Source organism: Kitasatospora sp. NPDC058184 (genome assembly GCF_042883725.1).
GTDB lineage: Bacteria > Actinomycetota > Actinomycetes > Streptomycetales > Streptomycetaceae > Kitasatospora.
Window position 1 is genome coordinate 1 of the sequence record NZ_JBHVVE010000030.1, and the last position, 99,529, is coordinate 99,529.

The 99,529-nt window shown below is 72.8% G+C and carries 88 protein-coding genes and 4 tRNA genes; 75 read left to right on the forward strand and 17 right to left on the reverse strand.

Annotation, left to right across the window (positions count from 1 at the left end; genetic code table 11):
* Positions 1–50: 50 nt before the first annotated feature.
* The 3 genes from ACFVXH_RS36505 to ACFVXH_RS36515 form a co-directional block, all read right to left on the reverse strand.
* Positions 51–476 (reverse strand): DUF742 domain-containing protein, encoded by a 426-nt coding sequence (locus ACFVXH_RS36505; protein WP_049658630.1) that lies wholly within the window; start codon positions 474–476, stop codon positions 51–53.
* Between the two features lie 160 nt (positions 477–636).
* Positions 637–1,050, reverse strand: a complete 414-nt coding sequence (locus tag ACFVXH_RS36510; RefSeq protein WP_030248297.1) for a roadblock/LC7 domain-containing protein — start codon at positions 1,048–1,050, stop codon at positions 637–639.
* A 10-nt stretch (positions 1,051–1,060) separates the two neighbouring features.
* Positions 1,061–4,873: a nitrate- and nitrite sensing domain-containing protein gene (locus ACFVXH_RS36515; protein ID WP_387830457.1), complete on the reverse strand. Its 3,813-nt coding sequence runs from the start codon at positions 4,871–4,873 to the stop codon at positions 1,061–1,063.
* Positions 4,874–5,511: 638 nt separating this feature from the next.
* Here ACFVXH_RS36515 and ACFVXH_RS36520 point away from each other — a divergent pair.
* The 11 genes from ACFVXH_RS36520 to ACFVXH_RS36570 all read left to right on the forward strand — a co-directional run bounded on the left by ACFVXH_RS36520 (position 5,512) and on the right by ACFVXH_RS36570 (position 12,823).
* Positions 5,512–5,730: a hypothetical protein gene (locus tag ACFVXH_RS36520; protein ID WP_049658602.1), complete on the forward strand. Its 219-nt coding sequence runs from the start codon at positions 5,512–5,514 to the stop codon at positions 5,728–5,730.
* A 233-nt stretch (positions 5,731–5,963) separates the two neighbouring features.
* A complete protein-coding gene (locus tag ACFVXH_RS36525) occupies positions 5,964–6,764 on the forward strand; it encodes a fumarylacetoacetate hydrolase family protein (RefSeq protein ID WP_375877277.1) in 801 nt (266 codons plus the stop codon).
* Positions 6,757–8,256, forward strand: a complete 1,500-nt coding sequence (gltX, locus tag ACFVXH_RS36530; RefSeq protein WP_074001506.1) for a glutamate--tRNA ligase — start codon at positions 6,757–6,759, stop codon at positions 8,254–8,256. The genes ACFVXH_RS36525 and gltX overlap by 8 nt, the downstream gene beginning before the upstream one ends.
* Before the next feature lie 287 nt (positions 8,257–8,543).
* A tRNA-Gln gene (locus ACFVXH_RS36535) sits at positions 8,544–8,615 on the forward strand.
* 36 nt (positions 8,616–8,651) lie between these two features.
* Positions 8,652–8,724, forward strand: a tRNA-Glu gene (locus ACFVXH_RS36540).
* A gap of 27 nt (positions 8,725–8,751) precedes the next feature.
* Positions 8,752–8,824: transfer RNA gene (locus ACFVXH_RS36545), tRNA-Glu, on the forward strand.
* A 49-nt stretch (positions 8,825–8,873) separates the two neighbouring features.
* Positions 8,874–8,948: transfer RNA gene (locus ACFVXH_RS36550), tRNA-Gln, on the forward strand.
* 410 nt (positions 8,949–9,358) lie between these two features.
* Positions 9,359–10,783: a 3-isopropylmalate dehydratase large subunit gene (gene leuC, locus ACFVXH_RS36555; RefSeq protein ID WP_387830460.1), complete on the forward strand. Its 1,425-nt coding sequence runs from the start codon at positions 9,359–9,361 to the stop codon at positions 10,781–10,783.
* 3 nt (positions 10,784–10,786) lie between these two features.
* Positions 10,787–11,383, forward strand: a complete 597-nt coding sequence (gene leuD, locus ACFVXH_RS36560) for a 3-isopropylmalate dehydratase small subunit (RefSeq protein WP_049659169.1) — start codon at positions 10,787–10,789, stop codon at positions 11,381–11,383.
* A 182-nt stretch (positions 11,384–11,565) separates the two neighbouring features.
* Positions 11,566–11,913 carry a hypothetical protein gene (locus ACFVXH_RS36565; RefSeq protein WP_380744013.1) on the forward strand — a complete coding sequence of 116 codons (348 nt, stop codon included), beginning with the start codon at positions 11,566–11,568 and terminating at the stop codon, positions 11,911–11,913.
* A gap of 133 nt (positions 11,914–12,046) precedes the next feature.
* A complete protein-coding gene (locus tag ACFVXH_RS36570; protein ID WP_074001508.1) occupies positions 12,047–12,823 on the forward strand; it encodes an HU family DNA-binding protein in 777 nt (258 codons plus the stop codon).
* A gap of 236 nt (positions 12,824–13,059) precedes the next feature.
* Here ACFVXH_RS36570 and ACFVXH_RS36575 read toward each other — a convergent pair whose 3' ends face one another.
* Positions 13,060–13,281 carry a hypothetical protein gene (locus ACFVXH_RS36575; RefSeq protein ID WP_030257846.1) on the reverse strand — a complete coding sequence of 74 codons (222 nt, stop codon included), beginning with the start codon at positions 13,279–13,281 and terminating at the stop codon, positions 13,060–13,062.
* 97 nt (positions 13,282–13,378) lie between these two features.
* On the reverse strand, positions 13,379–14,071 hold the full coding sequence (gene cofC / locus ACFVXH_RS36580; RefSeq protein ID WP_387830463.1) for a 2-phospho-L-lactate guanylyltransferase: 693 nt from the start codon (positions 14,069–14,071) through the stop codon (positions 13,379–13,381).
* Positions 14,072–14,290: 219 nt separating this feature from the next.
* On the opposite strand from cofC, the gene ACFVXH_RS36585 reads away from it, so the two are divergent.
* From ACFVXH_RS36585 to ACFVXH_RS36595, 3 genes are all read left to right on the forward strand, one after another.
* A complete protein-coding gene (locus ACFVXH_RS36585; protein ID WP_049656319.1) occupies positions 14,291–15,121 on the forward strand; it encodes a 1-acyl-sn-glycerol-3-phosphate acyltransferase in 831 nt (276 codons plus the stop codon).
* Positions 15,118–16,119: an NAD(P)H-dependent glycerol-3-phosphate dehydrogenase gene (locus ACFVXH_RS36590; protein ID WP_074001509.1), complete on the forward strand. Its 1,002-nt coding sequence runs from the start codon at positions 15,118–15,120 to the stop codon at positions 16,117–16,119. Before ACFVXH_RS36585 ends, ACFVXH_RS36590 begins: the two co-directional genes overlap by 4 nt.
* Before the next feature lie 89 nt (positions 16,120–16,208).
* Complete coding sequence (locus ACFVXH_RS36595; protein ID WP_387830465.1) at positions 16,209–17,354, forward strand: D-alanine--D-alanine ligase family protein; 1,146 nt, start codon at positions 16,209–16,211, stop codon at positions 17,352–17,354.
* Positions 17,355–17,420: 66 nt separating this feature from the next.
* On the opposite strand, the gene ACFVXH_RS36600 is transcribed toward ACFVXH_RS36595, so the two are convergent.
* Together ACFVXH_RS36600 and ACFVXH_RS36605 are read right to left on the reverse strand one after the other, a co-directional pair.
* On the reverse strand, positions 17,421–17,939 hold the full coding sequence (locus ACFVXH_RS36600) for a DUF3515 family protein (protein ID WP_079271902.1): 519 nt from the start codon (positions 17,937–17,939) through the stop codon (positions 17,421–17,423).
* Positions 17,940–18,022: 83 nt separating this feature from the next.
* Positions 18,023–18,256, reverse strand: coding sequence for an Lrp/AsnC family transcriptional regulator (locus ACFVXH_RS36605; RefSeq protein ID WP_049656326.1), 234 nt, complete (start codon positions 18,254–18,256; stop codon positions 18,023–18,025).
* A 207-nt stretch (positions 18,257–18,463) separates the two neighbouring features.
* Between ACFVXH_RS36605 and ACFVXH_RS36610 the strand changes: the two genes are divergently transcribed.
* From ACFVXH_RS36610 to thiD, 3 genes are all read left to right on the forward strand, one after another.
* Complete coding sequence (locus ACFVXH_RS36610; RefSeq protein ID WP_049656327.1) at positions 18,464–19,429, forward strand: thiamine-phosphate kinase; 966 nt, start codon at positions 18,464–18,466, stop codon at positions 19,427–19,429.
* A gap of 159 nt (positions 19,430–19,588) precedes the next feature.
* A complete protein-coding gene (locus ACFVXH_RS36615; RefSeq protein WP_387830468.1) occupies positions 19,589–20,614 on the forward strand; it encodes an ATP-dependent 6-phosphofructokinase in 1,026 nt (341 codons plus the stop codon).
* Between the two features lie 23 nt (positions 20,615–20,637).
* Positions 20,638–21,435: a bifunctional hydroxymethylpyrimidine kinase/phosphomethylpyrimidine kinase gene (gene thiD / locus ACFVXH_RS36620; RefSeq protein ID WP_049656332.1), complete on the forward strand. Its 798-nt coding sequence runs from the start codon at positions 20,638–20,640 to the stop codon at positions 21,433–21,435.
* Between the two features lie 182 nt (positions 21,436–21,617).
* Here thiD and rpmB read toward each other — a convergent pair whose 3' ends face one another.
* The gene (gene rpmB, locus ACFVXH_RS36625; RefSeq protein ID WP_014138233.1) at positions 21,618–21,803 is read right to left on the reverse strand and encodes a 50S ribosomal protein L28; all 186 of its coding nucleotides are present in this window, start codon (positions 21,801–21,803) and stop codon (positions 21,618–21,620) included.
* A 298-nt stretch (positions 21,804–22,101) separates the two neighbouring features.
* Between rpmB and ACFVXH_RS36630 the strand changes: the two genes are divergently transcribed.
* The 10 genes from ACFVXH_RS36630 to mutM all read left to right on the forward strand — a co-directional run bounded on the left by ACFVXH_RS36630 (position 22,102) and on the right by mutM (position 32,099).
* Positions 22,102–23,733, forward strand: a complete 1,632-nt coding sequence (locus tag ACFVXH_RS36630; protein WP_117489652.1) for a DAK2 domain-containing protein — start codon at positions 22,102–22,104, stop codon at positions 23,731–23,733.
* 56 nt (positions 23,734–23,789) lie between these two features.
* Positions 23,790–26,009 (forward strand): ATP-dependent DNA helicase RecG, encoded by a 2,220-nt coding sequence (gene recG / locus ACFVXH_RS36635; protein ID WP_074001511.1) that lies wholly within the window; start codon positions 23,790–23,792, stop codon positions 26,007–26,009.
* Between the two features lie 115 nt (positions 26,010–26,124).
* On the forward strand, positions 26,125–26,658 hold the full coding sequence (locus ACFVXH_RS36640; protein ID WP_049653379.1) for a hypothetical protein: 534 nt from the start codon (positions 26,125–26,127) through the stop codon (positions 26,656–26,658).
* A 167-nt stretch (positions 26,659–26,825) separates the two neighbouring features.
* Positions 26,826–27,410 carry a 16S rRNA (guanine(966)-N(2))-methyltransferase RsmD gene (rsmD, locus tag ACFVXH_RS36645; protein WP_049653380.1) on the forward strand — a complete coding sequence of 195 codons (585 nt, stop codon included), beginning with the start codon at positions 26,826–26,828 and terminating at the stop codon, positions 27,408–27,410.
* Between the two features lie 49 nt (positions 27,411–27,459).
* Positions 27,460–27,951, forward strand: a complete 492-nt coding sequence (coaD, locus tag ACFVXH_RS36650) for a pantetheine-phosphate adenylyltransferase (protein WP_049653382.1) — start codon at positions 27,460–27,462, stop codon at positions 27,949–27,951.
* A 187-nt stretch (positions 27,952–28,138) separates the two neighbouring features.
* On the forward strand, positions 28,139–29,359 hold the full coding sequence (locus ACFVXH_RS36655) for an ATP synthase F0 subunit B (protein ID WP_049653383.1): 1,221 nt from the start codon (positions 28,139–28,141) through the stop codon (positions 29,357–29,359).
* A 174-nt stretch (positions 29,360–29,533) separates the two neighbouring features.
* Entirely contained in the window at positions 29,534–30,178 is a 645-nt protein-coding gene (locus ACFVXH_RS36660) for a DUF177 domain-containing protein (RefSeq protein WP_049653386.1), read from the forward strand.
* A gap of 2 nt (positions 30,179–30,180) precedes the next feature.
* The gene (gene rpmF, locus ACFVXH_RS36665) at positions 30,181–30,354 is read left to right on the forward strand and encodes a 50S ribosomal protein L32 (protein ID WP_030056747.1); all 174 of its coding nucleotides are present in this window, start codon (positions 30,181–30,183) and stop codon (positions 30,352–30,354) included.
* Between the two features lie 20 nt (positions 30,355–30,374).
* The gene (gene rnc, locus ACFVXH_RS36670) at positions 30,375–31,166 is read left to right on the forward strand and encodes a ribonuclease III (RefSeq protein WP_049653387.1); all 792 of its coding nucleotides are present in this window, start codon (positions 30,375–30,377) and stop codon (positions 31,164–31,166) included.
* A gap of 54 nt (positions 31,167–31,220) precedes the next feature.
* Positions 31,221–32,099 carry a bifunctional DNA-formamidopyrimidine glycosylase/DNA-(apurinic or apyrimidinic site) lyase gene (gene mutM / locus ACFVXH_RS36675; RefSeq protein ID WP_387830473.1) on the forward strand — a complete coding sequence of 293 codons (879 nt, stop codon included), beginning with the start codon at positions 31,221–31,223 and terminating at the stop codon, positions 32,097–32,099.
* A 6-nt stretch (positions 32,100–32,105) separates the two neighbouring features.
* Here mutM and ACFVXH_RS36680 read toward each other — a convergent pair whose 3' ends face one another.
* Complete coding sequence (locus tag ACFVXH_RS36680) at positions 32,106–33,026, reverse strand: hypothetical protein (protein WP_049653392.1); 921 nt, start codon at positions 33,024–33,026, stop codon at positions 32,106–32,108.
* A 319-nt stretch (positions 33,027–33,345) separates the two neighbouring features.
* On the opposite strand from ACFVXH_RS36680, the gene ACFVXH_RS36685 reads away from it, so the two are divergent.
* From ACFVXH_RS36685 to ftsY, 5 genes are all read left to right on the forward strand, one after another.
* The gene (locus tag ACFVXH_RS36685; RefSeq protein WP_387830475.1) at positions 33,346–34,698 is read left to right on the forward strand and encodes a hypothetical protein; all 1,353 of its coding nucleotides are present in this window, start codon (positions 33,346–33,348) and stop codon (positions 34,696–34,698) included.
* A 137-nt stretch (positions 34,699–34,835) separates the two neighbouring features.
* Complete coding sequence (locus tag ACFVXH_RS36690; protein ID WP_049653395.1) at positions 34,836–35,135, forward strand: acylphosphatase; 300 nt, start codon at positions 34,836–34,838, stop codon at positions 35,133–35,135.
* A gap of 424 nt (positions 35,136–35,559) precedes the next feature.
* The gene (locus tag ACFVXH_RS36695; RefSeq protein ID WP_045702518.1) at positions 35,560–35,763 is read left to right on the forward strand and encodes a hypothetical protein; all 204 of its coding nucleotides are present in this window, start codon (positions 35,560–35,562) and stop codon (positions 35,761–35,763) included.
* Positions 35,764–35,917: 154 nt separating this feature from the next.
* The gene (gene smc / locus ACFVXH_RS36700) at positions 35,918–39,517 is read left to right on the forward strand and encodes a chromosome segregation protein SMC (protein ID WP_387830477.1); all 3,600 of its coding nucleotides are present in this window, start codon (positions 35,918–35,920) and stop codon (positions 39,515–39,517) included.
* A 47-nt stretch (positions 39,518–39,564) separates the two neighbouring features.
* A complete protein-coding gene (gene ftsY / locus ACFVXH_RS36705; protein ID WP_380780062.1) occupies positions 39,565–40,791 on the forward strand; it encodes a signal recognition particle-docking protein FtsY in 1,227 nt (408 codons plus the stop codon).
* An 89-nt stretch (positions 40,792–40,880) separates the two neighbouring features.
* Here the strand turns inward: ftsY and ACFVXH_RS36710 are convergent, their stop codons facing one another.
* Entirely contained in the window at positions 40,881–41,570 is a 690-nt protein-coding gene (locus tag ACFVXH_RS36710) for a bifunctional DNA primase/polymerase (protein ID WP_074001515.1), read from the reverse strand.
* Positions 41,571–42,199: 629 nt separating this feature from the next.
* Here ACFVXH_RS36710 and ACFVXH_RS36715 point away from each other — a divergent pair.
* The 7 genes from ACFVXH_RS36715 to ftsH all read left to right on the forward strand — a co-directional run bounded on the left by ACFVXH_RS36715 (position 42,200) and on the right by ftsH (position 52,827).
* The gene (locus ACFVXH_RS36715; RefSeq protein WP_181970686.1) at positions 42,200–43,654 is read left to right on the forward strand and encodes a hypothetical protein; all 1,455 of its coding nucleotides are present in this window, start codon (positions 42,200–42,202) and stop codon (positions 43,652–43,654) included.
* A 288-nt stretch (positions 43,655–43,942) separates the two neighbouring features.
* Positions 43,943–45,382 carry an ammonium transporter gene (locus tag ACFVXH_RS36720; RefSeq protein ID WP_387830480.1) on the forward strand — a complete coding sequence of 480 codons (1,440 nt, stop codon included), beginning with the start codon at positions 43,943–43,945 and terminating at the stop codon, positions 45,380–45,382.
* Entirely contained in the window at positions 45,379–45,717 is a 339-nt protein-coding gene (locus tag ACFVXH_RS36725; RefSeq protein ID WP_049659191.1) for a P-II family nitrogen regulator, read from the forward strand. The genes ACFVXH_RS36720 and ACFVXH_RS36725 overlap by 4 nt, the downstream gene beginning before the upstream one ends.
* 206 nt (positions 45,718–45,923) lie before the next feature.
* Positions 45,924–48,377 carry a [protein-PII] uridylyltransferase gene (locus ACFVXH_RS36730; protein ID WP_387830482.1) on the forward strand — a complete coding sequence of 818 codons (2,454 nt, stop codon included), beginning with the start codon at positions 45,924–45,926 and terminating at the stop codon, positions 48,375–48,377.
* A gap of 180 nt (positions 48,378–48,557) precedes the next feature.
* The gene (ffh, locus tag ACFVXH_RS36735) at positions 48,558–50,123 is read left to right on the forward strand and encodes a signal recognition particle protein (protein ID WP_117491973.1); all 1,566 of its coding nucleotides are present in this window, start codon (positions 48,558–48,560) and stop codon (positions 50,121–50,123) included.
* Positions 50,124–50,200: 77 nt separating this feature from the next.
* Positions 50,201–50,725, forward strand: coding sequence for a GNAT family N-acetyltransferase (locus ACFVXH_RS36740; protein WP_079271904.1), 525 nt, complete (start codon positions 50,201–50,203; stop codon positions 50,723–50,725).
* A gap of 92 nt (positions 50,726–50,817) precedes the next feature.
* The gene (ftsH, locus tag ACFVXH_RS36745) at positions 50,818–52,827 is read left to right on the forward strand and encodes an ATP-dependent zinc metalloprotease FtsH (protein ID WP_387830485.1); all 2,010 of its coding nucleotides are present in this window, start codon (positions 50,818–50,820) and stop codon (positions 52,825–52,827) included.
* A gap of 96 nt (positions 52,828–52,923) precedes the next feature.
* On the opposite strand, the gene ACFVXH_RS36750 is transcribed toward ftsH, so the two are convergent.
* Positions 52,924–53,748 carry a class I SAM-dependent methyltransferase gene (locus ACFVXH_RS36750; protein WP_387830487.1) on the reverse strand — a complete coding sequence of 275 codons (825 nt, stop codon included), beginning with the start codon at positions 53,746–53,748 and terminating at the stop codon, positions 52,924–52,926.
* Positions 53,749–53,937: 189 nt separating this feature from the next.
* Between ACFVXH_RS36750 and proS the strand changes: the two genes are divergently transcribed.
* The 18 genes from proS to ACFVXH_RS36840 all read left to right on the forward strand — a co-directional run bounded on the left by proS (position 53,938) and on the right by ACFVXH_RS36840 (position 70,610).
* Complete coding sequence (proS, locus tag ACFVXH_RS36755) at positions 53,938–55,350, forward strand: proline--tRNA ligase (protein WP_049650399.1); 1,413 nt, start codon at positions 53,938–53,940, stop codon at positions 55,348–55,350.
* Between the two features lie 444 nt (positions 55,351–55,794).
* Positions 55,795–56,373, forward strand: coding sequence for a hypothetical protein (locus ACFVXH_RS36760; protein WP_049650398.1), 579 nt, complete (start codon positions 55,795–55,797; stop codon positions 56,371–56,373).
* 476 nt (positions 56,374–56,849) lie between these two features.
* Complete coding sequence (rpsP, locus tag ACFVXH_RS36765; protein ID WP_049650397.1) at positions 56,850–57,278, forward strand: 30S ribosomal protein S16; 429 nt, start codon at positions 56,850–56,852, stop codon at positions 57,276–57,278.
* 2 nt (positions 57,279–57,280) lie between these two features.
* Entirely contained in the window at positions 57,281–57,520 is a 240-nt protein-coding gene (locus ACFVXH_RS36770; protein WP_030056773.1) for an RNA-binding protein, read from the forward strand.
* 172 nt (positions 57,521–57,692) lie between these two features.
* On the forward strand, positions 57,693–58,265 hold the full coding sequence (rimM, locus tag ACFVXH_RS36775) for a ribosome maturation factor RimM (RefSeq protein ID WP_074001521.1): 573 nt from the start codon (positions 57,693–57,695) through the stop codon (positions 58,263–58,265).
* Positions 58,266–58,417: 152 nt separating this feature from the next.
* Positions 58,418–59,236, forward strand: coding sequence for a tRNA (guanosine(37)-N1)-methyltransferase TrmD (gene trmD, locus ACFVXH_RS36780; protein ID WP_375877492.1), 819 nt, complete (start codon positions 58,418–58,420; stop codon positions 59,234–59,236).
* Positions 59,237–59,390: 154 nt separating this feature from the next.
* Complete coding sequence (gene rplS / locus ACFVXH_RS36785; protein WP_030306736.1) at positions 59,391–59,741, forward strand: 50S ribosomal protein L19; 351 nt, start codon at positions 59,391–59,393, stop codon at positions 59,739–59,741.
* Positions 59,742–59,819: 78 nt separating this feature from the next.
* A complete protein-coding gene (gene lepB, locus ACFVXH_RS36790) occupies positions 59,820–60,737 on the forward strand; it encodes a signal peptidase I (RefSeq protein WP_387830490.1) in 918 nt (305 codons plus the stop codon).
* 232 nt (positions 60,738–60,969) lie between these two features.
* The gene (lepB, locus tag ACFVXH_RS36795) at positions 60,970–61,734 is read left to right on the forward strand and encodes a signal peptidase I (RefSeq protein ID WP_074001522.1); all 765 of its coding nucleotides are present in this window, start codon (positions 60,970–60,972) and stop codon (positions 61,732–61,734) included.
* Between the two features lie 242 nt (positions 61,735–61,976).
* On the forward strand, positions 61,977–62,984 hold the full coding sequence (lepB, locus tag ACFVXH_RS36800; RefSeq protein ID WP_387830492.1) for a signal peptidase I: 1,008 nt from the start codon (positions 61,977–61,979) through the stop codon (positions 62,982–62,984).
* 160 nt (positions 62,985–63,144) lie between these two features.
* Positions 63,145–63,897: a signal peptidase I gene (gene lepB / locus ACFVXH_RS36805; RefSeq protein WP_387830494.1), complete on the forward strand. Its 753-nt coding sequence runs from the start codon at positions 63,145–63,147 to the stop codon at positions 63,895–63,897.
* 112 nt (positions 63,898–64,009) lie between these two features.
* Positions 64,010–64,483, forward strand: a complete 474-nt coding sequence (locus ACFVXH_RS36810; RefSeq protein WP_049650392.1) for an NUDIX hydrolase — start codon at positions 64,010–64,012, stop codon at positions 64,481–64,483.
* A gap of 55 nt (positions 64,484–64,538) precedes the next feature.
* Positions 64,539–64,865, forward strand: a complete 327-nt coding sequence (locus tag ACFVXH_RS36815; protein WP_030056781.1) for a DUF2469 domain-containing protein — start codon at positions 64,539–64,541, stop codon at positions 64,863–64,865.
* A gap of 168 nt (positions 64,866–65,033) precedes the next feature.
* On the forward strand, positions 65,034–65,537 hold the full coding sequence (locus ACFVXH_RS36820) for a YraN family protein (RefSeq protein WP_079271927.1): 504 nt from the start codon (positions 65,034–65,036) through the stop codon (positions 65,535–65,537).
* A gap of 1 nt (position 65,538) precedes the next feature.
* Positions 65,539–67,254, forward strand: a complete 1,716-nt coding sequence (locus ACFVXH_RS36825; protein WP_387830496.1) for a YifB family Mg chelatase-like AAA ATPase — start codon at positions 65,539–65,541, stop codon at positions 67,252–67,254.
* Positions 67,251–68,447 carry a DNA-processing protein DprA gene (gene dprA / locus ACFVXH_RS36830; protein ID WP_117489675.1) on the forward strand — a complete coding sequence of 399 codons (1,197 nt, stop codon included), beginning with the start codon at positions 67,251–67,253 and terminating at the stop codon, positions 68,445–68,447. The genes ACFVXH_RS36825 and dprA overlap by 4 nt, the downstream gene beginning before the upstream one ends.
* Positions 68,448–69,007: 560 nt before the next feature.
* The gene (gene whiG / locus ACFVXH_RS36835) at positions 69,008–69,841 is read left to right on the forward strand and encodes an RNA polymerase sigma factor WhiG (protein WP_079271928.1); all 834 of its coding nucleotides are present in this window, start codon (positions 69,008–69,010) and stop codon (positions 69,839–69,841) included.
* A gap of 184 nt (positions 69,842–70,025) precedes the next feature.
* On the forward strand, positions 70,026–70,610 hold the full coding sequence (locus tag ACFVXH_RS36840; protein WP_117491975.1) for a TetR/AcrR family transcriptional regulator: 585 nt from the start codon (positions 70,026–70,028) through the stop codon (positions 70,608–70,610).
* A gap of 75 nt (positions 70,611–70,685) precedes the next feature.
* On the opposite strand, the gene ACFVXH_RS36845 is transcribed toward ACFVXH_RS36840, so the two are convergent.
* Positions 70,686–71,381: a murein hydrolase activator EnvC family protein gene (locus tag ACFVXH_RS36845; RefSeq protein ID WP_387830499.1), complete on the reverse strand. Its 696-nt coding sequence runs from the start codon at positions 71,379–71,381 to the stop codon at positions 70,686–70,688.
* 665 nt (positions 71,382–72,046) lie between these two features.
* Between ACFVXH_RS36845 and rpsB the strand changes: the two genes are divergently transcribed.
* The 6 genes from rpsB to rlmN all read left to right on the forward strand — a co-directional run bounded on the left by rpsB (position 72,047) and on the right by rlmN (position 78,247).
* A complete protein-coding gene (gene rpsB, locus ACFVXH_RS36850; protein WP_049657635.1) occupies positions 72,047–72,925 on the forward strand; it encodes a 30S ribosomal protein S2 in 879 nt (292 codons plus the stop codon).
* Between the two features lie 129 nt (positions 72,926–73,054).
* A complete protein-coding gene (gene tsf / locus ACFVXH_RS36855; protein ID WP_074001524.1) occupies positions 73,055–73,894 on the forward strand; it encodes a translation elongation factor Ts in 840 nt (279 codons plus the stop codon).
* 261 nt (positions 73,895–74,155) lie between these two features.
* Positions 74,156–74,920, forward strand: a complete 765-nt coding sequence (gene pyrH, locus ACFVXH_RS36860) for a UMP kinase (RefSeq protein ID WP_030056790.1) — start codon at positions 74,156–74,158, stop codon at positions 74,918–74,920.
* 98 nt (positions 74,921–75,018) lie between these two features.
* Positions 75,019–75,576, forward strand: a complete 558-nt coding sequence (frr, locus tag ACFVXH_RS36865) for a ribosome recycling factor (RefSeq protein WP_049657639.1) — start codon at positions 75,019–75,021, stop codon at positions 75,574–75,576.
* A gap of 263 nt (positions 75,577–75,839) precedes the next feature.
* Positions 75,840–77,063 (forward strand): phosphatidate cytidylyltransferase, encoded by a 1,224-nt coding sequence (locus tag ACFVXH_RS36870; RefSeq protein WP_387830502.1) that lies wholly within the window; start codon positions 75,840–75,842, stop codon positions 77,061–77,063.
* An 83-nt stretch (positions 77,064–77,146) separates the two neighbouring features.
* The gene (rlmN, locus tag ACFVXH_RS36875) at positions 77,147–78,247 is read left to right on the forward strand and encodes a 23S rRNA (adenine(2503)-C(2))-methyltransferase RlmN (protein ID WP_074001525.1); all 1,101 of its coding nucleotides are present in this window, start codon (positions 77,147–77,149) and stop codon (positions 78,245–78,247) included.
* 26 nt (positions 78,248–78,273) lie between these two features.
* Here rlmN and ACFVXH_RS36880 read toward each other — a convergent pair whose 3' ends face one another.
* The 4 genes from ACFVXH_RS36880 to ACFVXH_RS36895 all read right to left on the reverse strand — a co-directional run bounded on the left by ACFVXH_RS36880 (position 78,274) and on the right by ACFVXH_RS36895 (position 82,329).
* Complete coding sequence (locus tag ACFVXH_RS36880) at positions 78,274–79,425, reverse strand: hypothetical protein (RefSeq protein WP_380741074.1); 1,152 nt, start codon at positions 79,423–79,425, stop codon at positions 78,274–78,276.
* Between the two features lie 60 nt (positions 79,426–79,485).
* Entirely contained in the window at positions 79,486–80,241 is a 756-nt protein-coding gene (locus tag ACFVXH_RS36885) for an ABC transporter ATP-binding protein (RefSeq protein ID WP_049651896.1), read from the reverse strand.
* 223 nt (positions 80,242–80,464) lie between these two features.
* Positions 80,465–81,859 carry an aspartate aminotransferase family protein gene (locus tag ACFVXH_RS36890; protein WP_049651897.1) on the reverse strand — a complete coding sequence of 465 codons (1,395 nt, stop codon included), beginning with the start codon at positions 81,857–81,859 and terminating at the stop codon, positions 80,465–80,467.
* Positions 81,856–82,329, reverse strand: coding sequence for an Lrp/AsnC family transcriptional regulator (locus ACFVXH_RS36895; protein ID WP_030306695.1), 474 nt, complete (start codon positions 82,327–82,329; stop codon positions 81,856–81,858). Before ACFVXH_RS36895 ends, ACFVXH_RS36890 begins: the two co-directional genes overlap by 4 nt.
* Positions 82,330–82,579: 250 nt before the next feature.
* Here ACFVXH_RS36895 and ACFVXH_RS36900 point away from each other — a divergent pair, with 250 nt between their 5' ends.
* The 3 genes from ACFVXH_RS36900 (at position 82,580) to ACFVXH_RS36910 (ending at position 86,846) form a co-directional block, all read left to right on the forward strand.
* Positions 82,580–84,073, forward strand: coding sequence for a gamma-aminobutyraldehyde dehydrogenase (locus tag ACFVXH_RS36900; RefSeq protein ID WP_049651898.1), 1,494 nt, complete (start codon positions 82,580–82,582; stop codon positions 84,071–84,073).
* A gap of 144 nt (positions 84,074–84,217) precedes the next feature.
* The gene (locus tag ACFVXH_RS36905) at positions 84,218–85,576 is read left to right on the forward strand and encodes an aspartate aminotransferase family protein (RefSeq protein WP_049651899.1); all 1,359 of its coding nucleotides are present in this window, start codon (positions 84,218–84,220) and stop codon (positions 85,574–85,576) included.
* 67 nt (positions 85,577–85,643) lie between these two features.
* Positions 85,644–86,846, forward strand: a complete 1,203-nt coding sequence (locus ACFVXH_RS36910; protein WP_387830505.1) for a spermidine/putrescine ABC transporter substrate-binding protein — start codon at positions 85,644–85,646, stop codon at positions 86,844–86,846.
* Between the two features lie 3 nt (positions 86,847–86,849).
* On the opposite strand, the gene ACFVXH_RS36915 is transcribed toward ACFVXH_RS36910, so the two are convergent.
* Complete coding sequence (locus tag ACFVXH_RS36915) at positions 86,850–88,502, reverse strand: PucR family transcriptional regulator ligand-binding domain-containing protein (RefSeq protein ID WP_074001528.1); 1,653 nt, start codon at positions 88,500–88,502, stop codon at positions 86,850–86,852.
* A 312-nt stretch (positions 88,503–88,814) separates the two neighbouring features.
* On the opposite strand from ACFVXH_RS36915, the gene ACFVXH_RS36920 reads away from it, so the two are divergent.
* The 9 genes from ACFVXH_RS36920 (at position 88,815) to ACFVXH_RS36960 (ending at position 99,343) form a co-directional block, all read left to right on the forward strand.
* Positions 88,815–90,326: a gamma-aminobutyraldehyde dehydrogenase gene (locus tag ACFVXH_RS36920; RefSeq protein ID WP_380741077.1), complete on the forward strand. Its 1,512-nt coding sequence runs from the start codon at positions 88,815–88,817 to the stop codon at positions 90,324–90,326.
* 54 nt (positions 90,327–90,380) lie between these two features.
* Positions 90,381–91,631, forward strand: a complete 1,251-nt coding sequence (locus ACFVXH_RS36925; protein WP_387830508.1) for an extracellular solute-binding protein — start codon at positions 90,381–90,383, stop codon at positions 91,629–91,631.
* Between the two features lie 40 nt (positions 91,632–91,671).
* Entirely contained in the window at positions 91,672–92,814 is a 1,143-nt protein-coding gene (locus tag ACFVXH_RS36930) for an ABC transporter ATP-binding protein (protein ID WP_074001531.1), read from the forward strand.
* Entirely contained in the window at positions 92,811–93,740 is a 930-nt protein-coding gene (locus ACFVXH_RS36935; protein ID WP_049651905.1) for an ABC transporter permease, read from the forward strand. Before ACFVXH_RS36930 ends, ACFVXH_RS36935 begins: the two co-directional genes overlap by 4 nt.
* Positions 93,740–94,543, forward strand: a complete 804-nt coding sequence (locus ACFVXH_RS36940; protein WP_074001532.1) for an ABC transporter permease — start codon at positions 93,740–93,742, stop codon at positions 94,541–94,543. Before ACFVXH_RS36935 ends, ACFVXH_RS36940 begins: the two co-directional genes overlap by 1 nt.
* 63 nt (positions 94,544–94,606) lie before the next feature.
* Positions 94,607–96,001 carry an NAD(P)/FAD-dependent oxidoreductase gene (locus ACFVXH_RS36945; RefSeq protein ID WP_387830511.1) on the forward strand — a complete coding sequence of 465 codons (1,395 nt, stop codon included), beginning with the start codon at positions 94,607–94,609 and terminating at the stop codon, positions 95,999–96,001.
* A 217-nt stretch (positions 96,002–96,218) separates the two neighbouring features.
* On the forward strand, positions 96,219–96,650 hold the full coding sequence (locus tag ACFVXH_RS36950; RefSeq protein WP_375877702.1) for a hypothetical protein: 432 nt from the start codon (positions 96,219–96,221) through the stop codon (positions 96,648–96,650).
* Positions 96,651–96,773: 123 nt separating this feature from the next.
* Positions 96,774–97,547, forward strand: coding sequence for a nucleotidyl transferase AbiEii/AbiGii toxin family protein (locus tag ACFVXH_RS36955; protein ID WP_387830513.1), 774 nt, complete (start codon positions 96,774–96,776; stop codon positions 97,545–97,547).
* Positions 97,548–97,819: 272 nt separating this feature from the next.
* Entirely contained in the window at positions 97,820–99,343 is a 1,524-nt protein-coding gene (locus ACFVXH_RS36960; protein ID WP_049660358.1) for a CoA-acylating methylmalonate-semialdehyde dehydrogenase, read from the forward strand.
* Positions 99,344–99,529: the final 186 nt, after the last annotated feature.

Consider the following 99,529-nt stretch of genomic DNA (forward strand, 5'->3'; position numbering starts at 1 on the left):
CCGCGACGACGATCTTCGCGGAGGTGGTGGCGCGGGTGGGGGCGGCCGCGTTAGAGCTTGCGAAGTCCACTGAGGACCCTTTCGAGCAGCGTGACATCGGGCGTTCCGCCCGACTCGCCCGCGGCGGCGGGCTGGTGGATGGCGACGAGACCGGCCTCGGCAAGGTCGGCGACGAGGATGCGGGCGACACCGAGCGGGACGCCGGCCAGTGCGGAGATCTCCGCGATGGACTTGACCTCGCGGCAGAGGCTGACGATCCGGGCGTGCTCGGGCAGCAGCCCGCCGGCCCGGTCGGCCGAGCCGGTGGTGGAGATCAGGGCCTCGATGGCGAGCTGGTACCGGGGGCGGGTCCGTCCGCCGGTCATCGCGTACGGGCGGACCAGCGGCTGCTGCTCGTAGCCGTCGGACTGCTGCCCGCCGTAGCCGCTGCCGTACCCGTTGCCGTACGGGCCGGCGGGTGTCGAAGGCGGGGTCATGGGTCCTCCTAGTGCTGCAGCCTTGGGCAGCCGGTTCCAGCTGGGGCGGTGCCAGCTGAGGCGGGATCAGCTGCCTGAGGGTAGCTGAGGGTGTGGCGCCGGGTCCGGTCGGGTCGGACCCGGCGCGGTCGGGACGGTGGGTGAGCCGCGCGGGTCCCGGTCAGTGCAGGAGACTGCCCTGGAGTTCCGCGCGGAGTGCGGGGGTGAGGACGGCGCCGGCGCGGTCGACGAGCAGGGCCATCTCGTAGCCGACGAGGCCGATGTCGGAGTCCGGCGCGGCCAGGACGGCGAGTGCGGAGCCGTCGCTGACGGCCATCAGGAACAGGAAGCCCCGTTCCATCTCGACGACGGTCTGGTTGACCTCGCCGCCCTCGAAGATCCGGCTGGCGCCGGAGGTGAGGGAGGTGAGGCCGGAGGCGACGGCGGCGAGCTGGTCGGCGCGGTCCCGGGGGAAGCCCTCGGACATGCACAGCAGGAGGCCGTCCGCGGAGACCACCACGGTGTGGGACACCCCGGGGGTGTTGTCCACGAAATTGGTGATCAGCCAGTTCAGGTTCTGTGCGGCCTGGCTCATCTGGTTCAACTCAACGCTCCTGGTGATCTGCGCCGTTGCCGTCGCTCCGGCCACCGAAACTATCGAATCCGGGCTGCTGGGCACCATGCTGGTGGCCCGCCTGGTTGGCGGCCTGCTCGGCCCCGGCGCGGCGGCCCTGCTGGATGCCGCGGCGCAGGTTGGTCAGTCGGCCGCGGACCTCCTCGGGGGCCCGGGAGACCTGCGGGCCGGTCAGCGGCGAGGCCTCGGCGGTGCCGGAGACCAGGTTGGCCTGCGGGGTCCGCCGGGGCAGGCCCGACATGGTGACACCGCTGGTCGAGGGCTCGCGGATCTGCTCGGCGCGGCGCCAGCGCTCGTCGTTCGCGGACGGACGCCACGGCGCGTCGCCGGTGCCCGGCTGCGGCTGGCCCTGCGGCTGCTGCTGGTTCTGCTGCGGCTGGCCCTGCGACTGCTGCGGGGCCTGCTGCTGCGGAGCCGGCTGGGGAGCCCGCTGCTCGTCGGCCGACGGCTGGAACTCCGGTGCGGCGGTGCCGGGGCGGCGCGGCTGGTACGGCCGCGGCCGCGCCTGCTGCGAGCCGTCGGACTGCGGGAACCAGGGCTGCTCCTCGCCGCCCGGTCGGCCCGCGGCCTCGGACGGGCCGGTCGGCAGCGCCATCGGCTCCTGGTGCGGCAGCGGCAGCGGCTGCGGCTGCGGGGCCTGCTCCTGGCGCACCGGCTCCGGACGCGGCGGGTTCGGCACGTTCGGCAGCACCGGCTCGACCAGGCCGAGGCCCAGCGGGTCGCGCGGGTCGATCTGGCTGGCCTCGAAGCGCGGACGGGCGAACTGCTGGGTGCTCTCCACCGGCGCCGGCTCGGCCGACGGCAGCGGCTGGGGCTGCTGCTGGGCCTGCGGCGGCAGCTGCGGCTGGCGGTCGCGCTGCGGCGCGTCCGGGCCGGGGCGCTGCGGACCGCGCGGGCCCTGGGCGGCGGGCCGGCCGGGGGCGCCGGGGCCCTGCGGGGCCGGACGGCGCTGCGGCAGGCCGTCCTGCGGACGGTTGCCCGGACGGGCACCCTGCTGCGGCGCGCCGGGGCCACCGGGACCGCCGGGGCGGCCGTGCTGCGGCTGCTCGCCGGTCCGGGCACCCGGACCGCCGTCGAACCCGCCGGCGGGACGCGGACGTTCCTGGCCGGGCCGACCGGGCAGGCCGGGCTGGGACTGACCGGCCTGCGGCTGGCCCTGCTGCGGCTGACCGGGCTGACCCGGCTGACCCGGCTGGCCGGGCTGCTGCTGACGGCCGCGGCGGGGCAGGCCGTTCGGGCCGCTCTGCGGCGGGCCCTGGTGACCCGGGGCGCGCTGCGGCAGACCGCCCTGCTGGGCCTGCTGCGGAGCCTGCTGGTTCTGCTGCTTCTGCGGGGCCTGCTGCTTCTGCTGCGGCTGGGCGGGCCGCTGGCCCTGGCCCTGCTGACCGCCGCCTTGCGGGGCGGGGTTCTCCCGCAGCGACTGGCCGACCTTGCGGGTCGGCAGACCGCCGCCGGACGCACCCGGACCGCCCGGCGCACCGGGACCGCCCGGCGCACCCGGACCGCCCTGCGGACCGGGACCGGTCGGAGCGCCCGGACCGCCCTGGCCGAGCTGCGGACGGCCGCCCTGCGGGGCACCGGCGGCCGGACCGCCCTGGCCGAGCGCGGCCGGACCGTTCTGGCGGCCGGGCGGCACCTGGCGCTGCTGGCGCGGCGTCGGGGTGACCCCGCGCTGCTGCTTGCCCTGGCCGGAGCCGGGCCGGCCGGCGCCGCGGCGGTCGCCCGAATTGGTGACGTCCACCGGGAGCATGACCAGCGCGGTGGTGCCGCCGGAGTCGCTGGGGCGGAGCTGGATGCGGATGCCGTGTCGCAGGGACAGGCGGCCGACCACGAAGAGGCCCATGCGGCGGGAGACCGAGACGTCCACCGTCGGCGGGTTGGCGAGGCGCTCGTTGATCTCGGCGAGGTCGTCGGGGCTCAGGCCGATGCCGGTGTCGTGGATCTCGACCAGGACGCGGCCGTCCGGCAGCGCGTGGCCGGTGACCCGGACGCGGGTCTGCGGGCTGGAGAACGAGGTGGCGTTCTCCAGCAGCTCGGCGAGCAGGTGGACGAGGTCGTTGACGACGCGGCCGGCGACCTCGGCCGACGGCACGGCGGCGAGCTCGATGCGCTCGTACTGCTCCACCTCGGAGGCGGCGGCGCGGAGCACGTCGACCAGCGGGACGGGCCTGGTCCAGCGGCGGCCCGGGTCCTCACCGGCGAGGACGAGGAGGTTTTCGCCGTTGCGGCGCATGCGGGTCGCGAGGTGGTCCAGCTTGAAGAGGTTGGCCAGCTGGTCCGGGTCCGCCTCGCGGCTCTCCAGCTCGGAGATGAGCGACAGCTGGCGCTGGATGAGGCCCTGGCTGCGGCGCGAGAGGTTGGTGAACATCGCGTTGATGTTGCCGCGCAGGAGGGCCTGCTCGGCGGCGAGGCGGACGGCCTCGCTGTGCACCATGTCGAACGCGTGGGCCACGTGGCCGATCTCGTCGGTGGAGTCGACGGCGACCGGCTCGACCGTGGTGTCGACGTCGTGCGGGTCGGCCTCGGAGAGGGTCTTGACCAGCTCGGGCAGACGGCGCTCGGCGACGTCCTCGGCCGCGGCCTGGAGGCGGGTCAGCGAGCGCACCATCGAGCGGGCGATCAGACCGGCGCCACCGAGGGCGACGAGCAGCACCAGGGCGACCGCGACACCGATGATCAGGGCGTCGGCGTCGGCCTGGGACTGGAGGTCCTGGGCCTTTCCGTCCAGGTTCTCGATGAGCTTGGACTCGATCCGGCGCTCGGCGGTGATCTTGGAGCTGGCCTTCTCGTACCAGTCCTTGTAGCTGACCGCCTCGGTCTGGCGGATGCCGCTCTGGGTGAGGATCGTGGAGGCGTAGCGGTCGGCGTCGGCGACCACCGAGTTGTAGCTCAGCTGGCTGCGCAGGTTGTCCAGGTCGTGCGCGGTGTAGATGTTGTTGAAGCTCGCGATCGCGTTGTCGTACGAGCTGCGCAGACGGATACCGAAGGACTCGTCGCTGGGGCTGAGGTCCGGGGTCTTCGGGTTGGCGAGCGCGGCGCTGATCAGGGCCCGCTGCTGCGAGGTCGCGTTCTTCGCCAGCGAGAACTGCTGGAGCGCGCGGGTGGAGACGACCAGGTCCTTGTTGTTCGACGCGAGCGCGATGTCCTGGGTGATGGACAGCAGGTCTCGGATGATCACGTCGTAGGCGGTGATCGTCGACTGGATGTTCTGGTTGTTCTGGTACGGCAGGCTGCGGGTGTCCGCGATCGAGTTCAGGTCCTTGCGGATCTGGAGCAACAGCGCCTTGCCGCCGGACAGTTCGAGGTTCTCGAACTTGTCGGAGGACGCGGTGAAGGTGCGGCTCAGGTCGTCGGTGGACTTGCGGGCCGCGACGATGTCGTCGTCCAGCGGGGCGGTCGGGTCGTGGGTGATCGGGCCGGCGCTGATGTCGCGCTCGGTCTGCAGCGCGTCCGCGAGGTTGGTCGCCTTCTTGGCCAGGTCGGACAGGTTGGCCATCTGGGCGAGTTGCTGCGAGTTCTCCATCGAGGTCTGGATGCGCAGGCCACCGAGGACCAGCGAGACCATCACGGGGAGGGCGAGCAGCGCGATCAGTCGGGTGCGGATGCGCCAGTTGCGCATCGCGAGCCGGTTCAGACCGGTGGCGCGGCGCCTGGTCAGCGAGGTCCGGAGTTTGTCCCGGGCGGACTTCCGCTCCTGCCCGTCCTCCTCCGGTCGCCCGAGGGCCTCGGGTGTCACCGGCTCGGCCGGGCCGCCGGGGGCCGCCGCCTGTTGGGGGGCTGCCACAGGCTCGCGCGACTCCGGGTTCCCCGCGGCGCCGCTACCCCTTTTGAAACGTCCCTGCACTGGCGTCGCAACCTCTGGACCGGGCGTCCCGCCGCGTCGCCACGGCCTGGACGGTGTCGAGTTTCCATCCGCCCCCCGGCCGGTCCGGGAGAGCGGGCACCGGGGTGGACCACTCCCTACCCACGGTCCGTCGCATTCCAGCACAGCCGGGGAATCCCAACAAGGGCCGCAGGTACCGGGGGTCCGGCGCTACCGACCGCTTGTGCGATCTCACTGACTGTGCGGTAACAGGACCGGAATACCGCCTTTTTCGGACACTCGCCGGATACATGCCAAGCAGACCCGGGATCGGGAAGAGTCACAGACCTTCCGGAATGCCCCTTATCGGGTGGAATGTCGGAAAGTCCCGGAGCGACGATATGTCGGATATCTGTATTTTGCTCGTCAATTTGTGAGCAAAATCACAGTCTAATGTGTAGCTTTGGTCACGGTCTCTATGGAATGAGATCTCGTAACCTGGCTGTCTCCGGAGCACGGCCCCGATCAGCCTGCCCAGAACCCCTCCGAATCAATCGGAATCCATCAGGCCGGTGCCGATCCGCCGCGGTCGGCCAGGCCATGACCACGAGGTGCTCTCGATGTCCCAGGCGAAGAACGCCACCAAGTCCACGCTGTCCTGCCGCCCCACGGCGAACCCGCGCCGGACGACGCTGGCCTCGGTCGAGGACTTCAGCACGATCCCGGGTGCCCGCAAGCCCGAGGACGTCCTGACCTACGGCACCGAGCTGCCGGCCGCCACGGCCAACCCGCGCCGCACCCAGCTGATGGTCGCCCCGGTCGTCGTCCCGCAGGACTGACCCCGCACCGCACCGCGCCGAGGGCGCCGTCGTCACACCGGTGGCGGCGGCGCCCTCGGCGTCGCGCGGTGCGCGCTTCCGTCCCGACCGTCCTGAACAGGGGCAAAGCGGTCAGCCGGGGCCCCACGCGATAGCCTGGAGGCCGATTGACGGGGCCGCGCCCACTGCGGGCGGGAGCCCTCCAGCGCCCGGGCGCGCCCCGGGCGGCCGACGAAGCGAGGGGTAGCCCAGCCGTGCGCATTGCCAGGTTTTCCGTCCGGGAAGGGAGCCCTGCCGCCGGCAGCGTCTCCTTCGGCGTAGTGGAGGGCGACCCTTCCCGGCCCGAGTCGCTGGTCGTCCACGCGCTGGCCGGCCACCCGTTCGGCCAGCCCCAGCCCACCGGCGAGAGCTACCGCTTCCAGGACGTCCGGCTGCTCAGCCCGATGCTCCCGAACAAGATCGTGGCGGTCGGCCGCAACTACGCGGCGCACGCGGCGGAGCTGGGCAACGACGTCCCGGACGTCCCGCTCACCTTCTTCAAGCCGTCCACCTCGGTGATCGGCCCGACCGAGAGCATCGCCTACCCGCCGTTCTCCTCGGACGTCCACCACGAGGCCGAACTCGCCGTGGTGATCGGCCGGATGTGCCGCGAGGTGCCGCTGGACCGGGTGCCCGAGGTGATCCTCGGCTACACCTGCGCCAACGACGTCACCGCCCGGGACGTCCAGCAGCGCGAGGGCCAGTGGGCCCGGGCCAAGGGCTTCGACACGGCCTGCCCGCTGGGCCCGTGGATCGAGACCGACCTCGACCCGAGCGACCTCGCGATCACCTGCACGGTCAACGGCGAGCTCCGCCAGACCGGCCGCACCTCCCTGATGATCCGCTCGGTCGCCGAGTTGGTCGTCCACATCTCCGAGGCCATGACGCTGCTGCCCGGCGACGTCATCCTCACCGGCACGCCCGCAGGGGTGGGCCCCCTCAACGTCGGCGACGAGGTCGCCGTCTCCATCGAAGGCATCGGCACTCTCACCAACAAGGTGATCAAGCGTGGCTAACACTGACCCGGCCGTCCGGGTTCGCTTCTGTCCCTCCCCGACCGGCAACCCCCACGTGGGCATGGTCCGCACGGCCCTGTTCAACTGGGCCTACGCCCGCCACAACGGCGGCACGCTGGTCTTCCGGATCGAGGACACCGACTCCGCCCGCGACTCCGAGGAGTCGTACAACCAGCTGCTCGACGCGATGCGCTGGCTCGGCCTGGACTGGGACGAGGGCCCCGAGGTCGGCGGTCCGGACGCGCCGTACCGGCAGTCGCAGCGGATGGACATCTACGCCGATGTCGCCCGCCGCCTGCACGAGGCCGGCCACGCCTACCACTGCTACTGCTCCACCGAGGAGCTGGACGCCCGCCGCGAGGCCGCCCGCGCGGCCGGCAAGCCCTCCGGCTACGACGGCCACTGCCGCGAGCTGACGGAGGAGCAGGTCGCCGTCTACAAGCTGGAGAAGCGCGAGCCGATCCTGCGCTTCCGGATGCCCGACAAGACCCTCTCCTTCGACGACCTGGTGCGCGGCACGCTCACCTTCGAGCCGGAGAACGTCCCGGACTACGGCATCGTCCGGGCCAACGGCGCCCCGCTGTACACCCTGGTCAACCCGGTGGACGACGCCCTGATGGGCATCACCCACGTGCTGCGCGGCGAGGACCTGCTGTCCTCCACCCCGCGGCAGATCGCGCTGTACGCCGCGCTCGCCGAGATCGGTGTCGGCGACGGCACCACCCCGCGCTTCGGCCACCTGCCGTACGTGATGGGCGAGGGCAACAAGAAGCTCTCCAAGCGCGACCCGCAGTCCTCGCTCAACCTGTACCGCGAGCGCGGCTTCATCCGCGAGGGCCTGCTCAACTACCTGTCCCTGCTGGGCTGGTCGCTGGCCGAGGACCGCGACCTGTTCGACATGGACGAGATGGTCGCCGCCTTCGACGTCGCCAAGGTGAACGCCAACCCGGCCCGCTTCGACCTGAAGAAGTGCGAGGCGATCAACGCCGAGCACGTCCGCCGGCTGGCCCCGGAGGACTTCGTCCGCCGCCTGGTGCCGTTCCTCCAGGGCGCCGAGCTGCTGCCGGCCGAGCCCACCGCCGAGCAGCTGGACCTGCTCGCCAAGGTGGCGCCGCTCACCCAGGAGCGGATGGTCGTGCTGAGCGAGATCGTGAACATGGCCGGCTTCCTGTTCGTGGCGCCGGAGAAGTTCGCCCTCGACCCGGACGACGCCGCCAAGGTGCTGACCGCGGACTCCCGCCCGGTGCTGGAGGCCAGCATCAAGGCGCTGGAGGAGCTCGCGGACTTCACCCCGGAGCCGATCCAGGCCGCGCTGCGCGAGGCGCTGGTGGAGGGGCTGGGCATCAAGCCCAAGTTCGCCTTCACGCCGCTGCGGGTGGCCGTCACCGGCCGACGGGTCTCCCCGCCGCTGTTCGAGTCCATGGAGCTGCTGGGCCGCCCGGAGACGCTGCGACGGCTGCGTGCCGCCCTGGACGCCCTCCCGGCCGCCTGAGGCACCCTCCTGGGCGCTCGCTGACGGATCCCTGCCGGACCGGCCCTCCACGGGCCGCCGAGCAGGCCGCGGGCCCGGCCTCGTGCCGGGCCCGCGGCGTACCCGGAGGTCATCCGCAGGCCTCCCGCAGGCCGCCCGGGGTTATCGATTTTGGAGCCGGGGCCGACGTCGGGTAATGTTCTTTCTGCGCCGCCCGGGAGGGAACGGACGAGGGAACGAAAGCCCCTCGGAAGGGACCGACCGAGAGGCGTAACGCCTGAGAAGGGCCCGCAGGGGTTCAACTCTGGTGGGGTATGGTGTAATTGGCAGCACGAGTGATTCTGGTTCATTTAGTCTAGGTTCGAGTCCTGGTACCCCAGCGCAGTACGTGAGTACAGCACACAAAAGAAGATCAAGCCCCCGTTGTGTAGCGGCCTAGCACGCTGCCCTCTCACGGCAGTAGCGCCGGTTCGAATCCGGTCGGGGGTACGGATCCCGCAAGGGATCACCTGGAAAGCCCCCGTTGTGTAGCGGCCTAGCACGCTGCCCTCTCACGGCAGTAGCGCCGGTTCGAATCCGGTCGGGGGTACTTCAGAGCAGGAAGCCGGTGGGCTCGCCCATCGGCCCTTGCTTTGTGTTGGGGTATGGTGTAATTGGCAGCACGAGTGATTCTGGTTCATTTAGTCTAGGTTCGAGTCCTGGTACCCCAGCCAGAAATTGGAAAGGCCCCGGTTGCCCGGGGTCTTTTTCGTTGTGCGTCGAAGGCTTTCCGAAAGGGCCCCACCCGGTCACGGGTGGGGCCCTTTCGGCGTTCCGTGAGGCCTCCGCGCGGACTCTTCCCGGGGGTCTCCGCAGGCTCCTCCGGGCAGTCCTCGCGCAACCTCCGCCGAGCCTCCGCCGAGCCTTCGCGGGGCCCGGCCGGCCGGGGGCGGACGGGGGTGGACGGGTCGCCGCGCACTGTCCATGCGCTAAGACCGCGATCTCACTCCGCGAGACACAAGTTCAATCTCCGGCGAAAAGCGCCACTCTGGACGGGAGCGGCCCGGGAGTCTCAGGGCGGCGCACACGCTTTGACCTCGACGACACGAGAAGGCCGGCAACGCGGCCGGCTGGAGGGAATCCGATGGGACGGACACTCGCAGAGAAGGTCTGGGACGACCACGTCGTGCGGCGCGCGGAGGGCGAACCCGACCTCCTCTTCATCGACCTCCACCTGCTCCACGAGGTCACCAGCCCGCAGGCCTTCGACGGGCTGCGGCTGGCCGGCCGTACGGTCCGCCGCACCGATCTGACGATCGCCACCGAGGACCACAACACCCCCACCCTCGACATCGACAAGCCGATCGCCGACCCGGTCTCCAAGGTGCAGCTGGAGACCCTGCGCAGGAACGCCGCCGAGTTCGGCGTCCGGATCCACTCGCTCGGCGACGTCGAACAGGGCGTCGTGCACGTCGTCGGCCCGCAGCTCGGCCTGACCCAGCCCGGCATGACCGTGGTCTGCGGCGACTCCCACACCTCGACCCACGGCGCCTTCGGCGCGCTGGCGTTCGGCATCGGCACCAGCCAGGTCGAGCACGTGCTGGCCACCCAGACCCTGCCGCTGGCGCCGTTCCGGACCATGGCGGTCACCGTCGAGGGCGACCTGCCCGAGGGCGTCACCGCCAAGGACCTGATCCTGGCCGTCATCGCGAAGATCGGCACCGGCGGCGGCCAGGGCTACGTCCTGGAGTACCGCGGTTCGGCGATCCGGAGCCTCTCCATGGAGGCCCGGATGACCGTCTGCAACATGTCGATCGAGGCCGGCGCCCGGGCCGGCATGATCGCCCCGGACGAGACGACCTTCGCGTACCTCCAGGGCCGCCCGCACGCCCCGCGGGGCGAGGACTGGGACGCCGCCGTCGCGTACTGGCGGACCCTGGGCACCGACGAGGACGCGGTCTTCGACCACGAGATCTTCATCGACGCGAGCGAGCTGACCCCCTTCGTCACCTGGGGCACCAACCCGGGCCAGGGCGCCCCGCTGGGCTCGAACGTGCCGGACCCGGCCTCCTTCGCCGACCCGCAGGAGCGCCTGGCCGCCGAGAACGCCCTGACGTACATGGGCCTGGAGGCCGGCACCCCGCTGCGCGAGGTCAAGGTCGACGCCGTCTTCGTCGGCTCCTGCACCAACGGCCGGATCGAGGACCTGCGGGCCGCCGCGGCCGTCGTCGAGGGCCGCCGGATCGCCGACGGCGTACGGATGCTGGTCGTCCCCGGGTCCGTCCGGGTCGCGCTCCAGGCCGTCGAGGAGGGGCTGGACAAGGTGTTCACCGCGGCCGGCGCCGAGTGGCGCCACGCGGGCTGCTCGATGTGCCTGGGCATGAACCCCGACCAGCTCGCCCCGGGGGAGCGCTGCGCCTCCACCTCGAACCGCAACTTCGAGGGCCGGCAGGGCAAGGGCGGCCGCACCCACCTGGTCTCCCCGCAGGTCGCCGCCGCGACCGCCGTGCTGGGCCGCCTCGCGGCCCCCTCCGACCTGACCGCCGACGTCGCTCCCGTGGAGGCCTGAGCCATGGAGAAGTTCACCACCCACACCGGCCGGGCCGTCCCGCTGCGCCGCAGCAACGTGGACACCGACCAGATCATCCCCGCCCACTGGCTCAAGAAGGTCACCCGATCCGGTTTCGAGGGCGGCCTGTTCGAAGCCTGGCGCAAGGACGAGTCGTTCATCCTCAACCGGCCCGAGCGGCAGGGCGCCACGGTCCTGGTGGCCGGTCCCGAGTTCGGCACCGGCTCCTCCCGGGAGCACGCCGTCTGGGCGCTCCAGAACTACGGCTTCCACGCGGTCATCTCCTCGCGCTTCGCCGACATCTTCCGGGGCAACTCCCTGAAGAACGGCCTGCTGACGGTCGTCCTGCCGCAGGAGACCGTGGAACGGCTCTGGGCGCTCACGGAGAGTGACCCTTCGGCCGAGATCACCGTCGACCTGGAGGCGCGCGAAGTACGGGCCGAAGGCGTCACGGCGGCCTTCGAACTGGACGACAACGTCCGGTGGCGGCTGCTCAACGGGCTGGACGACATCAGCATCACGCTGCGGAACGAGGCCGACATCGCGGCCTTCGAGGAGACCCGTCCGGCCTTCAAGCCCCGTACTCTGCCGGTCGCCTGAGTTCCCCTCAGAACAAGCATTCTGACGATCCACCGCGTGGCCCGTGCCCCCCTCGGGGGGGCCGGGCCATCCGTCGTTCCGGAGCACGAGTTAGCGCCGGGGCCCGCCCCGGATTGCCCATTTGGCTTTGCGGAAGAGGGGCCCGCGCAAGTACAACTGCGGGTAGATGGCACAATCAGTACATGCACCGGCACCATGAACCTCCGTACGCGGGCGGCGAACCCGCGACTGAGGACTCCATGGGCCGGCCATCCGAACGCCGAATTGACGACCGGCCGGACGTCACCTCCGCACCAGCTGAGGGGCCGGACGACCAGGAAGTCGTAGCGCTCTACGCGCTTGTGGCCGAGCGGTTGAAGCAAGCTCACGCCCGCGTGCATGCGCTGAACGTGTCTGCCGATGCAAAGACCGCTCTCACCCGTCAACTCCTCATCGTCACCGAGACCGCCAAGCGCGATCTTCCGGAGGCGGCAAGGCGGTTGAGTCGCTTTGTACATGACCTCGACGAGCGGCCCCCGCCGCTCGACTGAGGTCGCCGACGCGCAAATCCATTGCGACACTAGGGTGATTCGCGCGTTTGGTAATTGAAAGTCCGCAGATACATACCTAACGTGCGAAAAGAACGGATGGAATCATCCGGCGCCCGTTTCCGAAGGGGAAGACGTGAACAAGGCTCAGCTTGTCGAAGCGGTGGCCGAGCAGCTGGGCGGTCGCAAGGCTGCCGCAGAGGCCGTCGACGCAGTGCTCGACACCATGGTCCGTGCCGTTGTGGCCGGTGACCGGGTCTCGGTGACCGGGTTCGGCACCTTCGAGAAGGTGGAGCGCTCCGCGCGCTTCGCCCGCAACCCGCAGACCGGCGAGCGCGTCAAGGTCAAGAAGACCTCGGTCCCGCGCTTCCGTCCGGGCCAGGGCTTCAAGGACCTGGTCAGCGGCAGCAAGAAGCTGCCGAAGGAAGGCCCCTCGGTGAAGAAGGCCCCCAAGGGCTCCCTCACCCCGGGCAAGAGCGGCGTGGCCGCCACCCCGGCCGCCAAGCGTGCCGCCACCAAGCGCGCCGCCGCCGCTGCCGCCGCCCCGGCCGCCAAGAAGGCCGCCGCCAAGAAGACGGCGACCACGGCCGCCGCCAAGAAGGCGACCACCACGGCCGCCGCCAAGAAGACCACGGCGACCGCCAAGAAGTCCGCCGCGAAGACCACCGCCGCGAAGACCACCGCCGCGAAGACGACGGCCGCGAAGACCACCGCCGCCAAGAAGGCGACGGCGACCGCGACCAAGGCCGCCGCCACCAAGAAGACGGCCGCCGCGAAGAAGGCGACCACCACGGCCGCCGCCAAGAAGACCACGGCCACCGCCAAGAAGGCGGCCGCCACCGCCAAGAAGACGGCGCCGGCGAAGAAGACCGCCACCCGCAAGACCACCGCGCGCAAGACCTCTGCCAAGTAAGTCCCGCGCGACCGTCTTCGGACGGCCTTCGGCCCAGAGCCGCGGCACCCCCCCTCCCGTGAATTCGCGGAGACCGGTCGCCGCGGCTCTTTCGATTTCCGGGCGCTTAGTCAGGAATCCGCGGTGTGCGTCGGCAGGGGGCGGTTCCGAGCGGGGTGGCGGGGTGCGGGCCGGTCCCCGGCGGGGCCGGTCGGGCCCGAAGGTTCCGCGGGCCTCGGCGGAGCCCGACGGGGCCGTCAGCCCTCGGCGGGGTCGGGGAAGGTCTGGAGCGTCACGAAGACCACCCGGCGGGCCTCGCCGGTGCCCTCGGTGCGGATCCGCACCCGCTGTCCGGGGCGCAGCAGCCGCAGGCCGCCGGCGTCGAAGGCGGCCGCGTCGAACGGCACCGGGGTCCCGTCGTCGAGCAGCACGGAGCCGGCCCGGGTGGCGGGGTCGAAGGTGAACGCGGTGGCCTGCATGCGTGCAGCATAGCGAGCGGCCCCGCCCGGGCCGGGGAGCAGGTCGGCGCCGGGCCGGGCGGGCTCCGGAGGGTGTCGCGGAGGGGCCGGGGCGGGTTCAGCGCAGGCTCAGGCGGGCGAACAGCGCGCTGGTGTGCGGGCCGAGGCCGAGCGCCGCGGCCTCGCCGAGGTCCGTCCCGGTGTCCACGTCCCGGCGCACCGACTCCACGTCCGGCAGGCGCAGTTCGAGCGCGCCGCCGGCCGCGTGCCGGGCCCGTGAGCCGTCCCCGAAGGCGGGGGAGAGCGGACGGCCGGGGGTGCAGGCGAGCAGGGTGGTGCCGAGGCCGGGGGAGTCCGGCAGGAAGGCCCGGCCGTCCGGCGGCACCGTGCCCAGCACCCGGGCCAGTTCGGCCGGGCGCAGCGCGGGGAGGTCCGCCGAGAGCGCCGCCAGCGGGGCCCGCGGGGCCAGGGCCAGGGCGGCCGCGGCGCCGTGCGCCAGGGCCCGGTTGAGGCCGCCGCCGGGCTCGTCGGCGACCACCAGGGCGCCGAGCGCGGCCAGCCGGGCGCCGGCCTCGGCGTCGCGGGTGACCACCAGGACCCGGTCGACGTCCGGGGTGGCCAGGGCGGCGGCGACGGTGTCCAGGGCGAAGGACAGCGCCAGGTCGGCCCGGTGCGGCCCGGCGTACGGGGCCAGTCTGCTCTTCGCCAGGGCGAGCGGCTTGAGCGGGAGCACCAGCGACCAGCCGGCCGTGGGTGCGGGGGGCGCGACGGGCTCACTGGGGCGTACGGTGTCCTGGGTCACCGGCGTCATTCTGGCGCCGGTCCCGGAGCCCTCGCCAGGCCGTTCGAGCTGTGCGGACGTGCGTTTGATCACGCCCGCCGGGCGGGTTGGCGCGGTTGCTCGACAGCCGGTGAGCGGGCGGGCGACACTGTTCCGCGCCCGTGGCCCGGGCACCGGCGGAAGCGGTGCGCGGCACCGGGACACCATGACCGCGGTAATCCGTGCCGCATCGGATGAGAAGGAGCTGGGGTGGCCCGCCGCTCGTACGCCAAGTTCGGCAACGCCGACTACGGCATCTGGTACCGCTTCGCGGCCGTGCTGGTGAAGCCGGTGACGACCGCCCTGGTGAAGCCCGACTGGCGGGGCTGGGAGCACGTTCCGAGGAACGGCGGCTTCATCGCCGCGGTGAACCACAACTCGATCATCGACCCGGTGATCTACGCGCACTGGCAGTACAACAGCGGGCGTCCGCCGCGCATTCTCGGCAAGTCCTCGCTGTTCTCCGTCCCCTTCATCGGGTTCATGCTGCGCAAGACCGGCCAGATCCCGGTGTTCCGCGAGTCCACCGACGCCGCGCAGGCGTTCCGGGCCGCGATCGATGCGGTCAACGGCGGCCAGTGCGTGCAGTTCTACCCGGAGGGAACGCTCACCCGGGACCCCGACCTGTGGCCGATGACCGGCAAGAGCGGGGTCGCCCGGGTCGCGCTGATGACCGGTGCGCCGGTCATCCCGGTCGCGCACTGGGGCGCCCACGAGATCATCCCGCCGTACGGCCGGCCCGGTTTCGGGAAGGGCCGGTTCAACCTGTTCCCGCGGCACCGGGTCACCGTCGCGGCCGGGCCGCCGGTGGACCTGAGCCGGTACCAGGGGCAGGAGCTCACCGCCCAGGTGCTCGCCGACGCGACCGAGGACATCATGACGGCGATCACCGCCGTGCTGGCCGAAGTCCGGGGCGAGGAGCCGCCGGCCGAGCGCTACGACATGCGCAAGGCCGCCCGGGAGCGCGCCGCGGCCGCGCTGGCCGAGCGCCGGCGCGCCAAGGGCGAGCCGGGCAAGGGCACCGAGGAGGCCGGCAAGTGACCCGTTGCGCCGTGATGGGAACCGGCTCCTGGGGCACCGCGTTCGCGATGGTGCTCGCCGACGCGGGCTGCGAGGTCGTGCTCTGGGCCCGCCGCCAGGAGCTGGTGGACGCCGTCAACTCCACCCACGAGAACCCGGACTACCTGCCGGGCGTCCGGCTGCCCGACACCGTCCGGGCCACCACCGACGCCGCCGAGGCGCTGGCCGGCGCCGACTTCGCGGTGCTCGTGGTGCCCTCGCAGACGCTGCGCGACAACCTGGCCGCCTGGACGCCGCTGATCGAGCCGCAGACCGTGCTGGTGAGCCTGATGAAGGGCATCGAACTCGGCACCGCCAAGCGGATGAGCGAGGTGATCGACGAGGTCACCGGGGTCGGTCAGGAGCGCGTCGCGGTGGTCAGCGGGCCCAACCTGGCCAAGGAGATCGCCAACCGGCAGCCCGCGGCCAGCGTGGTCGCCTGCTCCGACGAGGCGGTCGCCAAGCGGCTCCAGGCGGCCTGCCACACGCCGTACTTCCGGCCGTACACCAACACCGACGTGGTGGGCTGCGAACTCGGCGGCGCGGTCAAGAACGTGATCGGCCTGGCGGTCGGCATGGCGGCCGGCATGGGGCTGGGCGACAACACCAAGGCGACGCTGATCACCCGCGGGCTGGCCGAGACCACCCGGCTCGGCGAGGTGCTGGGCGCGGACCCGCACACCTTCGCGGGGCTCGCCGGGATGGGCGACCTGGTGGCCACCTGCTCCTCGCCGCTGTCCCGCAACAACACCTTCGGCATGAACCTGGGCCGGGGCATGACGCTGGAGGAGGCCCGCGCGGCCACCCGGCAGACCGCCGAGGGCGTCAAGTCCTGCGAGTCGGTGCTGGACCTGGCCCGGCGCAACGGGGTCGACATGCCGATCGTCGAGGCCGTGGTGGACGTGGTGCACAACGGGCGGCCGACCCAGGAGGCGCTGCAGGCGCTGATGTCGCGTTCGGCCAAGCCGGAGCGGCGCTGACCCGAGCGGCGCTGACCGGAGCGGCGGCGCCGAGGGTGCGGCGCCGCTGACTTCCCGGAAGGGCCTCGCACGGTAGTCTCAAACCCGATATGAGCATCGAACAGTCCTCCCCGAACCGGTCCGACCGGAAGCCGCGCGTCGCGCTGGTCTTCGGCGGGCGCAGCTCCGAGCACGCGATCTCGGTCTCCACCGCGGGCAGTGTGCTCAGGGCGATCGACCGCGACAAGTACGACGTGCTGCCGATCGGCATCACGCACGAGGGCCGCTGGGCGCTGACCAGCGACGAGCCGGCCCGGATGGCCATCACCGACGGGAAGCTGCCGGACGTGGCGCACGTCGCCGAGGGCGTCGACGGCCAGGTCGCGCTGCCGGTCGCCCCGGGCGACCGCGAGGTGGTCCTGACCGAGCCGGGCAGCGCCCCCAAGGCCCTCGGCGAGGTCGACGTGGTCTTCCCGCTGCTGCACGGCCCGTGGGGCGAGGACGGCACGCTCCAGGGCCTGCTGGAGCTCTCCGGCGTCCCGTACGTCGGCAACGGCGTGCTGGCCAGCGCGGCCGGCATGGACAAGGAGTTCGCCAAGCGGATCCTCGCCTCGCACGGTCTGGACGTCGGCCGCTACACCATCGTGCGGCCGCGCGACTGGGAGACCGAGGCGGGCCGCGCGGCGGTGCGCGAGCGGGCCGCCGAGCTGGGCCTGCCGCTGTTCGTGAAGCCCTGCCGGGCCGGCTCCAGCATCGGCATCACCAAGGTGAAGGACCTGGCCGACCTCGACGCGGCGATCGAGGAGGCCCGCCGGCACGACCCCAAGCTGATCATCGAGGCGGGCGTGACCGGCCGCGAGATCGAGTGCGGCGTGCTGGAGTTCGAGGACGGCCCGCGGGCCAGCGTGGCCGGCGAGATCCTGGTCGGCGAGGGCTTCGACTTCTACGACTTCGAGGCCAAGTACATCGACTCCTCGGACGTGAAGATCCCGGCGGACCTCACCGCCGCGGAGCTCGCCGAGATCCGGCGCCAGGCGGTCGAGGCCTTCGAGGCGCTCGGCTGCGAGGGCCTGGCCCGGGTGGACTTCTTCCTGCTGGAGGACGGCACCTGGATGATCAACGAGATCAACACCATGCCCGGCTTCACCCCGATCTCGGCCTTCCCGAAGATGTGGGAGGCCAGCGGGGTCTCGTACCCGGAGCTGATCGACCGGCTGCTCGCGACGGCGCTGCGGCGCTCGACCGGGCTCCGCTAGCGGACGCGCGGAGGGCGGGCCGGGAGCTTCCCGGCCCGCCCTCGGTGCGTCGGGGACCCGTTCGGCTCAGCCCGGGACGTTGGCCTTGACCGCGCCGCTCAGGGCGGCCGCCGGGTCGAAGGGGTTCTTCGCGGCCCCGGCCGGGACGGTCACCTCGACGTAGGCGGCGCGCATGGTCGTCACGAAGCGGTAGCCGCCGTCGGCGAGCTTCTGCGACCACCAGGTGACGTCGTCGACGCTCGGGGACCAGTCCGAGGCGTGGTCGCCGTCCAGCTCCTCCGGCCGGTCGATGCCGCAGCGCAGCACCGTCCGGGGCGAATCGCCCCAGCCGGCCACGTACGGCGAGGCGGGCGACGGGTCCCGGCGGGCGTGGCCGAGCAGGTCGGCGGGCAGCGCGGCGGCGAGCGCCCGGCAGTACCCGGCCGCCCGGCCGGTCGGCTGCGGGACCTCGACCGCCGGATCGGCCGGGCTCCAGCTGCCGACCAGCGCGACGACGGCGCAGGTCAGGGCGACGGGCAGGGCCAGCCAGCGGACCGGGGCCGGCAGGGCGGTCAGCGCCTCGGGGACGCGCAGTTCTCTGGCCACCCGCCGATGGTAGCCGGGGCCCGGACGGCCGGTACGGGCCGGTGCGCCGGCTCACGGGCACACCGGCTCACGGGTGCACCGGCCTACAGGTGCACCACGGGACAGGTGAGCGTGCGGGTGATGCCGTCGACCTTCTGGACCTGGGCCACCACCATGCGGCCCAGCTCGTCCACCGTCTCGGCCTCGGCCTTGACGATCACGTCGTAGGGGCCGGTGACGTCCTCGGCGCTCAGGACGCCGGGGACCCCGGCGATGGTCCGGGCCACGGCGGTGGCCTTGCCAACCTCGGTCTGGATCAGGATGTATGCCTGTACCACGGGGACCTCCCGGCGGCCGGTTAGGGGGGATAGCCGCCGTGATCGCCCGGTCAGGTGTGTGGGTGGGTGGGCTCACCGGCAGTCTGATCACCACGCTACCGCGCTGCGGGCCGGGGAGGGGAGACCTCGATGCTCCCGAAGGGCGTACGCTGCGCGCGGGGGAGCGCGACGGGGACCGAATCGGATGGAAACGCGAGAGGACGGCAGATGCAGGGGACCGTGGGCGAGCTCGGCGAGTTCGGCCTCATCAGGGAGCTGACCGCCCGGGTACCGCTCACCGATGCCGTCGACCTCGGCCCGGGTGACGACGCCGCGGTGGTACGGGCTCCGGACGGCCGGGTGGTGGCGACCACGGACGTCCTGATCGAGAACCGGCACTTCCGCCGGGACTGGTCCACCGCCTACGACGTGGGCCGCAAGGCCGCCGCCCAGAACCTCGCCGACGTGGCCGCGATGGGGGCGGTGCCGACCGCCATCCTGCTCGGCCTGGTCGCCCCCGCGGACCTGCCGACCACCTGGGCCACCGAGTTGATGGACGGGCTGCGCGACGAGTGCCAGGTGGCCGGGGCGACGGTGGTCGGCGGCGACGTGGTGCGCGGCGACACCGTCACGCTGGCCATCACGGCGCTCGGGGACCTCCAGGGGCGGGCGCCGGTGACGCGCTCCGGCGCGCAGGTCGGCGACGTGGTCGCGGTGACCGGCTGGCTCGGCTGGTCGGCCGCCGGCCTGACCGTGCTCCAGCGCGGCTTCCGCTCCCCGCGCGCCTTCGTCGAGGCGCACCGCCGGCCCGAACCGCCGTACCACGCGGGCCCGGCGGCGGCCGACCTGGGCGCGACCTCGATGGTCGACGTGAGCGACGGGCTGGTCGCCGACCTCGGCCACGTCGCCCGGGCCAGCGAGGTGGACATCGACCTCAAGGCCGCCGACTTCGACGTCCCGGCGCAGATGGCCGACATCGGCCAGGCGGTCGGGGTGGACCCGCTGGTCTGGGTGCTCTCCGGCGGCGAGGACCACGCGATCGTCGCCACCTTCCCGCGCGGGATCCAACTCCCGGCCCGCTGGCGGGTGGTGGGCGAGGTGACCGGCCGCCCGACGGGCAGCCGCAGCGGCCGGGTGACGGTCGACGGCGCGCCCTGGGACCGGGTCGGCGGCTGGGACCACTTCGCCGAGTAGCGCGCGGCCGCGCGCCGATCCCCGTACGGCGGGCGGCGCGTGACGCTCCGGTGCGCGGGGGACGGGCTTCGCGGGTGCGTTGTGCGTAGGCTTGCGACACCCCGGCCCGCCCGTCCGGCGCGGGCGGCCCGAACCACTGCGAGCGGGAGCACACCACAGATGCGCATCGGTGTACTGACCAGCGGCGGCGACTGCCCCGGCCTCAACGCGGTGATCCGCTCGGTGGTGCACCGGGGCACCGACGTCCACGGGGACGAGATCGTCGGCATCCTGGACGGCTTCCTCGGACTGATCGAGGGCCGCACCCGGACGGTCACGCACGACGACGTCACCGGCCTGCTCACCCTCGGCGGCACCATCCTGGGCTCGGCCCGGGTGCGGCGGGACCGGATCGCCTGGGCGGTGGAGAACGCCAGGACGCTCGCCCGGGAGATCGGCATCGACGCGCTGATCGCGATCGGCGGTGAGGGGACGCTGACCGCCGCCAAGCTGTTCAGCGACGCCGGACTGCCCGTCGTCGGGGTGCCGAAGACCATCGACAACGACATCGACGCCACCGACGTGACCTTCGGCTTCGACACCGCCGTGCACGTCGCGACCGAGGCGATCGACCGGCTGAAGACCACCGCCGAGTCCCACCAGCGCGTCATGGTGGTCGAGTTGATGGGACGGCACACCGGCTGGATCACCCTCACCGCGGGCATGGCGGGCGGCGCGCACGGCATCCTGATCCCGGAGAAGCCCTTCGACATCGAGGCGGTGGCCCGGATAATCGAGGACCGCTTCGCGCGCGGCAAGAAGTTCGCCATCATCGCCGTCGCCGAGGGCGCCTCCCCGGTGCCCGGCACCATGCGCTTCGACCACGGCGAGGTCGACCAGTACGGCCACCGGACCTTCGGCGGGATCGGCAACCGGCTCGCCCACGAGCTGGAGGACCTGCTCGGCAAGGAGGCCCGCCCCGTCATCCTCGGCCACGTCCAGCGCGGCGGCACCCCGACCGCCCGGGACCGGGTGCTCGCCACCCGGTTCGGCTGGCACGCGGTGGAGGCCGTCCACCAGGGGGCGTTCGGGTACTTCACCGCGCTGCGCCGGACCGGCATCGAACTGCTGCCGATCGGCGACGCGGTGACCCGGCTGAAGACGGTGCCGGAGGACCGCTGGGCGGAGTCCGAAGCGGTGCTGTGAAACGGCGCGGGTAGGTTGGGGCCATGGCTTCGACTGCTCCCCCCCGCGTGCTCACCGTCGCCGGCTCCGACTCCGGCGGCGGCGCCGGCATCCAGGCCGACCTCAAGGCGATGCTCGCCCTCGGCGTCCACGGCATGAGCGTGATCACCGCCGTCACCGCGCAGAACTCGCTCGGCGTCCAGGGCTACTGGGAACTGCCCGCCGAAGCCGTCCGGGCGCAGTTCCGCAGCGTGGTGGACGACATCGGGGTGCAGGCCGTGAAGACCGGGATGCTCGCCTCGGTCGAACTCGTCGAGACCGTCGCCGAGCTGCTGGCCGGGGTGGACGCCCCGGTGGTGGTCGATCCGGTCGGGGTCTCCAAGCACGGGGACGCGCTGCTGGTCGCCGAGGCCGTCGCCACCGTCCGCGAGAAGCTGCTGCCGGTCGCCACCCTGGCCACCCCCAACCTGCACGAGGTGACCCAGCTCACCGGGCTGGCCGTCGAGGACGAGTCGCAGATGCTGGACGCCGCCAAGGCGCTGGTCGACCTCGGGCCGCGCTGGGCGCTGGTCAAGGGCGGCCACCTGCCGGGCGAGGCCGCCGACCTGCTGTACGGCGGACCGGACGAGGTGCACTGGTTCCGGGCACCGCGCTACGACAACCGCCACACCCACGGCACCGGCTGCACGCTGGCCAGCGCGATCGCGGCCGGCCTGGCCAAGGGCGAGCCGCTGCCGCTGGCGGTGGCCTCGGCCAAGGAGTACATCACCGGCGCGATCGCCGGGGGCTTCGCCCTGGGCGCCGGCATCGGCCCGGTCGACCACGCCTGGCGCTGGCGCTAGCGGAGGCCCGGAACGTCCGGAACATCCGGAACGTCCGGAAAACAGCGGTGGGCGGACTCCTCAGAGGAGCCCGCCCACCACGGTCACGTCCGGAAATCGGCGCAACCGGCCACGGAAACAGTGGAGCCGGCCCATCCGAGGATGAACCGGCTCACTGGAGGACCGGCATGCCGGTCTGCGCGTCAGCGCGAGACCTTACCGGCCTTGATGCACGAGGTGCAGACGTTGAGCCGCTTCGGCGTCCGCCCAATCACAGCGCGCACCGTCTGAATGTTGGGGTTCCAACGACGGGGGGTACGGCGGTGAGAGTGGGAGATGCTGTTGCCGAAGCCCGGCCCCTTGCCGCAGACGTCGCAGTTGGCAGCCACAGGAGTCACTCCAAGACTTCAGATCAGATACTTTCGAAAACCCCACTCAGCCACCAGAACACTCGCGTGAACCAGACCGGACAAGGGGGTGAGCCTGGACGGTTCCAGGCAACCGGAAGAGCATACAACGCTTGCTTCCGTCCCACGAAACTACCATGACCGGCCGAGTGATCGCTCCTGCCCGCCGGACCGGACGGCCCTCCCCGCCCCCCGATAACCTGCCGGTATCACCCCTTGCCGCCGCCCGGCCCGCGTCACCGCCCCGGGCCGCCGCGGCGTCCCGTCCGGAGGAGACCTGGTGCTGCACACGCTCGACGCCCCGGCCGTGCGCACCTGGTGCCAGCTCGCCCTGCGCGCGCTCGGCCAGGCCCGCGAGGAGATCGACGCGCTCAACGTCTACCCCGTCCCGGACGGCGACACCGGCACCAACCTCTACCTGACCGTCGAGTCCGCCGCCGCCGAGGTGGAGAGCCGCTTCGCCGACCCCGCCGCCGACCCGGCCCCCGGGCTGGCCGAGACGGTCCGGGCGATGGCCCGCGGCGCGCTGGTCGGCGCCCGGGGCAACTCCGGGGTGATCCTCGCCCAGTGGCTGCGCGGCACCGCCGAGACGCTCGCCGAGGGCGGCGGCGCCGAACAGCTGCGGGCCGCCCTGCAGCGGGCCGCCGACTCCGCCTACCAGGCCGTCGCGGAGCCCGTCGAGGGCACCCTGCTGACCGTCGCCCGGGTCGCCGCCCGGGAGGCCCACCGGGCCGGGGGCGGGCTCGCCCAGGTCGCCGACACCGCCTACCGGGCCGCCCGGGACGCGCTGCGGCACACCCCCGAGCAGCTCGCCGTCCTGGCCGAGAACGGGGTGGTGGACGCCGGCGGGCGCGGCCTGGTGGCCGTCCTCGGCGCGCTCGCCGACGCCGTCGCCGGGCAGCAGCCGATGGGGCCGGTCGCGCTGCGCGGGGACGTCCGGGCCGTGGAGAGCTGCGAGACGCACCTGCGGCCGCCCGGCCCCGGCCACCCCGCCTTCGAGGTCATCTACCTGCTGGACGCCCCCGACGAGGCGCTGCCCGCGCTGCGCGAGCGGCTCGGCGGGCTCGGCGACTCGCTGGTGATCGGCGGCGGCGACGGCCTGTGGAACGTGCACGTCCACGTGGACGACGCGGGCGCCGCCGTGGAGGCCGGGGTCGGCGCCGGGCGCCCGCACCAGATCCGGATCACCCACTTCGCCGAGGCCGCCGCCCGCTCCGGCACCGCCGCCGAGCGCGGCGAACGCGAGGAACGGGCCCGCGCGGTGCTCTCGGTGGTCTCCGGCGGGGGCCTGGCCGAGCTCTGCGAGCAGGCCGGAGCCGTCGTCCTGCACGCCGACCCGGACCGCCCGCCGGCCAGCGCCGAGCTCGCCGACGCGGTGCGCCGCTCGGCCGCCCGCGAGGTCGTCCTGCTGCTCAACGACCCCGAGCTGCGCGCCGCCGCCGGGGCCGCCGCCGACCAGCTGCGCGAGGAGGGGGTGCGGATCGCCGTCCTGCCCACCCGCTCGCCGGTGCAGGGGCTGGCCGCGCTCGCGGTGCACGAGGGCGGCCGCCGCTTCGACGAGGACGTCGTCGCCATGACCTCCGCCGCCGGCGCCACCCGCTACGCGGAGCTGGCCGTCGCCGAGGGGGAGTCCTGGACGATGGCGGGGGTCTGCCAGGCCGGGGACGTGCTCGGGCTGATCGACGGCGACGTCGCGGTGATCGGCGCCGGGCTGGCCGAGGTCGGCGAGAGCGTGCTGGACCGGATGCTCGGGGCCGGCGGCGAACTCGTCACCCTGGTCCTCGGCGGCGGCACCGACGAGGCGCTCGCCCACCGGCTGGTCGCCCACGTCCGGCACCGCCGGCCCGAGGTGGACGCGGTGGTCTTCCACGGCGGGCAGGAACCGGCACCGCTGCTCATCGGGGTGGAGTAGGGGCGGGGGCCGCCCTTGGCCCGGTTTGTCGGCCCGGTGGTGTAAACAAGGCGCTGATGGGCGCTCTCGATGAACCACTGACCAAGCTCGTCGGCGACCGCACCGCGAAGGTGCTCGCCGACAGCCTCAAGCTGCGCACGGTCGGGGACCTGCTGCACCACTACCCGCGCCGCTACGTCGAGCGCGGCCAGCTCACCAGCCTGGACGAGCTGGAGGTCGACGAGCACGTCACCGTGCTGGCCCGGATCGAGAAGGTCACCCTGATCCCGTTCCGCGGCCGCAAGGGCGACCGGCTGGAGGTGGTCGTCACCGACGGCCGCAGCCGGCTCTCGCTGGTCTTCTTCAACCAGGGCTGGCGGCAGAAGGAGCTCAGGGCCGGCGCCCAGGGCCTGTTCGCGGGCAAGGTCGGGGTCTTCAACCGGACCCGCCAGCTGGTCTCGCCGGACTACCAGCTGCTCGACGAGGACGCCGGCTCCGACGCCGCGCGGCAGTTCGCCGGCCGGCTCATCCCGGTGTACGGCGCCAGCGCGCAGATGCCCAGCTGGAAGCTGTCGATCTGCGTCGAGACGGCACTCACCAAGCACCTCGGCGACGTCGGCGAGCCGCTGCCCGCCGAACTGCGCGAGCGGCACGACCTGATCCCGCTGCCCGAGGCGCTGGAGCTGATCCACCGTCCGCGCGGCCACGCCGACCGCGAGCGCGCCCAGAGCCGGCTGCGCTGGGACGAGGCCTTCGTGCTCCAGGTCGCCCTCGCGCAGCGCCGGGCCGCCGACTCCGCCCTGCCCGCCAAGCCGCGCGCGGCCCGCGAGGGCGGCCTGCTGGACGCCTTCGACGCCCGGCTGCCGTTCACCCTCACCGAGGGGCAGCGGAAGGTCTCCGCCGAGATCGCCGCCGACCTCGCCACCGACCACCCGATGCACCGCCTCCTCCAGGGCGAGGTCGGCTCCGGCAAGACCCTGGTCGCGCTGCGCGCCATGCTCGCCGTGGTGGACGCGGGCGGCCAGGCGGTGCTGCTGGCGCCCACCGAGGTGCTCGCCCAGCAGCACCACCGCTCGGTCGTCGAGATGATGGGGGACCTCGCCGAGGGCGGCATGCTCGGCGGCTCCGACCTCGGCACCCGGGTGGTGCTGCTGACCGGCTCGATGGGCGTCCCGGCCCGCCGCCAGGCGCTGCTCGACATGGCCTGCGGGGACGCCGGGATCGCCATCGGCACCCATGCGCTGATCGAGGACAAGGTGCAGTTCCAGGACCTCGGCCTGGTCGTGGTGGACGAGCAGCACCGCTTCGGCGTCGAGCAGCGGGACGCGCTGCGGGCCAAGGGCGAGCAGCCGCCGCACCTGCTGGTGATGACCGCCACCCCGATCCCTCGCACCGTCGCGATGACGGTCTTCGGGGACCTGGAGACCTCCGTCCTGGACCAGCTGCCGGCCGGCCGCTCGCCGATCTCCACCCACGTCGTCCCGGCGCTGGAGAAGCCCAACTTCCTCACCCGGGCCTGGGAGCGGGTCCGCGAGGAGGTCGCCAAGGGCCACCAGGCGTACGTGGTCTGCCCCCGGATCGGGGACGAGGAGCCGGCGGCCGACCCGAAGAGGAAGAAGCGCAAGGCCGCCGAGGACGGCTTCGAGGAGGTCGCCGACGCGGGCGCGGAGAGCGACGAACGGCGGCCGCCGCTCTCGGTGGTGGAGACGGCCGAGAAGCTGGCGAAGGGCCCGCTGAGCGGCCTGCGGGTGGAGATCCTGCACGGCCGGCTCGCGCCGGAGGCCAAGGACGAGGTGATGCGCCGCTTCACGGCCGGCGAGGTGGACGTGCTGGTCGCCACCACGGTGATCGAGGTCGGCGTCAACGTCCCCAACTCCACCGCGATGGTCATCATGGACGCCGACCGCTTCGGCGTCTCCCAGCTGCACCAGCTGCGCGGCCGGGTCGGCCGCGGCAGCGCGCCGGGCCTGTGCCTGCTGGTCAGCGAGATGCCCGCGGGCAGCGCCGCGCGGGCCCGGCTGGACGCGGTGGCGGGCACCCTGGACGGCTTCGAGCTGTCCCGGATCGACCTCGAACAGCGCCGCGAGGGCGACGTGCTGGGCCAGGCCCAGTCCGGGGTGAAGTCCTCGCTCAAGGTGCTCTCGGTGCTGGAGGACGAGGAGGTCATCCTCACCGCCCGCACCGAGGCCACCCGGCTGGTCGCCGAGGACCCGGACCTGGCCGCCCACCCGGAGCTGCGCACCGCGCTGGAGAGCCTGCTCGACGAGGACCGCGCGGCCTACATGGAGAAGGGCTGAGCCGCCTCCGGACGGGCCGCGCGGCCCCGGAATTGTCAGACCCCCGGGAGAGAATGAAGGTGTTCAGGGCGCACCCCCAAGGTGCGTTCCTGGCACGACACTTGGGGGTCAAGCCATGGCATTCCGTCATCTCAACGAGCTCCCGCTGGGCGACAAGGTCTTCCGGATCGAACTCGCCAGCGACGACGACCGCGAGGTCACCCTCACCCTGACCGGCTGGCGCGAGGGGGCGGCCGCCGCACCGCTCGCCTCGGGCAAGCTCCGCCTGCCGGTCGAGGACGTCGCCTCGCTGCGGATCGCGCTCAACCGCGCGCTGCGGGCGCTGGCGATCGTCGCCGACGTCTCCGAGCCCATCCCCGACCGCGACGTGCTGCGCGAGCTGTACCCCGGCCACGGCGCCCCCTGGGTGCCGCAGCACGAGGAGGAGCTGGTCCGGCGCTTCCACGACGGCGAGACCGTCGCCCGGATCGCCGCCCGCTTCGGCCGCACCCCCGACTCCGTCCGGACCAAGCTGCGCGAGCTCGGGCACGACCCGCGCCGCCCCGAGTTCTGCCCGCCCGACGGCTGCCTGTCCTGGTCCCGCTACGCCTCGCCGGCCCTGCTCGGCGCGAGCGTCCCGGCCCAGTCGGCGGGCTCCGAGGCGAGCTGACCACCCGAGTGCGCGGCCGCGGCCCGGTGGGGGATTCCCCGCCGGGCCGCGGCCGTCCGGCGTGGGCGCGCGCCCGTCCGGCGCGGGCACAGCGCCCGTCCGGCGTGAGCGCGGTGCGGTGATCGGGATAGCGTGGTCGGGCAGCGACGAAAGGACCTCCCACCACCATGACCCGCGTGATCGCCGGGGCGGCCGGCGGCCGCCGGCTGGCCGTACCGCCCGGCCGGGGCACCCGCCCGACCTCCGACAAGGCCCGTGAGGCGATGTTCTCCACCCTGGAGGCGCTGCGCGGCACCCTGCACGGGGTCCGGATGCTGGACCTGTTCGGCGGATCCGGCGCGGTCGGGCTGGAGGCGCTGTCCCGCGGCGCCGAGCACGTCCTGCTGGTCGAGGCGGACGCCCAGGCGGCCCGGGTGATCCGGGAGAACGTCCGGACGATCGGCCTGCCGGGGGCCGAGGTGAGGGCCGCCAAGGCGGAGAAGGTGATCGTCGGCCCGCCCCCGCAGAGCCCGTACGACCTGGTCTTCCTCGACCCGCCGTACGCGGTCACCGACGAGGAGGTCCGCGAGATGCTGATCACACTCCTGGCCGGGGGCTGGCTCGCGGAGGACACGCTCGTCACCGTGGAGCGCAGCACCCGCGGCGGCGGGTTCGTCTGGCCCGAGGGTTTCGAGGAGCTGCGCTCCCGCCGTTACGGCGAGGGCACGCTCTGGTACGGTCGCGCCGCCGCCGCGGCCGGCGAGCAGGAGTAGCGGGCCGCGGCCCGCAGCAGCCGTCACCCCACGAGGGAGCACACACGCCATGCGCCGAGCCGTCTGTCCCGGTTCGTTCGACCCGATCACCAACGGCCACCTCGACATCATCGAGCGGGCCTCGAAGCTGTACGACGTGGTGCATGTCGCGGTCCTGATCAACCGGAACAAGCAGGGCATGTTCACCGTCGAGGAGCGGATCGGCCTGATCGAGGAGGTCACCGCCGGCTTCGGGAACGTGGTGGTCGAGTCGCACCACGGCCTGCTGGTGGACTACTGCCGGGAGCGCGGCATCCCCGCGATCATCAAGGGCCTGCGCGCGGTCAGCGACTTCGACTACGAGCTCCAGATGGCCCAGATGAACCACGGGCTGACCGGGGTGGAGACGCTGTTCGTGCCGACCTCGCCGACGTACAGCTTCCTCTCCTCGACGCTGGTCAAGGAGGTCGCCTCGTACGGGGGCGACGTCTCGCACCTGCTGCCGGAGACGGTGCACGGCCGGCTGGTCGAGCGGATCGCGGAGCGCAAGGCGGCGCAGTAGTCCACTGCCTGTCGGTTCCTGCCGGTTCGTCACGTCATGTCCGTTTGCCCGGAGACCGGTTCGGCTCAGGCGTTGTGACCCCGCTGGGCAGTGGCCGTACAGTCTGTATCCCTGCCCCGCGGTGAGGTTCACCGCGTCGGGCCTGCCTCCGCCGGACCGTCGGCGGCACACGGAAAGACGAAGCCCCGTGGACGTGCAGAACAAGGTCGACGAGATCGTGGCGGCGGTCGAGAACGCCCGCTCGATGCCGATGTCGGCCTCCTGCGTGGTGAACCGGGCCGAGCTGATCGGCCTGCTCAACGACCTCAGGTCGGCCCTGCCCGCCGAACTCGCCCAGGCCCAGTCGGTGATGGCCGACCACGAGCAGGTGGTGGCCGGCGCCCAGGCCGAGGCGGACCTGATCATCCAGGGCGCGCACGCCGAGCGCGGCTCGCTGATCTCCGACACCGAGGTGGTCCGCCAGGCCCAGGCGCAGGCCGACCGGATCCTCGCCGAGGCGCGTGCCGAGGTCGACGCCAAGCTGGCCGAGGCCGACGACTACGTGGACAGCAAGCTCGCCAACTTCGAGGTCGTGCTCACCAAGACGCTCGGCGCCGTCGGCCGCGGCCGCACCAAGCTGCGCGGCGACTCCAGCGTCTTCGAGGCCGAGCCCGAGGGCGAGAGCGACGGCGAGGAGTTCCGCCCGCAGCGGATCAGCCCGAGCCCCGAGGTCGACGAGTACGTCGATGTGAAGCTCGCCACCCTGGAGAACGTGCTCGGCGCCACCCTGGAGGCGGTCGGCAAGGGCCGGGACAAGCTGCTCGGCAAGCGGCCCATCGACGAGCTGGGCGCCTACCTGGCCGCCGCCGACCAGGCCCAGGAGGCCAAGGAACGCGCCGAGGCCGTGGCGGCGGGCTTCGCCCACGACCCCGACGGCGGGGACATCGCCTGGTACCGCGAGGACGTCCCGCAGCAGCAGACCTGGCCGGAGCAGACCCCGGCCGCGGCCGGCTGGCAGGCCCCCGGCACCGACCAGTACGCGGCGGCCCAGCAGCCCGGCGGGCAGTACGCCGAGGTGTACGGCGGCGGCTACGACCCGGCCGGCCAGGGGGACCCGTACAACACCCAGTGGGGCCAGCAGCAGGGCGGCTACCAGCAGCAGGGCTACCCGGACCAGCGGCAGGAGGGCTACGGCTATCCCCAGCAGCAGCCGGGCTACGCCGCGCAGCCGTACGACGACTACGCCTACCCCCAGCAGCCCGCCCTCCCGCCGGCCGTGCCGCACCAGCAGCAGGGGCACGGGCAGGCCCAGGGCCACGGACAGGCGCAGGGCCACGGACAGGCCCAGGGCCAGGGTCTGGACGAGACCAGCTTCTTCGACACCAGCATGATCGACATGACCAGGCTGCGGGAGCTCGGCGGCCGCTGAACCGGCCCCGCCGCGACGGTGCGGGAGTCTCCTGACGGGACCGAAGTTGGGCCTGACGGGAGACTCCGGTAGTCTGACCACTCCGGCCTCTCCATGTCCGGCTGTTGGCTTGCCCGCGCAACGCCGACCGGACGGAGACGCAATCGAAGAACCCCCCATGGAAGTCAGGACACCGTGAACCGCCTCGACCACCGCGACCCCCTCGTGTTCGACACGCACGAGCTCGGTCGTCGCCCGGGCTCGATGCGCAAGGTGAGCCGGACCCTGGAGGCCCCCGAGGGCTTCGGGATCATCGACGTGATCGGCGTGCCGGAGAAGAGCCCGATCGAGCTGGACCTCCGCCTGGAGTCCGTGGTCGAGGGCGTGCTGGTCACCGGCACGGCCGAGGCGGGCGTCGAGGGCGAGTGCGTCCGCTGCCTGGAGCCCGTCGAGTTCGACATCGACGTGGACTTCCAGGAGCTGTACTACTACCCGGAGTCCGACGAGCGCCACCGCGCCCGGACCACCGGGACCGAGGACCTCGACGAGGACTCGGAAGAAGAGACTTACCGTCTGGAGGGCGACTTCTTCGACCTCCGGCCGGTGCTGCGTGACGCGGTGGTGCTCGCACTGCCGCTGCAGCCGGTGTGCCAGGAAGACTGCCTGGGCCTGTGCTCCGAATGCGGAGCGCGCCTGAGCGACGACCCGGCGCACCACCACGATGCCGCCGACCCCCGGTGGGCGGCTCTGCAGGGACTCTCCGCCGCCCCCGGCGACGAGGGTGACGGATCTAAGAACAGCGACACCCGTGAGGGTCTCGCCGAGAACCAGGAGAAGTAGCCGTGGCTGTTCCGAAGCGGAAGATGTCGCGCAGCAACACGCGCCACCGTCGGTCCAACTGGAAGGCCGTTGTTCCGGCCCTCGTGGCGTGCGACCGCTGCCACGAGCCGAAGCTGGGCCACATCGCGTGCCCGAGCTGCGGCACGTACAACCGTCGCCAGGTCCTCTCGGTCTGATCGGCGGGGTGTACGGATCGATGTCGGACGGTAACTCCACCCGCAAGGCGACCATCGCCCCGAAGGGTTCCTCTTCGGGCGGCGGCAAGGCCGGCGGGCCGGCTTCGACCGAATACGACGTTCTGGAAGGGCGCCTCGGGTACACGCTCGAGCGCGCCCTTCTGGTACGTGCCCTGACCCACCGCTCGTACGCGTACGAGAACGGCGGGCTGCCCACCAACGAGCGCCTGGAGTTCCTCGGCGACTCGGTGCTGGGCCTCGTGGTGACCGACACCCTCTACCGCGTCCACCCGGACGTCCCGGAGGGCACGCTCGCCAAGCTGCGCGCCGCGGTGGTCAACTCCCGCGCGCTCGCGGACGTCGGCCGCGGCCTGGAGCTCGGCACGTTCATCCGCCTCGGCAAGGGCGAGGAGGGTACCGGCGGCCGCGACAAGTCGTCGATCCTCGCCGACACCGTCGAGGCCGTGATCGGCGCCATCTACCTGGACCAGGGACTGGACGCGGCCACCGAGTTCGTCCACCGGCTGTTCGACCCGCTGATCGAGGAGTCCTCTCAGCTCGGCGCCGGCCTGGACTGGAAGACCAGCCTCCAGGAGCTCACCGCCTCGGTGGGCATCGGAGTGCCGGAGTACGTGGTCATGGAGTCCGGTCCGGACCACGAGAAGACCTTCACCGCGGCGGCCCGGGTGGCCGGCGAGGACTTCGGCAGCGGCGTCGGCCGCTCGAAGAAGGAAGCCGAGCAGAAGGCCGCCGAGAGTGCCTGGCGCGCGATCAAGGAGAAGTACGCCGACCGGCTGCCCGCCGGCGCGTGATCCCGCAGTAGCCTTCACTCCTGCTGATCCGTACCGAGCAGGAGGCGTGTTCCCGTGCCCGAACTTCCCGAGGTCGAGGTCGTCCGCCGTGGTCTGGCCACCTGGGTGGCCGGACGGACGGTCGCCGACGTCCAGGTGCTGCACCCGCGCGCGGTGCGCCGCCAGCCGGCCGGCGCGGCGGACTTCACCGCCCGGCTGACCGGCACCACCCTCGGCACCGCGCAGCGGCGCGGCAAGTACCTGTGGGTGCCGCTGGCCGGCACCGGGGCGGGGTTCTCGCTGATCGGCCACCTCGGGATGAGCGGCCAACTCCTCGTCCAGGACCCGTCCGTACCCGACGAGACCCACCTGCGGGTCCGGCTGCGCTTCGCCGACGGCGGGCGCGAACTGCGCTTCGTCGACCAGCGGACCTTCGGCGGCCTGGCGGTCGAGGAGGCCGAGGACGGGGACCCGGAGGGCACCCCGGTCTCGATCGCGCACATCGCCCGCGACCCGCTCGACCCGCGCTTCGACGACGCCGCCTTCGTGGCCGCGCTGCGCGCCAAGCGGACCACCGTCAAGCGCGCCCTGCTCGACCAGACCCTGATCAGCGGCGTCGGCAACATCTACGCCGACGAGGCGCTGTGGCGCTCCAGGCTGCACTACGACCGCCCGACCGCGACGCTCACCCGCCCGCAGGCCCTGCTGCTGCTGGCCAACGCCCGGGACGTGATGAGCGCGGCGCTCGCCGTCGGCGGCACCAGCTTCGACAGCCTCTACGTCAACGTGAACGGCGAGAGCGGCTACTTCTCCCGGGACCTCGACGCCTACGGCCGCGAGCAGGAGCCCTGCCGCCGCTGCGGCACCCCGATCCGGCGGGCGGCCTGGATGAACCGCTCCAGCTACTTCTGCCCTCGCTGCCAGCGCGTGCCGCGCGCCCGCAGCGAGGGCTGAGGCGGGCTACTTCCGGGCGAGTTCGGGTTCGTCGGCGGCCGGTTCCCCGGGCGTGCCGTGGGTGTCCTGGCCGAAGTAGGCGACCCCGACCGCGGCGACCACCGCCAGCAGGAAGCCGATCACGCCGAGCCAGCCCAGGCCGGCCTTGGAGGAGTCGCCGAGCCAGAGCACGCCGACCGCGCCGGGCAGCACCGTCTCGCCGACCACCAGCGCGGCGGTCGCGCCGTTCACCGAGCCGATCTGGAGCGCCACGGTGTGGATGTACATGCCGCCGATGCCGCCGACCAGGACCGCGTACAGCGCCGGGTCGGAGAGCAGCTCGCCGAGCGCGAACGGCTCGATGCCGTTGAGGATGCGCACCCCGACGCCCAGGGCGCCGAAGCCGAGGCCGGAGAGCAGACCGGCGACGATCGCGCCGTTGGCGCCCATCCGCCGCACCAGCAGGCTGCCGCCGACCAGCAGCACGGTGGTGACGATCAGCAGCCACCAGTGGAAGGCCATCGCGGTGTGGTGGCCGCCCTCCGGCCCGGCCGAGACGGCCAGCAGCACCAGCGCCGAGCAGAGCACGGCGATCGAGGCCCACTCCAGCTGCTTGAGCCGGATGCCCAGCAGCTTGATGCTGAGCACCGCGGTGATCACCAGGTTGGCGCTGATGATGGTCTGGGAGAGGAACAGCGGCAGCAGCCGGGCGGCCAGCGCGCCGAGCCCGAAGCCGATCAGGTCGAGCACCGTGCCGAGGATGAACTCCCAGGTGACGGCGGCCTTCGCGGTCGAGGACAGGCTCGGGCCGCCGTGCTCGGTGGTCGAGCTGGTGGCGCCCTTGGCCGCCTCCTCCCGGGCGGAGCGGCGGGATCCGACAGCCTGGAGGACCGAGCCGGTGCCGTAGCAGGCGGATGCCGCCACGGCGGTGACGAGGCCGATGATCACCGAGAACTCCGATCGGGAGGTGGGTCGAGAAGGGTCAGGGTAAAGAAAGGGCAATGGGACCGGTGGTCCGGGACCACTATGCCCGCCCGCACGGTACGGTCGGCACGCCCCCCGGAGTGCCCCGGAGCGGGGCCGGGCCTGCCGGGACGTACGTTCGGCGGCCTCCCGCGGTTCCCGCGCGGGCCCCGACTCAGGGGTCACCGGGGGAAACATCATCCCCGAGGAGGGGGCGGCCCCGGCGGTCGGCGGGGAGTCTTGTCAGTACCAGTATGCGAAGGGTATGGCGTGCTCAGGGGCCGGTCACGGTAGCGTCGGGGGCATGAGAACCCTTGCACGACGTTCCCGGGGCGCCGGGCCGCTAGCCCTGGTGGCGGCGCTGCTCGGGCTGCTGCTCCTGCTGGCACCCGCGGCCTCGGCGGCCGGCGGCCTGAGCGACGCCACCGCCGCCCTGAAGAAGGGCCAGGTCTACGTCGACCCGGCCATGACCAGCCGCTTCAGCCAGGCCCAGGCCGACGCCCTGACCAAGAAGATCGACAAGGCCGACAAGCCGATCTTCGTCGCGGTCGTCCCCGACTCGCCGGCCTTCGCCAAGGCGACGGTCTTCAAGGACCTCCGCACCACGGTCGGCGTCGACGGCGTCTACGCGGTCTGGCGCGGTGACCAGTTCACCGCCCGCGCCGACCGCGGCGCGCTCGCCGCCGGCGTCCCGGAGCGGATCTCCGGCGCGGCCTTCCGCTCCCACAGCGGCGACATCGACGCCACCCTGAACGACTTCGTCGACCAGGCCGCCCCGCAGACCAAGGGCACCGGGGTCAACCACAGCACCTCGATCGCCTGGGTGGTCATCCCGGTGGTGCTGGTCGCGCTGGCCGGCGCCGGCGTCTTCCTCCTGTTCCGCCGCGCCAAGCAGCGCAAGGAGGCGCAGGCCCGGGCCGAGCTGGAGCAGCTGCGCCGGGTGGTGGACGAGGACATCACAGCCTTCGGCGTGGAGCTGGAGCGGCTCGACTTCAGCCCGGCCGCGGCCGACGCGGACGACGCCCAGCGCACCGACTACAGCCACGCCCTGGACTCGTACGAGAAGTCCAAGCGGCTGATGGACGAGGCGAAGAAGCCCGAGGACGTCAAGCAGGTCACCGAGGCGATCGAGGACGGCCGCTTCTCGCTGGCCACCCTGGCCGCCCGGCGGGAGAAGAAGCCGCTGCCCGAGCGCCGTCCCCCGTGCTTCATGGACCCGCGGCACGGCCCGTCCGTCAAGGACGTCGACTGGACTCCGGCCGGCGGCGCCGCGCGCACCGTCCCGGTCTGCCAGGCCGACGCGGACCGGCTCGCGGCCGGTCTCGACCCGGCGATCCGCACGGTCGACACCGAGCACGGCCCGCAGCCGTACTGGAACGCCGGCCCGGCGTACGCGCCCTGGGCGGGCGGCTACTTCGGCGGCTTCGGTGGCGGCGGCCTGCTGCCGGGCCTGCTGGTCGGCACCATGCTCGGCTCGATGATGAGCTCCCCGGCCTACGCGGCCGCGCCGATGATGGACGGTGGCCACGGCTACCAGGACCAGCACGAGGGCGGTGACTTCACCGGCGGCGACTTCAACGGCGGCGACTTCGGCGGGTTCGGCGGCGGTGGCGATTTCGGTGGTGGCGGCGGCGACTTCGGCGGCGGGGACTGGTAACCCGCTCGACCGACCGCACGCTCCCGCGGCCCCGCCGGTTCTCCGGCGGGGCCGCTCCCGTTCGCGCGGGGGCGTCGTCCGCGGAGGCGGGCCGGGGCCGAGCTGTGACCGGGAGCGCGGACGGCTAGGGTCGGGGCATGCACGGTCGCGACGCCCACAGTGAGGAACCGGTCCGGGTGACCGCCTGGGTCCGGGGGAAGGTCCAGCAGGTCGGGTTCCGCTGGTGGACCAGGGCACGGGCGCTGGAGATCGGACTGAGCGGCTACGCCAGCAACCTCGGCGACGGCCGGGTGCAGGTGGTGGCCGAGGGGCTCGCGGCCGACTGCGAGCAGCTGCTGGCCCGGCTGCGCGGCCCGGGGACCCCGGGGAACGTCAGCGGGGTCACCGAGATCTGGACGGCCGTCGGCCCTGGCTACGAGGGTTTCGAGATCCGCTGAGCCGCGCCGGGCCGGGCCGCCGGCGGTGCTCCGCGCGGGCTCCCGGGAAAAGATCCGGAACCGGCGGTGTCACGAGGTTGCCATCCGGGCAGACTCGTGGTTGACTCCGCATCGAACGATGATCCACGAGCACGCGGTGGACCCGTCCCGAAGCCCCCCAGGCGTGATGACACCGCCGGGCAGGTGACAGGGGCGCGGTAGCGTGCGGTGATCGTGTTGACCCTTTCCGTCTTTGGTGAGACGCTGGAAGCCCGCGCACACGACCGCGTTCTCCCGGTAGGCGCATGCCCCCGTGAGCCCAGCTCACGGTGGTTGTGCCGCAGTGCCCAGCCAGCACTTCCGGTGACGCGCCGCGCGTGCGTCCCCCTTCCCCCTAGACCTGTACCGTTCCGGTTCGGTCACTCAGCGTGGAGGACCATTCATCATGGCAAAGGCGCTTCTCGGGTACGTCGGCGGCCCCGACCCGCGAATGCTCTCCGAGATGCGACGGCTTCAGCAGCGCGTCCAGGACCTTGAAGCGGAGCTCCTTCGGATGCAGGCTGAGAACGACGCTCTCACCGCTGTCGCTGACGAGCACTCGCTGCTCAACAGCATCGATCTGGATCAGCGGGAGCCGGCTCTCACCTGAGTCCCGCCCGGTCCTCGCAGATCGACGCCGTTGCGCACCGAGCCGCCCCGAAAGGGACGCAGCTTGCAAGGGACGCCCTGATGTGGCGTCCCTTCGTCGTGTCCGGCTCCGGATACAGTCGGTTCCCGTCTGAGCGATAGAGGGGACCGGCCGCGTGCACCTGAAGAGTCTGACGCTGCGCGGGTTCAAGTCCTTCGCCTCCAGCACCACCCTGCGCTTCGAGCCCGGCATCACCTGCGTCGTCGGCCCGAACGGCTCCGGCAAGTCGAACGTGGTCGACGCGCTGTCCTGGGTGATGGGCGAGCAGGGCGCCAAGTCGCTGCGCGGCGGCAAGATGGAGGACGTCATCTTCGCCGGGACCAGCGGGCGCGCCCCGCTCGGCCGGGCCGAGGTCAGCCTCACCATCGACAACACCGACGGCGCCCTGCCGATCGACTACTCCGAGGTGACCATCACCCGGACCATGTTCCGCAACGGCGGCAGCGAGTACGCCCTCAACGGTGAGACCTGCCGCCTGCTGGACATCCAGGAGCTGCTCTCCGACTCCGGCATCGGCCGCGAGATGCACGTCATCGTCGGGCAGGGCCAGCTGGACTCCGTGCTGCACGCCGACCCGATGGGCCGGCGCGCCTTCATCGAGGAGGCGGCCGGCGTCCTCAAGCACCGCAAGCGCAAGGAGAAGGCGCTGCGGAAGCTGGACGCGATGCAGGCCAACCTCAACCGGGTCCAGGACCTGGTGGCCGAACTGCGCCGCCAGCTCGGACCGCTCGGCCGGCAGGCCCGGATCGCCCGCCGGGCCGCCGGCATCCAGGCCGACCTGCGCGACGCCCGGCTGCGGCTGCTCGCCGACGACCTGTGCGCGCTCCGCCGGGCCGTCGAGGCCGAGGTCGCGGACGAACTGGCGCTGCGGCTGCGCCGCACCACCGTCGAGCAGGAGCTGGCCCGGGCGGTGCAGCGCGAACGCGTCCTGGAGGCGCAGGTCGAGCAGCTCGGCCCCGGACTGGAGACCGCCCGGCAGACCTGGTACCGGCTCTCCGCGCTCGCCGAGCGCACCCGCGGCACCGTCGGGCTGGCCGAGGCCCGCGCCCGGCACGCCGCCGCCGGGGGCCGGGGCGAGGAGCGGCGCGGGCGCGACCCGGAGGACACGGAACGGGAGGCCGCGCGGGTCCGCGAGGAGGAGGCCGCGCTGACCGAGGCCCTGGAGGAGGCGCGGTACGCGCTGGCCGAGGCGGTCGAGCGCAGGGACGGACTGGAGTGGGAGCTGGCCGCCGAGGAGCGCCGGCTGCGGGACGCCGCCCGGGCCATCGCCGACCGCCGGGAGGGCCTGGCCAGGCTGCAGGGGCAGGCCGCCGCCGCCCGGTCCAGGGCCGCCGCCGCGCAGGCCGAGATCGGCCGGCTGGCCGAGGCCAGGGACGAGGCGCTGCTGCGCGCCGAGGCCGCCCGGGGCGAGCTGGACGAACTCCAGCGGCAGGTGGACGGCCTGGCCGGGGAGGACGAGCAGGCCGAGGCCCGGTACCGGCGGGCGCGCGAGCACCTCGCCGCGGTGGAAGGGGAGCTGGCCGCGGCCCGGGAGGCGTCCGCCGCCGCCGAGCGCGAGCGGGCCGGGCTGACCGCGCGGCACGAGGCGCTCTCCCTCGGGCTGCGCCGCAAGGACGGCACCGGCGCGCTGCTGGACGCGGGGGAGCGGCTGGGCGGGCTGCTCGGCCCGGCGGCTGCGCTGCTGCGGATCGAGCCGGGGTACGAGGTGCCGCTCGCCGCCGCGCTCGGTGCGGCGGCCGACGCGGTGGCCGTCGACTCGCCGTCCACCGCCGCCGGGGCGCTGCGGCTGCTGCGGGCCGAGGACGCCGGCCGGGCCGCGCTGCTGATCGCCGGTACCGCCGGCTCCGCCGAGGCGGCCGAGCCGGCGGGGGAGCTGCCGGACGGGGCCCGCTGGGCGGCCGAACTGGTCGACGGCCCGGCCGAGTTGCTCGGCGCGGTCCGGCGGCTGCTGGCCGGGGTGGCGGTGGTCGCGGACCTCGACCGGGCGCTGCGGCTGGTCGCCGGGCACCCCGCGCTGTGCGCCGTCACCGTCGACGGGGACCGGCTCGGCGCCGGCTTCGCCCAGGGCGGCTCCGGCGGCGCGCCGAGCCTGCTGGAGACCCGGGCCGCGGTGGACGAGGCGGCCCGGGCGATCGGCGAACTCACCGTCCGCTGCGCCGAATCGGCCGAGCGGCTGGCCCGACTCGCCGAGCAGCGACGGGAGTCGGCCGCCGAGGTGGAGCAACTCGCCGAGCGGAGACGGCAGGAGGAGAAGGAGCGGGCCCAGGTCGCCGGGGCGCTCGGCCGGCTCGGCGGGCAGGCCCGCGCCGCCGCGGGCGAGGCCGGTCGGCTGTCGGACGCCGCCGCGCGCGCCGAGCAGGGGCTGGCCGAACTGCTCGACGGCGCCGAGGAGCTGGCGCGGCGCCTGGCCGCCGCCGAGGAGTCGGCCCGGGCCGGGGAGGACGAGCCGGACGCCGCCGAACAGCAGCGGCTGGCCGGGGCCGCGAGCGACGCCCGGCAGGCCGAGCTGGAGGCCCGGCTCGCGGTGCGCACCCACGAGGAGCGGGTCCGCGCCCTGGCCGGCCGGGCCGACCAGCTGGACCGGGCCGCCCGCGCCGAGCGCGAGGCGCGCGCCCGGGCCGCCGAGCGCCGCCGGCGCGCCGAGCACGACGCCTCGGTGGCGAACGCCGTCGCGGCGGGCGCCCGGCAGCTGCTGGCCTGCCTGGAGGTGTCGCTGGCCCGCGCGGACGCCGGGCGGGCGGCCGTCGAACAGGCGCGGGCCGAGCGCGAGCACGAGCTGCGCGCGCACCGGGAGCACGGCCGCGGGCTCAAGGAGGAGCTGGACAAGCTGGTCGACGCCGGGCACCGGGACGAGGTGCTGCGGGCCGAGAAGCGGCTGCGGATCGAGCAGCTGGAGGCCCGCGCGCTGGAGGAGTTCGGCATCGACGGCGGCGAGCTGCTCGCCTCGTACGGGCCGGACCAGCCCGTCCCGCCGTCCGCGCCCGAGGAGGGGACGGAACCGGGTGAGCCGTACCCGTACGTCCGGGCCGAGCAGGAGAAGCGGCTGCGGGCGGCCGAGAAGGCGTACCAGCAGCTCGGCAAGGTCAACCCGCTGGCGCTGGAGGAGTTCGCCGCGCTGGAGGAGCGCCACCGGTTCCTCGGCGAGCAGCTGGACGACCTCAAGCGCAGCCGGCGCGACCTGCTGGACATCGTCCGGGAGGTGGACCAGCGGGTCGAGCAGCTGTTCACCTCGGCGTACCACGACACCGCCGCCCAGTTCGAGGGCGTCTTCGCCCGGCTCTTCCCGGGCGGGGAGGGCCGGCTGGTGCTGACCGACCCGGAGAACATGCTCGCCACCGGGGTCGAGGTCGAGGCCCGGCCGCCGGGCAAGAAGGTCAAGCGGCTGTCGCTGCTGTCCGGCGGCGAGCGCTCGCTGACCGCGGTGGCGCTGCTGGTCGCGATCTTCAAGGCCCGGCCCAGCCCGTTCTACGTGATGGACGAGGTGGAGGCGGCGCTGGACGAGACCAACCTGCGCCGGCTGATCGGGATCATGGAGGAGCTGCGGGAGAGCTCCCAGCTGATCGTGATCACCCACCAGAAGCTCACCATGGAGTCGGCCGACGCCCTCTACGGCGTGACCATGAAGGGCGACGGCATCTCGCAGGTGATCAGCCAGCGGCTGCGCGAGGAGCACCGGGAGCGCCGGCCGCGGGCCGTACGCACCGCATCGGTGTAGGGCGGCTGCGGTCCATCCGGGCTCCGGTCGCGGATACTGGAGCGGATATGGAATACGTGATCCTTGCCGTAGTCATCGCCGTGGTCGCCATCGGCGCGATCGCCGGCCTCGTCGTTTCCGGCAGACGACGCCAGCAGCTGCCCCCGAAGTCGCAGGCGCCGGTCATCACGGCGCCGAAGCCCACCCCGCAGGAGCCCCAGGTCGGCGAGGAGGCCGCGCCGCCGACCGAGGCGCCCCGCCGCACCGTCGAGGAGGTGCAACTCCCGGAGGCCGAGGCGCCCGCCGAGGCCGAGGCCACCGAGGCCGAGGTCGTCGAGACCGCTGAGGCGGCCCCGGCCATCGAGGTCCCCGAGCCCACCGCCGGCCGGCTGGTCCGACTGCGCTCGCGGCTCTCCCGCTCGCAGAACTCGCTCGGCAAGGGCCTGCTCTCGCTGCTCTCCCGCGAGCACCTGGACGAGGACACCTGGGAGGAGATCGAGGAGACGCTGCTCACCGCGGACGTCGGCGTCGCCCCCACCCAGGAGCTGGTCGAGCGGCTGCGCACCCGGGTGAAGGTGCTCGGCACCCGCACCCCCGACGAGCTGCGCGCGCTGCTGCGCGAGGAGCTGGTCGAGCTGGTCGGCAAGGACTCCGACCGTGCCGTGCGCTCCACCAAGCACGAGGAGGGCCCGGCGGTGGTCCTGGTGGTCGGCGTCAACGGCGTCGGCAAGACCACCACGACCGGCAAGCTGGCCCGCGTCCTGGTCGCCGACGGCCGTACGGTGGTGCTCGGCGCCGCCGACACCTTCCGCGCCGCCGCCGCCGACCAGCTCCAGACCTGGGGCGAGCGGGTGGGCGCGCGCACCGTCCGCGGCCCGGAGGGCGGGGACCCGGCCTCGATCGCCTTCGACGCGGTCAAGGAGGGCATCGCCGAGGGCGCGGACACCGTGCTGATCGACACCGCCGGCCGCCTGCACACCAAGACCGGCCTGATGGACGAGCTGGGCAAGGTCAAGCGGGTCGTCGAGAAGCACGGCCCGGTGGACGAGGTGCTGCTGGTGCTGGACGCCACCACCGGCCAGAACGGCCTGATCCAGGCCCGGGTGTTCGCCGAGGTGGTCGACATCACCGGCATCGTGCTGACCAAGCTGGACGGCACCGCCAAGGGCGGCATCGTGGTCGCGGTCCAGCGCGAGCTGGGCGTGCCGGTCAAGCTGATCGGCCTGGGCGAGGGCGCGGACGACCTGGCCCCGTTCGAGCCGGGGGCGTTCGTGGACGCGCTGATCGGCGACTGACAGCCTCCGCGAGGCGTTCGATCAGGGAAGCGCACGAAGGGCCCGCCCCCTCCAGGGGGCGGGCCCTTCCGCGTGCCGGGGCGGGGCGGTCAGGAGGCCATCCAGGCCGGCTCGGCGGTGCGCTCGCGGCCGCGGTGGCAGGCGTAGGCGAGGGTGCCGAGCAGCAGCCGGGCCTCCGGCGGGCAGCCCGCGTTGTCGCGGGTGGGGCGGCGCAGCCAGCGGACCGGGCCGAGGCCGCCGAGGACGGTGGGCGGGGCGGCGACGTGGCCGCCCTCGCCGTGGCAGACCAGGTCGAGCGCGGCGTCGTCCCAGCCCATCCGGTACAGCAGGTCGGGCAGGCGCCGGGCGGTGCCGGCGGCGACCAGGAACTGGAGCCGGCCGGTGGGGGGCGCGAGCACCGGGCCCACCTGGGTGCCCATCCGCTCCAGCCGGACCAGGGCCTGGAGGCCGGCCTGCTCGGGGACGTCCAGGACGTCGAAGGCGCGGCCGGTGGGGAACAGCACCGCGCCCTCGGTGCGGGCGGCGCGGGCCCGGCCGCCGCCCCGCACGGGGTGCAGACCGGGTGCGGCGCAGCGGGGGGAGCCGCAGGGACAGCGGGGCGGGGCGGTGGCGCCGGCGACCGGGGTGCCGGTCTCCGGATCGCCGGTGACGACCGCCCAGCCCCAGCGGCCGGTGTACTCCGCGGCGGCCTGGGACGCGGTGACCTTGGTGCGGCGGCGCGCGCCCAGCGGTGCCAGCCGCAGGTGCCCCAGTCGAAGTTCGCCGAACAGGTTGTCCATGCCTCCCCCAACAGGTTCTTGTTGCCGATGGTTACGGGACGGTGACTGTGTGTCGATTGTCAGCCGTGTGGTGCGTAGTGCGGTGGCGGCGCGCAGCGCGTGGTGTGCGCCCGTTCCGGCGGTGCGCCTCGGGCGCCGCCTTGTGGGGGCGGCGCCGATGCCGGATCGTCGTGTTCGTGGGGCTGTCGCCGTCCCGAGTGGACGGTGAACTCGCTTGTGGCTGCGGTGGGTTGCGGGTTCCGCCGGGTCCTCCGGGATGGGCCGGGGGACTTGGCGGCCCGCATATGCCGGGCCGTCGGGACTCCCTAAGTGAAGCGTGTGCCCCCGGGCTTCGGTTCACTCCTGGGGGTGGCGAAAGGTGGCGTTTCGCCAGGGGCGCTCCCATGGGCCCCTCGCGGGGCATTACGTTCAGCGTGCGGATGTCGTCGAGGAGTCTGTCCCGGGCCGTCGGGCAACGGGAGTTGGGAATCTGACGGATCGTCCGCAACGATGGCACACCAGTGCGAGGGCGCTGCGGTACGGCGGCGCCGCGGCACCTCAGGCACGGCACGTCTGGCAAGAGCCCGCAACCGTCGGGCGGTCACGATCGGGGGCCCCGGTAGGGGCCGGGCGGGATGGGGACGTTACCCATGGCAGAGAAGCAACCGAATGAGAAGCTGACCACGTGGTTCGCCCGCAGTGGCTGGTCCAAGGGCGAGTTGGCCCGCCAGGTCAACCGCAAGGCCCGGCAGATCGGCGCCCACCACGTGTCCACCGACACCTCCCGGGTGCGCCGCTGGCTCGACGGCGAGCAGCCCCGCGAGCCGATCCCCAAGATCATGTCGGAACTCTTCTCCGAGCGGTTCGGCTCGGTGGTCTCCATCGAGGACCTCGGCCTGCGCGCCGCGATCCCGGTCTCCACCGTGGGCGGCGGCGTCGACCTGCCGTGGAGCGGCCAGCAGACCGTCCAGCTGATCAGCGACTACTCCCGCAGCGACCTCATGCTCAACCGCCGGGGCTTCCTCGGCACCTCACTGGCGCTGACCGCGGGCGCCGCGCTGATCGAGCCGATGCAGCGCTGGCTCGCCCCCGGCCCGAGCGGCGTCCCCACCCCGATCCTCACCGCGGCCAACGGCGGCGAGGCCTTCACCGGCCGGCTCTCCGAACCCGAGCTCGAACTGCTGGAGCAGACCACGGTCATGTTCCGGCAGTGGGACGCCCAGAACGGCGGCGGGCTGCGCCGCAAGGCCGTCGTCGGCCAGCTGCACGAGGTCACCGACCTGCTCCAGGAGACGTACAGCGAGGACACCACCAAGCGGCTGTTCCGGCTCACCGCCGAACTCGCCCACCTGGCCGGGTGGATGTCGTACGACGTCGGGATGCACCCGAGCGCGCAGAAGTACTACGTGCTCGCCCTGCACGCGGCCAAGGAGGCCGGCGACCGCCCGTTCGGCGCGCTGATCCTCACCGACATGAGCCGCCAGATGATCCACCTCAACCGGGGCGAGGACGCCCTGGAACTCATCCACCTGGCCCAGTACGGCAGCCGCGACGCCGCCACCCCGCGCCAGCAGTCCCTGCTGTACGCGATGGAGGCGCGCGCCTACGCCACCATCGGCGAGGTCAACCGCTGCGCCCGGGCGATCCGGCTGGCCGAGGACACCTTCACCGACATCCGGGACGGGGACCAGGACCCGGACTGGCTGAAGTTCTTCTCGCCCGCCGAGCTGAACGCCGAGAACGCCCACTCCTTCCGCGACCTCGCGTACCACTCGGACAACGCCGAGCTGTACGCCTCGCTGTCCGCGCCGGTGATGGAGACCGCGGTCGACCTGTTCCGCCAGGACGCCGACCACGTGCGCTCGTACGCCTTCAACCTGATCGGCATGGCCAGCGTCCACCTGCTGCAGAAGGAGGCCGAGCAGGCGGTGGTGATGGCCGAGCAGGCGGTGGACATCGCCACCAAGGTGCGCTCGGAGCGGCTGAACTCCCGGGTCCGCAAGACCACGGAGGCCGCGTCGGCCAGGTTCAAGGGCGTGGACGCGGTGAGCCGGCTCAAGGAGCGGGTGGTCCAGGACATCCCGGAGTTCGTCTCGGTGGTCTGACCGGAGGCCCGCCAGGGCCGTCCGAAGGAAAAGCTCCACCGACCGTGGCGGCCGCCGCCGTCACGGTCGGTGGCATGTCCGGCAGCCGATGGTCCGGCCCGGCCGGGCCGCGGCGGCCGCGGTTCACGCAGCCGTAACCCGCGCGTCGCACGCGTCACCGCGGTGAAACAACCGGCCGCACCGGCCGAAACCAGCCTTCGGCACGCTCCTCCTCAACGCCGACACCCCGGGTGGCACCACGGGACGGGTCCCCGGGTGCGGATCGGCCTGGACGCAGAGGAGACGCCGATGCCGGACGGCTTCAGCGCGGGCGACACCGCCTTCGTACTCATCAGTGCGGCCCTGGTCATGCTGATGACCCCAGGGCTCGCCTTCTTCTACGGGGGCATGGTCAGGGCCAAGAGCACGCTGAACATGCTGGCGATGAGCTTCCTCTCGCTCGGCATCGTCAGCGTGCTGTGGGTCCTCTACGGCTACTCGCTCAGCTTCGGGTCCGACTCCTTCGCCGGCCTGATCGGCAACCTGGACCACCTCGGGATGCGCGGCCTCGGCCTCGACGAGCTGACCGGCTCCATCCCGGTCACCGCCTTCGCGCTGTTCCAGCTGATGTTCGCGGTCATCACCCCGGCGCTGATCAGCGGCGCCGTCGCGGACCGGGCCAGATTCGCCGCCTGGGGCCTGTTCATCGCGCTCTGGGTGACGGTCGTCTACTTCCCGGTCGCGCACTGGGTGTTCTTCTTCGACGGCGGCCACGGCGGCTGGCTGGGCGACCGCAACGGCGTGATCGACTTCGCCGGCGGGACGGCCGTGCACATCAACGCGGGCGTCGCCGGCCTCGCGCTCTGCCTGGTGCTGGGCAAGCGGATCGGCTTCAAGAAGGACCCGATGCGCCCGCACAGCCTGCCGCTGGTGATGCTCGGCTCCGGGCTGCTCTGGTTCGGCTGGTTCGGCTTCAACGCGGGCTCGGCGCTGGCCGCCAACGGCGTCGCCGCGATGGCCATGGTGAACACCCAGGTCGCCACCGGCGCGGCGCTGGTCGGCTGGCTGGTCTACGAGCGGTTCAGGCACGGCGCCTTCACCACGCTGGGCGCCGCCTCCGGCGCGGTGGCCGGACTGGTCGCGATCACCCCGGCCTGCGGCTCGGTCAGCCCGCTCGGCGCGGTGGCGATCGGACTGGTCGCGGGCGCGGTCTGCTGCGCCGCCGTCTCGCTCAAGTACCGCTGGGGCTTCGACGACTCGCTCGACGTGGTGGGCGTGCACGCGGTCGGCGGGGCGGTGGGCTCGCTGCTGGTCGGCCTGTTCGCCACCGGCGGGGTCGGCCAGGGCGTCAAGGGCCTGTTCTACGGGGGCGGGATCGGCCAGCTGGGCAAGCAGGCGATGGGCGTGGCGGTGGTCGCGGCGTACTCCTTCGTGCTGTCCTGGCTGCTGGCCAAGGCGGTCGACCGGCTGGTCGGCTTCCGGGTCTCCGGCGAGGTCGAGACGGCCGGCATCGACCAGGCCGAACACGCCGAGTCCGCCTACGATTTCACCGCCGTGGGGGCGGGGCTGGCCCGGGCCCTGCCGGGCCTGGCCGCCGCTGCCGCGACGTCCGCCGCCGAGCGGTCCGCCGGACGGTCCACCGAACGGACCGGCGAACGGTCCACCGAACGGACCGGCGTCGCGGAACCCGGTGCCGCCCAGCCCGCCGCGCAGCCCGCCGAGAAGAGGACCGAGGTCGACGCCCGATGAAGCTCATCACCGCCGTGATCAAGCCGTACCGACTGGACGAGGTGAAGTCCGCCCTCCAGGCCTTCGGGGTGCACGGCCTCACCGTCACCGAGGCCAGCGGCTACGGCCGCCAGCGCGGCCACACCGAGGTGTACCGGGGGGCCGAGTACACCGTGGACCTGGTACCGAAGGTCAGGATCGAGGTCCTGGTCGAGGACGAGGACGCCGAGGACCTGATCGACGTCCTGGTGAAGGCCGCCCGGACCGGGAAGATCGGCGACGGCAAGGTGTGGAGCGTGCCGGTCGACACCGCCGTACGGGTCCGCACCGGCGAGCGCGGCCCGGACGCCCTGTAGCCCGGCGGCCGGTCGCCCCGCGGCCCGGTCGCCCCGCGCCGGACGGCGGGCCCGTTCACCCGGGAGGGTGCGGGTCCGCCCGGCGGCGTACCGGCGCTTCCGTACCGGCCTCTCCGGAGCGGCCGAACGGCCGAACGGTCGACCCGAGGGCAGGACGGTTCACCAGCAGGACGGTTCAACCAGCACGACGGACGGGACCCACGCGCATGACCTCCGAGACCAGCCCCTCCGACCCCGTCGACCCCTCCGACCCCGTCGGCTGTGCCGCCGCCGCCCGGGCCGCGCTGCTCGCCGCCCCCGGCCCGGGCGGCCGCCCCCGCCGCCGGGCGCTCGCCCGGCTCACCGACGACTGGCTGGCCGGGCTGCTCGCGGCCGCCGGCGCCCCGCCCGGCGTCGCGCTGGTCGCGGTCGGCGGCTACGGGCGGGGCGAGCTGTCCCCGCGCAGCGACCTGGACGTCCTGCTGCTGCACGACGGTCCGGTCGCCGGGGAGCTGCCCGAGCGGATCTGGTACCCGGTCTGGGACTCGGGCGCCAGGCTCGACCACGCGGTGCGCACCGTCGCGGAGGCCCGCGCGGTCGCCGCCGCCGACCTCAAGGCCCAGCTCGGCCTGCTGGACGCTCGGCACCTCGCCGGGGACCGGGCGCTCACCGACGCGCTGCGCGCCGCGGTGCTCACCGACTGGCGCGCGAGCGCCCCCGCGCGCCTGCCCGAGCTGCGCGAGCTGGGCCGCGAGCGGGCCGAACGACACGGTGAGCTGTCCTTCCTGCTGGAGCCCGACCTCAAGGAGGCCCGCGGCGGCCTGCGCGATGTCGTCGCGCTGGACGCGATCGCCGCCAGCTGGCTGGCCGACGCGCCCCGGGACGGCCTGGACGACGCCGCGCGGTGGCTGGCCGATGTGCGGGACGCCCTGCACCTGGTCACCGGCCGGGCCACCGACCGGCTCGGCCTCCAGGACCAGGACCAGGTCGCCGAGCGGCTCGGGGTGCTGGACGCCGACACCCTGCTGCGCCGGGTCTACGAGGCCGCCCGCACCGTCGCGTACGCGGGCGACGTCACCTGGCGGGCGGTGGACCGGGTGCTCGCGGCCTGCGGCGGCCGCGGCCGGCGGGTGCGCCGGCTGGGCATCCCGTTCGCCGGCACCGGACGCGGCGCCGGCGCGGTGGCCCGGGGCGCGGTCGAGCGGCGGCCGCTCGCCGAGGGCGTGGTCGAGCAGGACGGCGAGGCCGTGCTCGCCCAGGGCGCCCGCCCGGCCGCCGACCCGGTGCTGCCGCTGCGCGCCGCGGCCGCCGCCGCGCAGAACGGGCTGACCGTCTCGTACGCCACGGTGCGCCGGCTGGCCGCCGAGTGCCGCCCGCTGCCGGTGCCCTGGCCGGACGAGGCGCGCGAGCAGCTGGTCACCCTGCTGGGCGCGGGGGAGTCGGCCGTCCCGGTGTGGGAGGCGCTGGAGGCGGAGGGGCTGGTCCGCCGGCTGATCCCGGACTGGGAGCGGGTGCGCTGCCGTCCGCAGCGCAACGCGGTGCACCGCTGGACGGTGGACCGGCACCTGGTGGAGACGGCGGTGCGGGCCGCCGCGATGACCCGCCGGGTGGCCCGCCCGGACCTGCTGCTGGTCGCCGCGCTGCTGCACGACATCGGCAAGGGCTGGCCGGGGGACCACAGCGAGGCCGGCGAGGTGATCGTCCGCGACCTCGGCGCCCGGATGGGCTTCGGCCCCGAGGACACCGAGACCCTGGCGGTGCTGGTCCGCCACCACCTGATGCTGGTGGACACCGCGACCCGGCGCGATCCGGACGACCCGGCCACCGTCGAGGCGGTCACCAAGGTGGTCGCCACCCTGCCCGAGCTGGAGCTGCTGCACGCGCTCACCGAGGCGGACGCGCTGGCCACCGGCCCGGCCGCGTGGAGCGGCTGGCGGGCCTCGCTGGTGGAGGGCCTGGTGGCCCGGGCGGCGGACCGGCTGGCCGGGGCGGGCACCCCGCCGGCGGAGGGCGCGCCGACCGCCGAGCAGGAGCGGCTCGCGGTCGAGGCCGCCCGGACCGGGCAGCCGGCGCTGTCGCTGCGGGCCCGCTCCGAGGGGGCGGAGCCGGGCGCCGAGCCGATGGGCGTCGAGCTGAACCTGGCCGTCCCGGACCGGCCCGGGCTGCTCGGCACCGCCGCCGGGGTGCTCGCGCTGCACCGGCTGGCCGTCCGCTCGGCCGGGCTGCGCGAGCTGGACCCGGTGGGCGCCGGGCCGGTGCTGCTGCTGTCCTGGCGGGTGGCGGCCGAGTACGGCGAGCTGCCGGAGGCGGCCCGGCTGCGGGCCGACCTGCGCCGGGCGCTGGACGGCTCGCTGGACGTCACCCGCCGCCTCGCCGAGCGGGACGCCGCGGCCCCGCGCCGCCGGGGCATCCCCACCCCGCCGCCGCTGGTCGCGGTGGCGCCCGCGGTGGCCTCGGCGACCGCGACCGTGCTGGAGGTCCGCGCGCACGACGCCCCCGGGCTGCTGCACCGGATCGGCCGGGCGCTGGACGGGGCGGGTGTACGGGTGCGCACCGCGCACGTCTCCACGCTGGGCGCGGAGGCCGTCGACTCGTTCTACCTGACCGACGGGGCGGGCCGTCCGCTGACCGCCCGGCGGGCCGGCGAGGTGGCGGCGGCGGTCCGGGCCGCACTGGGCTGACGCGCCCCGGAGGGCTCCGGCGGCGGGGGCCGTCGGGCCTCGGCGGCGAGGGTGGAGGAGCTCCCGGAACGGGGGTGGAGGAGCTTCGGGAGCAGGGGTGGAGACCGTACCCGGGGCGGCCGGATACCCTGGGGGGCGACGACCGTACCGATTCCGATGCCGCAGAGGACCCGCGACGACGTGTTCGACACCCTTTCCGATCGCCTCGCAGCGACGTTCAAGAACCTCCGGGGCAAGGGCCGCCTGAGCGAGGCGGACATCGACGCCACCGCCCGCGAGATCCGCATCGCGCTGCTGGAGGCGGACGTCGCGCTGCCGGTCGTCCGGGCCTTCATCAAGCAGGTCAAGGAGCGGGCGCTCGGCGTCGAGGTCTCCGGTGCGCTGAACCCGGCGCAGCAGATCATCAAGATCGTCAACGAGGAGCTCATCTCCATCCTCGGTGGCGAGACCCGACGGGTGCGGTTCGCCAAGAGCGGCCCGACGGTGATCATGCTGGCCGGTCTCCAGGGTGCCGGTAAGACCACCCTGGCGGGCAAGCTCGGCCACTGGCTGAAGAAGCAGAAGCACACCCCGCTGCTGGTCGCCTGCGACCTCCAGCGCCCCAACGCGGTCAACCAGCTCCAGGTGGTCGCCGAGCGCGCCGGCGTGGCCTTCTACGGCCCGCAGCCCGGCAACGGCGTCGGCGACCCGGTGCAGGTGGCCAAGGACTCGATCGAGTACGCCAAGCAGAAGCAGTACGACGTCGTCGTCGTCGACACCGCAGGCCGCCTGGGCATCGACGCCGAGCTGATGCAGCAGGCCGCCGACATCCGCGCCGCGGTGAACCCGGACGAGGTCCTGTTCGTCGTCGACGCGATGATCGGCCAGGACGCGGTCACCACCGCGCAGGCCTTCCTCGACGGCGTCGACTTCACCGGCGTGGTGCTCTCCAAGCTCGACGGCGACGCCCGCGGAGGTGCCGCCCTGTCGGTCGCGCACGTCACCGGCCGGCAGATCATGTTCGCCTCCAACGGCGAGAAGGTCGACGACTTCGACGCCTTCCACCCGGACCGGATGGCCTCGCGCATCCTCGGCATGGGTGACGTCCTCTCGCTGATCGAGAAGGCCGAGCAGACCTTCTCGCAGGAGGAGGCGGAGAAGATCGCCGCCAAGCTGCGCGGCGGTCCGAAGCAGTTCACCCTGGACGACTTCCTGTCCCAGCTGGAGCAGGTCCAGAAGATGGGCTCGATCTCCAAGCTGCTCGGCATGCTGCCCGGCATGGGCCAGATCCGGGACCAGATCAACAACATCGACGACAAGGACGTCAACCGGGTCGGCGCGATCATCAAGTCGATGACCCCGGCCGAGCGGGCCGAGCCGGAGCTGATCAACGGCTCCCGCCGGGCCCGCATCGCCAAGGGCTCCGGTGTCCAGGTCGGCGAGGTGAAGAACCTGGTCGAGCGGTTCTTCGAGGCCCGCAAGATGATGTCCGCGATGGCCTCCGGCAAGGGCATGCCCGGCATGCCGGGGATCCCGGGCATGGGCGGCGGCGCCAAGAAGTCCGGCAAGAAGGCCCCGCAGGCCAAGGGCAAGCGCAAGAGCGGCAACCCGCTGAAGCGCGCCCAGGAGGAGGCCGCGGCCGCCGAGCGCCGCGCGCTCGGCCCGGGCGCCGGCCAGGGCCCGGCGGACGGCGGCGCGTTCGGCCTCGGCGCGGGCAAGGGCCCGGCCGACTTCGAGCTGCCCAAGGAGTTCAAGGACCTGCTGTAGTCCTCCGACCGGCTCCCGTCGGCCCGTCGTCCGGTGTTTCCGGGCGGCGGGCCGATCGCGTGTCCGATGATGGGGGCATGCGAGTGATGATCAGGGCCCCGAGGGCCGAGGACACGGCCGGGTACGCCGAAGCGGTCCGGCGGTCCGCCGAACACATCGGACGGTGGAACCCGGTCGAACCGGACGGGCTGCCCGACCTGCTGAAGCGCCAGGGGTCCGGGCTGCGCACCTTCCTGATCGTCGACCGGGAGACCGGGGGGCTGGTCGGCAAGGTGAACGTCGCCAACATCGTGATGGGCCGGTTCTGCAACGCCTCGCTGGGCTACGACTCGTACGTCCCGTTCAACGGCACCGGGCGGATGACCGAGGGCATGCGGCTGGTCGTGGACCGCTGCTTCGCCCCGCAGACCGCCGACGGGCTCGGGCTGCACCGGCTGGAGATCAACGTGCAGCCGGAGAACGAGCGCTCGATCGCGATGGCCAAGCGGCTGGGCTTCCGGCACGAGGGCTTCACCCCGCGGATGCTGTTCCTCCAGGGGGACTGGCGCGACCACGAGCGGTTCGCGCTGACCGCCGAGGAGTGGCCGGGCGCGACGGCATAGTCGCTGGTGGGAGGGGTCGGCGCGGCCGTCCGGCGGTCCGGGCGCGGCGTTGCGATTGGCCCGCCCGAGCACCTGTCCGTATTGTCCGATGGGTGACCGAACCCGTGCCGCCACGTCAGACCCCCGACCAGCCCTGGCGTTCGGAGGGCGCCCCGCCCCCGCCGCCGCCCAAGCGCCGGATGCCCGGCGGCTGGGTGGGCCTCGCCCTCACCGCCCTCGTGGTGTTCCTGATCTCGGACCTGCTGCTGTCCTTCTTCGGCCCCGCCGGTGCCACCACGATCTCGTACACCGAGTTCAACAACCAGCTGAACAAGGGCAACATCACCAAGATCTACGCCAAGGGCGACGCGATCGAGGGCACCCTCAAGAGCGCCCAGCCCAAGCCGGACGGCGGCAAGGGCGACTACACCGAGTTCGACACCCAGCGGCCCTCCTTCGCGGGCGACAACCTCTGGACCACCCTGCAGCAGCAGGGCGTCGAGGTCACCGCCACCTCGCCGGTCCAGCAGCGCAGCTTCCTCACCAACCTGCTGATCTCGCTCGCCCCGATGCTGCTGCTGATCTTCATCTGGGTGCTGCTCGCCCGCCGGATGGCCGGCGGGCTCGGCGGCGGACCGCTCGGCCGCAAGGCCCCGCCGAAGCCGGTCACCGCCGAGGAGGGCAAGCGCACCACCTTCGCCGACGTGGCCGGCATCGACGAGGTCGAGGCCGAACTCACCGAGGTCGTCGACTACTTGAAGAACCCCGAGCGGTACCGCAGGCTCGGCGCCAAGATGCCGCGCGGCGTGCTGCTGAGCGGCCCGCCCGGAACCGGCAAGACCCTGCTGGCCCGGGCCGTGGCCGGCGAGGCGAACGTGCCGTTCTTCTCCGCCTCCGCCTCCGAGTTCATCGAGATGATCGTCGGCGTCGGCGCCAGCCGGGTCCGCGAGCTGTTCGCCGAGGCCCGCAAGGTCGCCCCGGCGATCATCTTCATCGACGAGATCGACACCATCGGCCGCCAGCGCGGCGCCGGCGGCGGCATGGGCGGGCACGACGAGCGCGAGCAGACCCTCAACCAGATCCTCACCGAGATGGACGGCTTCAGCGGCTCCGAGGGCGTCATCGTGATCGCCGCGACCAACCGGGCGGACGTGCTCGACCCGGCCCTGCTGCGCCCCGGCCGCTTCGACCGGCGGATCACCGTCAGCCCGCCCGACCGGGAGGGCCGCGCGGCGATCCTGCGCATCCACAGCCGCAGCGTCCCGCTGGCGGGCGACACCGACCTCAACCAGCTGGCCAAGGTCACGCCGGGGATGACCGGCGCCGAACTCGCCAACCTGGTCAACGAGGCCGCGCTGCTGGCCGTCAAGCGCAAGCAGGACGCGGTCAACGAGCGGGACCTCTCGGACGCGCTGGAGAAGGTCCAGCTCGGCGCGGTGCGGCCGCTGGTGATGCCGCAGGAGGAGCGCGAGCGGACGGCGTACCACGAGAGCGGGCACGCGCTGCTGGGCATGCTCCAGCCCGGCGCGGACCCGGTCCGCAAGATCACCATCGTGCCGCGCGGCCGGGCGCTCGGCGTCACGCTCTCCACCCCGGAGAACGACCGCTACTCGTACACCGAGCCGTACCTGCGCGGCCGGATCATCGGCGCGCTCGGCGGCATGGCGGCCGAGCAGGTGGTCTACGGGGTGATCACCACCGGTGCGGAGAGCGACCTGGAGCAGGTCACCAGCATCGCCCGCGGGATGGCCGGGCGCTGGGGGATGAGCGAGCGGGTCGGCCGGCTCACCGCGGTGCCCTCCGACCCGCAGGGCGCGTACGGGCTCTCCGCCGCGCCGACCACCCTGGACGCGGTGGACGAGGAGGCGCGGCGGATCGTCTCCGAGTGCTACGACGACGCGGTGCGGATCCTGACCGAGCAGCGGCACCGACTGGACGCGCTGGCGGCGGCGCTGCTGGAGGCGGAGACGCTGGACGAGGCGGCGGCGTACCGGGCGGCGGGGGTGCCGCGGGAGGGCTCCGAGGGAACCGAGGGTTCCGACGGGCCTGCCGGCGGGTCCGGCGGATCTGGTGGGTCCGACGGCGCTGACGGGGCCGACGGGAAGTCGATCGACCGGGCGTGAAGCCGGGGGCCGGGGGCGCTCGCCATGGTGGCGGGCGCCCCCGGTTTTTGTCCCCTCTGCGGACTCCTCGCCCCTCCTCGGCCCTCCTCGTCCCGCCTAGCGCGACCGTTCGGCGACCAGGTAGCGGAACAGGTTCTCCATCCGTACCGAGCCGTCCGCGCGCAGGTACGGCTGGAGCACCTCCTCCAGCTCCTTGGCCACCAGCGAGGCCCCGGAGAACTCCTCGGCCGGCTCGAACAGGCCGGTGGAGAGCAGCCCGCGCACCGCGCTGTCGAGGTCGGCGTAGGCGAACGGGCAGCTCACCCGGCCGCTGCCGGCCGGACGCAGGCCGGCCGGGGCCAGCAGGTCCTCCAGCGCGCCGGGCGCGCTCAGCTCGAACGGGTCGCGCGCGGTGGTCCGGCCCGCCATCCGCCGGGCCACGTCCAGCACCGGGGCGCTCTCGCAGCGCTCCGGCGGGCCCCAGGCGGCCAGCACCACGTGCCCGCCCGGGAGGGTGAGCCGGGCGGCCTCGGCGACCACCGGCCCGGCGTCGGCGGCCCCGGGCAGCTGCTCGAAAACCGTCACCAGCGAATGGGCCGAGCGGGCGACGGCCGCCGATGTCCGGGGCCCCGCGCACACCCGCAGCCGGCGGTCGTGGGCCAGCTCGCGCAGCTCGTCCCGCGGCTCCTGCCCGGCGACCTGGGCGCCCCGGCCGGCCGCGAGCAGCAGGGCCAGCCCCGAGCGGCAGCCCAGGCCCAGCACGCTGCTCGCCGGGCCGACCTCCAGCCGGTCGTAGACCGCCTCGTAGAGCGGCACCAGCATGCGTTCCTGGATCTCCGCCCAGTCGCGCGCCCGCGCGGGGCGGGCCGCCCCGGTCCGCGGGTGGTACGGGCGTGCGCCCGTCGGTCGTGCGGTCGTGCCGGTCGTGCGAGCTGAAGCCATGGCGGCCTCCCATCCGGTCCTTCGGTGCGCTGCTACGGCTCCCCCAAAGTCCCGCCCCACACCAGCGAACAGCGGGTCGGGCCCGGCGTCCAGAGGGGTGCAGGGTGGTGCGCGCGTGTCGCGGTGGTGCGCCCCCGCCCGGTGATACCGATTCGAAACCGGGGCCCCGGGCCCCGTACCATTCGCCCCATGGCTAAGGCACCCGTTCTCACCCCTCAGGCGGAAGACTTCCCGCGCTGGTACCAGGACCTCATCAACAAGGCCGAGCTGGCCGACAACGGTCCGGTGCGCGGCACCATGGTCATCCGACCGTACGGCTACGGCCTGTGGGAGCGGATGCAGCAGGAGATGGACGCGCGGATCAAGAAGGCCGGCGCGCAGAACGCCTACTTCCCGATGTTCATCCCGCAGTCCTACCTGACCAAGGAGGCCGAGCACGTCGAGGGCTTCGCCCCCGAGCTCGCGGTGGTCACCCACGGCGGCGGCAAGCAGCTGGAGGAGCCGGTCGTCGTCCGGCCGACCTCCGAGACGATCATCAACGAGTACTTCTCGAAGTGGGTGCAGAGCCACCGCGACCTGCCCCTGCTGATCAACCAGTGGGCCAACGTGGTCCGTTGGGAGCTCCGCCCGCGCGTCTTCCTGCGCACCACCGAGTTCCTCTGGCAGGAGGGCCACACCGCCCACGCCACCTACGAGGACGCCCGCGAGTACGCCTCGATGATCCACACCCAGGTCTACGGCGACTTCATGACGAACGTGCTCGGCATCGACGTCGTGCTCGGCCGCAAGACCGCCAAGGAGCGCTTCGCCGGCGCCATCAACACCCTCACCCTCGAGGGCATGATGGGCGACGGCAAGGCGCTGCAGATGGGCACCAGCCACGAGCTGGGCCAGAACTTCGCCAAGGCGTTCAACACCACGTACCAGCTGCAGGGCGCCGAGCGCGAGTACGTCTGGCAGACCTCCTGGGGCGTCTCGACCCGCATGGTCGGCGGCCTGATCATGTCCCACGGCGACGACAACGGCCTGCGGGTGCCCCCGCGCCTGGCCGCCGTCCAGGCCGTCGTGCTCGCGATCAAGGGCGACGACGCGGTCATCGCCAAGGTCCGCGAGATCGGCGCCCAGCTGGAGGCCGTCGGCATCCGGGTCGTGGTCGACGACCGCACCGACACCCCGTTCGGCCGCCGGGCCGTCGACTGGGAGCTCAAGGGCGTTCCGCTGCGCATCGAGGTCGGCCCGCGCGACCTGGAGAACGGCACCGCGATGCTGGCCCGCCGCATCCCGGGCGGCAAGGAGCCGGTCTCCATCGACGCCCTGGCCGCGCTGCTCCCGGGCGTGCTGGAGGAGGACCAGGCGCTGCTGCTGCGCCAGTCCCGCGAGCGCCGCGAGTCCCGCACGGTCGACGTCAAGACCATCGACGAGGCCATCGAGGCCGCCGCGACCGGCTGGGGCCGGATCTCCTGGGCCGACCTCGGCGCGGAGGGCGAGGCCAAGCTGGCCGAGCAGGGCGTCACGGTCCGCTGCATCGTCGCGGCCGACGGCTCGGTGCCGCTGGCGGACGACCAGGAAGGCAATGTCGCGCTCGTCGCCCGGGCGTACTGACATCCGTTCGGTGTTCGGTGGATGTCCGGTGGATGTCCGCCGGACGCCGGTCGCCCATGGGTAATGACCGGCACCGGCGACATTTGCCCGGAATGCGGATGGGTAAGAATCCGGTAACTGTTCCGGTGCGTCCCCGCGGGGGGCATCCCTACTGGCCGGTCAACTCCCGGTATTAACCGAATAGCGGTACGGTGTACGGCCCGTGGCCCTGTCAATCCGGCAGGCCCACGGGCCGTACGTCCTGGGTGGCGACAGCCCGCCCCCCGGACGGAATTCATCAGGCCCGCCGACGTTGCGACGGGCCCAAACCGGCAGGGGGTTGGTCTTGCGTCAGATCCGGAACGCGCAATTCGCGCGCGGCCTCGCATTCCTGGGAGTTCCCTGTGAATTCCCCGGGAACGAGAACATGCGGAACATCGGCTCGCACTCCATCGTTGGTCTAGCGTGAGCACGACACAGCCCCTCGTTCTCGCGGCCGAACTGGCCGCCGCCTGGAGTGACATCCAGGCCTACCACCAGGACCTTCCCGATCTGGCCTCGCCCGAGGCCCTGATCGGCGAGTCCTCCTCGGCCTGCGGGACGCGGCTCGGTTTCGAGCGCCTCCTCCACGAGGCCGCCCACGGTCTGGCCGCGGCCCGGGACATCCGGGACACCTCGCGCGCCGGCCGCTACCACAACCGGCGCTTCCTGATGCTCGCTTCCGAGCTGGGCCTGGCGCACCCGGTCGAGCCGCACGCGAGCAGCGGCTTCTCCCAGGTGACCATGCTCAAGGAGACCCAGGAGCGGTACGCCGAGACCATCGAACGCCTGGACCGTGCCCTCGGGGCGCACCAGGAGGCGGTGGCCGGCGACGGCGCGACGCGCGCCTTCCGCGGTCCGGCGGCCCGGCACGGCTCCTCCGGGGGCGGCGTGCGGGTCAAGGCGGTCTGCGGGTGCGGGCGAAACGTCCGGGTCGTTCCCTCGGTGCTCGCGCAGGCGTCCATCGTCTGCGGCGCGTGCCAGCAGCCGTTCAAGATCGCTTAAGTCGCTCATGCCGCTCACGTCGCTTGAGCGGTCGACGTCCCGACGGGCTGCTGTGCGGGCAGCGGTCCGGCCGGATGGGCGGCGCGGAGCGGAGTGGAGCGGTACGGGCGGTGCACGCGGGGCCGGCGGTACCGGCAGCGGCGGCAGCGCCGAGTGAGCGGTGACAGGCGGTAGCGGTACCAGGCAGTACAGGCGGTACAGGCCGTACGAGCAGTACGGAATGAGCGGTACAGCAGGACAGCGGTGATGTCTTCGGGTTGGACCGGGAGCGGGGGCTCCCGGTCGAGCCCTGACCGGGTGCCCGGTCCCGCGTACAGGCGGTTCTCGCCGATGTGGCAGAATGGACAGCTGAGTACTCGGCAGCCGAGCAGGACCCCTCTCTCCTACGGCTGGCGTGTCCCTTGAACGGTCCGCCCCGCAACCCCACGCGACGGCGAGCCCGCTCACCCACGTCAACACCAGGAGAATCCACTCCCGTGGCAGTCAAGATCAAGCTGAAGCGTCTCGGCAAGATTCGCTCCCCGCACTACCGCATCGTCGTCGCCGACGCCCGCACCAAGCGTGACGGTCGCGCGATCGAGGAGATCGGCATCTACCAGCCGACCTACAACCCCTCGAAGATCGAGGTCGACAGCGACCGCGCCCAGTACTGGCTGTCCGTCGGCGCCCAGCCGACCGAGCCGGTGCTCGCCATCCTGAAGCTGACCGGCGACTGGCAGAAGTTCAAGGGCCTGCCGGCTCCGGCTCCGCTGCTCGTTGCCGAGCCGAAGGTCGAGGACTTCTCGCACCTGTTCGCGAAGGCCGTCGCCGGCTTCGAGGACGCCACCACCGGTGTCGCCATCACCCCGAAGGCCAAGAAGTCGGACAAGGCCGAGGCCGAGTCCGACGCCGCCGCCGAGGCCTGATCGTGATCGAGGACGCCCTCGACCACCTGGTGAAGGGCATCGTCGAGCACCCCGACGAGGTGCAGGTGCGCTCGCGCAACCTGCGTCGGGGGAACACCATCGAGGTGCGAGTGCACCCCGATGACCTCGGCAAGGTGATCGGCCGGGGCGGCCGTACGGCGCGCGCTCTGCGCACCGTGGTCGGCGCCCTCGGCGGTCGCAACGTCCGGGTCGACCTGGTCGACGTGGACAACATTCGCTGACGCCGCTGCTCGTTCAGCCGTCAGGGCTTGTGAGGCCGACCGGGACGCATGTCGTCCCGGTCGGCCTTTCGCATTTCCGTCAGCATTTCCGTCGCTTCATGGCTTAGCAGTCCGTCGCTTCGCAGCCCGTCGCTTTTCGTTGCGGCTCAGGAACTCCAGGAGAACGATCACCGTGCAGCTCGTCGTCGGCAAGATCGGCCGTGCCCACGGCATCAGGGGGGACGTCAGTGTCGAGGTCCGCACCGACGAGCCGGAACTCCGGCTCGGCCCCGGTGCCGTCCTGCTCACCGACCCCGCGTCGACCGGACCGCTGACCGTCGAGTCCGGCCGGGTGCACAGCGGCCGGCTGCTGCTGCGCTTCGCCGGCGTCAAGGACCGCAACGCGGCCGAGGCCCTCCGCGGCACCGTGCTCATCTCCGAGGTCGACCCGGAGGAGAGCCCCGAGGACCCGGAGGAGTACTACGACCACCAGCTGATCGGCCTGGACGTGGTGCTGCTGGACGGCACCCCGGTCGGCGAGCTGACCGAGATCGTCCACCTGCCCTACCAGGACCTGCTCACGGTCAAGAAGGCCGACGGGACGGAGGTGCTGGTGCCCTTCGTCAGCCAGATCGTGCCGACCATCGACCTGGAGAACCAGCGCGCCGTGATCACCCCGCCGCCCGGGCTGATCGACATGGAGCAGGCCGAGGTCGCGGGGACCTCCTCGGCCGAGCGCGGCGAGGACTCGGAGGAGTCGGAGTGACCGTCGAGGAGCGCGCCGGGGCGGGTGTCGAGGTCGGCGCCGAGGTCGGTGCCGGGGTCGGTGTCGGGGTTGGCGCCGATGCGGCGTCGAGCGGCGCGGTGTCGACTGGTGCGGCGCCCGGCGGTGCGGTGTCCGGCGGGGTGCAGAGCGGCATGCGGATCGACGTCGTCACGATCTTCCCGGAGTACCTGGAGCCGCTGGACGTCTCGCTGGTCGGCAAGGCCCGCGCCCGCGGGCAGCTGGACGTGCACGTCCACGACCTGCGCGGATGGACCCACGACGTGCACCGCACGGTCGACGACAGCCCGTACGGCGGCGGCCCCGGCATGGTGATGAAGCCCGAGCCGTGGGGCGAGGCGCTGGACGCGGTGGTCGCCGGCGGCCCCGAGGGCCAGGTGCCCACCCTGGTCGTGCCGACCCCGAGCGGGCGCCCGTTCACCCAGGAGCTCGCCCAGGAACTGGCCGGGCGCCCCTGGCTGGCCTTCACCCCCGCCCGGTACGAGGGCATCGACCGCCGGGTGATCGAGGAAGCCGCCACCCGGATGCCGGTGGTCGAGGCCTCGATCGGCGACTACGTGCTGGCCGGCGGCGAGGTTGCCGTGCTGGTGATGGTCGAGGCGATCGCCCGACTGCTGCCCGGAGTGCTCGGCAACGCCGAGTCCCACCGCGACGACTCCTTCGCGCCGGGCGCGATGGCCGACCTGCTGGAGGGCCCGGTCTACACCAAGCCCGCCGAGTGGCGCGGCCGTACGGTGCCGGACGTGCTGCTCAGCGGCAACCACGGCAAGATCGCCCGCTGGCGCCGCGAGCAGGCCTTCGCCCGGACCCTGGCGAACCGGCCCGACCTGGTCGAGCGCTGGCAGTACGGCGCCTTCGACAAGAAGGAGCGCGAGGCGCTGAGCATCCTCGGCCTGGCCTGGGACGAGGGGCTCGGCCGATTTCGGTCCACGGCCGTTGATGTGGAAGAATAGGCGGCTGCTGTCTGTCGCTGGTTCCCTCCTGTAGGGGACACGTGGACCGGCGCCCTCGCCACGGGGGGATCGCCGTCAGCCGATGCGGCCCGCAGCGAACCCCATTGTGACGATTTTCCGTGGGCGGCCCGTGGCGCCTGCGATGGAGAGCAACATGAGCAACAAGCTCGCTGCTGTCGACGCGGCCTCGCTGCGTAGCGACATCCCGGCCTTCCGCGCCGGTGACACCCTGAAGGTTCACGTCCGGGTCATCGAGGGCAACCGCTCCCGTGTCCAGGTCTTCCAGGGCGTCGTCATCCGCCGCCACGGCGCCGGCATCGGTGAGACCTTCACCGTTCGCAAGGTCAGCTTCAACGTCGGCGTGGAGCGCACCTTCCCGGTGCACACCCCGGTCGTCGAGAAGATCGAGGTCGTGACCCGCGGTGCGGTTCGCCGCGCCAAGCTGTACTACCTGCGTGACCTCCGCGGCAAGGCCGCGAAGATCAAGGAGAAGCGCGACCGCTGATCCACCGGCCCCCGGCCTCGCCGGGGGATCGGAACGCTCTGAGGGGGCCGAGTGGCCGCAAGGTAAGCTCACCCCCCGATGAGCACGCACGAACCACCCGCGGACCGCGACGGCAGTCCCGCACCCACCGGTGCGGACTCGCTGTCGCGGTCCGCGGTCGTTTCCGGGGGTGGCGTCGTCGGCGCGGAGCGCGCCGACGGGCCTGAGCACGCTGAGGTACTGGAGCAGGCCGAGGGCCCGGAGCGGACCGGCGGCTCCGGCGGCGACGGCTCGAGCCAGTCGGACGGGTCGGACGAGTCGGAGCAGGACGAGGAGCCCGGGCGCTCGCGTTCGCGGGACCTGCTGCTGTTGGTCGGGATCTGCCTGACGGCCCTGCTGCTGGCGAACGCCTTCGTCGCGCGTCCCTTCTCGGTGCCCTCCGGGTCGATGGAGGAGACCCTGCGCCCCGGCGACCGGCTGGTCGCGTACCAGCTCGCCTACGCCTTCGGCGGCCATCCCCAGCGGGGCGACGTCGTGGTCTTCGACGGGAGGGGCTCCTTCCTCCGCGAGTCGGCGAAGCCGCCCGGTTTCTGGGACGGCCTGCGCTCGTTCGCCCAGGACCTCGGGCTGGCCCCGGCCGGGGACACCGTCTACGTCAAGCGCGTGATCGGCGTCGGCGGGGACCGGGTGACCAGCACCGGGTCGGGCGCGCCGATCACCGTCAACGGCGTGCCGATCGACGAGACCTCCTACCTGTCCCCGGGCGACGACCCGTCGAGCGTGGCCTTCGACATCGTCGTGCCGGCCGGCAAGCTGTGGGTGATGGGCGACCACCGCAGCGCCTCCCGGGACTCCCGGGACCACCTCGGCGATCCCGGTGGCGGCTTCGTGCCCGAGAAGAAGGTGATCGGCCGGGCGGACTGGGTGGTCTACCCGTTCTCGCGCTGGACCAGCCTGGACCGGCCCGCGGCCTTCGCCGCGACTGCGGGGACAGGCGGTCATGGGGACCAGGGGTAGGGGGCGGCTCGACGACCGCCCGGCTGCCGGAGGCCCGACTGGCCCGACTGCGGGGGGACCGGCCGCAGGGGGTCCGGCTTCGGCCGGTCCGGTGCGCGGTGGACCGGGGGAGGACGGCGCGGCAGGCCGTGGACCGGCAGGGGCCCCGTCGGCGCGCGGCCGGGCCGAGCGCCGTCGCAGTGCCCGCAAGGCCGCCCGTCGGCGCAAGCGCTCGCTGGTCCGCGAAGTGCCCATGATCGTCCTGGTGGCCCTGCTGGTGGCGCTGGTGATGAAGACCTTCCTGGTCCAGGTGTTCGTGATCCCCTCGGGTTCGATGGAGCAGACCATCCTGATCGGGGACCGGGTACTGGTGGACAAGCTGACCCCCTGGTTCGGCAGTGAGCCGCAGCGCGGCGACATCGTGGTGTTCAAGGACCCGGGCGGCTGGCTGGAGCGCGACCGCAAGCCGTCCGAGGACGGCCCGGTGCTGGGTGCGGCCAAGCAGGTGCTGACCTTCGTCGGACTGCTGCCCTCCGACAACGAGCAGGACCTGATCAAGCGGGTGATCGGCGTCGGCGGGGACACCGTCGAGTGCTGCGACGCGCAGGGGCGCCTCAGCGTCAACGGCCACCCGGTGGAAGAGTCCTACCTCGCGCCCGGCAACCCGCCGTCCCGGCAGGCCTTCAGGATCCAGGTGCCGCAGGGGCGGCTGTGGGTCATGGGTGACCACCGGGACGTCTCCGCCGACTCCCGTTTCCACATGGGCAATCCGGGACAGGGGACGATCCCGCTGAGCGGCGTGGTCGGTCGCGCGTTCGTGACCGCCTGGCCGCTGGACCGCTTCCATCAACTCGATGCGCCCGGTTCACTCTCCTCTCTCGCCCGGATGCCGCAGGCCGGCGGAACTGCCGCGGGATCGGTGGGCGTTGGGCCGGTTCCTGCGGAACCGCCGCTCGTTATGGGGGTGTTGGGCATCCTTCCGCTCGTCGTTCGCCGGTCGGGGCGGCCTCCGGAGTGAGCCGCACCGGCCGCCGACCGGACGGGCCTCGCGTGTGGGACCGCGAGCCGGATGCCTTGGAGTGATAGAGAAGTGCAGGTGCGGCCGGGAGTGGTCCCGGTCGCGGGCCGAGGCTGTGCTGGTGTCAGGGGAGTCCGCGGTGGGCAGCCCTGAGGCGTTCATGGTCGTGGTGAGCGTGGTGCCCGCTGTGCGGCACTCTGAGCGCGGGCGCGCGGGCGTCCGCACAGCAGGGAGGAGACGTTGTGGGGGATTTGGTGATCGGCGCCCGATCAGGCGCCGGAGAGCCCGAGGGCCCAGGCCGTCGGGCGGACCGGTCCACCGAGTCCGCGGCCTCCTCGGCCTCGGTCGAGGACGCGGCGGCGCAGACCGCCGACGGGCAGGGCGGTGCCGGGTCGGAGGACTCCCCGGGCTCCCCGCACGCGGAGGCCGAGTCCGCGGACGGCTCGGAGTCGGAGGCTCCGTCCAAGCCGCGCAAGCAGCGCTCGTTCTGGAAGGAACTGCCGATCCTGGTCGGCATCGCGCTCATCCTCGCGCTGGTGATCAAGACGTTCTTCGTCCAGGCGTTCTCCATTCCGTCGGAATCGATGCAGAACACGCTGCAGGTCGGCGACCGCGTCCTGGTCGACAAGCTGACCCCGTGGTTCGGGGCCGAACCCGAGCGCGGTGAGGTCGTGGTGTTCCACGACCCGGGCGGCTGGCTGAGCGACGAGCCGACCCAGCAGAGCAGCAACTCCTTCCTCCGCGGTGTGCAGGACGTGCTCAGCTTCGTCGGCCTGATGCCCTCCGCCAACGAGAAGGACCTGATCAAGCGGGTCATCGCGGTCGGCGGGGACACCGTCGAGTGCGAGGGCGAGGGGCCGGTCAAGGTCAACGGCGTCGCGCTCAACGAGCCGTACGTCTACCAGGGCAACACCCCGTGCGGCGACCACCCCTTCGGCCCGGTCAAGGTGCCCAAGGACCGGATCTGGGTCATGGGCGACCACCGCGCCAACTCGCTGGACTCCCGCTTCCACATGGACCAGCCGGGCGGCGGCACCGTCCCGGTGGACAACGTGATCGGGCGTGCCTTCGTGGTGGCCTGGCCGGTCGGCCACTGGTCGACGCTGCCGGTGCCGGACACCTTCGACCAGAAGGGCCTGGCGGCGGCCGCGCCGATGGCGCCCCCCGTGGCCGGTGCGGTGGGGGCCGTCGCCCTGCTCCCGCTGGTGCGGCGGGTGCGTGGTCGGGCGGAGAGCCGCAAGGAGTCCTGAGCTCCAGCGGATCGTGTTCCGCCGGGTTGCCCCCGGCTCTTGCGCGGGCCGTGGTACCGACGAGTAATCTGCTCGGACGTGCCACGGCCCGCCGGCTTTTCCGCCCGAGCCTCCGGCGTGCCAGTGGTGTTCTCCGGTCGGCCAGAGGTGGACGGTGTCGATGAGCAGTGTCGTGGAGCAGACGGCCGACCACCCGACCGCGCCCGCCCGTGCGGGCCGTCGGCCCGCCGCGGTGCTGCAGGGCGTCGCCCTGGCACTCGGGCTGGTGCTGATGGTCGGCGGCTTCGCGCTGATCGCGATCGACTACCGGCCGTACAAGATCCCCACCGCCTCGATGCACCCGACGCTGCGCGTCGGGGACACCGTGCTCGCCCGCAAGGTCGGCGGCGGCGACATCGGGCGGGGCGACGTGGTGGTCTTCCGGGACCAGGCCTGGGGCGGCGAGCTCATGGTCAAGCGGGTGGTCGCGGTCGGCGGGGACACCGTCGCCACCAGCGGGGCCGATCACCGGCTGACGGTCGACGGGCAGCCGGTGGACGAGCCCTACCTCGCGACGCAGGGCGGCCAGGGCCAGCCGTTCAGCGTGACGGTGCCGCAGGGCCGGCTGTTCCTGCTCGGCGACAACCGGGTGGGCTCGCTGGACTCCCGCACCCACCTGGAGGTGGACGGCGGGACCGTCCCGGCCGAGGCCGTCGAGGCCAGGGTCGAGGCCACCGTGCTGCCCTTCGGCCGGACGGGCCTGCTCGACCGGGTCACGGACTTCGACGGCTTCGCGGGCCCGAAGGCCTCGCAGCCGGGGCCGCTGGAGCCCTTCGCCTACGCCGCCGTCGCGGGCGCGGCGCTGATCCTGGTGACCTCGGCGGTGGGCGGGGCGGCGGGTCTGGCCCGCCGGCTCCGGGGGCGCAGCTCCTGAGCGGGGCCGTCGCCCCGCGGGCCGCTCTGCCGAACATCGCCCCGGACGACCGCGCCGGGTGGCAGGATCGGTAACGCCACCGATGCGAACGGAAGGAGCGTGGAGCGCCGCCATGACAGCACGGCGCCGCAGAGCGGCGCGGATCCTGCTGCTGGACGGGCTGGACCGCATCCTCCTCTTCCTGGGGGCCGACCCGGCCACTCCGGGGGAGACGTGGTGGTTCACGCCCGGGGGAGGCTTGGAGGCGGGGGAGGACGTGCGGGAGGCTGCCGAGCGGGAGCTCGCCGAGGAGACCGGCCTGCGGGGTGTGGACCTGGGGCCCTTGGTGGCGTACGGCACGGTGTCGTTCTCCTTTCAGGGACAGCGCTACGAGCAGGAGCAGTGGTTCCACCTGGCCCGGACCACGGAGACGGTGCTGGACCACTCGGGCATGGGCGCCGACGAGCACGCCCAGTTGCTCGCGGCGCGTTGGTGGACGGTCGAGGAACTGAGGGGGACCGCCGAGACGGTCTATCCGGTCGGTCTGGCGGACTTCCTGGAGCGGCTGCTGGTCGAGGGCCCGCCGGTGGATCCGGTACGGCTCTGACCGTGGGTGCGGTGGTCCACAATGGGTGGACGTGACAAGTTGAGGGGACGCCTGGATGAGTGCCGAAGATCTCGAGAAGTACGAGACCGAGATGGAGCTCAAGCTCTACCGGGAGTACCGGGACGTCGTCGGCCTGTTCAAGTACGTGATCGAGACCGAACGACGGTTCTACCTCACCAACGACTACGAGCTGCAGGTGCACTCGGTCCAGGGCGAGGTGTTCTTCGAGGTGTCGATGGCGGATGCGTGGGTCTGGGACATGTACCGGCCGGCCCGGTTCGTCCGCAAGGTCCGGGTGCTGACCTTCAAGGACGTGAACATCGAGGAACTCGCGAAGAGCGATCTGGAGCTGCCCTCGGACGAGTCCGGCTTCGGGAACTGACGTTGGACGACTCCGTCCCGCGTTGTCCAGCCGAATTTCGCGGGAACGGGGCTTCTCACCCCTGCGGGTGACAGGAGTTGTCCACAGGTCCGAGTTATCCACAGGGAACGGGAATTCCCGGGCCTCGCCGTGCGCGTTGGGGCAGCCTCCTCGGCGGAGGTGGTCACCATGCAGCACACCGTCGTGCAGGACCAGGCCGTACCGGACACGGCCGCAGCCGGGAAGGCCCCGCGGGCGATCCCGGACCGCAGCACCAGGAACGGGCTCGGCCGGTACGGGGAGCGGGTCGCCGCCCGTCGCCTCGCGGAGGCCGGGCTCCGCATCCTGGACCTCAACTGGCGCTGCGCCGAGGGCGAGCTGGACATCGTCGCCCTCGACGGCGACACCGTGGCGGTCTGCGAGGTGAAGACCCGCTCCGAGCGGGGTTTCCAGCAGCCGACCGAGGCCATCGACCGGGCCAAGGCCGCCCGGCTGCAACGCCTGGCCGAGCGCTGGATGGCCGAGCGCTGGCCCGATCACTTCGCCCGGCTGGCCGGCCCCGGCTACGACCCGGGGCCCACCGATCCGCAGTGGCCTCCCGCCCCACCGGGCGGGGTGCGGATCGACCTGGTCGCGGTGGTCAACCGGGCGCGGGGCGCGGCCCTGGTCGACCACCTGCGGGGGGTGGTCTGAGATGGCCTTCGCCCGTACCTGTTCCGTCGCGCTCGTCGGCGTCGACGGAGTGATCGTCGAGGTCCAGGCCGATCTGGAGCCCGGGGTGGCCGCGTTCACCCTGGTCGGCCTGCCCGACAAGGCGCTCACCGAGGCCCGCGACCGGGTCCGTGCCGCGGTCGTGAACAGCGGCGAGGCCTGGCCGCAGCGGAAGCTGACGGTCGGCCTCAGCCCCGCCTCGGTGCCCAAGAGCGGCAGCGGCTTCGACCTCGCGGTGGCCTGCGCCGTGCTGGCCGCCGCCGAGCGGCTCGACCCCTCCGCGATCGCCGACCTGCTGATCATCGGCGAGCTGGGGCTGGACGGCCGGGTGCGGCCGGTCAGAGGGGTGCTGCCGTCGGTGCTGGCCGCCGCCGACGCCGGGTACCAGCGGGTCGTGGTCGCCGAGCAGACCGCACCCGAGGCCTCGCTCGTCCCCGGGGTGACGGTGATCGGCGTCCGCAGCCTGCGCCAGCTCGTCGCCATCCTGACCGGCGCGGCGGCACCGGAGGAGCCGCCCGATCCGATCGGGGGCAGGCCCGATCCGCTGATGGCCGGCCTGATGCTGCCCAGCGCCGGCGTGCGGGGCCTGCCCGACGACAGGGCGGCCCGGCTGGACATGGCGGACGTGGCCGGCCAGTACGAGGCCCGACGGGCGCTGGAGATCGCCGCGGCCGGAGGACACCACCTCTACCTGAAGGGCCCGCCGGGCGCGGGCAAGACGATGCTGGCGGAGCGGTTGCCCGCGCTGCTCCCGCCGCTGACCCAGAAGGAGGCGCTGGAGGTCACCGCCGTCCACTCGGTGGCGGGGCTGCTCCCGGCCGGGCGCCCACTGATCGACACCGCGCCCTACTGCGCCCCGCACCACTCCACGACGATGCCGGCCATCGTCGGCGGCGGCAGCGGTATGCCGAGACCGGGAGCGGTCTCGCTGGCCCACCGGGGCGTGCTCTTCCTGGACGAGGCACCGGAGTTCCCGGTCCGGGTGCTCGACGCGCTGCGCCAGCCGCTGGAGTCGGGCGAGGTGGTGATCGCCCGCTCGGCCGGATCACTGCGGCTCCCGGCCCGCTTCCTGCTCTGCCTGGCGGCCAACCCCTGTCCGTGCGGCCGGTACTCGCGGCGGGGCGAGGGTTGTGAGTGCACCCCCGCCATGGTCAGCCGCTACCAGGGGCGGCTCTCCGGGCCGCTGCTGGACCGGGTCGACCTCCAAGTCCAGGTGGCCCCGGTGACCAGGGTCGAGCTCATGGAACGGGACACCACGGCGGAGACCACCGAGACCGTCGCGGCCCGGGTGCTGGCCGCGCGGGAGCGGGCGGCGGCCCGGCTGGCGAACACCCCGTGGCGGACCAACGCGGAGGTCCCGGGCCACGAGCTGCGCACCCGCTGGCAGCTCACGGCCGGCGCACTCAACGACGCCGCACGGCAGTTGGAGCGGGGGCTGCTGACCGCCCGGGGACTGGACCGGGTGCTCCGGGTCGCCTGGACGGTGGCCGACCTCGCCGGCCGCGACCGGCCGGACCAACGGGACGTGCGCACCGCCCTGGTCCTGCGCACCGGGGTGGAGCACGGACTGCCGCTGACCGAGCGGGTCTTCGGGCGGCTCGGCGGGATCCCGGCCCAGCGCGCCAGCCCGGGCGGCGACTTGTCCGGGGAGCCCGAGACGCCTGACGAGCGTTCGCGAAACCAGAAGGGTGAGGCATGAACCAGTTGCTGAGGCAACCTCGAATTCCCGGTGGTTCCGATGCCGGGCCCGGCCCCGGGGCCACCACCGAGACCGAGCCGGAACGCCTCGCCCGGGTGCTGCTCGGCCGACTCAGCGAGCCGGGGGACGCGGTGGTCGGTCGATGGCTCGCTCAACTTCCCGCCGTCGACGTGGTGAAGGCGATCCGGGACGGGACGGTGCCAGACCACCCGGGACTGGACGCCACCCGACTGTCCGGGTACCAGGCGCGGCTCCCGGGGCTGGACCCGCGGATGGACCTGAAACGGGTACGGGACGTCGGTGGGCGGTTCATCATTCCGGGGGACACGGAATGGCCCAGCCAACTCGACGACCTGGGTGACGGACGCCCGATCGGGCTCTGGGTGACGGGCACCGGCTCGCTGCGGCTGCTCGCGCTCCGCTCGGTCGCGATGGTGGGCTCCCGCGCCTGTACGGCCTACGGCGCCCACGTCGCGGGGGAGCTGTCCGCCCAACTGGCCGAACGCGGCTGGGTGGTCGTCTCCGGAGCCGCCTACGGGATCGACGCGGCCGCGCACCGCGGGGCGCTCGCGGTCGGTGGGACGACCGCCGCCGTACTCGCCTGCGGTGTCGACGTGGCCTATCCCAAGGGCAACGCCGAACTGATCCGGCGGATCGGCGTCCAGGGCCTGCTGGTCAGCGAACTCCCGCCCGGGGAACACCCGAACCGCTTCCGCTTCGTCCTCCGCAACCGGGTCATCGCGGCGCTCACCCGGGGGACGGTGGTGGTCGAGGCGGCGGTGCGCAGCGGCGCCCTGAGCACGGCCCGACGGGCGCGGGACCTCAACCGCCACACCATGGGCGTCGCAGGCCCGGTGACCTCGGAACTCTCCGCCGGGGTGCACGCCCTGATCCGCAGCGGCGGTGCCACCCTGGTCACCGACGCGGCCGAGATCACCGAGCTGATCGGGGCGATCGGGGAGGACCTCGCGCCGCAGCGCAGCGGCCCGGTGCTCCCGCGTGACCTGCTGGAGCCGGCGGTGGCCCGGGTGCTGGAGGCCGTACCGGCGACGGCGGAGGGCGCGCCGGTCGAGCGGCTGGCCCGGCAGTCCGGCCTCCCGCCGGACGAAGTCCTGCAACGGCTCTACGAGCTGGGGTCGCTCGGCTACGTGGAGCGGCACGGCGCGCACTGGCGCGTGGTGCGGAGGAGGTGAGCGCTGGGACCGGGAACACGTTTGGGTAGAGGGAACGCATGTCGGATCCGCCCGGCTGACCTGCCGATCCGGTTCTGCTGTCCGTCGCCCGGATCCGGTGTGCGAACGCCACCGGATCGGGGGACGACCGAGTGGCGGTAGCGCTTTGCAGTGAGTTGGTCACGCTACGCTCCACATGCCTTCCCTATCAGCACATGACTCGGCAGAACGGCGCAGACCAACGCATGCCCACACACATTCCCGGACACAGAGTGACCGGTGGCGCTCGGTCCTCGGGAGGGCCGCGGACCGAGCGGCGCCCCGCGTCCGACTACCCGTCCAAGTCGGCGGGGACGATGGGAGGCCTGTCCCGCCAGGGCGGGCGGCCGACGGTGGTGCCCCAGCCTACGGATGCGGCCCGGGGTGCCGAGCCGGCCCCGGGCGCCGGCGCGGCCGACCTCGACGGCGCGCCTGTCGGGGCGCCCGCCGGTGTGCCCCCCGGTGCGGTCGCGGCCGGCGCGCCCCGGCCGCCCGGCAGTGCGCCGGCCCGGGGCGCCACCTCTCCGGCGCTCGCCTCGCCGGTGTCCCCGCTCCGCCGGGAGAAGGCGGCGGACGGCGGCCAGGGGCAGGATGTCCGGGAGGTCGCGGCCCAGGGGCGCACCGCCCTCGAAGAGCTCTGGCGCTCCTACAAGGAGACCGGGGACCAGCGGCTGCGGGAGCAGCTGATCCTCCACTACTCACCGCTCGTCAAGTACGTGGCGGGGCGGGTCGGGGTCGGCCTGCCCTCCAACGTCGAACAGGCGGACTTCGTCTCCTCGGGGGTCTTCGGACTGATCGACGCGATCGAGAAGTTCGACATCGACCGCGCCATCAAGTTCGAGACCTACGCGATCAGCCGTATCCGGGGCGCGATCATCGACGAGCTGCGCGCCCTGGACTGGATCCCGCGCTCGGTGCGGCAGAAGGCGAAGGCGGTCGAGCGGACGTACGCGACGCTGGAGGCCCGGCTGCGCCGGACGCCGCACGAGCCCGAGGTCGCGGCCGAGATGGGCATCGCGATCGAGGACCTGCACGCCATCTTCAGCCAGCTGTCGCTCGCCAACGTGGTCGCGCTGGACGAACTGCTCCACCCGGTAGGGGAGGGCGGCGACCGGCTGAGCCTGATGGACACCCTGGTCGACCACGGTGCGGACAACCCGGTCGAGGTGGCCGAGGACCGCGAGCTGCGCAGACTGCTGGCCCAGGCGGTCAACACCCTCCCCGAGCGGGAGAAGACGGTGGTGACGCTCTACTACTACGAGGGCCTCACTCTCGCCGAGATCGGGCAGGTGCTGGGGGTGACGGAGAGTCGGGTGAGTCAGATCCACACCAAGTCCGTCCTCCAGCTGCGCGCCAAGCTGTCGGACATCCGGTAGGGCGCCGGCAGCCGGGGACCGACAGCAAGGGCGCCGGCAGCGAAGGTGCCGGTCGGAGGGGTGTCTGCCGTCGGTCGTCAGAAGCCGGTCGCCGGGCCCGGGCCCCGTTCCGATGCGCGGCGCCGTACCGGCCGGAGGTAGGGCTCCGTACAGTGGGACCGTGCCGAAGATCCGAGCGGCCACGGTGGCCGAGCATCGCCAGCTCCAGCGGGCAGCCCTCCTCGATGCTGCCCGCATCCTGCTGACCGAGGGTGGCATGGAGGCCCTGACCTTCCCCGCGCTCGCGGCGCGCGCCGGGCTGGCGCGCTCCTCGGTCTACGAGTACTTCCGCTCCCGTGCCGCCGTGGTCGAGGCGCTCTGTGAGGTGGACCTCCCGCTCTGGGCGGCCGAGATCGAGGCAGGGATGGCGAGCTGCGACACCGCCGTCGAGCGGATCGAGGCCTACGTCCGGGGCCAGCTGGCACTGGCCGCCGACCCCCGGCACCGCGCGGTGGTGGCGATCTCGGCGCTGGAGCTCGACGAGGCCGCGCGTGAGCGGATCAGGGCGGCGCACGGCAGGCTGGCCGGTCTGGTCGGCCGGACGCTGGAGGAACTCGGCCACGAGCAGCCCCGGCTCGCCGCGGCCCTGGTCCAGGGCGTCGTGGAGGCGGCGACCCGCAGGGCCGAGCAGGCCGCGACCGGGGGCCGCGCCGGCTGTGCGACCGAGAGCCCCGAGGAGATCGCCGACGCCGCCGTCGCGATGGTGCTGCGCGGGCTCGTCCGCGCCTGAGCCCGGCTCCGGGCCTGCCCTCGGCCCCGGCCCCGGCCCAGGCCCTGACCCGCACCCCACCTCCGGCCCGGCGCCCTACCCGTCCCCGCCGTCCAGTGGCAGCAGCCGGGCCGTGCCCGCGCCGAAGAGGGCCAGCGGGTCGAGGTAGCGGTTTCCGCGCAGCAGCCCCCAGTGCAGGCAGTCGCGCCCGGCGCAGTGCCGCCCGTCCGGAGCGAGCAGTCCGATCGTCTGTCCGGCGGCCACCGGGGTGCCGACCGGGACGGTGCCGGTGACGGGCAGATAGGTGGTCCGGAGCGGGGGAGAGCCCGAGCCCGGGTGGGAGACGGTCACCACCGGCCGTCCCGCCACCGGCCCGGAGAACGTGACCACTCCGGGAGCCGCCGCCCGGACCTCCGCCCCGGGTGCGGCGGCGAGGTCCACCCCCCGGTGCCCGGCGGCCCAGACCTTCGCCGGCGGCTCGAACCGGCCCAGCACCCCGTCCGGGCCACCCACCGGCCAGGCCCGCGCACCACCCCGCCCGGCCTCGCCGCCCGGGCCCGGGACGCCGACCGCACCGACCGCACCGACGGCGCCGAAGCCTCCCCAAGCCCGTGAGGCTCCTGAGACGCCCGAGGCATAGGAAGCCCCCGGCACCGCGAGCACGACCACGAGCACCACCGCCACCCACAGCGACAGCACCCCGTGAGCCCGCCGACCGGCCCGACCCACCTGGCCCACCCCGATCACCCCGATCACCCCGATCACCCCACCGAACCACCCGCGACCAGTCATGCCCGCAGGCTCGCCCCCGCGCTGCCCCCGCACCACCCACATCCGGATTCCTGTGGACAAACCGCCCCCACGCCCGAGCGCCATCCCCCGGGCGGGTGTACGGGCGCCGCCATCCGGTGTACAAACGGCATACCGGCGACGGACCCGGGGCAGGCGGTCGACCGACCCGCGTCCGCCCCCGCACCCGCCTCCGCGCCCACGCCGAGCTCCACCTCCGACTCCACCCCCGGCCGCCCCGCGCGACCCGCCCCGACCCCGCCGCCGCCCCACGGGAACGCTGCCGCAGCCCCACCGGAACCCGCCCACCCCGGCCGTTCCCCGGGCTCCTCCCAGGTCCTCGGCGGGCCCCCGGCCACGCGTGGAGTCGCCCGCCCCTCGGCGCTTCCCGTACACTTCACACGCGACCCGGTCCGCCGGGTCGACTTCGCACGCCCCGCCACCGGCGGCCGGACGCGGTTCGTCCGCAGCCCCGCCAGGTGCGAGTGCCGCTCGGTCCGCCGAGCCCGACCGGCCCCCGGGCCGGAAGGGTGGTAGCGGCTCGGCACGTTCGGGGCGTCAGGCGTGGCTGTCACCTGGCCGCCACGGACAAACCGAGACTGACCCGGCTGTGGGCTATCGCTGCGACGCAGTGCCGCTGCCGGGCCGTAACACCAAGGAGTACGGCAATGGCCGTCGTCACGATGCGGGAGCTGCTGGAGAGCGGCGTCCACTTCGGTCACCAGACCCGCCGCTGGAACCCGAAGATGAAGCGCTTCATCATCACCGAGCGCAACGGCATCTACATCATCGACCTCCTGCAGTCGCTGAACTACATCGACCGCGCCTTCGAGTTCATCAAGGAGACCGTTGCCCACGGCGGCAGCGTCCTCTTCGTCGGCACGAAGAAGCAGGCCCAGGAGGCCATCGCCGAGCAGGCCACCCGCGTGGGCATGCCCTACGTGAACCAGCGCTGGCTCGGCGGCATGCTGACCAACTTCTCGACCGTCTACAAGCGCCTTCAGCGTCTGAAGGAGCTCGGCGAGCTGGACTTCTCGGACGTGGCCGGCTCCGGTCTCACCAAGAAGGAGCTCCTGGTCCTCCAGCGCGAGCACGACAAGCTGGAGAAGACCCTCGGCGGTATCCGCGACATGCAGCGCGTTCCCAGCGCCGTCTGGATCGTGGACACCAAGAAGGAGCACATCGCGGTCGGCGAGGCCCGGAAGCTCAACATCCCGGTCGTCGCCATCCTCGACACCAACTGTGACCCGGACGAGGTCGACTACAAGATCCCGGGCAACGACGACGCGATCCGCTCCGTCACCCTGCTGACCCGCGTGATCGCCGACGCCGTGGCCGAGGGCCTGAAGTCCCGCGCCGGTGTCGCCAAGGGCGACGCCAAGGCCGAGCCGGGCGCCGACCAGCCGCTGGCCGCCTGGGAGAAGGACCTCATCGAGGGCGAGAAGAAGGCCGAGGAGGCCCCCGCCGAGGCCGCCGCCGAGGCCCCCGCCGCCGAGGAGGCCGCTGTCGAGGCCCCCGCCACCGAGGCGCCGGCCGAGCAGGCCTGACGTACCAAGGGTGAGGGGCACCGGCCGGTACGAAGCCGGCAGGTGCCCCTCTCTCCCGCGCCGGGACCGAACCAGCGGTCCCGGCGCATCCCCACGCAGACACGCGAGACGCGAGAAGAGATTCACACCATGGCGAACTTCACCGCCGCGGACGTCAAGAAGCTCCGTGAGCTCACCGGCGCCGGCATGATGGACTGCAAGAAGGCCCTGGACGAGGCCGAGGGCAACGTCGAGAAGGCCGTCGAGCTCCTGCGCATCAAGGGCCAGAAGGGCGTTGCCAAGCGCGAGGGCCGTGACGCCTCCAACGGCGCCGTCGCCGCGCTCATCGCCGAGGACAAGAAGTCCGGCGTTCTGGTCGAGCTGAACTGCGAGACGGACTTCGTCGCCAAGGGTGACAACTTCGTCCAGGTCGCCGACGCTATCGCCGCCCACGTCGCGAAGACCGCCCCGGCCGACCTGGACGCCGCCCTGGCTTCCGAGATCGAGGCCGGCAAGACCGTCCAGCAGTTCGTCGACGAGGCCAACGCGACCCTGGGCGAGAAGATCGTCTTCCGTCGCTTCGCCCAGTTCGACGGTGACGGCTTCGTCGCGGTCTACCTCCACAAGACCAGCCCCGACCTGCCGCCGGCCGTCGGCGTCCTGGTCGAGCTGGACAAGGAGAACGCCGAGGTCGCCAAGGACGTCGCGCAGCACATCGCCGCCTTCGCGCCGAAGTACCTGTCCCGCGAGGAGATCCCGGCCGAGGAGCTCGAGAACGAGCGCCGCGTCGCCGAGGCCACCGCCCGCGAGGAGGGCAAGCCGGAGGCCGCCCTGTCGAAGATCGTCGAGGGCCGCGTCACGGGCTTCGTGAAGGAGAACTCCGTCCTGGAGCAGGCCTTCGCGAAGGACAACAAGAAGACCGTCGCCAAGGTCCTCGAGGAGAACGGCGTCGCCCTCAAGCGCTTCGCCCGCTTCCGCGTCGGCGCCTGAGCCACGTTCCACCTGGTCCCCGGCCCCCTTACGCTGGGAACCGCCCCCGCCCGCTGACCGGGGCGGGAGGAACGCCGAACGGGCTCACCCCGCGCCTACCGCCAACGGGCGGGCTCGCGTCGGCACCATGAACGACGAGGAGGCCATTGCCGTGCAGGACACCGAACCGGTTCCCGCGGCAGTGGCCTCCTCGCGTGTACGCGCAGGCCGGGCATCCGCACACCCGCGTCTGTGACCAGTAGGTGCAAAAAGGAGAAGTCCATGCAGGAGACGCAGGAGACCGCGCAGGACCCCAAGGCCGGCTCGCGCCGCCGGGTGCTGCTCAAGCTGTCCGGTGAAGCCTTCGCCGGTGGTGGCGGGCTCGGCGTCGACCCGGACGTCGTGCACGCGATCGCCCGGGAGATCGCCACCGTCGTCCGTGCCGGTACCGAGGTCGCGGTGGTCATCGGCGGCGGCAACTTCTTCCGGGGCGCCGAGCTCCAGGTCCGCGGCATGGACCGGGCCCGCTCCGACTACATGGGCATGCTCGGCACCGTCATGAACTGCCTGGCGCTGCAGGACTTCCTGGTCAAGGAAGGCATCGAGACCCGGGTCCAGACCGCCATCACCATGGGCCAGGTCGCCGAGCCGTACCTGCCGCTGCGGGCCGTCCGGCACCTGGAGAAGGGCCGCGTGGTGATCTTCGGCGCCGGTATGGGCATGCCGTACTTCTCCACCGACACCACGGCCGTCCAGCGCGCCCTGGAGATCCACGCCGACGTCCTGCTGATGGGCAAGAACGGCGTGGACGGCGTCTACGACTCCGACCCGCGGACCAACCCGGACGCGGTCAAGTTCGACGCGCTGGAGTACTCCGAGGTCATCGCGCGCGACCTCAAGGTCGCCGACCTCACCGCGATCACGCTGTGCAAGGACAACAACCTGCCGATGCTGGTCTTCGAGCTGCTGGCGGAGGGCAATATCGCGCGTGCGGTGAAGAGTGAGAAGATCGGCACACTCATCAGCCAGGATTCTGTCCGGGCCTGAGCAGCAACCAGCCGTACGGGACGGCGTCGGCGCCGTGACCGGCCGCCGCGCCGACACCGGTCGGGACAACAGCAGATGAACCGGACAGGGAGACCACAGTGATCGAAGAGACCCTCCTCGAGGCCGAGGAGAAGATGGAGAAGGCCGTCAGCGTCGCCAAGGACGACCTCGCGGCCATCCGCACCGGCCGCGCGCACCCGGCGATGTTCGCCAAGATCGTCGCGGAGTACTACGGCGCCGTGACGCCGATCAACCAGCTGGCCTCCTTCTCGGTGCCGGAGCCGCGGATGGCGGTCGTCTCGCCGTTCGACAAGACCGCGCTGAAGGCCATCGAGCAGGCGATCCGCGACTCCGACCTGGGCGTCAACCCGTCCAACGACGGCTCGATCATCCGCGTGGTGCTGCCCGAGCTGACCGAGGAGCGCCGCCGGGAGTTCATCAAGATCGCCCGCACCAAGGGCGAGGACGCCAAGGTCTCGATCCGCGCCGTGCGCCGCAAGGCCAAGGACGCGATCGACAAGCTGGTGAAGGACGGCGAGGTCGGCGAGGACGACGGCCGCCGCGGCGAGAAGGAGCTCGACGACACCACGGCCAAGTACGTGGCCCAGGTCGACGAGCTGCTGAAGCACAAGGAAGCCGAGCTGCTCGAGGTCTGATGAACGACGCCCCTGACGCCCCCGGCTACTGGGGCCCGTCCGACCAGCAGTTCCAGCCCTACCGCCCGGCGCCGCACCCGCAGGCCGCCCCTGTCCCGGCCCACCCGGCGTCGGGGTACGGCGCGCGGCCTGCGGCGCCGGCCCCGGGGCATCCCGGTCACCCGGGCGGCCACGCCGTGCCCCCGGGCACGCCGGGCCTCCGTTCGGATCAGCCGCAGCAGCCTCCGGTGTACTGGGGCGGCGACGCGGAGGAGACTCAGGTCATGCCTCCCGTACCGGCCGAGCCCGGCCCGCCGCCCGGCACGCCCGACCACGGTCGGTCGGCCGGCCGCGGCCGGCCCGCGGCCCACGGGCGGGCCGCCACCGGCGGTCCGGCCGACCCTGCCGAGGGGCAGGCCCGGGGGGCCGGTCGGCTGAGCGGCCCGCTGTTCCGGGACGAACAGCCCGAGCCGGCGCCGCCGGGCGTCACGGAGACGGTCGTGCTGCGCGCGATATCCGACGACGCCGCCCCCGCCCCCGGTCACGGCACCCCGCCGCACCCGGGGGCACCGGTGCATCCCGCGCCGCCGGCGAACCACCTGGCGGCCGGGCAGCCCCGCTTCGTGCCGTCGTCCCTCCCAGGGCAGGAGACACCCGTGGCCGCCCAGCCCGCTCCGCAGCCGCAGCCGCGCAAGCAGCGCGGCGGCCGTAACCTCCAGGCCGCCATAGGCGTGGGCGTCGGCCTCGGTGCGGTGATCATCGCCTCGCTGTTCGTGGTGAAGGCGCTGTTCCTGGTCGTCGTGATGGCCGCGGTCGCGGTCGGCGTCTGGGAGCTGACCAGCCGGCTCGCCGAGCGCAAGCAGATCAAGGCGCCGCTGGTCCCGCTGGTCGTGGGCGGCATCGCGATGGTCGCCACCGGCTACTGGTCCGGCATCCAGTGGGCCGCCGCCTCGCTCGCGCTGACCGGGCTGGCGGTGATGGTCTGGCGGATGGCCGAGCCGCCGGAGGACTACCTGCGGGACATAACGGCAGGCGTGTTCACGGCCTTCTACGTGCCGTTCCTGGCCACCTTCGTGGCGATGATGCTGGCGGCCGACGACGGCCCCCAGCGGATCGTGCTCTTCCTGATCGTGACGATCTGCAGCGACACCGGCGCCTACGCGGTGGGCTACAAGTTCGGGAAGACCAAGCTGGCCCCGACGATCAGCCCGGGCAAGACCCGCGAGGGCCTGGCCGGCGGCATCGGCCTGTCGATGCTGGCGGGCGCGCTGCTGATGGAGCTGATCATCGACGGCGGCAGCTGGTGGCAGGGCCTGATCCTGGGCGGCTGCGCGGCGGTCACCGCGACCCTGGGCGACCTGGGCGAGTCGATGATCAAGCGCGACCTCGGGATCAAGGACATGGGCACGCTGCTGCCCGGCCACGGCGGCATCATGGACCGGCTGGACTCGCTCCTGCCGACCGCCCCGGTGGTCTGGCTGCTGCTGGCGGCCTTCGTCGGCAGCTGACCCGCCCGGGCGGGACGTACGAGGTGAGGGCCCCGGACGCCTGGCGTCCGGGGCCCTCGCGCGTCTGCGACACTGGAACAACCATGCCTAAGCCCGGAGAACTCACCTTTGTCGCGCCGCGCGGCGCCAAGCCCCCGCGACACCTCGCCGACCTGAGCCCCGCCGAGCGCAAGGAGGCCGTCGCCGAGCTGGGCGAGCAGCCGTTCCGCGCCAAGCAGCTCTCCAACCACTACTTCGGCCGGATGTCGAACGACCCGGCGAGCTGGACGGACATCCCCGCCGCCAGCCGGGAGAAGCTCACCGGGAGCCTGCTGCCCGAGCTGATGTCGGTGGTCCGGCACGTCTCCTGCGACGACGACGCCACCCGCAAGACGCTCTGGAAGCTGTTCGACGGCACGCTCGTGGAGTCCGTGCTGATGCGCTACCCGGACCGGGTCACCATGTGCATCAGCTCGCAGGCCGGCTGCGGCATGAACTGCCCGTTCTGCGCCACCGGCCAGGCCGGTCTGACCCGCAACCTGTCCACCGGCGAGATCGTCGAGCAGATCGCCTCCGGGATGCGCGCGCTCAAGGCGGGGGAGATCCCCGGCGGCGAGGCGCGGCTGTCCAACGTGGTCTTCATGGGCATGGGCGAGCCGCTGGCCAACTACAACCGGGTGCTGGCCGCGATCCGCCGGCTGACCGACCCGGCCCCGGACGGCTTCGGCCTGTCCCAGCGCGGCATCACGGTCTCCACCGTCGGCCTCGTCCCGGCGATGAACCGGTTCGCCGACGAGGGCCTCAGCTGCCGTCTGGCGCTGTCGCTGCACGCCCCGGACGACGAGCTGCGCGACGAGCTGGTCCCGGTGAACACCCGGTGGAAGGTCGCCGAGGTGCTGGACGCGGCCTGGAACTACGCGGAGAAGTCCGGCCGCCGGATCTCCATCGAGTACGCGCTGATCAAGGACATCAACGACCAGGCCTGGCGGGCCGACCTGCTCGGCCGGCTAATCAAGAACCACCGGGTGCACGTCAACCTGATCCCGCTGAACCCGACCCCGGGTTCCAAGTGGACGGCCTCCCGGCCCGAGGACGAGCGCGAGTTCGTCCGCCGCCTCCAGTCGCACGGCGTGCCGACGACCGTCCGCGACACCCGCGGCCAGGAGATCGACGGCGCCTGCGGCCAGCTCGCCGCGGCGGGCTAGGACAGGCGCCAGGCGCGTGGCGCTGGTCAGCGCAGGCCGGCGGCCGCCAGTGCGGCGGTCGCCCCGCCGGTCAGCAGCAGTGTGCTGCCCACCGCGAGGGTGCGCAGCGCGACCGCGCCGAACAGCAGCCGGGGAGAGGTGCCGAGGCGCAGCAGCGCGTCGGTGACCTCCCGGCGGTCGGTGCGGACCTCGGCGAGCCGGGTGACCACCGCGGCGGCCGCGCAGCCGAGCACCAGGCAGGCCTCGACCGCGGGCAGCGCGTCGGCGCTGTCGGGCGTGCCGATCCAGTAGCGGACGGTGGTGAGCACCAGCGCGACGGCGAGGGTGAGCACGGCCAGCGGTGCGCCGAGCCGCCGGGCCTGGGCGGTGAGCCCGCGCCCGGCCAGCAGCCGCAGCGGGGTGGGCCGTCCGACGGCGAGCAGCCGCCCGGCCCAGCCCAGCAGCGGGCCGGTGAGCAGGGCGAGGCCGAGCGCGCTGGCGGCCCAGCCGCCGAGGGCGGCGGTGCTGGTGCTGCCGAGCCCGGCGGGCAGGTGGATGGGGCGGCCGTCGGCGGCGGCGCCGGGGCGCAGGGCGATGAGTTCGAGCGCGGCGCCGATGACGCCCAGTCCGGTCGCCAGGGCGATCCGCCAGACGCCGAAGCCGGTCGGGGCCTGGGTGCGGCCGCCGGGCAGGGTCTCGGTGACGGGCACCGCGCAGGCGGCGGCGGTGCCGGCGGTGAGCGGGACCAGGGCGAGCAGGGCGACCGGTGCGGCGGCCGGCAGCGGCACGCCCATGCCGAGGTCGGGGGCGAGCCCGGGCCCGGCGACGTCGTTGCGCAGCACCAGGAAGGCCAGCAGGGTCAGCACGCTGCCGAGGGTGGAGGCGAGCGCGACCTCGCCGGCGATCAGCGTCCGGATCCGGTGGGAGCCGGCCCCGGCGGCGGTGAGGCCGGCGATCCGCTCGGGCCGCCGGGCGGGCACCGCGCGGGCGGCGACGGCCGCGAACCAGGCGACGGCGGCGAGCGGGGGCAGGCACCAGAGCAGCCGGGCCAGCGGGCCGGCGCCGCCGGCCGGGTCGCTCATCGCCCGGCCGAGGGAGCGCAGCAGGAAGGCGGCGACCACGGCGGCGGCCAGCGCGGTGAGCAGCCAGCGGCCGAGGTCGGGCACCCGGTAGCCCCGGGCCAGACGGAAATAGAACACGTCGACTCTTTCAGCGGCTCGGCGGCGTTCGGTGGCTCGGCGTTCGGCGGCCCGGCGCCGTCAGCGGCGGGTGGCCGTGACGGCGGGTGCCCCGTTGGCCCCGGGGGCGGTGGTGCCGCGGGGGACGGGGGCGACGGGGGCGGTGAGCCGTCCGTCGACGAGGGCGACGGCGCGGTCCGCGAACCGGACGAGTTCGGCGTCGTGGGTGGCCAGGACGAGGGTGAGCTGGTGGGACCGGGCCGCGCTGGTCAGTATCCGCATGACCTGGTCGGCGGCCTCGCGGTGCAGCGGGGCGGTGGGGTCGTCGGCGAAGACCACGGGCGGCAGCGGGGCCAGGGCGCGGGCGACGGCGACCCGCTGGCGCCGGCTCTGGACCAGCCGCTCGGGGCGCAGCCGGGCGCAGTCGCCGACGTCGAGGCGTTCCAGCCACTCGTCGGCGGCGGTGTAGGCGGCCTTGTTGCCGGCCCCGGCGAGCAGCAGCGGCAGGGCGACGTTCTCCCGGGCGGTCAGTTCGGGCACCAGGTGGGGCTCCGAGCCGACGAAGCCGAAGCGGTCGCGGCGCAGCCGTTCGCGGCCGGCCCGGGCGAGGGTGTGCACGGGGGCGCTGTTGAACCAGACCTCGCCCTCGTCGACCGGGAGCTGCGCGGAGAGGCAGCCGAGCAGGGTGCTCTTGCCGGAGCCGCGCGGGCCGGTGACGGCGAGCACCTCGCCCTCGCGGACGCCGATCGAGATGCCGCGCAGGGCGGGGGTGCCGTCATGGGACTTGACGATCCCTCGGGCCCACAGCACGTCGTTGTCAGGCGGTGCCGCTGACATGAGGATCCATCCTGGGTGGCCGCAGGGATATGACAGTCGTCAGATTAGAACGAGGGGGCCGGGTCGCGGTTGCGGCGCACTGGTCCATCACGGGCAAATCACCCGCATTCAGGCATGTTTGGTCGTACGACTGTGATGTTGAGCGGACCGGGGACGCCGAAGGGCGGCCCCGCGGGGAGCGGGGCCGCCCTTCGGCGGAGGGTGGGGAAGAAGGCTCAGGGGATCAGATCTTCGCCCACGCGTCGGTGAGGCTGGTCCGCAGGATCTGCTCGATCTCGTCGAAGGTCGACTGGTCGGAGATCAGCGGCGGGGCCAGCTGGATGACCGGGTCGCCACGGTCGTCGGCGCGGCAGTACAGGCCGTTGTCGAAGAGGGCCTTCGACAGGAAGCCGTAGAGGACGCGCTCGACCTCCTCGTCGTTGAAGGACTCCTTGGTGACCTTGTCCTTCACGAGCTCGATGCCGTAGAAGTACCCGTTGCCGCGGACGTCGCCGACGATCGGCAGGTCGCGCAGCTTGTCCAGGGTGCCCAGGAACGCCGACTCGTTGTCGAGCACGTGCTGGTTCAGGCCCTCGCGCTCGAAGATGTCGAGGTTGGCCAGCGCCACCGCGGAGGAGACCGGGTGGCCACCGAAGGTGTAGCCGTGCAGGAAGGTGTTGTCACCCTTGTAGAACGGCTCGGCGAGGCGGTCCGAGATGATCGTGGCGCCGATCGGGGAGTAGCCCGAGGTCATGCCCTTGGCGCAGGTGATCATGTCGGGCTGGTAGCCGAACTTGTCGGCGCCGAACATGGTGCCCAGGCGGCCGAAGGCGCAGATGACCTCGTCCGAGACCAGCAGCACGTCGTGGCGGTCGCAGATCTCGCGCAGGCGCTGGAAGTACCCGGGCGGCGGCGGGAAGCAGCCACCGGCGTTCTGCACCGGCTCGACGAAGACGGCGGCGACGGTCTCGGCGCCCTCGTTGAGGATGGCCACCTCGATCTCGTCGGCGCACCAGCGGCCGTAGGCCTCGGGGTCGACCGTGCCGTCGGGGCCCTCGAGGAAGGCCGGGGCGCGGTAGATGTTGGTGTTGGGCGCCTTGTGGGTGCCCGGGACCAGCGGCTCGAACGGGGCCTTCAGGCCCGGCAGGCCGGTGATCGACAGGGCGCCCTGCGGGGTGCCGTGGTAGGCGACGGCGCGCGAGATGACCTTGTACTTGGTCGGCTTGCCGGTCAGCTTGAAGTACTGCTTGGCGAGCTTCCAGGCGGTCTCGACGGCCTCGCCGCCACCGGTGGAGAAGAAGACCTTGTTCAGGTCGCCCGGGGCGTAGTTGGCCAGGCGCTCGGCCAGCTCGACGGCCTTCGGGTGGGCGTAGCTCCACACCGGGAAGAAGGCGAGCTCCTTGGCCTGCTTGGCGGCGGCCTCGGCGAGCTCCTCACGGCCGTGGCCGGCCTGGACGACGAACAGGCCGGCGAGGCCGTCGAGGTACTTGCGTCCCTTGTCGTCCCAGACGTAGGTGCCCTCGCCCTTGACGATCGTCGGCACGGGGGAGTTCTCGTACGACGACATGCGGGTGAAGTGCATCCACAGGTGGTCGTAGGCGGTCTTGGAAAGGTCCTTCTGCGCCGGGTCGGCTGTCATCGGGTGCCCCAGGTGTAGGTCTGTTTCCGGAGCTTCAGGTAAACGAAGCTCTCGGTGCTCCGCACGCCGGGAAGCGCGCGGATGCGCTTGTTGATCATTTCGAGCAGGTGCTCGTCGTCCTCGCAGACCAGTTCGGCCAGGAGGTCGAACGAGCCTGCGGTGCAGACGACGTAGTCGACCTCGTCGAGGGCGGCCAACGCGTCGGCGACGGGTTCGATGTCGCCCTCGACCCGGATGCCGACCATCGCCTGGCGGGTGAAGCCGACGGTGAGCGGGTCCGTGACGGCGACGATCTGCATCACGCCCTGGTCGAGCAGCTTCTGGACGCGCTGCCGCACGGCCGCCTCGGACAGGCCGACGGCCTTGCCGATGGCGGCGTACGGGCGTCGCCCGTCCTCCTGGAGCTGCTCGATGATCGCCTTGGAGGCGGCGTCGAGGGGAACGCTGGCGTTCCGGTCGCGGTTGGCCACGCGGCCACTGTGCCTGATCGTTCGCGCGTTCGCAAGCGTGGAAGCTGCTGATTTCGTCGTGATCTTGGAAAACGTATGCGGATTTCATTGCCAGAGCGCACTCCGCCTGTCGATACCAGCAGTCGTGCGGCTACCCTGGCACCGTACGCGCGCGCCCCCGAGGGCCGGTGCGCGTACCGCCACCAGTGGACCGCGCCGCTCCGGGTGCGGCCACTCGGGACCCTTCGTACGCCGGACCCGCCGACGTACCATGGCGCCGGAATCTGCAACGCCGCAGGCCCAGACCGAGGAGAGATCCGTGAGCGACCTTCGCACGCTGCGCAACTACATCAACGGTGAGTTCGTCGACGCGGTCGACGGCCGCACGCTCGACATCGTCGACCCGACCACCGGCGAGGTCTACGCGACGTCGCCGCTGTCCGGTGCCGCTGACGTGGACGCCGCCATGGCCTCGGCCGCCGCCGCGTTCCCGATCTGGCGCGACTCCACCCCGAGCACCCGGCAGAAGCTGCTGCTCAAGATCGCCGACGCGGTCGAGGCCCGCGCCGACGAGATCGTCGACACCGAGGTGCGCAACACCGGCAAGCCCCGCGCGCTGACCCTCTCCGAGGAGATCGGCCCGATGGTGGACCAGATCCGGTTCTTCGCCGGTGCGGCCCGCATGCTGGAGGGCAAGGCCGCCGGTGAGTACATGGACGGGATGACCTCGATCATCCGCCGCGAGCCGGTCGGCGTCTGCGCCCAGGTCGCGCCGTGGAACTACCCGATGATGATGGCCGTCTGGAAGTTCGCCCCGGCCATCGCCGCGGGCAACGCCGTCGTGCTGAAGCCCTCCGACACCACCCCGGCCTCCACCGTGCTGCTGGCCGAGATCATCGGCGGCGTGCTCAAGGAGCTGGAGCTGCCGGCCGGCGTCTTCAACGTCATCTGCGGCGACCGCGAGACCGGCAAGCTGATGGTCGAGCACAAGACCCCGGCGATGGCCTCCATCACCGGCTCGGTGCGCGCCGGCATCTCGGTCGCCGAGTCCGCCTCCAAGGACGTCAAGCGCGTCCACCTGGAGCTGGGCGGCAAGGCCCCGGTCGTGGTCTTCGAGGACGCCGACATCGCCGAGGCCGTCGAGGGCATCTCGGTGGCGGGCTACTTCAACGCCGGCCAGGACTGTACGGCCGCCACCCGCGTGCTGGTCCACGAGTCGATCCACGACGCCTTCGTCGAGGCGCTGGCCAAGGCCGCGGCCGAGACCAAGACCGGCGGCGTGGACGACGAGGACGTGCTGTACGGCCCGCTGAACAACGCCAACCAGCTGAAGCAGGTCTCCGGCTTCATCGAGCGGCTGCCCGCCCACGCCAAGGTCGAGGCCGGTGGCCACCGGGTCGGCGACAAGGGGTACTTCTACGCCCCGACCGTCGTCTCCGGCCTGAACCAGGACGACGAGATCATCCAGAACGAGGTCTTCGGCCCGGTCATCACCGTGCAGAAGTTCACCGACGAGGACCAGGCCGTCGAGTACGCCAACGGCGTCGAGTTCGCGCTGGCCTCCTCGGTGTGGACCAAGGACCACGCCCGCGCCATGCGGATGTCGCGCCGCCTGGACTTCGGCTGCGTCTGGATCAACACCCACATCCCGCTGGTCGCCGAGATGCCGCACGGCGGCTTCAAGAAGTCCGGCTACGGCAAGGACCTGTCGGCGTACGGCTTCGAGGACTACACCCGGGTGAAGCACGTCATGACCGCGATCTGATCAATTGATCACCGGCTGAACCGACCATGGGCCCGGGTCTTCTCGACCCGGGCCCTGTGTCTTTGCACCCTGTCGACGGTTGGCGCGACCGGCTGACACGATGGAACTGCCCTTCGGGGACGGGCCCGCCCTAGCCTTACCGGCATGAGCATTCCCACCGCTGACTCAGCCGCCGGCCAGGCCGTCAAGGCCGTCGACCGCGCGCACGTCTTCCACTCGTGGTCCGCCCAGGCGCTGATCGACCCCCTCGCGGTGGCCGGCGCCGAGGGCTCGTACTTCTGGGACTACGACGGCAACCGCTACCTCGACTTCTCCTCGCAGCTGGTCAACACCAACATCGGCCACCAGCACCCGAAGGTGGTCGCCGCGATCCAGGAGCAGGCGGCGAAGCTCTGCACCATCGCCCCCGGCTTCGCGGTCGAGGCGCGCAGCGAGGCCGCCCGGCTGATCGCCGAGCGCACCCCCGGCGACCTGGACAAGATCTTCTTCACCAACGGTGGCGCCGAGGCCAACGAGAACGCCATCCGGCTGGCCCGGCTGCACACCGGCCGGCAGAAGGTGCTGTCCACCTACCGCTCGTACCACGGCGCCACCGCCAACGCGATCGCCCTCACCGGCGACCCGCGGCGCTGGCCCAACGAGAGCGGCGTCTCCGGCGTGGTGCACTTCTGGGGGCCGTACGCCTACCGCTCCAACTTCCACGCCGAGAACGAGGCGCAGGAGTGCGAGCGCGCGCTGGAGCACCTGGAGCAGGTGATCGCGTTTGAGGGGCCCGGCACCGTCGCGGCGATCATCCTGGAGACCGTGGTCGGCACCGCGGGCATCCTGGTCCCGCCGGCCGGCTACCTGGCCGGGGTGCGGGAGATCTGCGACCGCTACGGGATCGTGTTCATCCTGGACGAGGTGATGGCCGGCTTCGGCCGCACCGGCGAGTGGTTCGCCGCCGACCACTGGGGCGTCACCCCGGACCTGCTCACCTTCGCCAAGGGCGTCAACTCGGGCTACGTGCCGCTGGGCGGCGTGGCGATCAGCGCCGAGATCGCGGCCACCTTCGCCGAGCGGCCCTTCCCCGGCGGGCTCACCTACTCCGGCCACCCGCTGGCCTGCGCCTCCGCGGTGGCGACCATCACCACCATGGCGGAGGAGGGCATCGTCGAGAACGCCAAGCACATCGGCGAGACGGTGCTCGGCCCCGGCCTGCGCGAGCTGGCCGAGCGGCACCCGTCGATCGGCGAGGTCCGCGGCCTCGGCGTGTTCTGGGCGCTCGACCTGGTGAAGAGCCGGGAGACCCGCGAGCCGCTGGTGCCCTACAACGCGGCCGGCGCCGCCAACGCGCCGATGGGTGAGCTGGCTGCGGCCTGCAAGCAGCGCGGGCTCTGGCCGTTCGTCAACATGAACCGCTTCCACGTCGTCCCGCCGTGCACCGTCACCGAGGAGGAGGCCAAGACCGGCCTCGCGGTCCTGGACGAGGTGCTGTCGCTCACCGACGCGCACACTGTCTGACGTACCAACCAGGACGGCCCCGAGCACCCGCGTGCCCGGGGCCGTCCCACGCTCCGGAAGGCCGCTCATGCCCAGCAGCTCCACCCTGACCCGCCGTCCTCCCGCCTCCAGCCCCGTCCGCCGGCGTTCCGTGCTCGGCGGGGCCGCGCTGCTCGGCGCCGGCGTGCTGACCGGTTGCGGCATCCCGGCCGCGTACGTGGCCGAGGACCGCCGCTCGGCGCCGGACCGTTCGGAGGGCGACAAGCGGCTCGTCTTCTCCAACTGGACGCAGTACATCGACACCGACGACGCGGGCGGGCGCCCCACCCTGGACGCCTTCAGCGAGAAGACCGGGATCGCGGTCGGCTACACCGAGGACATCAACGACAACGACGAGTTCTTCGGCAAGATCAGCCCGGTGTTCACCCAGGGCGCCGCCCCCGGCCGGGACCTGATGGTGATCAGCGACTGGATGGCCGGGCGGTACGTCTCGCTGGGCTGGGTGCAGGCCATGGACCGGGCCAACCTGCCCAACGTCACGGCCAACCTGGACCCGCAGCTGGCCGACCCGGCCTTCGACCCCGGGCGCCGGCGCAGCGTGCCGTGGCAGTCCGGGATCACCGGCATCGCCTACAACCGCAAGGCGCTCGGCCGGGAGATCAGGTCCACCGCCGACCTGTGGGCGCCCGACCTCAAGGGCCGGGTCACGCTGTTCGCCGGGCTGGACGAGGCGCTCGGGCTGCTGATGCTCTCCCAGGGCGCGGACATCGCGAAGTTCACCGACGACGACGCGCGCCGGGCGATGGACCTGGTGCAGAAGACGGTGGACAGCGGCCACGTCCGGCGCTTCACCGGCAACGACTACACCAGCGACCTCGCCTCCGGTGCGGCGCTCGCCTGCCAGGCCTACTCCGGCGACGCCGTCCAGCTCACCGCCGAGAACCCGGACATCGAGTTCGTGGTGCCGGAGGAGGGCGGCGAGCTGTGGGCGGAGAGCCTGATGATCCCCAACCGGGCCGCCCACAAGCGCAACGCCGAGCTGCTGATCGACTACTACTACCAGCCCGAGGTGGCCGCCGAACTCGCCGCGTTCGTCCAGTACATCTGCCCGGTGCCGGCCGCCCGCGAGGTGCTGGCGGCCAGCGGCGACAAGGAGAAGGCCGAACTCGCCGAGAACCCGCTGGTGTTCCCGACCGACGGGATGCGCGCCCGGCTGCACACCATGCGCGACGTCACCTCGGCCGAGCGGCCCGAGCTGCACAAGGTCTGGGGGCGCATCACCGGGGTGTGACCGCTACCGCCGGACGGCGTCCAGGGCGAGCAGCGCCACGTGCAGGGAGAGGCAGGACTCCACCTGGTCGAGGTCGACGCCGAGGATCCGCTCGACCTTGTGCAGCCGGTCGTAGAAGGACGGCCGGGACAGGTGCGCGGCGTCCGCGGCGGCCGACTTGTTCCGGCCCTGCTCCAGGTAGATCCGCAGCATCTGCACCAACTGGCCGTTGTGCTCGGCGTCGTGGGCCAGCAGCGGGCCCAACTCCCGCTCCACGTACGTCTGCAGCCGGGCGTCGTCGCGCAGCAGGTGGAGCAGGCCGCGCAGCCGGACGTCCGGCAGGCGGTAGTAGGAGGAGCTGCGGCCGCCGGGCGCGTCGTGCAGGGCGGCGTCGGCGACCTGGGTGGCCTCCAGCAGGGTGCGCCGGGCGTCGCGCACCGAGCCGACCGAGGAGCCGACCGCGACCACCGGGCCCGCCGGGTCGCCGCCCTCCCGTCCGGCCTCGGCGGACATCCGGCGCAGCGCGGCGGAGAGGGCGTCCAGCGAGGCGTGCTCGTCCTGCTGGGTGCCGAGCGTGATCAGCAGCCCGACGGCCTCGTCGTCCAGCGCGCCGACCAGGGCGGTCAGCCGGCAGGCCCGGACGGCGCCGGCGGCCAGCTCGGTGAAGTCGCGCAGCCGGGCCTGCGCCTCCAGCGCGGCCGGGATCGGGCCGCGCCGCTGCCGCAGCACCACGCCGACCAGCCGGCGGCCCTCCAGCGGGATGCCGAGGGCCTGGGCGCGCAGCGCCGCCTCGGAGACGGTCAGCGCGTGGGTGAGGATGCCGGACAGCAGGGTGCGGTGGGTCTGCCGCTCCAGGCTCTCCCGGTCGCGCACCACCAGCCGGTTGAGCGCCAGCGCGGAGGCGCCGCGCTCCAGCAGCATGGTGTGCGGGTGGGCCTCGCCCTCGGGCAGCGGGCCGGGCTCCTGCACCAGCACCAGCCGGCCCCAGTCCTGGCCGCGGGCTCCGACGGTGGTGACCAGCCAGCCGCTGCGCGGGTCGTGGCCGGTGCGTCCGGCCGGACGGACGCCGCGCGAGCGGCGCTCCCAGTCCTCCAGCACCTCGGCCTCCGGGCGTCCGGCGGCGTCGTGGGCGAGCACCTGGTGGGCCAGGTTCTCCAGGACGACCGGGGCGCCGGCCATCCGGGACACCTGGCGGATCACCTCGGGCGGCTCGGCGCCCTCCACCACCAGCTCGTTGAAGACCTGGTGGACCGACTCGGAGATCCGCAGCTGCTCCAGCTGGGAGTTGACCACCAGGGCGTGCACGGCCTCGGTGACGGCGACGAAGCGCAGCTCGCGGCGGAGCGTGATCAGCGGCAGTCCGCGCTGCTCGGCGGCGTTGACCAGGGCGCGGGGGAGCGAGTCGAAGTAGCGCCGCCCGAACTCGACGACCAGGCCGGCCACCCCGACCTCGTCCAGCTCGCGCACGTAGCGGGCCAGGCCCTCGCGGTCCTCGGGCAGGGCGATGCCGGTGGTCAGCACCAGTTCGCCGCCGCGGAGCATCCCGGCGACGTCGGGCAGTTCGCTGACGTGGACCCAGCGGACCGGCCGCTCCAGGTGGTCGGCGCCGGCCACCACCTGGGGCAGGCCGCGCCGCATCACGTCGAGGTCGAGGACTCGGGCGACGGTGGGGAGCATCGCGGGCCTCCGGGGCTGTGGAGAGCGGAGCCGGGGCTCCGGGCGTTCTGGTTTCGGGTGACGCGGTCAGGGTGACGCGGTCGGGGTGTGCGGTCAGGGGCGTGCAGTCAGGGTGTCAGGTAAATCATCCATCCCCCCGACGACCTGTTGCCCTGCCCGCACCCTTGCACCCTGTAAGGCCCTTCGTGCCGAGGTTGTCGAAGTGACCCTTGTCACCCCAACCCCGCAGCAGGCAAGGTCAGCGGGACCGCAGACCCCCACCGCGGACGCGTGACCCCGCAGCGGTCGAACCACGGCACTTGGAGGAACCAGATGGACCTGACCGACTTCGGCCCGGGCGCGCAGTACATCGCGGGACGCCAGACCAGGGGGAGCGGCGAGCCCTTCCAGGTCGTCAACCCCGCCGACGGCAGCGTGGTCGAGCAGGTCGCGCTGGCCACCGCCGGGGACGTGGACACCGCCGTCGCCGCCGCCCGGGCGGCCCTGCCCGGCTGGTCCTCGGCCACCCCCGGTGCGCGCTCCGAGGCGCTCACCCGGCTGGCCGCCGTGCTGGCCGGGGCGGCCGACGACCTGGCCCGGGTGGAGACCGCGCAGACCGGCAAGCCGGTCAAGCTGGCCACCGAGTTCGACGTGCCCGGCACCGTCGACAACGCCGCCTTCTTCGCCGGCGCCGCCCGCAACCTGGAGGGCAAGGCGGCCGGCGAGTACTCCGGTGACCACACCTCGTACGTGCGGCGCGAGGCGGTCGGCGTGGTCGGCTCGATCTCGCCGTGGAACTACCCGCTGCAGATGGCCGCCTGGAAGATCCTCCCGGCGATCGCCGCGGGCAACACCATCGTGCTCAAGCCGGCCGAGCTGACCCCGCTGACCTCGCTGATGTTCGCCCGGGCCTGCACCGCCGCCGACATCCCGGACGGCGTGGTCAACGTGGTCACCGGCGCCGGGCGCACCGCGGGCGAGCACCTGGTCGGGCACCCGGACGTCGCGATGGTCTCCTTCACCGGCTCCACCGGCGTCGGCAAGCGGGTCGCCGAGATCGCCACCGCGGGCGTCAAGCGCACCCACCTGGAGCTCGGCGGCAAGGCCCCGTTCGTGGTCTTCGACGACGCCGACCTGGACGCCGCGGTGCACGGAGCGGTCGCGGCCTCGCTGATCAACGGCGGCCAGGACTGCACCGCCGCCACCCGCGCCTACGTCCAGCGCCCGCTGTACGACGCCTTCGTGGCCGGGGTGGCCGAGCTGTACGCGGCGATCCGGATCGGCGACCCGCTGAACCCGCGCACCGACCTCGGCCCGCTGGTCTCGTACGCCCACCGGGACCGGGTGGCCGGCTTCGTGGAGCGCGCCCGCTCGTACGCCACCGTGGTCACCGGCGGCCGGGCCCCGGAGAAGGGCCACGACGGCACCGACCTCACTCGGGGCGCGTACTACCGGCCGACCCTGATCACCGGCGCGGCCCAGGACAGCGAGGTCGTGCAGGGCGAGATCTTCGGCCCGGTGCTGGTGGTGCTGCCCTTCGACGGCGACGACGAGGGCCTGCGGCTGGCCAACGACACCCCGTACGGGCTGGCCGCCTCCGCCTGGACGAGCAACGTGCACCGCTCGCTGCGCGCCACCCGGGAGATCGCGGCCGGCTGCGTCTGGGTCAACGACCACATCCCGATCATCAGCGAGATGCCGCACGGCGGCTACAAGGCGTCCGGCTACGGCAAGGACATGTCCCAGTACTCGCTGGACGAGTACACCCAGGTCAAGCACGTCATGTTCGACACCACCGCGGTGGCCCGCAAGGACTGGCACCGCACCGTCTTCGGAGACAGATAACCCCCGGACCACGCGGGTGCCCCCACACCCCATCTCCCCCAGGAGGCCCGTTCCATGGCGTTCAACGAGCTCACCGACGGTCTGCCCGAACCGGTCCGAAGGGCCTGGGAACGCAGTCTGACCAGCGGCCGGGCCGCGCTCGGCCGCCGCACCCTGCTGCGCGCCGCCGCGCTGAGCGCCGGAGCGGGCACCCTGGCCGCCTGCGGGATCCCGGCGGCCCCCCGGGCGACCGGCGACTCGACCGCGAACGCCGCCAAGGACCTCTCGGAGACGCAGAAGGAGGTCGCCTTCTCCAACTGGCCGCTGTACGTGGACACGGACGAGAAGGACAAGGAGAAGCACGGCACCCTGGAGGCCTTCACCGAGGCCACCGGGATCAAGGTGAAGTACAACGAGGACGTCAACGACAACGTCGAGTTCTTCGGGAAGATCAAGCCGCAGCTCGCCTCCGGCCAGGACACCGGCCGTGACCTGATGGTGCTCACCGACTGGATGGCCGCCCGGCTGATCCGGCTCGGCTGGGTGCAGAAGCTCAACCCGGCGAACGTCACCACCGCGATCACCACCATCGAGTCGCGCTTCCGCGCCCCCGACTGGGACCCGGGGCGGCTCTACTCCTACCCGTGGGCCGGCATCCAGACCGTCGTCGCGTACAACCGGAAGGCGACCAGGGGGAAGGAGGTCACCAGCGTCTCCCAGCTGCTGGACGACCCCGACCTCAAGGGCCGGGTCACCTTCCTCTCCGAGATGCGCGACAGCATCGGGATGGTCCTGCTGGACCAGGGCAGGAGCACCGAGAGGTTCACCGCCGACGACTTCGACGGCGCGGTCGCCCGCCTCCAGAAGGCCATCGACAGCAAGCAGATCCGCCGCTTCACCGGCAACGACTACGGCCAGGAGCTCTCCGCCGGCGACATCGCGGCCTGCATCGCCTGGGGCGGCGACCTGATCCAACTGCGCGCCGACAACCCGGACATCGAGTTCGTCATCCCGGAGAAGGGCTACATCGCCTCGACCGACAACATGCTGGTCCCGGCCAGGGCCCAGCACAAGGCGAACGCGGAGAAGCTGATCGACTTCTACTATCAGCCGAAGATCGCGGCGCAGCTGGTCGCGGGCATCGGCTTCGTCTCCGCCGTCACCGGGATGAAGGACGAGCTCGCCGGCATCGCCCCGGACACCGCGGCCAACCCGCTGGTCGTACCCACCCCCGAGATGGCGGGCAGGGCGCACGTGTTCCGCACGCTCTCCGAGAGCGAGGAGAGCGACTTCGAGCAGAAGTTCTCCAAGCTCATCGGCGCCTGACCCCCGCTCCCGGCAGAGAATCCCAGGAAGACACCACCCCATGACAGACCAGCAGCGCGACGCGGCCGTCGGCGGCGACGTCCGGCTCACCGGCATCGGCAAGACCTACGGCTCCTTCACCGCCGTCCACCCGCTCGACCTGACCGTCCCGCAGGGCTCGTTCTTCGCCCTGCTCGGCGCCTCCGGCTGCGGCAAGACCACCACCCTGCGCATGATCGCCGGCCTGGAGGAGCCCACCAGCGGCACCGTCCTGATCGGCGGCCAGGACGTCACCGCCCTGCCCCCGTACAAGCGGCCGGTGAACACCGTCTTCCAGAGCTACGCGCTCTTCCCGCACCTGGACATCTTCGAGAACGTCGCCTTCGGCCTGCGCCGGCGCGGCAGGAAGGACGTCAGGAAGCAGGTCGAGGAGATGCTGGAGCTGGTCGAGCTCGGCCAGTACGCCCGGCGCAAGCCGCACCAGCTCTCCGGCGGCCAGCAGCAGCGCGTCGCGGTCGCCCGCGCACTGATCAACCACCCGCAGGTGCTGCTCCTGGACGAGCCGCTCGGCGCGCTAGACCTCAAGCTCCGCCGCCAGATGCAGCTGGAGCTCAAGCGGATCCAGACCGAGGTCGGCATCACCTTCGTGCACGTCACCCACGACCAGGAGGAGGCCATGACCATGGCCGACACCATCGCGGTGATGAACGGCGGCCGGGTCGAGCAGCTGGGCGCCCCCGCCGACCTGTACGAGAACCCCGCCACCACCTTCGTGGCCAACTTCCTCGGCCAGTCCAACCTGCTGCCCGCCGAGGTCACCGGCACCGAGGGCGGCGACCTGCTGCTCAGCGCGGCCGGCGCCCGCCTCGCGGTGCCGAAGGCGCGCTGCGCCACCGACGCCAAGCGCGTCCACCTGGGCGTGCGCCCGGAGAAGATCACCATCACCCACGCCTCCGAGCAGGTCGCCGACGGCCGCAACCGGCTGGCCGGCACGGTGCTCGACTCCAGCTTCATCGGCGTCTCCACCCAGTACGTGGTGCGTACCGACGGCGGCCAGGAGGTCACCGTCTTCGAGCAGAACATGGAGCGCGACGCGCGGATCGTCCCCGGCGCCGCCGTCCAGCTGCACTGGAACCCGGCGCACTCCTTCGCCCTGGACGCCGCCCAGGCGATCGACGCGGGCACCGCGGAGGAGGCCGCATGACCACCACCACCCCGGCCGCGCCACCCCAGGTCATACCGCTGGAGGGACCGGCGCCGAAGCCCAGGCGCAAGCTCACCCCGTACTGGCTGCTGCTTCCCGGCATCGCCTGGCTGGTCGTCTTCTTCGCCGTCCCGCTGGTCTACCAGGCGTCGACCTCGCTGCAGAGCGGCTCGCTCGAAGAGGGCTTCAAGGTCACCTGGCACATATCGACCTACTGGGACGCCCTGGTCGAGTACCGGTGGCACTTCCTGCGCTCGTTCTCCTACGCGGCCGTCGCCACCGTGCTCTGCCTGGCCGTCGGCTACCCGCTCGCGTACACGATCGCCTTCAAGGCGAGCAAGCGCTGGCGCAACGTCATCCTGATCCTGGTCATCGCGCCGTTCTTCACCAGCTTCCTGATCCGCACGCTGGCCTGGAAGACCATCCTGTCCGACGGCGGCCCGGTGGTCGGCGCGCTGAACGCGCTGCACGTCCTGGACGTCACCAACCTGCTCGGCCTGACCAGCGGCGACCGGGTGCTGGCCACGCCGCTCGCCGTGGTCTGCGGCCTGACCTACAACTTCCTGCCGTTCATGATCCTGCCGCTGTACACCTCGCTGGAGCGGATCGACCCGCGCCTGCACGAGGCGGCCGGCGACCTCTACGCCCGGCCGTTCACCACCTTCCGCAAGGTCACCTTCCCGATCTCGCTGCCGGGCGTGGTCGCGGGCACCCTGCTGACCTTCATCCCCGCCTCCGGCGACTACATCAACGCCCAGCTGCTGGGCTCGCCGAGCGAGCAGATGGTCGGCAACGGCATCCAGAAGCAGTTCCTGAACGTGCTCGACTACCCCACGGCCGCCGCGCTGAGCTTCATCCTGATGGCCCTGATCCTGGGCATGGTGACGGTCTACATGCGCAAGGCCGGGACGGAGGATCTGGTCTGATGTCCCGGATTTCCAAGTGGATCCGCGCCCACCTGGTGGTGCTGGCCGGCCTGCTGGCCCTCGCCTACCTGGTGCTGCCCAACCTGGTCGTGCTCGCCTTCTCGTTCAACAAGCCGGTGGGCAAGTTCAACTACGAGTGGAACGAGTTCTCCACCGACGCCTGGACCAACCCCTGCGGCGTGGCCGACATGTGCCAGTCGCTCTCGCTCAGCCTGCAGATCGCGGTGCTCGCCACCATCGGCGCCACCGTGCTCGGCACCATGGTCGCCTTCGCGCTGGCCCGCTACCGCTTCCGCGGCCGCTCGGCCACCACCGCGATGATCTTCCTGCCGATGGCCATGCCCGAGGTGGTCATGGCCGCGTCGCTCGGGACGCTCTTCCTCAACATGCGCATCCCGTTCGGATTCACCACCATCCTCATCGCCCACATCATGTTCTGCCTCAGCTTCGTGGTGACGGCGGTCAAGGCGCGCGTGATGAGCATGGACCCGAGGCTCGAACAGGCCGCCCAGGACCTCTACGCGACCCCCGTCCAGACCTTCCTGAGGGTCACCCTGCCGCTGGCGGCGCCCGGCATCGCGGCGGGCGCGCTGCTCAGCTTCGCGCTCTCCTTCGACGACTTCATCATCACCCAGTTCAACTCGGGGCCGACCACGGTCACCTTCCCGATGTTCGTCTGGGGCGCCTCGCAGCGCGGCATCCCGGTGCAGGTGAACGTCATCGGCACCGCGATGTTCCTCGCCGCCGTCCTGCTGACCGTCGTCGGCCAGTGGCTGGGCAACCGCCGGAAGGCCGCCGCCTGACGTACGGTCGACGACGGTGGCCAGTACAACCATCACCTATTCGTAGAAAGTGGCTGATAATGCATGGACTCCGCCCGCGCACTCAGTGACGCCAGGCCCACCCCCTTCTGGCTGGAGGATCCCGGCCGGCCGGCGGCACTGCCCGCCCTGGTCGGCGACACCACCTGCGACCTGCTGGTCGTCGGCGGCGGCTACTCCGGCCTGTGGACCGCCCTCATCGCCAAGGAACGCGACCCCTCGCTGGACGTCGTGCTGGTCGAGGGCAACGAGGTCGGGTGGGCCGCGTCCGGGCGCAACGGCGGGTTCTGCGCGGCCAGCCTGACCCACGGCTTCGGCAACGGCCTGGACCGCTGGCCGTCCGAACTGGCCCAGCTGGAACGCCTCGGTGCCGCCAACCTCGACGGCATCGAGGCCACCCTCAAGCGCTACGGCATCGACGCCGAGTGGGAGCGCACCGGCGAGATCGACGTCGCCACCCAGCCCCACCAGGTCGAGGAGCTCCACGAGATCGCCGAGGCGGTCGCCCGGTACGGCTTCGACATCACCGTCCTGGACGCCGACCAGCTGCGCGCCGAGGTCGACTCGCCGACCTTCCTCGGCGGCCTCTGGGACAAGGAGGGCGTGGCGATGGTCCACCCCGCCAAGCTCGCCTGGGGCCTCAAGGACGCCTGCCTGGGCCAGGGCGTGCGGATCTTCGAGCACACCCGGGCCACCGACCTGCGGGAGCACGGCAGCGGCATGGCCGTCCGCACCCCGTACGGCCGGGTCTTCGCCCGCAAGGTCGCGCTCGGCACCAACGTGTTCCCGTCGCTGCTCAAGCGGGTCCGCCCGTACGTCGTCCCGGTGTACGACTACGCGCTGATGACCGAGCCGCTCAGCGAGGAGCAGCTCGCCGCGATCGGCTGGCGCGGGCGCCAGGGCCTCGGCGACAGCGCCAACAAGTTCCACTACTTCCGGCTCTCCGCCGACAACCGGGTCCTCTGGGGCGGCTACGACGCGGTCTACCACTTCGGCGGCCAGGTCCGGCACGAGTACGACCAGCGGCCGGAGACCTTCCGCACCCTGGCCAACCACTTCTTCCGCTGCTTCCCGCAGCTGGAGGGCCTGCGCTTCACCCACGCCTGGGGCGGCGCGATCGACACCTGCAGCCGGTTCTCGGCGTTCTTCGACACCGGGTACCGGGGCAAGGTCGCGTACGCGGTCGGCTACACCGGGCTCGGCGTCGGCGCGACCCGCTTCGGCGCCGAGGTGATGCTCGACCTGCTGGCCGGCGAGCGCACCGAGCGCACCTCGCTGGAGATGGTGCGCAGCAAGCCGCTGCCGTTCCCGCCCGAGCCGGTGCGCTGGGCCGGGATCGAGCTCACCACCCGGTCGCTGGAGCGGGCGGACCGCAACGGCGGCCACCGCAACCTCTGGCTGCGCACCCTCGACCGGCTGGGGCTCGGCTTCGACAGCTGAACCGCTGAAACGCTGAACCACTGGAACGCTGAAATGCTGAACCGCTGATCTGCCGAAACGGCTGAAACCGTTGAAACCGTTGAAACCACGAACGCCCGTAGCCGGGTGCCCCTAGTCGTGTAATCGGGACCCGCCGTCCGCCTCTCCTTGGTGACGGCGGGTCTCGCTCTTCCCGCCGTCTCCGAACAGTACGAACGGCAAGAAGCGGGGACACGACATGGAGACCACCGGACTGCACTGGCTCGCCCAGGCGGCACCGGACCCGGAGGCCTTCCGGGACCAGTGGGAGCGCACCGGGCTGGGCTTGGTGCTGCTGCCGGCCGGCCGGCGTTGGGACGTCCTCTCCGTCCCCGGACGGCTCGGGCGCCCGGCCGTGGAGGTCCTGGACCCGCGCACCCGCGGTCCGGTCCTCACCGACTTCGGGGGCGGGCAGGTCAGCTTCCTGGTGCCCGTCGGCACCGCCGCCCGCTGGATCGGCACCGGCGTGCGCGGTGCGGGGGAGGGCACCTGGATCGTCGTCCCGCACCCCGGGCGCCGCAGCCGGGGCGTGCGCTGGCTGGTCCCGCCGGACGGCTCCGGGCGGCTCACCGACCCGGTGCTGCTGGAGCTCGCCTTGCACGAGGCGGCGGCCCGGCTCGGCGGCTGGTGAGCCGCGCCGTCTCGTGCGGAACCGGGGGCCCGGGGGCGTGAGGAGGTGCCCGGGGGCGCCCGGTAGCGCTCCGGGCGCCCGGCAACTGGCGCGTGGAGCGGGCGGTCGCGTCAGACTGGAGGCGTGACCACCGTCCCGCACGCCGTCGACGCGTCCCTCCGCCCGGGCCCCGCCCAGCTGCGCCTGGCCGCGCTGGCCGCACCCGTCTGCGACCGGTACGGCCTCGCCCTGGCGGGAGGGCACGCGCTGCGCGCCCACGGCGTCGCGGCCTGCCCGCAGGACGGGCTGACCCTGGCGACCGGCGGCGCCGACCTGCCGGAGGTGGCCGCCGCGCTGGGCGAGGCGTACCGGGCGGCGGGCGGCGGGGCCGTCGAGCGGCCGGGCACACCGCGGCTGGAACAGCTCACCGTCCGGCTGGCGCTGGGTGGGCGGTCGCACTCGGTGGAACTGCGCAAGGAACCGCTGGGACACCGGCCGGTCCGGTTCGACCTCGGTGCGCCCGGACCGGAGGAGCCCCCGGCGGTGCTGCCGGCCGTCGCCCTGGAGGACGCGGCCGCGCTGACCACCGTGCTGCTCGTGGACCGGGGCATGCCCCGCGACCTGATCGACGTGCACGCCCTCACCCGCTGCTACCGGGAGGGCGAACTGCTCGCGCTGGCAGCCGAGTTGGACCCGGACTTCCAGCCCGCGGCGCTGGCCGAACGGCTGGAGGCGCTCGCCGAGGCGGCGGACGGGCGGTTCCGCGCCCGGGGCGTGCCGGCCGGGGAGGTGGCCGAGCTGAAGCGGTGGGCGCTGGCCTGGGCGCAGGACCTGCGGCTGGACCTGCTGGAGACCCGGGAGGCGGCGGACGGGCTGCACGACCCGTACCTGGAGGAGCCGGAGGATGGGGAGTCCTGACGCCCCGGTCCCGCGGGTGCCCGCGGTGTTTGGGTGCCCGTGCCGTTGGGGGCATTCGTGGTGGGTTCACACGTTCGGGCGAGTGACCGGACGACCTGTAAGGCTGAATCCACGATCCCCGTCAGCCTGTTCGTTGAGCTGCGCCGGAGCGGCCACCAGACTGGGAGACGAGCGCGGTAGCCCCGTGATTCCCGTCGCCCGGCCCACGTGCGGGCGGCGCCAGACCGGACCGGTGGCAGGACGCCGCCCGGGACTTCGGAGGCAGACGGACCTTGAGCAAGCACATCATTCACTGGATCGGCGGCAAGCCCGTCGCCACCGCCGGTGCGGCCCCCCGTCGCGGCGAGGTCTTCGACCCGGCCACCGGCCAGGTCGCCGGCCAGGTCGACTTCGCCGAGATCGCCGAGGTCGACCAGGCCGTGGCCGCCGCCGCCTCGGCCTTCACCGAGTGGCGCACCGCCTCGATCGCGAAGCGGACGACGGTGCTCTTCGCCTTCCGCGAGCTGCTGAACGCCCGCCGCGACGAGCTGGCCTCGATCATCGTGGCCGAGCACGGCAAGGTGCACTCCGACGCGCTCGGCGAGATCGCCCGCGGCCTGGAGGTCGTGGAGTACGCCTGCGGCATCCCGCAGCTGGTCAAGGGCGGCTTCACCGAGCAGGCCTCGACCGGCGTCGACGTCTACTCGATCCGCCAGCCGCTCGGCCCGGTCGCGATCATCTCGCCGTTCAACTTCCCGGCCATGGTGCCGATGTGGTTCTTCCCGATCGCCATCGCGGCCGGCAACACCGTCGTGGTGAAGCCCTCGGAGAAGGACCCGTCCGCCGCCAACTTCCTCGCCGAGCTGTGGAAGGAGGCCGGCCTGCCGGACGGCGTCTTCAACGTCGTGCACGGCGACAAGGTGGCCGTCGACCGCCTGCTGGAGCACCCGGACGTCAAGTCCGTCAGCTTCGTCGGCTCCACCCCGATCGCCCGCTACGTCTACGAGACCGGCACCCGCTATGGCAAGCGCGTGCAGGCCCTGGGCGGCGCCAAGAACCACATGCTGGTCCTGCCGGACGCCGACCTCGACCTCGCCGCCGACGCCGCCGTCAACGCGGGCTTCGGCGCGGCCGGCGAGCGCTGCATGGCGGTGTCCGTGCTGGTCGCGGTCGACCCGATCGGCGACGAGCTGGTCGAGAAGATCAAGCAGCGGATCGCCACCCTGAAGGTCGGCCCCGGCTGCAACGGCGAGTCCGAGATGGGTCCGCTGGTCACCGGCCAGCACCGGGACAAGGTCACCTCCTATGTGGAGTCCGGGGTCGCCGACGGCGCCGAGCTCGCGGTGGACGGCCGCAAGCACCCGGTCACCGCCGAGGACCGGAACGGCTCCCCGACGGCCGACGGCTTCTGGCTCGGCCCCACGCTGTTCGACCACGTCAAGCCCGGCATGTCCGTCTACAACGACGAGATCTTCGGCCCGGTCCTCTCGGTGGTGCGCGTCGACTCGTACGAGGAGGGCCTGGCGCTGATCAACGCCAACCCGTACGGCAACGGCACCGCCCTCTTCACCAACGACGGCGGCGCGGCCCGGCGCTTCCAGTTCGAGGTGGAGGTCGGCATGGTCGGCATCAACGTGCCGATCCCGGTCCCGGTCGCCTACTACTCCTTCGGCGGCTGGAAGGCCTCGCTGTTCGGCGACGCCCACGCGTACGGCCCGGACGGCGTGCAGTTCTTCACCCGGGGCAAGGCCGTGACCCAGCGCTGGCTGGACCCGTCGCACGGCGGCATCAACCTGGGCTTCCCCACCAACAGCTGATCCGCACGGCACCACCGGCCGGACCCCTCTCCCCGGGGTCCGGCCGGCCGTCTTTGCACGACGTTTGCATCGGTGCGTGGAAGCGCGTACAGTTCTTCGAGCTGCCTGGCAGGGAGCACCGGACACGCATCTGCGCGGACGGTCCCGCGGTGGCCAATCCTCTGAAACACCACTTCCGGTTCGTGC

Excerpts from the sequence above, each read along its gene's own strand:
- rlmN (WP_074001525.1), top strand. The coding sequence starts at position 77,147 with ATGCCTAAGCCCGGAGAACTCACCTTTGTCGCGCCGCGCGGCGCCAAG.
- pyrH (WP_030056790.1), top strand. The coding sequence starts at position 74,156 with ATGCAGGAGACGCAGGAGACCGCGCAGGACCCCAAGGCCGGCTCGCGC.
- ACFVXH_RS36510 (WP_030248297.1), bottom strand. The coding sequence starts at position 1,050 with ATGAGCCAGGCCGCACAGAACCTGAACTGGCTGATCACCAATTTCGTG.
- ACFVXH_RS36690 (WP_049653395.1), top strand. The coding sequence starts at position 34,836 with ATGCACGGTCGCGACGCCCACAGTGAGGAACCGGTCCGGGTGACCGCC.
- lepB (WP_387830490.1), top strand. The coding sequence starts at position 59,820 with ATGAGCACGCACGAACCACCCGCGGACCGCGACGGCAGTCCCGCACCC.
- ftsY (WP_380780062.1), top strand. The coding sequence starts at position 39,565 with ATGGAATACGTGATCCTTGCCGTAGTCATCGCCGTGGTCGCCATCGGC.
- ACFVXH_RS36925 (WP_387830508.1), top strand. The coding sequence starts at position 90,381 with ATGGCGTTCAACGAGCTCACCGACGGTCTGCCCGAACCGGTCCGAAGG.
- ACFVXH_RS36900 (WP_049651898.1), top strand. The coding sequence starts at position 82,580 with ATGGCGCCGGAATCTGCAACGCCGCAGGCCCAGACCGAGGAGAGATCC.
- ACFVXH_RS36695 (WP_045702518.1), top strand. The coding sequence starts at position 35,560 with ATGGCAAAGGCGCTTCTCGGGTACGTCGGCGGCCCCGACCCGCGAATG.
- ACFVXH_RS36815 (WP_030056781.1), top strand. The coding sequence starts at position 64,539 with ATGAGTGCCGAAGATCTCGAGAAGTACGAGACCGAGATGGAGCTCAAG.
- ACFVXH_RS36720 (WP_387830480.1), top strand. The coding sequence starts at position 43,943 with ATGCCGGACGGCTTCAGCGCGGGCGACACCGCCTTCGTACTCATCAGT.
- ACFVXH_RS36810 (WP_049650392.1), top strand. The coding sequence starts at position 64,010 with ATGACAGCACGGCGCCGCAGAGCGGCGCGGATCCTGCTGCTGGACGGG.
- ACFVXH_RS36845 (WP_387830499.1), bottom strand. The coding sequence starts at position 71,381 with ATGACTGGTCGCGGGTGGTTCGGTGGGGTGATCGGGGTGATCGGGGTG.
- tsf (WP_074001524.1), top strand. The coding sequence starts at position 73,055 with ATGGCGAACTTCACCGCCGCGGACGTCAAGAAGCTCCGTGAGCTCACC.
- lepB (WP_387830494.1), top strand. The coding sequence starts at position 63,145 with ATGAGCAGTGTCGTGGAGCAGACGGCCGACCACCCGACCGCGCCCGCC.
- ACFVXH_RS36505 (WP_049658630.1), bottom strand. The coding sequence starts at position 476 with ATGACCCCGCCTTCGACACCCGCCGGCCCGTACGGCAACGGGTACGGC.
- ACFVXH_RS36950 (WP_375877702.1), top strand. The coding sequence starts at position 96,219 with ATGGAGACCACCGGACTGCACTGGCTCGCCCAGGCGGCACCGGACCCG.
- rnc (WP_049653387.1), top strand. The coding sequence starts at position 30,375 with ATGTCGGACGGTAACTCCACCCGCAAGGCGACCATCGCCCCGAAGGGT.
- ACFVXH_RS36930 (WP_074001531.1), top strand. The coding sequence starts at position 91,672 with ATGACAGACCAGCAGCGCGACGCGGCCGTCGGCGGCGACGTCCGGCTC.
- ACFVXH_RS36940 (WP_074001532.1), top strand. The coding sequence starts at position 93,740 with ATGTCCCGGATTTCCAAGTGGATCCGCGCCCACCTGGTGGTGCTGGCC.
- ACFVXH_RS36910 (WP_387830505.1), top strand. The coding sequence starts at position 85,644 with ATGCCCAGCAGCTCCACCCTGACCCGCCGTCCTCCCGCCTCCAGCCCC.
- ACFVXH_RS36905 (WP_049651899.1), top strand. The coding sequence starts at position 84,218 with ATGAGCATTCCCACCGCTGACTCAGCCGCCGGCCAGGCCGTCAAGGCC.
- ACFVXH_RS36935 (WP_049651905.1), top strand. The coding sequence starts at position 92,811 with ATGACCACCACCACCCCGGCCGCGCCACCCCAGGTCATACCGCTGGAG.
- recG (WP_074001511.1), top strand. The coding sequence starts at position 23,790 with ATGGGCGCTCTCGATGAACCACTGACCAAGCTCGTCGGCGACCGCACC.
- rpsB (WP_049657635.1), top strand. The coding sequence starts at position 72,047 with ATGGCCGTCGTCACGATGCGGGAGCTGCTGGAGAGCGGCGTCCACTTC.
- ACFVXH_RS36710 (WP_074001515.1), bottom strand. The coding sequence starts at position 41,570 with ATGGACAACCTGTTCGGCGAACTTCGACTGGGGCACCTGCGGCTGGCA.
- ACFVXH_RS36825 (WP_387830496.1), top strand. The coding sequence starts at position 65,539 with ATGGCCTTCGCCCGTACCTGTTCCGTCGCGCTCGTCGGCGTCGACGGA.
- ACFVXH_RS36610 (WP_049656327.1), top strand. The coding sequence starts at position 18,464 with ATGCAGGGGACCGTGGGCGAGCTCGGCGAGTTCGGCCTCATCAGGGAG.
- ACFVXH_RS36685 (WP_387830475.1), top strand. The coding sequence starts at position 33,346 with ATGAGAACCCTTGCACGACGTTCCCGGGGCGCCGGGCCGCTAGCCCTG.
- dprA (WP_117489675.1), top strand. The coding sequence starts at position 67,251 with ATGAACCAGTTGCTGAGGCAACCTCGAATTCCCGGTGGTTCCGATGCC.
- ACFVXH_RS36520 (WP_049658602.1), top strand. The coding sequence starts at position 5,512 with ATGTCCCAGGCGAAGAACGCCACCAAGTCCACGCTGTCCTGCCGCCCC.
- ACFVXH_RS36595 (WP_387830465.1), top strand. The coding sequence starts at position 16,209 with ATGAGCATCGAACAGTCCTCCCCGAACCGGTCCGACCGGAAGCCGCGC.
- ACFVXH_RS36640 (WP_049653379.1), top strand. The coding sequence starts at position 26,125 with ATGGCATTCCGTCATCTCAACGAGCTCCCGCTGGGCGACAAGGTCTTC.
- ACFVXH_RS36740 (WP_079271904.1), top strand. The coding sequence starts at position 50,201 with ATGCGAGTGATGATCAGGGCCCCGAGGGCCGAGGACACGGCCGGGTAC.
- lepB (WP_074001522.1), top strand. The coding sequence starts at position 60,970 with ATGATCGTCCTGGTGGCCCTGCTGGTGGCGCTGGTGATGAAGACCTTC.
- ACFVXH_RS36915 (WP_074001528.1), bottom strand. The coding sequence starts at position 88,502 with ATGCTCCCCACCGTCGCCCGAGTCCTCGACCTCGACGTGATGCGGCGC.
- ACFVXH_RS36730 (WP_387830482.1), top strand. The coding sequence starts at position 45,924 with ATGACCTCCGAGACCAGCCCCTCCGACCCCGTCGACCCCTCCGACCCC.
- ACFVXH_RS36890 (WP_049651897.1), bottom strand. The coding sequence starts at position 81,859 with ATGACAGCCGACCCGGCGCAGAAGGACCTTTCCAAGACCGCCTACGAC.
- thiD (WP_049656332.1), top strand. The coding sequence starts at position 20,638 with ATGGCTTCGACTGCTCCCCCCCGCGTGCTCACCGTCGCCGGCTCCGAC.
- ACFVXH_RS36715 (WP_181970686.1), top strand. The coding sequence starts at position 42,200 with ATGGCAGAGAAGCAACCGAATGAGAAGCTGACCACGTGGTTCGCCCGC.
- ACFVXH_RS36885 (WP_049651896.1), bottom strand. The coding sequence starts at position 80,241 with ATGTCAGCGGCACCGCCTGACAACGACGTGCTGTGGGCCCGAGGGATC.
- ACFVXH_RS36725 (WP_049659191.1), top strand. The coding sequence starts at position 45,379 with ATGAAGCTCATCACCGCCGTGATCAAGCCGTACCGACTGGACGAGGTG.
- ACFVXH_RS36575 (WP_030257846.1), bottom strand. The coding sequence starts at position 13,281 with ATGCAGGCCACCGCGTTCACCTTCGACCCCGCCACCCGGGCCGGCTCC.
- cofC (WP_387830463.1), bottom strand. The coding sequence starts at position 14,071 with ATGACGCCGGTGACCCAGGACACCGTACGCCCCAGTGAGCCCGTCGCG.
- rplS (WP_030306736.1), top strand. The coding sequence starts at position 59,391 with ATGAGCAACAAGCTCGCTGCTGTCGACGCGGCCTCGCTGCGTAGCGAC.
- ACFVXH_RS36820 (WP_079271927.1), top strand. The coding sequence starts at position 65,034 with ATGCAGCACACCGTCGTGCAGGACCAGGCCGTACCGGACACGGCCGCA.
- ACFVXH_RS36945 (WP_387830511.1), top strand. The coding sequence starts at position 94,607 with ATGGACTCCGCCCGCGCACTCAGTGACGCCAGGCCCACCCCCTTCTGG.
- coaD (WP_049653382.1), top strand. The coding sequence starts at position 27,460 with ATGCGCCGAGCCGTCTGTCCCGGTTCGTTCGACCCGATCACCAACGGC.
- ACFVXH_RS36565 (WP_380744013.1), top strand. The coding sequence starts at position 11,566 with ATGCACCGGCACCATGAACCTCCGTACGCGGGCGGCGAACCCGCGACT.
- ACFVXH_RS36615 (WP_387830468.1), top strand. The coding sequence starts at position 19,589 with ATGCGCATCGGTGTACTGACCAGCGGCGGCGACTGCCCCGGCCTCAAC.
- leuC (WP_387830460.1), top strand. The coding sequence starts at position 9,359 with ATGGGACGGACACTCGCAGAGAAGGTCTGGGACGACCACGTCGTGCGG.
- proS (WP_049650399.1), top strand. The coding sequence starts at position 53,938 with ATGGCTAAGGCACCCGTTCTCACCCCTCAGGCGGAAGACTTCCCGCGC.
- trmD (WP_375877492.1), top strand. The coding sequence starts at position 58,418 with ATGCGGATCGACGTCGTCACGATCTTCCCGGAGTACCTGGAGCCGCTG.
- leuD (WP_049659169.1), top strand. The coding sequence starts at position 10,787 with ATGGAGAAGTTCACCACCCACACCGGCCGGGCCGTCCCGCTGCGCCGC.
- rsmD (WP_049653380.1), top strand. The coding sequence starts at position 26,826 with ATGACCCGCGTGATCGCCGGGGCGGCCGGCGGCCGCCGGCTGGCCGTA.
- ACFVXH_RS36920 (WP_380741077.1), top strand. The coding sequence starts at position 88,815 with ATGGACCTGACCGACTTCGGCCCGGGCGCGCAGTACATCGCGGGACGC.
- ACFVXH_RS36750 (WP_387830487.1), bottom strand. The coding sequence starts at position 53,748 with ATGGCTTCAGCTCGCACGACCGGCACGACCGCACGACCGACGGGCGCA.
- ACFVXH_RS36870 (WP_387830502.1), top strand. The coding sequence starts at position 75,840 with ATGCCTCCCGTACCGGCCGAGCCCGGCCCGCCGCCCGGCACGCCCGAC.